Raw genomic sequence first — 113,658 nt, 5'->3', positions numbered from 1 at the left:
TTTGTGCGGTCCAGTCAATCACTGCCGATCGCCGGACAATCATCGGATATCCCTGTACAACCACGCGTTCAGAGCGGTTCCTTCAGAACAGCTCCTCCTTGTCTGTATCATCCACGCTCATGAGCAGCAGGAAACTACGCGATTGCGCGGTGATGTCGAACCCGGCCTCATAGCTCAATTCCGGTCCCTTGGGATTGTAGGTATCGACAACCAGCTGCCACTTCTGCCCGTATTTCTCGTCAGGCAGTGTGAACATGATCGGCTCGTAGTGGGCGTTGAAAATCAGGATGAAATCGTTGTCGACCATCTGGTTGCCGTACCAGTCGCTCTCGGGAATATCCTTGCCGTTGAGATACACCATCATCGACGAGGCATGCGTGTTCTGCCAATCATTCATATCCATGATCCGCCCGAGATGGTCGAACCATTCGACCTGCGGTATCGTATTTTCGTCATCGCCCGGCGTACGCCCCGTGAAGAAGCGGCGGCGGTGCAGCACCGGATGGTCGAGCCGCAGATGGATCATCTTGCTGACGAACCGCAGCAAATCCCTCTGGGAATCGTTGAGATCCCAATTGGTCCACGAGATCTCGTTGTCCTGGCAATACGCGTTGTTGTTGCCCTGCTGAGTGCGCGCGACCTCGTCACCGCCGCAGATCATCGGGATGCCTTGGCTGACCAAGAGGGTGGCGAACATGTTGCGCATCTGCCGTTCACGCAGTTCGTTGACGTCACGTATGCTCGTCGGGCCTTCGACACCGCAGTTCCAGGAACGGTTGTTGCTTTCGCCATCGCGATTGCCTTCGCCGTTCGCCTCATTGTGCTTGTTGTTGTAGCTGACCAGATCGTTCATAGTGAAGCCGTCATGCGCGGTGATGAAATTCACCGACGCGACCGGCCTGCGCCCGTTCTGCTCATAGAGGTCCGAACTGCCCATCAATCGGCTGGCGAATTCCGGCAAGGTCGAAGGCTGCGAACGCCAGAAATCGCGAACGCAATCGCGGTACCGGCCGTTCCATTCCGACCAGCTGGACGGGAAGCCACCGACCTGATAACCGCCCGAGCCCAGATCCCACGGTTCGGCGATCAGCTTGACCCGCGAGATGACCGGATCCTGTTCGACGATGTCGAAGAACGCCGACAGCTTATCGACTTCCTGGAACTGGCGTGCGAGCGTCGCGGCGAGATCAAAACGGAACCCGTCGACATGCATTTCCGTAACCCAGTAGCGCAGGCTGTCGGTGATCAGTCGCAGCGCGTACGGCGAGCGCATGAGCAGCGAGTTGCCGGTGCCGGTGGTGTCGAAGTAGTGGCGTTGGTCGTTGTCCACGAGACGGTAGTAGGCCTTGTTGTCGATGCCGCGGAAGCTCAAGGTAGGTCCGTAGTTGCTGCCTTCGGCCGTATGGTTATAGACGACGTCGAGGATGACTTCCATGCCGGCATGATGGTATGCCTTGACCATCGACTTGAACTCGTTGACCTGCTCGCCGCGCTCGCCTGAGCTCGAATAAGAGTTCTGTGGCGCGAAGAAGCCGATGGTGTTGTATCCCCAGTAGTTGCTCAGGCCTTTTTCCTGCAGGAACGAGTCGTTGACGAACTGGTGGATCGGCATGAGCTCGATGGCAGTGACGCCGAGCTTCTTGAGATATTCGATTACGCCCGGGTACGCCAGCCCCGCGTAGGTGCCGCGGATATCCGGTGGCACCATCGTGTTGAGGTTGGTCATGCCGCGCACGTGCGCCTCGTAGATCACCGAATCGTGGTACGGGATGAACGGATGCTGGTCATTGCCCCAATCGAAGTACGGGTTGATAACCGCAGCTTTCATCGTGTGGGCGGCCGAATCGAGCGTGTTCATGTCATGCGTGTCGTCCGGGCTGCGGAACCAGTACGAGTACAGGCTCTCATCACCGTCGATGTTGCCTTCAATCGCCTTGGCATACGGGTCCAAGAGCAGCTTGTGCGGGTTGCACCGCAAACCGTGCTCGGGATCATACGGCCCGTAGACGCGATACCCGTAACGTTGCCCTGGCTGGATGCCGGGAAGATAGTTGTGCCACACGTATGAGTTCTTCTCGGTCATCTCAACGCGTGTCTCATGGTCGTTCTCATCGAACAGGCACAGTTCGACTTTGTCTGCCACCTGCGAGAACAATGCGAAATTCACGCCCGCGCCATCATAGCTTGCTCCGAGCGGAAACATGGAACCAGGTCTGATTTGCATGATTCCAGTATCTCACGTTTTGCCGCTTCATGTTCGCAGGCTTGCCCGCCGTGTGTTTCTCGGTTGGCGCGCCTTTGATTGGTGCCGCCCGAACGGTTCCGTCCGATTGGTTTACGCGACGGTATCGCCCATATGCTTGGTGCGGCGCAGCATCTCATGCTGGATGGCGATGATGGCGTTGGATTCAGTCACGGGCGTGTCCAGCAGCTGTTGCCAGGAGACCCACGCCGATTCGACATGCTCGTCGGCGTCAAAATGCCGGTCTTCGGTATGCCAACGGTCAAGGTGGATGACCATGATATTGGCGAGCTCGTCGGTCATGCCTTCGGACGAGTAGTACGCCCCAACATGGTCGAAGCGGACGGCGGGCAGGTTGTCAGGCACGGTGCCGGTTTCCTCGGACAGCTCACGCAGAGCGGCCTGCTCGGGGTTCTCGCCCGCGTCCATCAGGCCTGCCGGCAAGCCGTAGGCGAAACGGTTGGAACCGACTCGGTATTCGCGTTCGATGAGGTAGCGGTCACCCGGCACGTCGTGCACCAGCATGACCACGCATGGGGCGTGTCGGATCAGCTGCCTGCGGATTCGCGCGGTACCGCCATCGGTTGTCGGCAGATCGAGAACGATATCGTCGATGGCGAAAATCGGGCCTTCGAACACCGTCTTGCGGCTGATTTCGCGGACGGAACCGTTCATATCGACGCCATCCGACGAACGATCAAGTAGACGCCTCGCGTCGAGTTCGCTCTGAGCACCATGATGCAGAAGCGGCGTATTGCGGGTCTGCCCGCTGTGAGCTGAATCTTGTGTCATGTCCGTGTTCTCCTCTCTGCCCACCCACGGGCGGATCGTATGCATGGTCTGATGAACCTGATGCTGAGCCTGACTCTTGGCCGGGACGGTTCAGCGAATCACCAGATCCCACGGGTCAGTGCGCGTATCAATCCACGTGACTTCGGGACGCTCGCCGAACCGTGTTTCAACCGCCGCAGGGACGTCATCCAACGCATACCTGAACCACAGGGATTCAATCGCCGAATGCGGGGTGTTGATGAGCGCCGGGCGCATATGGCCGTCCCCACTGCCCGCATGCAGGCCCTGCCGGCGAAGCGACGCCTCCCAGCGCGCCTGCTCAAGCGCATCCGTAGCCGGATGGTGGCGCAAATCGCTGGTCACGTACACGTCCGCCCCGCTGGCACGGACCACGTCGAACATCGAATCGCCAGACCCCGGCAGTACGGCGACCGTGGACACCGGTGCGTCAAGCTCGCCGGCGACTTGGATACCGTATTCGGTGTGCGGCAGCTCGCGGGCCACAATCCGTGCGAAATCACGCAATGGCATCGGTTGGGGTAACCGGCCGACACGCCCGATACCGACCGCGTGCGGTGATTGCGGATCATCAATCGGCTCCAGCGGCCGCAGGTCTTGCAGTCCGAATGCGTCGGCGGCCGCCTGCCCCACACCACGGTATGCGGCGTCGGCATTGGTATGTCCCACCCACAGCGCGCAACCGTGGCGGTACAGCTCGCTGACAATCGCACCATGTGCGCCAGATCCGGAGGTCTCGTGCACCGCGCGGAAGAACAGCGGGTGATGGGTGACCAGCAGGTCGGCATGCCATGCGAGCGCCTGATCGATGACCGTATGCGTCGGATCCGCCGCAAAAGCGATGCGGGTGACCGGAGCGTCCAAATCGCCGACAATCAGTCCCGGCGCGTCCCACGATTCCGCGTATCGCAGCGGATACAAGGTCTCCAAAGCGTCCACAACGGTTTGCAGATTCGGCATTCGTCCTCGCTTTCCACCGGTGCCGTTAACGCAAAATCACCGTTGACGGCACCAGTTCAACTCGATATGTCTGTTGGCATGGTCCTCATGTCTCCTCTTACGAGGGTCCGCCATGCAGAGGGCTAATGGGCGGCAAGCTGCCAATCAGCGCCGATACCAACCGACACGTCAAGCGGCACCGCCAGGGTCACGGCATGTTCCATCGCGTCGCTGACCAGTGCAGAGACCTGCTCCTCCTCGCCAGGCGCGATTTCCACCACGAGTTCGTCGTGAATTTGCAGGATGATTCTGCTGGCCACGCCGGCATCCCTCAAGGCCTGATCGGCGCGGATCATCGCGATTTTCATGATGTCCGCCGCCGACCCCTGGATGGGCGCGTTGAGTGCGGCGCGTTCGGCGGCATTTCTCGCCCTTGCATTGGAGCTGGACAATCCCGGGAAGTATCTGCGTCGGCCGAACAAGGTCTCGGTGTACCCGACCTTCCGCGCGTTGCTGACCAACGACTCGAGATAGTCATGGACTTTGCCGAAGGTGGCGAAATACTTCTCTTTGAGCACGTCGGCCTCCGCAGGGCTGATATGCAGCTGCTGCGCGAGACCATACGTGCTCAAACCGTATGCCAGGCCGTAACTCATCGCCTTGACGTGGCTGCGCTGGTCCGGAGTGATGTCGTCCACCGGAACCTGATACACCAAGCTGGCCACATACTTATGGAAATCAGCCCCGGAACGGAACGCTTCAATCAGCGCCTCATCCCCTGACAAATCAGCCATAATGCGCAACTCGACCTGCGAATAGTCGCAGCTGAGCAATGACGAGAATCCCGGCCCGGGAACGAACGCTGAACGGATCTCCCGCCCCATCGCATTGCGGTTGGGGATGTTCTGCAGATTCGGATCGACCGAACTCAAGCGTCCCGTGGCCGCGACCGTCTGCTCGAAAGTCGTGTGGATACGGCTGTCATGGGGGTTGGTCGCATCAATCAAGGTCTGGACAATCTGCTTGAGCTTATTGGTTTCCCGGTGACGCAGCAACGCTCCCAGGAAATCGTTCGCCTGCTCATTGCCATTTGCCGATTGTGCGTACAAGGCGGTCAATGTCGCCGCATCCGTCTTGTACTGGCCGGATTTGGTCTTGCGCAGCGGCCGCAGGCCGAGTTTGTCGAACAGTATGCTACTCAACTGCTTGGGGCTTTGCAGGTTCACTTCGCTGCCGGCTGCACGCCATGCGATTTCCTGAGCTTGTGCGGCATCGGCGGCAAACTGGTCGCGCATGGCCACCAGACGCGTCTGATCGACGCACGCCCCCGCGTCCTCCATCCTGTGAAGCACCTCGGAAACCGGCAATTCGAGCGAACGCAACAGCCCGTATTGCTCGCGCTCGTCCAACGTTGCAGACAACCGCACTGCAAGCTCCCTGACGGTAGCCAGTTTCGCGGTGATCGTCGCATCATCCTGTGATGCGGCCGCACCTGAATCATCCAGGCCGTCAAGGTCAAGCTGGCCTTGAGCCGGACGTTCCGGCTGGTCAAGGTGGATGTCCGCGAACCGGACCGCAGCCTGCTCAAGGGAGTCGGGATGATAGTCGGGAAGCACCAGATAGCAGGCGAGTTTGGTGTCAAATGCAGGCCGACGCAGATGAATGCCGATGCTTTCCAGAAGGTGCAGATGCTCTTTGTACCCGTGGACGATCATCGTGTCGTGGTTGGCGTCGATGAAAGTCTGGATTGCGGCAGCCACATCCGGTTCAAGCGGCGGGGTGAATGCCAACGCCTCGTCACCTGCCAGCAAGGCCACACCCGTGCAGTGTGGAGCGCCAGGTTTCGGATCACCGTCAGCGTACAGCACCCAGCCTTGGGCGACTTTCGGGGCGCTCACGGCGTGATGGTCGATGACGATGCTTGATGTTGCGGTCTTTTCCGGTTCGCTCCGGCGCTCCGTTGATTCGGAGGTGTCACTGTCAGGCGAGTCGGAAGAGGAAGAAGCTTCCGGAGAAGCGGGCGTACCGGCAGTGGCTGGCGCTGGCTTGGCCGCGGATTGGGCCGGGGCGACCGCTACTGTCTTCGATTGTTCGCTTTCGGCGAGGGTTGTTGCGTCGGTGTTGGCGGCGTGTTGCGCCTGATACCGCTGCGCCCAGTCCCGTATCCGGCTTGCCGGACAATCCTTGACGAGACTGACTGATTCGCCGGGACGCTCGTCGGTGTCAGCAGAGGCGGTCTTGGAGGAGTCGTGCAACGCTGCCGACGCGCTGTTGCCGCCGCTGAACGCCTTGACGACCAGATTGCGTGTGCGAACGCCGAATTCAAGCTTCGAGAACAAGGCTGACAGCTGTTCGCGATTCATCGGCCCGAAATCAAAGTCATCCATGTCGACGCCGAGATCAAGGTCGCGCACCAACGCGTTGACTTTGCGGTTGAGTTTGACCTGATCAAGATTGTCGCGCAGGGCCTGGCCTTTTTTACCGCCGATTTCGTCAGCGTGTTCGATGATGCCTTGGAGCGAGCCGTATTGGCCGATCCATTTGGCCGCATAACCGTCACCCACGCCGGGCACGCCGGGGATATTGTCAGCGGTCTCGCCGCGCAGTGCCGCCAAATCGGGGTACTGCTGCGGGGTGACGTGGTACTTCTCCTCCACCGCCTGCGGGGTCATATGCTTGAGGTCTTTGAAATGGTGGCCCGGGTACAGGACAGTAATCGCATCGTCCACGAGCTGGAATGCATCGCGGTCGCCGGAGAGCACGAGAGTGCGGTACCGTTCGCGTTCACCCATGGTCGCCAGAGTGCCGATGATGTCGTCGCCTTCAAACCCGGGCTTTTCGATGTAGGTGACGCCGAGCGCGGCGAGCATCTCCTGGATGAGCGGCAGCTGGCTGAGCAAATCTTCCGGTGCCGCTTCGCGCGTGCCTTTGTATTGCGGCAGCAGATCATTGCGGAACGTACCGCCTTTGACATCGAACGCGACGGCGAGTTTATCGGGGTGCTCGGTCTCGATGACCTGCGCGAGCATCTTGGCGAAGCCCCAGACCGCGTTCGTCGCCTGACCGCTCGCGGTAGAGAAGTTCTCGACGGGAAGGGCGAAATACGCGCGGAACGCGAGCGAGTGTCCGTCCACGACGAGCAAGGTGCCGCGGAAATCCTTCTCCGCGGCACCTTGTTGAGCGTTTTGAGCTTGGGAGTTATCGCTCATCGTCGGCATCCGGCTTCTGATCGCCATACTTCGCGATAATCGCCATGGCGAGACGCTTCTTCGGAATGCGCTGATCCATGGATGTCTTTTGGATCCAGCGGAACGCCCCTTGCTCGGAGAAGTCCGCCTTGTCCATGAGCAGACCCTTAGCGCGGTCGACGAGCTTGCGCTCTTCCAAAGATTCCTGCGCCTTCTTCAGCTTTTCTTCGGCGTCGCGCAACTGTTCACGGGTTTCATTGAGCTCGTTTTCGCTGCGTTCCACGTTGTCAAGCAAATCGTTGATTTCCTGGAACCGCCCCATAGCGACTTCCAACGCCGGCAGCAGCTTGGATTCCTCATACGGCTTGGTCACATACGCCATAGCGCCTGCGCCGGTCGCCTGCTTCACCAGATCAGGCTGCGAGAACGCGGTGAGCATGACCACAGGGGCGATATTCTCGTCGCAGATGACACCCGCGGCGGTGATACCGTCCATGCGAGGCATTTTGACGTCCATGCAGACGACATCCGGACGATACTTGCGTGTCAGCTCGACCGCTTCCTCACCGTTTGCGGCTTCACCGACGACCTCATAACCGTTGTCTTCGAGAATGGCGACCAAATCCATACGGTTGACGGACTCATCCTCCGCGACCACAACGGTGCGCTTGCGATGCTCGTCCCCGCGAGCGTCACCGTCCTGCTTATCCTGCGGCACGACCGGCTCGCCGGCGGCAACTGCCTTGAGTTCATCCTCCGTCAGCACCGGGGTATCCGGCTGTGCCTGTCCCGTCTCGTTCTTCGCAGTCATCCCTGCCTCTTTCCTAATCATCCGGCAGGCACGCTGGCACGCGCCGCACCGACACCGAGACCGATCCATGCCCTTCTGTGCGGACCCACACCGCAGGCACGATCTGCCGTCATTCTATTAGCGATAATACCAGCAGACAAGGTCAAGACAAAGGTTCCGACGCCGAATTTGGGCGTGCCAAGCGATGTATGGCAAATATCAAGCATGAAATCGTCCGATTGCTGAAATGTTCGTGTCACTCGCAGATATGTGATACACTGTTATTTTGTTGCTTCAATACGGAGCACGCCCCTGTATCCCAATTGGTAGAGGAAGCAGCCTCAAAATCTGCACAGTGTGGGTTCGAGTCCCACCGGGGGCACCTCAACAACCCGCCACCATCGGCGGGTTTTTCGTTTTTGGCGGTCTCCTCATTTTTCATGCCGGGACCGCCATCCCATACCAACTGTCTACGCAAATCACCCGCCCAGCGTCACCAGTTTGTATACCCCACAAACCGCGCACGCAAAACCAGAAGCCAACGTCACCAGTTTGTGAGATTGTGACCCGACAATGAGGGTGACCAACACGCGAGTCGCTGCTTGTCCCTGCAACCTTCTACCGACGCCCACCAACCGCTCAGCGTCGGCAAAACCCTCTACCGACGCTCAAAGGTGTCTCAGCGTCGGCAGAAGCAAAGAACTATATTCAACGGCGTGCTGGCTGGCCTCAACATACCGCCACACAATCGCGATTCATCATGAGTTCAATTTCGCGACACCATACCCCACCGAAATTCATGTCAACGTCAATCCCGCTTCAATCCGCACGCACATAGTGCCTTCTGTCCATACAGACACAACAACAACGAACGAAAAACAAACTCAGGAAAGACTGGCACATATGATTTCCCTGCGTAAGGCAATCGCCATCCCCATGGCAGCGGTACTCGCCCTGTCCATGGCGGCATGCGGATCCTCCTCTTCCTCGTCTGCCTCGTCATCAGGCAAGGCCGTGACGGTCAACGAGAAGTCCGCCAAGGCGACTTCACTCAAGGATTTCGGCACGATGGACGATCTGGCCGCCGCCGAAAAGGAGGGCACGCTCAACGTCATCGCCCTGCCGCACGACTGGTCTGATTACGGCGAAGTCATCGCAGCGTTCAAGAAGAAGTATCCGAAGATCAAGATCACCGAGCTCAGCCCGAACGCCTCCTCCAAGGAGGAGATCGACGCGGGCAAGACGAATAGGGGCACGGACGCCGCGCCCGACGTCTACGACCTCGGTCTCGCGGTCGCCTCGGCCACCACCGAGCAGTTCGCGCCGTACAAGGTGCAGGCGTGGAACGACATTCCCGATTCCGCCAAAGACGCCGACGGCAAGTATGTCGCCGATTACACCGGCATCATATCCATCGGCTGGAACGCCGACAAGTACGGCGACATCAGCTCACTGGACGATCTGCTCGACTCTAAGTTCGCTGGAACGGTCGCTCTGAACGGCAAACCCGCCGAGGCAGGTGCCGCCTTCAACGGATTCGTCATGGCCAACCAGCTGTCCGGCGGTACGATCAAGAACCTGCAGCCCGGCCTTGACTCCTTCGAGAAGCTCAAGGAAGCCGGCAACCGAATACGTGGCAACTTTCATCGGCCTGACCAATCGTCTGCCCGGCCATTCCGACGGCACACAAGCCGAAGTCTTCGGCCAGCGCATCCCCCTTGCTCAAGGGATCGCGTACCGGGGATGTCACCGTGCTCGTACGCCCTGAGAATATCGCGCTGATTGCCATCGGTTCCGAAGAAGATGCTCCAAAAGCGGATTGTGAGGGTCACACGGGTCAACGTCATCCACTTCCTGGGCGCTCTCGTCCGTATGGATGCGGTGCTCACCGGCAGCGGCACACCGTTGACCATCCAGTTGCCTGCCAGCGAGCTGCCTCCTACGCTGCACACCGGCTCGACCGTGCTGATCGCACCGCTGCCGGTGCCGGCGCTCGCTGTGTGATGGCAACAACACATACGTAACGACAGTGCGTGAAGTCGGCGGTCTCACGCACACGTCAGCGGACCGAGGCCCAGCAGCGCGACCAATAGCTTTCTGGGTGCACACTGTCGCGTCTCGGCGTACCCGGAGAAGGGAACAAATGCAAGTCACCGGGTCCGAGTTCGCCGCAAGCCGAATCCTCCAGGAAGGCGGACATGCCCAGTGACAGCACACCTCAACGGCGTAGAATGAGAGCTGATGCACCCACCGCTCCGAGCTGTTTTGAGCGGTTATCAAGGAGGAACAATGAGTGAGACAACCTTCCGCAAGTTCGATCCGTGGCGTCCTGCCCCAGTCAAAGAGGAATCTCGCCGGCAAATCATGCAAAGCCACTATTTCAATGTGGACCAGGTATCTTTCGATTCCTCAAAAGTTGGGCATTTTGAACGCTTCATCGTCGAAGAGAACAATGGCGACACGGTCGGTATCATCGGACTGACTGATGACGGCCGCATCCCCCTGGTCGAGCAGTACCGCCTGCCTACGCATCGCTGGACCTTGGAAATACCGGCCGGCCACGCCTTGGATTCCAACGAGCGTCCGCATGATGTCGCCGTACGCAAGCTGCGCGAGGAGGCCGGGTATGAGGCCAAGGAGCTGGTGCAGGTCGTGCGTTTCATCAATACGCCGAGCTTTTCCACGCAGCATACCGCGGTGTTCTTCGCGACGGGTCTGACCGCCGTCGAACGCGGGGAACTCGGTCCGGAGACTCCTCGCCCAGACGTCCGTCTCATCACCCCCGAGGAAGCCTCGGATATGATCCTCAACGGCACAATCATCGACGCGAAGACAATCATCGCCGTCATGCGGCTGCGCGAGCATCTTGCGGCGGAGGAAGCGGAGCATGCGGGCGCCCATCCGCGTCTGATTCAGCGCATTGCCAAGGCACGCGCAGAACGCAAAGCCAAGTAAACGCGAATCCCAGTGGTGCTGCGCACGCTAACAACTGCACTACTGAAGTAGCGCAACAAACGCAATTGGCCTCCCACATGCAATGTGTGGGAGGCCAATTGCGTTTGCAATCTTGTCATCAACGACCGTGCAATCCGAACCATCGAATCGCGCAGTATGAATCATGCGGGGTTGGGATGCGCCAACCCTGCACAGCGCTGCTCATCGCAGCAAGTGGCTCAGTCGCAAGCGCCGACCGTGTGCACGTAGATGGAATCCGTGCTGCCCGGGCGATGCTCGCCCTGAGCGGAGCTCAGCACGACAATACGATCGCCATCAGCGACCTTGCCAGCAGCGCGCAGCACCTTGTCGGTGAACACCATCAGATCGCTGCGGTTCTTGTCGTGGTAATCCTCATCCAACAGGAAGGCTTCAGTGCCCCAGCTCAGAGCCAGCCAGTGATAGGTGTGCTCGTTGGTGGTCAGGCCGTAAATCGGAGCGGCCGGACGTTCGCGGGACACGCGATGCACGGTGTTGCCGGTCTGGGTGTAGGCGACGATGGCCTTCGCGTTGACCTTCTCAGCCAGGTCAACAGCAGCGGAGGAAACCGCACCGCTGTTGGACATGTCGAGGTTCTTCAGCGCCGGGATACGGTCGAAGCCGTGCTCGGTGGCGTAACCGGAGATGCGGGACATGGTCTTGACGGTCTCGGTCGGGTACTCGCCGACGGCGGTCTCGTTGGAGGTCATGGTCGCGTCGGCGCCGTCAAGCACGGCGTTGGCGCAATCGGAAGCCTCAGCGCGGGACGGAACCGGGGAATGCACCATGGAACCGAGCACTTCGGTGGCCACGATGACCGGCTTGGCATACTGGCGTGCCAGCTCGATGCAGCGCTTGGTGACCAGCGGGACCTCTTCGAACGGCATTTCGACGGCCATATCGCCACGGGCGACCATGATGCCGTCGAAGGCCTTGACGATGTCTTCGAGGTTCGCCACAGCCTGCGGCTTCTCGATCTTCGCGACGATCGGGATGCGACGGCCTTCCTCATCCATGATTTCGTGGGCGCGGTCGATATCGGTTGCGAAACGCACGAAGGACATGGCGATGATGTCGGCGCCAGTGCGAATGGCCCAGCGCAGATCGGCTTCGTCCTTCTCGGTCAGAGCAGGCAGGGAAACTGCGACGCCCGGGAGGTTGATGCCCTTGTGGCTGGAAACCGGGCCGGCCACAACAACCTTGGTGTACACGTTGTTGCCCTCGACCTTGGTGACCTCGAGACGAACCTTGCCGTCATCGATGAGAATCGGGTCGCCAGGATGGCAATCGCCCGGCAGACCCTTGAACGTGGTGGAGGTGATGTGCTCGTCGCCCTCGACGTCGTCGGTGGTGATGATGAATTCCTGACCCTCGGTCAGCTCGACCTTGTCTTCGCCTTCGGCGTTCTTCTTGAACCAACCGCAGCGAATCTTCGGACCCTGCAGGTCAACCAGCGCAGCGACGTTGCGGCCGGTCGCCTTGGAAGCCGCACGCACGTTGTTGTAGACCTTGAGGTGATCCTCAGGGGTGCCGTGCGAGCGGTTGAGACGCGCGACGTCCATACCGGCTTCGACGAGCTTGGTGATGCCTTCGAGGGACTCGGTGGCTGGACCGATCGTGTCGACGATCTTTGCTTTACGCATGAATACCTGCCTCTGTTTCAACTTACTTTTCTATTGAACAGGTGGGAATCCTGTTTCCGTGTGCTAGTCTACTCGGTTTCCCCACCATGCGCCAACCATTCAGGCAACTGTGTTGTGAACGCTCACATCGGCTTCATACCGCGTTCACCGTCGATATGTCCGCGTGTTACCGCCGGGCAATCAGGACAAGGTCGGGGGCCTGCGAACCGTTACATCAGGCGCCGTCTGAAACCTGCTGCGCCTGTTCCTTGCGATCCTCCTGCTTCATCTTGAGCACGCTGGCTACAGCGGAACCACCCAATGCGAGCACAATCACGAGCAAGGACAGCCAAGTCGGCACTTCCGGCACCCATGACACCGGGTGTCCGCTGTTGATGAACGGTAGCGAATTGCCCGACAGCGCCTCCATGATGAGCTTGATGCCGATGAATCCAAGCACAATGGACAGGCCGACGGGAAGATAGACGAGTTTGTCGAGCAGTTTGCCGAGCAGGAAGTACAGCTGCTGCAAGCCCAGCAGGGCGAACACGTTCGAAGTGAACACGATGAACGGGTCTTTGGTCAGACCGAAAATCGCGGGGATGGAATCGAAGGCGAACATGACGTCCGTAGTGCCGATGGTCAGGAACACGATGAGCATCGGCGTCCAGAACCGTTGCCCGTTCTTGACAGTACGCAATTTTTCGCCATCGTATTCGTCGGTGATTTTCATGACTTTACGCAGCGCGCGGATTATGCCGTTTTCATGGTATTCCTCGTCATCGTCGTGCCCGGTGACCAGTTTGAGGGCGGTGACGATGAGGAAGGCGCCGAACAGGAAGAACACCCATGTGAACCGCTGGATGATCGCCGCACCAACGAGAATGAAGATGCCACGCAGCACCAGGGCGACGGTGATGCCCACGCTCAAGACATATTTCTGCAGCTCCTTGGGAACCGCGAAATTCGACATGATGATGACGAAGACGAAGAGATTGTCGATGCTGAGCGAGTATTCGGTCATCCACCCGGAATAGAACTCGACAGCCGGCTTCGATCCGGCGACAGCCCAGATGATGCCACCGAAAATCAAGGCCGCCACGACGAAGAACGCGATATGTTGCACGCATTCCTTGGTCGAGGGCACGTGGGGCCTACGGCCGATGATGAACAGGTCTACGACGACGAATACCGCGAGAACGGCGAAGGTCGCGATCATGAATGCTACCGGAGTTTCTGCCATAGGAACAAGCATAGAAAGAACGGCTGACGCACCATCGATGCAGCTGTCAGAACAGTCGCGACGCATTGCTTTGTTTATGAGGCTTGGCACCCCACAAGCGCGGCGCCGTGTAGCGTCTATGGGAGCGTGTTTTGCGGTTTCAGCCGGCACGCCCCCTACTTTTCCCGATTTTCCCGACGCTTGGTTGCACAAGCCGTCTGGTTGTAGAACCGGTCTACGTTATTGCTGCACAATCTCGCCGAAATACACTCCCGCGACGGCCTTGCAGCCTGATTGCGGACCGCACTACGCTACTGCTGGGCCTGCGTCATATGGCGAAGTTCCTTTTTCAGGTCGCGGATCTCATCGCGCAACCGCGCGGCAAGTTCGAACTGGAGTTGTTCCGCGGCGGTGTGCATCTGTTCGCTCATCTGACGGATGAGATCGGCCAAATCCTGCGCCGGAAGCCCGGCTTTGAGGATTTCCTCATGCCGTTTCTCGATCTCGTCCTGATCGACATTGGGCACGCCGAGATGAGAATTGCCGGCTTTCCCGGCGTTGCGATACCCGCCTTCGAGCAGGCTCTGCGTATCAACATCCTCCTTGGCGATCATGTCATTGACGTCGCTGATCTTCTTGATCAACGGCTTGGGGTCGATATGATGCTCCTTGTTATAGGCGATCTGCTTGGCGCGCCGCCTTTCGGTCTCCGTAATCGCCTTGTTCATGGCATCCGTGACTTCATCGGCGTACATGATGACCGTTCCCGACACATTTCGCGCGGCGCGGCCGATGGTCTGGATCAGCGAACGATAGGACCGCAAGAATCCTTCCTTGTCGGCATCCAATATCGCCACCAACGAAACCTCTGGCAGATCAAGCCCCTCGCGCAACAAGTTGATGCCGACAATCACGTCAATCTTGCCTTCACGCAACTCGCGCAGGAGCTCGACGCGCCTCAGCGTGTCGACATCGGAATGCAGATATTCGACTTTGATGCCTTTGTCGAGCAGGTAATCGGTCAGGTCCTCTGCCATCTTCTTGGTGAGTGTCGTGACCAGCGCACGCTCGTTCTTGGCTACGCGATCCTTGATTTCGGCGAGCAGGTCGTCGATCTGCCCTTCGACCGGCCTGACCTCGATCTTCGGATCAAGCAGGCCGGTGGGGCGGATGATCTGTTCGACCACGCCGTCGGAGAGCCCGAGCTCGTAATCACCCGGGGTCGCCGACAGATAGACGGTCTGCCCGACGCGCTGAAGGAATTCGTCCCATTTGAGCGGACGGTTATCCATCGCCGAAGGCAGACGGAAGCCATGCTCGACCAGCGTGCGTTTACGGCTGGCGTCCCCTTCGTACATGGCTCCGATTTGTGGGACTGTGACGTGGGACTCGTCGATAACGAGCAGGAAATCGTCCGGGAAGAAATCCAACAAGGTATGCGGCGGGGTGCCCGGCTCACGGCCATCGAAATGCCGTGAATAATTCTCAACGCCGGCGCATGTGCCCACCTGGGTCAGCATTTCCAAATCGTAGGTGGTGCGCATGGTCAGGCGTTGCGCTTCCAGTTCCTTGCCCTGTTTGCGCAACTCGGCGACGCGTTGGTCGAGTTCCTCCTTGATAGTGTGCAGCGCGCGTTCCATGCGCTCGGGGCCGGCGACATAGTGCGAAGCCGGGAAGATATGCACCTGACTGACATGGTCGATGACGTCCCCGGTGATCGGATGGAGGGTGGAAATCCGATCGATTTCGTCGCCGAAGAACTCGATGCGGATGGCCAGCTCTTCATACACGGGGATGATCTCCACGGTATCGCCACGCACGCGGAAGGTGCCGCGTGTGAAGGCGATGTCGTTGCGCTTGTATTGCATGTCAACGAATTTGCGCAGCAGCGTGTCACGATCGATCTGCTGACCCTCCTTCAGGAACAGCATGCGACCCGCGTATTCCTCGGGAGTACCCAAGCCGTAAATGCATGACACCGTAGCGACGACCACGCAATCGCGACGGGTGAGCAGGTTCGCGGTGGCGGCGTGGCGCAGACGCTCGACGTCGTCGTTGATATTGGAATCCTTCTCGATATAGGTGTCCGTTTGAGGGATGTAAGCCTCCGGCTGGTAATAGTCGTAGTAGGACACGAAGTAACTCACGGCGTTGTCAGGCATGAGCTCACGGAATTCGGCGCACAGCTGCGCCGCCAAGGTCTTGTTGGGCTCGAGAATCAGGGTCGGCCGTTGCAGTTTCTCGATAAGCCAAGCGACGGTTGCGGTTTTACCGGTGCCGGTCGCGCCCATGAGCACGACATCGTTCTCACCATTGTTAATCCGCTCGGCGAGCTCCTTGATGGCCTGGGGTTGATCCCCAGAAGGCTTGTAGGGGGCCTTGACGACAAATGGCTTGTCTGTGCGTTCGATGGAAATGCCCATATCGTCCTCCCATTGAGTCCCGCATGACCCGTCCGCATGCTGATTTTTCCAGCATATCAAGTGATTCGTACAAATGTTCGATAATGCAGTATGCCCGCTCACCGCCAGCTTCTACCGCTTATCTGCCGCTCGCGCTCGCTTCATCCCGCCAAGTGGCGTAGAGCGAGTCGACGCGCTCGAGCATGGTCTTTACATCCACATTGGAGTCCACGACCGTGTCCGCCATGGCAATTCGGGCCGACCGCTTGCTCTGGCTGGCGATCCGGGCTCGCGCTTGTGCCCTGTCCATTCCCCGTGTGCGAATCATGCGTTCGATGCGTATTGATTCCGGCGCCTCGACTGTGACGATATGATCGAAACTGAAGGGCAGGTCATGAAGGACTTCAGCGAGTAGCGGGATGTCATGGACGATTACGGCCGAGCTGTTCTGCCGGGCAGTCTGCATGTCAATCCGTTGGGCCAACTCGTAAATCAGCGGATGCTCGATGGCGTCCAAACACTGCCTTGCGTGAGGATCGGTATGCTCACCGAATATACGGTTGGCGAGCCAGATGCGATTCAGCCTGCCGTCTGCACCAACGGCCTCAGGGCCGAACACGTCAACGATGCGCTGTAATGCCACTCCCCCGGGTTCCACGACCTGCCTGGCGAGGGCATCGTAATCAATAATCGTCGCCCCGAGTTCGCCAAGTCTGCGGGAAACCGTGCTTTTCCCTGCCGCGATGCCTCCGGTCAGTCCGATTCGTATCACCATGTTTTCCATGGTAGCCGCACGACATGCCGGCGCAAGATACGGTATGGCCCCGGTCACCGAAGTGCCGGGGCCATACCGTTGGTTTGTCAGTCAACCATGTCAGTCAGTGATGACTGGCATCGCTCACTTCTTCTCCTTGAGCAGCTGCTCACGAAGGGCGGCCAGCTGGTCGGAACCAGCGAGGGTGCCTTCAGACTCATTGTTCGAGGAGTAGTTGGAGGTCTCCTGGACCTTCTCTTCGCGAGGGGTCTGGCCGTCCTCGGCTGCGGAAGCCGCGGCGTTCTCCAGCTCCTTGGCAACGAAGGCCTTGTGCTCTTCCCACAGATCGTGGGCAGCGGCGTACTGGGATTCCCATTCCTCGCGCTGCTTCTCGTATCCGGCGATCCACTCGTTGGTGTTCGGGTCGAAGCCTTCCGGATACTTGTAGTTGCCGTCTTCGTCGTACTCGGCCGGCATGCCATAGAGCGCCGGATCGAAGTCCTCGGAGTTCGGGTCGACAGCGTCGTTCGCCTGCTTGAGGGACAGGGAGATACGGCGACGATCAAGATCGACGTCGATAACCTTGACGAACACGGTCTCGCCCTGCTTGACAACGGTCTCCGGGTTCTCGACGTGGCGGTTGGCCAGCTCGGAGATGTGCACGAGGCCTTCGATGCCGTCTTCGACGGACACGAACACACCGAACTGCACGATCTTGGTGACCTTGCCCTTGACGATCTGGCCGGGGACGTGGGTGCGAGCGAAGCGCTGCCACGGATCTTCCTGGGTGGCCTTGAGGGACAACGAGATACGCTCGCGATCCATATCGACGTCGAGCACCTCAACGGTGACCTTCTGGCCGACCTTGACGACCTCGGACGGGTGATCGATGTGCTTCCAAGACAGCTCGGACACGTGGATCAGGCCGTCAACACCGCCCAGATCGACGAACGCGCCGAAGTTGACGATGGAGGACACGACGCCTTCGCGGATCTGGCCCTTCTTGAGCTGGGACAGGAAGGTCTCGCGGACCTCGGACTGGGTCTCCTCGAGATACTGGCGACGGGACAGCACCACATTGTTGCGGTTCTTGTCGAGCTCCAGGATCTTGGCCTTGATCTTCTGGCCGATGTATGGAGACAGGTCGCGCACGCGACGCATCTCAACGAGCGAGGCAGGCAGGAAGCCACGCAGGCCGATGTCGACGATGAGGCCGCCCTTGACAGCTTCGATGACGGTGCCTTCGACAACGCCATCGGCTTCCTTGATCTTCTCGATATCGCCCCAAGCGCGCTCATACTGTGCACGCTTCTTGGACAGGATAAGACGGCCTTCCTTGTCTTCCTTGGTCACGACAAGGGCCTCGATGGTGTCGCCGACTTCGACGACATCGTCGGGATCGACGTCCTTCTTGATGGAAAGTTCGCGGGAGGGGATGACACCCTCGGTCTTGTAGCCGATGTCGAGCAGGACCTCGTCACGGTCGACCTTGACGACCGTGCCCTCGACCAGATCACCATCATCGAAGTTCTTGATGGTGGAATCGACTGCCTTGATGAAGTCTTCTTCGGTGCCGATGTCGTTGATCGCGACCTTGGTGACTTCCTTATTGTTTTCTGCCATTAAAATAGTGGTTTCTGTTAATGAGTAGATGGATAAAATCGTTATTCAGTTATCTGGTATGCCCATGGAGACATACCTTGACTGAGTTTAGCGTGTACCATGCACAAATGCCGCCGGTGAAATACGGCGTGTCGTACCCCGGAATGCCGCGGCTGCGGGGCTACCCCACACCGGCAGGCACGACACCGCATATACACGTGGTTCAGCGAGCGGAGGCGCGCTCCGCGATTTCCACGACATTCGCCAACAGCATGGCTCGCGTCATCGGCCCCACTCCACCTGGGTTGGGCGTATAGGCGCTGGCCTTGGCATAGCACGCCTTGTCCACGTCGCCCTTGATGCGATACCTGCCCGTCTGCTCGTCCCAGACGCGCGAGACGCCGACATCAACCAGCACGGCGCCCGGCTTGATGTCATCCGGCGTGACGAAACCGGCCGAGCCCATCGCCGCGATGATGACATCTGCCCGGCGCATATGCTTGTGCACGTCCTTGGTGCCGGTATGGCACAAGGTGACAGTCGCATTGACATTCCGTCTGGTCAGCAACAGCCCGATGGTGCGGCCGATGGTGATACCGCGCCCCAGCACGCACACCTCCTTGCCGTCCAGCCCGATGCCGTAATGGTCAAGCAGGGTCAGCACGCCACGTGGTGTGCATGGCAGCGGCGTGGCGATTTCGCCGGAAGTGTGCAGCACCAGCTCGCCCAGATTGTACGGGTGCATGCCATCGACGTCCTTGCCGGGATCGATGCGCGCAATCACCGAGAGTTCATCGACACCGACGGGCAACGGCAGTTGAACGATGAAGCCGGTGCACGCGGGGTCGGCGTTCAGCTCGTCGACCGCTTGTACGATCTGCGATTCGGTCGCATCGGCGGGCAGATCGCGGCGAATCGACGTGATGCCTACTTCAGCGCAATCCGCATGTTTGCCGGCAACGTATTTGACGGAGCCCGGGTCACTACCCACCAGAAGCGTTCCGAGACCCGGTTGGATCCCTTGCCGCTTGAGCGCTGCGACTCTGGTGCTCAAATCCGCTTTGATCTGGGCAGCCACGCTTTTGCCGTCCAATACGATGGGCATGCTGTGCCTCCTGACGCCGCCCCGACCGCAACAACATGCCTGCGCCGCCCCGGAGCGGACAGGAGCTGCGCAGCTTACGTTTTCTGTATCGTAAGCTATCGTGGGGAGAGAACATGCGCGCATTCCGGCATGCGGAGCGCTCGGCAGACCGAGTCGTTCAGCGAACAGGGCACAGCAGACAGAGAAAAGGTGGCAACATGAGCACACGGGGGCTTGGCAACAGATTGGCAACATGGTTCGCGGCGCTGGCGGCCATCGCATTGCTCCTTCCCCTGGCCGGGTGCTTACCCACCCCGCGTCCTGCTTCCTCGACGACGCCCTCAGCCACGGCCTCGAAGGGGCCGATCCTTGTGGTGGCATCCGTCAATCAGTGGGGCACCCTCGCACAGGAAATCGGCGGCGATGATGTCAAGGTCACCACGATTCTTAATTCCACGAACGTCGATGCCCACGATTTCGAGCCCAAGACCTCGGACATCGCCGAAATCCAAAAGGCCCAGGTCGTCGTGACCAACGGAGCCGGCTACGACTCATGGGCTTCGAAGAGCATCGCCAAAGGCACGGTCAGCGTCTCTGCAGCCTCCACCGTCGGCGCAATTTCCGGCGACAACCCGCATCTGTGGTTCTCGAAAGACGCGCGCAAAGCGATGGCGACCGAATTGGCCGATACCTTCTCCAAAATCCTGCCGTCCAAGAAGAAGTCCTTCGATAAGCGTCTCAAGACATGGCAAAGCGAGGAATCAGACCTTGAAGATGCCATGGCCGCCTTCGCCAAGAAGCACAGGAACACCACGTATGCAGCCACCGAAGCTGTCGCTTATTATCTGATGTCTGATATGAAGCTCAAGGATGTCACACCGCAAGGCTATCTGCAGTCTGTCACGTCAGGCGGAGAGGCGGCCCCGGCGGATTTGCAGGAGTTCCAGGAGCTTCTGGAATCAGACAAAGCAAAACTGCTGGTGGACAATCCGCAGGAATCCAGCGATTCTGCGGCTCTACTAAAGAAGACGGCCACGGCGAACAAGGTGCCCGTCATTGAAATCACCGAGCAGATGCCTTCCGACCAGCACACGCTGACCGGCTGGATTTCCTCGCTTGTCGAAACCATGACCAAGCAGGTCGCCGCCGCGCAAACCGATGAGAAGGACTCGTCGAACGATACGTCCGACGGCACCGCTACTGATGCGAATACGCAGGACGCCTCCCCCAGCCCGTCTTCTGCAAGCCAGTCCGCCAGCGATCCGTCGAGCAGCACGAGCCCGTCATCAGCGCAGTAACGGGGCGACTGAGCTCCATACCGTTGCGCGATTGCTTTGGTCACCTTGGTCGCGGTACTGGTTTCACCCCCCGACTAAATGAGAATGATTGTCAGCATCATTTGTCATACTTGTTTTCATACGACATCCCTACGGCTTGATTTCAGACAGACAACGGGATGCGCCCGATTCCAACGACAATCCACGGGGAGGTCAGCATGACAGGATCAGCGCCCCAAGCCGCCCAGGACGGCGATCTGAATACCAGCGGCGAAAGAAACACCGCAAAGAACACCGTCCATGAGGCTGCCATCGTGTTCAACCAAGCGGCGGTCAGCCGTGGCGACCGTGTGATTTGGAGCAACGGGACCTTCTCAATCCCGCGCGGATCGGTCACCGCCATCGTCGGAACCAATGGTGCCGGCAAGACGACCATGATGAAAGCCGAGCTCGGGCTGCTCCCGTTGTCGCACGGCAATGTGGAAGTCCTTGGAGAACCGGCAGGCAAGTCCAATAAGCGCATCGGGTATGTGCCGCAAAGTTACACATCGGACATCGATTCCAATCTCACCGCGGAGCAATCGGTGCTGCTCGGCCTGACGGGCACACGATTCGGCTTCCATATCACCACTGCGGCGCAGCGCAATCGTGCCCACAAAGCGATGGACTTTGTTGGCGTGGCCGACAAAGCGTCCTACCGCTTATCGCAACTGTCCGGCGGGCTTCGGCAACGTGTCGCCATCGCACAGGCGTTGGTGAGCGACCCCGAGCTGCTCATGCTCGACGAGCCGCTCGCCAATCTCGATCTGGCCAGCCAACGCGCAACCGTCCACGTGCTGGCGCGGCTCAACCATGAGCTCGGCATGACCATCCAAGTGGTCGCCCACGACCTCAACATGCTGCTGCCGATCCTCACCGGAGCCGTGTACTTGCTCGACGGGCATCCCCATTACGCCGCGATGAACGACGTACTCGACGCGAATCTGCTGACCCACTTGTATGGTACGACCGTCCAAGTCGTGACCACCCCGCAAGGCGATATGTTCGTCACCCCGTCCCCCGACGAGCCAGACGACATCGAACAGGATACGCATGCACCCGTCGAAGTGGCGCAATTCCACCATCATGCGCACCAGCATCAGCCGGATGCGCCCGCAGCGGCACCGGCAGAAAGGTCATGACCCGAACATGAGTGATATCGATTTCTCCTTCGATCCCCAGTGGGCGCAGACCCTCGGCATGCCATTCATGCACAACGCGTTCCTCGCCGGACTGTGCATCGCAGTGGCAGCCGGCGCCATGGGATATTTCACTATCGCACGGCATTCCACATTCGCCGCCCACGCCTTGGCGCACATCGGTTTGCCCGGGGCGACCGGCGCGGTGCTTCTCGGATTGCCGGTATCCTTGGGCCTCGGTATCTTCGCGCTCGCAGGCGCGCTCGTCATTGGAGCGCTGGGCAAAAGAGCCTCGCAACGCGAAATCGCCACAGGAACCGTGCTAGCCTTCGCCACCGGTCTCGGCCTGTTCTTCGCACGGCTGTCAAGTTCGGCATCGCAACAGATGCAATCCATTTTGTTCGGCTCGATTCTGACAATCACAGACGATCAGGTAATCGGGTTCGCGATTTTCGACATCGTACTCGTCATCGCACTCGCCGTCATCTACCGCCCGCTGCTGTTCAGTTCATTGGATGAGCAGGTGGCTCAGGCCAAAGGCGTGCCGATCGGGCTGATGAATGTGCTGTTCATGGCGATTATGGCGGGAGTCATCACCATTGCGGTGCCCGCAGTGGGAACCTTACTGATCTTCGCGCTCGTTGTCACCCCGGCTGCAACCGCGAATATCATCGCCGCATCCCCGCTGAAAGCCATGTGCACGGCGAGCGTGCTGTGCTTGGTTTCCATCTGGGGTGGGTTGACGCTCTCAGCAATGTTCCCGGCGCCGCCAAGCTTCATCATCGTGACGCTGTCCACCCTATTCTGGGTTATTGCGCGTGCCGTCTCCGCTGTGAAAACCACCAACGCGTAACACACAATAGTGCTCGAATAGACCGGACTGTCGTGCCTAGACTATCGAGCCTGGATTATCGCATTTGACGACCAGCGCGGTCGCCATCGCTGCGAGGCCTTCCCCCGCCCCGGTGAATCCCATGCCGTCGGTGGTGGTTGCGGTGATGGATACCGGGCATCCTGCGGCCCGGGACATCGCCCGCTGCGCCTGTTCGCGATTGGCACTCATTTTCGGCCTGTTGCCGATAACCACGACACTGGCGTTCAACGGTTTGAACCCGTGCTCACGCAGAGTGTCGCAGGTTGTGCGGAGCATATCGGTTCCATGGGCTCCGGCTCCCGCGCTGTCAGCACCGACGCCGAACAGCGTGCCGATATCACCCAATCCTGCCGCTGATAACAGTGCGTCAATGAGGGCATGCGCAGCGACGTCCCCGTCGGAATCCCCTTCAATCCCGACGCCTTCCCACTTCAGGCACGCAAGCCACAGCGGACGGGCGTCCTTGGCGAAACGATGGGCGTCAAACCCCATTCCCACAAGCGGGTTTTGCGGAACCGAGGCCCCAGAAGCCCATCGGTTCGGGGGTTCTTGAGGAATCGGCACGGATGAATCCCCGTACGGCACCGAAGCCAAGGTCACTTCTTCTTGCTCTTGGACTTCTTCTTTTCCGCTTCAAGACGGGCAAGCGTCTGCGATGCCGGCTCCTCGGGAGCCTCGGTGTGATGCTTGTCATCGCCCGGCAGCGGGTCGGCGTAGCCGAGGTTGACATCAAGCAACCGCTGCGCTTCCTCTTCGGAAATGTCTTCGGACAGCGAAATTTCGGACGTGAGGATGCTCCGCGCGCGTGTCAGCATGCGCTTTTCGCCGGCGGACAAGCCGTGCTCATCGACATTGCGCTGGGACAGGTCGCGCACGACCTCGGCGATTTGGTTCACGTCGCCTGTCGAAATCTTCTCGACATTGAGTTTGTAACGGCGGGACCAGTTCATTTCCTTCTCGACGATCGGCGTGCGTAGGATGCCGAACACCTTCGACACGGCATCGGCGTCGACGATATCGCGAACCCCGACCTTCTCCGCGTTTTCCACGGGGACATTGATGACCAGACCGTCGGAGGACAGGACAGACAGCTGCAGGTACTGCCGTGTAACGCCTTTCACCGTGCGCTCGGTAATCGCATCGACCCGTGCCGCACCATGACGCGGATACACGACCATATCGCCGACTTTGTAACCCATGAACCCTCCGTGAACGACGTAGTCAAAGACCGTAACCTTACATATTATGCCAAGGGGCCGAGACTTAGATAATTATGGAATCACGACACCTCCTCGAGCACGACCCCGTATTCCATCGACAGCGAAAAAATGTGAGAAGAAACACACGACACAGCGGGACTTTTGCGCAAATAGCGAGTAGTCTCATAGTATGACCACTACGAACACGAGAGAATCAATGGAGATGTCATCATGTTTACTGTAGATCAAGGAACACTGGACGCCGTCAGCAACGCAAGCTATTACAACCCCCATGAGGTGCTTGGCGGGCATTTCGCACAGGATGACGAGCGCACCGTGACCGTGCGGGTCCTGCGTCCGCTGGCATCCAGCGTCGACATCATCACCGAGGAGGGCGGCAAGCGGGTCCGTCATGCCGCCGAGCATGAGCACAACGGCATCTTCCGTGCGACCGTCCCCGCAATCGAAACGCGTGACGGCTGGGGTGTGCCGGACTACCGTGTGGCCACCACCTATGAGAACGGCGAGACCCTCGTTGAGGACGACCCGTACCGGTATCTGCCGACTGTGGGCGACCTTGACATGTACCTGTTCGGCGAAGGAAGGCATGAGCGGCTCTGGGAGGCGCTCGGCGCGCGCGTCATGCGTTATGACGACCCGATGGGTTCCAATGACGGCACCAATGGCGAACAGCTGGTCGGCACCGCGTTCAGCGTGTGGGCACCGAACGCCCACGCCGTGCGCGTCGTCGGCAACTTCAACGGCTGGGACGGTCGCAAGCACGCCATGCGCGAACTGGGTTCCTCCGGCATCTGGGAACTGTTCATCCCGGGTGTGCAAGCCGGTGAAGTCTATAAGTATCAAATCCTCAACGCGAACAACGAGTGGGTTATGAAGGCTGACCCAATGGAGCGTTCCCATGAGGTTCCACCGGCCACGGGCTCCATCGTGGTCGATTCGCAGTTCGAGTGGGACGACAAGACGTGGATGGACCACCGCAAACGCACCAACCCGCATGACGGCCCAGTCAGCATCTACGAAGTTCACGCCGGCAGCTGGAAGAAAGGCATCAAGAACTACCGCGAACTCGCCGACCAGCTCGTCGACTATGTCGCCAAGGAAGGCTTCACTCACGTTGAGTTCATGCCGCTTGCCGAGCACCCGTTCGCCGGCTCGTGGGGCTATCAGGTGACCGGATACTACGCCATCGATTCCCGTCTCGGCGGGCCGGACGATTTCAAGTATCTGGTCGAGAAATTCCATGAGGCCGGCATCGGCGTCATCATGGATTGGGTTCCGGCGCACTTCCCCAAGGATGCCTTCGCTCTCGGTCGCTTCGATGGCACACCGCTGTATGAGGATCCAGATCCCACCCGCGGCGAACACCCGGACTGGGGCACGTACATCTTCAACTTCGGCCGCAACGAGGTGCGCAACTTCCTCGTCGCCAACGCCTGCTTCTGGCTGGATGAATACCATATCGACGCGCTACGTGTCGACGCGGTCTCCTCGATGCTCTACCTCGACTACAGCCGCAAGCCCGGCCAGTGGCATCCCAATATCTACGGCGGGCGCGAGAACCTCGAAGCCATCGACTTCCTCAAGGAAGCCAATGCCACGGCGTACAAGAACAACCCTGGCATCATGATGATCGCCGAGGAGTCCACCGCGTATCCGGGCATCACCGCCCCGACGGACCAAGGCGGCATCGGATTCGGCCTCAAGTGGAATATGGGCTGGATGCACGACACGCTGCAATATCTGCACGAGCAGCCCATCAACCGCAAGTGGCATCACAACGAGATCACGTTCTCAATGGTCTACGCCTATTCGGAGCATTATGTCCTGCCGATCAGCCATGACGAGGTCGTGTACGGCAAGGGGTCGCTGTTCGGCAAGATGCCGGGCGACGACTGGCAGCGATACGCCGGCGTGCGGGCACTGTTCGCCTATCAGTGGGCCCACCCGGGCAAGAAACTGTCGTTCATGGGCAACGAAATCGCCCAATACGGCGAATGGGACCACAACGGATCGGTTGACTGGGATGCGCTCAACTGGAAGGAACATCGCCAAATCCAGCATCTGGTCGCCGATTTGAACGCCATGTACAAGGCGCATCCGGCGCTATGGAGCCAGGACTTCGATCCCGCCGGCTTCCAGTGGCTGACCAGCGATGACGCCGATCACAACACGCTGAGCTTCGTGAGGATCGGTGCCAAGGGCGAACAGCTCGTCGTTGTTGTCAACTTCTCTGGCGAAGCGTGGGAGGACTACCAGGTGCCACTGACGAGCGGCGGTCGCTGGCGCGAAATCCTGACCACCGATGACGAGCAGTACGGCGGTTCCGGCATCCACAACGGCGAATTCGAGGCCGACGCAGGAGCCTATCATTCCCGCGATTGGTCGGCGAAACTCACTATTCCGGCGTTGGGAGCGGTATTCTTGGAACCAGAGAACTGAAAGGCGGTCCCATATGCTCAACACTTCCGCACGCCAGAACCCCAAGAAATCACGCACGATTCTGGTCGTCGAGGATGAACCCGATCTCGCCACTGCCATAGCGCAGCGCATCACCGCGAACGGATGGACGGCACGCGTCGCAGGAGACGGCGCGTCCGCCGTCCGTGCGGCAAAGCAGCTCAAGCCTGATCTAGTCATCATGGACATCATGCTGCCCGTTATGGATGGCATCGAAGCGACGAAACGCATCGTCGCCGAACGTCCTGTCCCGGTGTTGATGCTTACCGCCCGCGATGCCGAATCGGATAAGGTCATGGGACTTGGCGCGGGCGCCGACGATTACATGACCAAGCCGTTCTCGCCGCGCGAACTCATCGCTCGCTGCGAGGCTCTGTTGCGCCGCGTGGAGCGCGCCACCATCATCGCCAAGAACCTGGAGAACGAGAAGATCCTCGACTTCGGGTCGCTGGTCATCGACCCGCGGCAGCGCATCGTCACGCTCAACGGCGAACAGGTGCACCTGACGCCCACAGAATTCGATCTGCTTGCAACCCTCGCACGCAAGCCGAAAACCGTGTTCAAGCGCGAGAAACTGCTTGAAGAAGTCTGGGATTGGCCGGATGCTTCAGGCACCCGTACCGTGGATTCCCACGTCAAGGCCCTGCGCCATAAGCTCGGCTCGGAAATGATCCGCACAGCGCACGGTGTCGGGTACGCCTTCGAACCGCCGGAGCCCAATGAGAACGATACCGAAAGCGAGACCCGCTGATGACTCACCAGTCAGATTCGCCCCAGCCCAGTCAATCTTCGAAAAAACGGCCGCGGGCGAACCGGCTGTTGGATAGTGGACGGCCTATCGGCTTCTTCTCATCGCTAAAGTTCGAATTGTCCGTCCTGATTGTCATTTCCACCGCCATCGCATTCGTGATGGCATGGTTCCTGCTTAAAGTCGGCCTGACCGGATGGGTGGCCATGCCGATTACGCTCGCCGTGGCCTTGGGCATCACCTATTTCTTCTCACGCGGGCTGACAACGCCTCTGCGGCAGATGCGCGACGCCGCGGAAGCCATGGCGGAAGGCGACTACACCGTGCGTGTGCAGACCGGTACGGACAGCAACGATGAGATCGGCATGCTGGCCAGATCATTCAACGAAATGGCCGAGGAGCTTCAACACGCCGACCAGATGCGCAATGATTTGATTGCGAACGTCAGCCATGAGCTGCGCACACCGGTTTCGGCACTGCAGGCGATGCTTGAGAATCTCGCCGACGGCGTGGTCGAACCGACCCCGGCGAATATGGAGAGCATTCTCAACCAAACGCATCGATTGAGCGATCTGATCGCATTCCTGCTCGATCTGTCCCGTATGGAGGCAGGCGCGGCGAGCCTGCAAATCGAGCGGTTCAATTTCGCAGATTTCATTGACGAGACCATCGAGCCTTTGGAAATCGCGGATTCCGGTCATGCCCACACCATCGACATGCATGTGCCTGACGATCTGACGATGGAAGGCGACCAGGACCGGCTGCGTCAACTGTTCACGAATGTCATCGGCAACGCGCTCAAGCACTCCCCCGACGACACGGCGGTGTTGATTGAAACGCACGAAAACAAAACCAACGACACCATTGTGACCAATGTGGTCAATTTCGGTTCGCAGATTCCGGTTGAGGCCAGAAGCGATATCTTCCGGCGTTTCGTCAAAGGCAAAACCGGCCCCGGCACAGAATCGGGCGGCACTGGGCTCGGACTGTCCATCGCGCGGTGGGCCGCCCAGCTGCACGGCGGCACGGTGCGTGTCGTGGACGACCCGCGCGGTGCGGATTTCGAAATCACGCTGCCCAAGCATCATATCCAGGCGGATGTTGCCAAGTCTGCGCGTAGTGGGGACGCATAAGGGCGCTAGCATTGGCCGACGCGGTGCATTCGGCGCATTCGGCGCCTCCGATGCATTCGGCATATTCGGTCAACGCATTCACGTATTCGGCGGGTGTCGCGGTTGGTTCCGCGGCACCCGCCGCTGTTTGTCGTGGCTATCCGACATACTGAATTCGAACATATGTTCGAATGGAGGTATGTGATGGTCGTCAGCATCAGAACACGCCAGCCGGGCATCACCGGCGTTGACACCGGTATGGCCCGGCTGTCAGATGTCATTTCCTCGATTCACCCGGCATCGGAATCCCCCGTACCGGTGCCACAGGCACTTGAGGCGGTACACGCCGGCTTTCCCTCGGTCGCGCAGGATTATTTCGATGGCGACTTCAGTCTTGACGAACATATCATCATGCACCCGGACACCACGTTCATCGTGACCGTGGCAGGCGATTCCATGCAAAACGCGGGTATCTGGGACGGCGACTTGCTGGTGGTTGACCGTGCGCTCGATCCGCAGGACGGCGATGTGGTCGTTGCCGTCCTCGATGATGAGCTGACCGTAAAGCGACTGGTCATGCACGGGCATACCCCGGTGTTGCACCCGGAAAATCCCGCGTATCCGGATTTCATCCCCTCACCTGACCAAGACCTGCTGATTTGGGGTGTGGTGACCGGGAACTACCATTGGCAGCGTAAAACAGCGCAATGCCACGCGAAACAACCGGTCCCGTCGGTCACCTATCCGGGAGCGAAATCCAGCGGCGGCGCAATCGTCACTCCCAAGCATCCGGGTGCCTACCGGCACGGAGGGTGGGGATCGCGCCATGCCTGACCCCCGTGTGCAAGAGCATCCAATTGTGCTTGCCGACGCCAATAACTTCTACGCATCCTGCGAAGCCGTATTCCACCCGGAGGTAGCCGGGAAGCCTCTTGTGGTCCTGTCGAACAACGACGGATGCGTGGTCTCCCGGTCGTACGAAGCCAAAGCGCTTGGCATCGCCAACGGCACGCCATGGTTCACCATCCGCCAGGAGGCGGCATACGACCAGGTCATCGCCCGGAGCTCCAATTACGAGCTGTATGGCAGCCTGTCAAGGCGCATGATGTCTATCATGTCGGGATTCCTGCCCGGACAGGAGGTGTACTCCATCGACGAATGTTTCATGCATTCGCCGTGGGACAGCGAGCGGACACGCCGAATCGCCGCCGTTATGCGGCGAGCCGTATTGCAGGGAGTAGGCATACCGGTGAGCATCGGCATCGCCCCTACCAAAACTCTGGCGAAAATCACGAACCATTGGGCCAAACGGCATCCATCGTCCCACGGGATTACCACATGGGGCAATTTGTCGCGCGACGACCAAGGAACAGCCGTGCTTTCGTCCATCGAAATCGACGATGTCTGGGGCATCGGCAGAAGACTGGCTAAACGTCTGCGCGGCTTGGGCATACGGCAGGCCGCGCAACTGCGCGATCAGGATCCGGTCAATATGCGCAGGCGCTTTTCGGTGCAACTTGAACGGACGGTTCTGGAGCTGCGGGGCATACCGTGCATCGCGGATGACAACGACGCAACCGGAGGCAAGCGCGACTGCCAGATATTATGCTCCCGTATGTTCGGCACCCCGATTCTTGGCGAGGAAGGCCTCAGACAAGCGGCGTCCGTATATGCCCAATACGCCTGCAGGAGGCTCCAACGGCAGCACAGCCTGTGCACGCGGGTTTCAGTGTTCTGTGCCAGCAGTCCTTTCAGCAAGCATGATCAGTACTCATCAGTCTGCGGCAGTATCCTCCTGCAAGACCCGAGTGACGACCCGGTCATCATATCCTCGGCCGCCAGGCAGGCGCTCCACGGCAGAATCACCCCTTCGGTGCGTTATGTGCGGGTTGGTGTCATGCTCACCGGATTAGTCGATGCCGCGTCCTATAGCACTCTGCCTGCCCTGGGTGCGCAGACAGATTCTGGTCTGAGTGAGGCGTTCGAACAGGTCGCCAGAAGATTCGGTCCGGCCCACGTAGGCATCGGTTTCGCAGGCATCCGGGGAGACGGCAGAAACAACGGCGATACCGGAGCCGCATGGGCCATGCGGCGCGAGATGCTGTCATCGCGTTGTACCACGCGTTGGGACGAGATGCCGGTCGTGCGTGCCGACTGACAGACGGACTGCCGACTGGCAGACAGACTGCTGCCGTAACACACCGCACTCCACAAACCGTCTACGCAAACAGCACCCTCAGCGTCACTGGTTTGTGAAGCAATACAAACCGGTGACGGAAACAACGGGCTCAGCGTAGACAGAGTTTGTAAGGACACACAAACTAGCGACGCGTAGACACTGCTCAACGTAGATAGATTGTGAGGGAGCGCACTGTGGTAAGGTGCGCTGTGATGAAGTATGGGCTGGTGCGACTGAGGGATGATTCTTGGTGCGAGTCAGCAATCAGCTAACACGCGACGAACCACCTCGAGGCGGCGTATCCGCCAAGGCGATTGCGGCAGAGACATGGATTCCAGCGGCAGCAAGCACATCGGCGCATCCACGCAATGTAGATCCGGTTGTGATGATGTCATCCAGCAGAATCACCGTCCCGACATCCGCATCGCGGCAACCCATATCATGTAGACAACCATCATGCAACCGACCGCGCACACGGAACCGATCGCCCATGCGGTCATGACGCTGCTGCGCGCTGGACAGGCTGACCGACCGTCCCCCGTGGCGCGCGACTATCAGCACATCGGCGACCACGGCATCGTACCCGTATTCCCCACATAGCAGACGACACACCGCATGCGACAACACAGTCATATGTGGTCTGCCGCGGGCCCGAACGGACCGTCCGGATGAAGGTACTGGGACAAGCATCACCCGATGACCACTGCCGACGCTCGAGACACCCGAGGCACCCGAGTCGGCACCAATCCTGCCCAGCATCATATCGACGGCAAACGCAAGATACCGGGCGAACACAGTATCGCATTCCCGATCATCATGGTCCTTCCATGCAAGCACCGCCGACCTTGCCCGACCCGAATACCGCGCACATGCGAGCGTACCGCCGGGAAGGCCCGGAAACTGCCGGGACGGCCACACAGTAAACAACGCCCGGCAATCGGCGCACAACACCGAATCGGGTTCGCCGCACCCCGCACATCCGCGCGGCAGCACAACCATCGCGAACGGGGATGACAACAGGCGGGAAGCCAAATCACGCAATCGCATGCATCCGACTGTATGCGAACGCCACGCGGCGATGCCAGCCCGTACGACGCATGTGGTCAGAAGTTACGACTGCGCCGCTCCAAAGCATCACATCACACAATGCCGCACGATGCACACAATACGCAGCTCAACATCACTGCATCAGACCATCATGATGCCCGCGCCGCATCACAGCTCGGTAAGACACGCCGCACGACACAACTAGGCTCATGCTCCAATGGCACAAGTACCTACCGGCATCCGGCAAAAGTCCACCGGTGATTCACGCCACCACAGGCAGACGGCGAATAAGCTCACCGCACACCTCAAGGGTCTCCTCCGGCCCCGTGACACGAATGGCAATCGTTCCGGCGTTGACGGCAGGGTAATCATTGCCGTCCGGATCCATACGGTCGCCGAGATAAATCATCTGCGACACGTCGATATGCAGCGCGGTCGCCAACTGCCGGACTGCATACGCCTTATCCACACCGCGCAGCGAGATATCAACGCTTGTGGACCCGCCGGATCGGACCGCCAAATCAGGCACATCGGCGCTGACAGCCTCGGCAAGCCGGTTCTTCTTCTCATTGGTCGGATCCCAGGATTCCTTCGCTGCAATCGGCGCGAGCTGCCCCAAGGCAGAGAAGGTAATCTGGCTGCCGCGGTCTTCGATGCGATCGCCCCACACGTGGTCTTCCCAAATGCCTTGTTCCTTAGCGTGTCGTTCCAGCGAACTGATGGCGGCCTGCCGCTCGGCGACGCTGAGATTATGCTCGTACACGCACTCCCACTGCGTGCCGTCCCAGCGGTAGTAGCGGGTTCCGCTGGTCGGCATCAAATGCATGTTGGCTTTGCAAGCGCGATCGTCCAACATATCGAGAATCTGGCTGTGCACCAGGGCGAACCTGCCGCCGGTGACAATCGCCACCGGCAGACGGTGGGTCAGCGCGGTCAGGCAATCCGCGATTTGCGGGGAAATCGGTTTCTTCGATCTGGCGAGCGTACCGTCAAGGTCGAAGGCAATCGCTTTCGCTTCGGACGCCACTGCGTCGAGATCAAGCTGCTGCCATGCATGGATCGCTGTGGCGTTCATTGTTCCTCCTTGCCGAAATGCACCCTGCTATCCTAGCTCAATCCTTGCCTCGACATACAGTTGACGACATGCTGCGAGCACCTTGGCAATTACACGTATACCGCAACAGGCACGGCCGCGGAAGCCGTACCCCGATGTTCGGGGTAAGAATGCCCCGGTACCGGACGAAAAGCGGCATGTTCGACGATATGGTCGCATCCCAGTTGCGCCGGCTGCACGGAGCATGGCCTCAATTGGTGCAACCCGTGCAGTTTGCCGTCGAGGACGTTCCACCGTCCGATCCGGCACCATGGCAGGCGGACCCGGATTTATGCTCCCAATGCTTCCCCGCCGGGCGCGGCACGCCAGCACGCATCGTCCTGTACCGCATGCCAATTCAGATGCATGCGCGCACCCGTATGGACCTGCAGTTCGCGATCCGCGACGAGCTGGTCAGCCGTCTCGCTGAGCTGTATGGCCGCAGACCTGAGGAAATCGACCCCGATTGGGGGCTTGATTAGCGAACGGTCAGTGCACGATGCGCTGGTCGTTCGCCGTCAGCACTTCACGGCTCTGTGGCTCCAACGATGATGCCGGCAGATATGCTGCCTGTGCCACCTTGCCTGAAGACAGCGCAATCTGCGACAGTCTCGCGCCCCACACCATGCTCTTGCCTGCACGGCATGTGAGCATCTGGGTACCGGCGCCGATATCTTCGGGATCGACCGACACGCCGGTCGTGGCATCCACCTGAATCTTCTTGCTTCCCGTCGCCTTACCGGACGCATCGAAGCCACGCACCGTGACAGTCTGGTCATTGTCGGACAGATTGACCAGTTGCAGGTTCGCTGATGTTGATGATGGAATGACCAAGCCTGAGGCCTGCTGTCCCGACTCTCCGGGGACGAACGCGAAATCCGCCTGTCCGGAACCACTCTGGCTGACTGTCGCCTGTATGTTGATTTCGGATGTGGCGTCGGCGAATAAGCCCAGCGTACCGTCTGGGGCGTTGCCGAGATCGACCGTGGTGACCCTGTTGCCGGGTACGGTAACCGTTTTCGCCTCCACGCGGCCTTCGTCGGTTACCCACGACAACGTCACCGTGGTACTGCGCTGTGCGAAGACGAGGGCAGTCACAGCATCGCCTTTAACCACTCCGGGCATGGCCTGGGTGAGCGCCGCGGCCTGAAGCGGGAGAACGACATCCGATCCCTGCGGCTTCAACCCCTGCATGCGAATCACTTTCACGACGGACGAAATCGGTGTCTCCTTGCTGGACACGGTGACGTACACGCCCTGCTGTCCGGGCGCGGCAGCGGCGATATCAAGGATCGCCTGACCGCCTGCGGCGACCGTCAACGTGCTGGACGTGGACAATGACAGCTTCCCCGCATGTTTCGTGCCGTATACGGTCACATCAAGTGACGTAGACTTCTGCGAAGGATTGGACACCACGAGCTGCTCGGTGACACCAGTCTGCGTCGCAGGCAGCAGGAATGTGTCACTCAGGGCGGTCGGCACGCATGAAGCGGCCGACATACCCTTCAAATCCCCCGATGTTGCCCACGACGCCATCGAGCCGATCACACCGGTTCCTGATTTCGCCTCAAGCAGTTTCGCATCAATGTATTGCGCGCTCTTCGTGACGTCGCCGGCGAGCGTCTTCACGTTCGCGGAATCCAGCAAATCGCTGTCGGACAGCTCGCCGGGCCGTGCATCGTCAGCAACCGGATAATCGTAGACATCGGCACCATACACGGAACCGAAGGCCGCATACAAGGCGGAAGACGCGATGTTGCCCGCGGTCGCCTGGTATTCGCTGTCCCCGAAATTCTCGTCATCAGCAAGCGTCATCTGCTGCGGACACAACAGACCGTATTGCGTCTGGCTGACATGTTGCACGGTCCTCCCTGACGTAACCGAAGGCGAATCGACCAACCACCCTGCGGGCTTGAGCACAATCAATGCGGCAAACGCCGCAAGGATGACCAGCATAGTCAGCAGAGCCACAAGGACGCGACGGACCTTCGACGCGGTGTGACGGCCCGACCCGCCACGCTTACGATTGGATAGCTCCTGACTCATGCTTCATCCTCCTCGTCATCGCTCATCACCTTGGCGCCCGGACGAGGCAGGGCGACCAGACAGTATGCGGCGATGAGAATACCCATGCTCCACAGCCATACGTAACGCCATCCGCGCGCCTGCAATCTGCGCTGCGCCGAGGTGCTGACGTGCTGAGTCGCGGTTTCGGTTGCGCCGGCGACACGGTAGTAGGTGCCGCTATCCGCGCTGACGACGGTCTGCACGCCGTCGCACGCGGTGATATTGGCGATCAACTCCCCTGTCGCAGTCCGTGCAGCGCGGTTCGAGGTGTTGGGAACCACGTAAATGCCGCCGAAGCCCAGCTGGCTGATCGCCGCGATGGCATCGTCATCAGAACCTGATAACAACGCCGCGCTCGCCTGGGCGAGGGTCTGGTATGCGGCATCACGCTCCCCCGACACAAACTGGGCCCGCAACGCAGGCGAAGCGTCAATCAGGTCGCCTTTGTCGGTGCGCAATATCGAATAATTGACTGAATTGTCGGTCTGGGCCTGCAAGGCGAGCACGCGGTAATCGCTGTTCTTCGCCAGATAATCTGTGGCAACCATCGGCAATCCGCTCGTGCTGCCGCCGATATGCTGGCTGGGAGACACCAATGCTGCGAAACCGCACCATGTGGCGGCAAACGCCAGCATCACAATGACCAGCAGGGCACGTGCGGCACGAGTCATGGCCGTCGTGCGACGGGATTGTTCAGGACTTGCATGAACAGCGCCTTCTTCGGCACCAAGAGACGTCTTCAACGGGCGGAAACGCTGTACAGCCCCTCCCGCGACCAAGCACAGGCAGGACAGAAACGCCACCATGACCAAGGCCATGCCCGGAAGCACGGAACCGGCCACCTGGCCGTCGGCGTCAACCGCGATGGCCACGCGGGACGATGCCAGACACAACACCGCTCCGCACACCGCGACCACCCACATCATGCGCGACACTCTGAGCGCAAACGGCAGGAACAACGAGACGACAGCCAAGGCGGCCACGACGGCAAGCACCACAACCGAAGCGACATGCAACGCGGTCTGCGGATCAAGCGAGCTTAAGTTGCCACTCCCGCTGATGCCGAAAGTCCTGCGGACCACATCGACCAGACTCAACGCCGTCGGCGAACCATTCACACTGCGCACAGGTATCGCAATATCGCCGAACAGCTGCCGCCACATGCCCTGCGTGCCGTTATGGATGGCATTGAGCAGGGTCGGAGCAACGGCGAATCCCGCGGGGAACGGGATGAGCAGCAGCATGGCACGATGCTTCGGCACCATCATGAGGAACACGATGAACGCGACGACCAAGGCAAGCAGCGTCTGCGGCTCTGACAGTACAACGACGACAAAGCACAAGGCCGCGCACGCCGCAGCCTGAATCGACGCCTTCGGCTTGATCGGGTCCTCGGTGTGGTACATACCCACGGCGCGGAACACGAAGGCGAATGCAGCGGGCAGGAAGACCATCATGGTCAGCATCGCGAGGTTCCCGGATTGGTACAGCCCCATCGCTGCGGCGAAGGAGACCCACATCAGCCCGCCGGCGATACGTACCGAGTCGGAACGGGTGAACACTCCCGCCAGCGCCCAGAACGACAATGCCGCGAGCGGCGCAGACGCGCAGTACATGATGCTGACCGCCGTGGCGACATGCCCCAACGTGAACACTGAAGCGACCATGAGCACCAACAGCCACGGCGTCGGTGGTGCTGCGCGACCGACACCGCCGCCAAACACCCATTGTGTTGTTGCGGAATCAACAAGTTGGCGCCAATTTGCGCCGGTGGCCAACCATTGGTCCGAATACAGCGTGCCACCGGAGGCAAGGGAACGCACCAGCGACCATTGCGAGCCGATGAGCAGGCACAGCACCACTACGGCCATGAGTATCGCCCCGGTCCACCGTCGGATCAGACGGGTGCGCAGATGCGACTTGGCCAACGGGCTGAGCAAAATCACATGGCGTTGGCTGTCCAAGGCGTGTCGGCGGTCACGCCAGCGCGCAATCTGCTGTCGGTCAGCAACCAGTTGCTCCAGACGGGATTGGGATACTTTGCTCTGCCGGGCGACCAGACGACGAGCCTTGAGAGCACGAGGGAAGGACACGAGCGCGGACCACGGCATCACGAGCTCGCACAGTGCATCATACGGTTTTTTCGCGAACAGTTTCACCACGGCACGCCCAATCGCGGCGGGCAGGCTGCACAGCCACCAGACCAGCCACCACAGCATGCGGACATCCGTATACGCGTAGCGTTGTTCGGCGCGCATCCGCGCCATCGACGCATGCTGAGGTTCATCCTCATCAATGGGCATACCCGAATGGGTACGGATACCTTCGAATCTTGCGCGCCGATGGGCGATGCGCGCACGGGGCACGACGACGACACGCCCACCGCTGAGACACACGCGACGGCAGAAATCCGCGGATTGCGCGAAGGTACCGAACCACGATGAGATGCCGTGGAGCATGCGCAACGTATCGACGGGAACCAACGCACCGGCGAGTGACACGGCGAAGACATCCTGTCTGCCGTCGTACTGCTCTTGGTCGGGCTCGCCATCCACGACCAGCGAATACAGGCGGTGGTGGCCGGCGTACTTGCCGACATCATGAAGGTTCTGTCCCAGCCAATCGAGCTGTTTGGCCCCCAGAATTGAAGCGGTCGGTGCGTTGCGCCATGTCTCAATCAGCGATTCAAGGCAGATATTGTCAGCCGGGCGGGAATCATCATGCAACATCCACAGGCCGCGGATTCCTGCATCGAGCCGTGCCGCCTCGACAGCCTCCGAAACGGCTTGTGCAAAGGATTTTGCAGCCGTAACCGGAACGATGCGCACGGACACCTGCTTGGTCTGCGGCAACCGCATCGCAGGTCCGGCAGGCATGGGAATCACATCGAATGAGGTCTGGAGAGGCCGTGACAGCGTTCCCGTGCAATCAGCGATGACCACGACCCCCGGCAGCACGCTCTGTGCCAGCACGGCGGACAGGGTGGACGGGAAAAACCTCCTGTCTTCCTCGACGGTGATCACCGCCGCCACGGAGTCGTCAACGTCCTGGCTGTGCGTGTATGTGCGCGACGCCAGGACATCTCCCACCAACTGTTCGATGCCGCTGCCTGTCAAATCCATAGTTCCAGTGTACGCAAGGGGGTGAGAGCGTCACGCCCGACGACGTTCCTTCTTGTAGCGGCGACGCTCCCGCTCGCTCATTCCTCCCCAGATGCCGAATCGTTCATCATGGTCGACAGCCCAGTCGAGACACTGTTCACGTACTTCGCACAATTCGCATACCTGTTTAGCGTCGCGTGTCGAACCGCCTTTTTCAGGAAAGAACACCTCGGGGTCGGTTTGCGAGCATAAAGCCCTGTTGCGCCACGACAGCCCGTCGTCTTCGTCAAAAATCCCCCAGGTCCCATGCAGCGAGCGTGAACCGGCGGCACCATTACCGTCGTGATCCCGTGACTCACCCCACATATCTCCTCCTTGGTATATCGCGTATCACTGCCTTCCAGCATATACACAGAACCGCCGATGCTTCAAGCTTTTATGCACCCTTGCTGCCATTTCGTGGGCATGGCGAGGGCATTCCGCGTCGTCTAGACGGGGCCCGCAACCCGGCGTCACGGCTGATCGAAGAGCCGTTCGGGGTGCAATGTCGGGGGAATAGTGTGAATATGAAACGTTTCATCACCCTGATGGTCTACAATGACTTGGTCTAGAAGAACAAATCATCCAAGTTCGGCCAAGGCTGACGGCTCATAGGAAGGTTCCAAGCGTGACATCCCATCGCAGCAACCCCAAGCTTCCCAATCTCAATGGTTGGAATCAGCCCAAGCCCCGCCACAGCCTCGGGTACCGCACCCGGCACCAGGCTCGTTCCGTGGTCGTCAGCGTCGTCGCGGCGGCCTTGGTATTCGTCGGCAGCGCCGCCGCAATGACGTGGTACGACATCAACCATGTCATTGACGACAACACCATCAGCATCATCCCGCAGAAGTCAGGGTCCACGCAGAATACCGTCGTCGATCCCAACGCCGGCCAGACCATCAATATCCTGCTGCTCGGGCAGGATACGCGCAGCGGCGAAGAAAACAAGGCGTTGGGCGGTCCGGGCGAGGCGGAGAACCATCAGTCGGACACCGCAATGGTGTTGCAGATCAGCGCCGACCGCTCATACATCAACCTGGTGTCTATCCCGCGCGATTCCATCGTAAACGCCCCCAGCTGCCAGACCAGCAAGGGCACGATTGCGGCTCGCTATGACGTGATGTTCAACTCGATTTTCGCCAACGCGTATGCGAAAGGCGGCGACTTGGCCTCCGCCGGCAGCTGCACCATGGCCGCGGTCAATTCGCTGACCGGACTGGACATTAAAAACTTCGTGGTCGTGGACTTCGCCGGCATGCGGGACATGGTCGATGCGCTCGGCGGCGTCGACCTATGCATCCCCGTCGCCACGAAAGATGCGACCACCGGTATCAATCTTCAGCCCGGTATGCAGCATCTCGATGGCGCGACGGCGACCGAATACGCCCGCATGCGCCATGGGACCGGCACCGACGGCTCGGATATCATGCGTACGACACGCCAGCAGTACCTGGTCAAGGAAATCATCAAGGAAGCACTTTCCAAGAACCTGTTCACGCAGAGTTCGCAGCTGTATCAACTGGCCAAAACCGCGCTCAAGTCGCTCAATATCAGTTCCGGTCTTGCCCATGCGTCCACGTTGGTGGGCTTGGCGATGAGCCTGAAGAATCTCGAGCCGACCCATCTGTATATGCAGACGATTCCGGTGACCTCGTGGTCCAAGGACATTAACCGCGTCGCCTGGGCTTCGAACGCTGACGACGTGTGGGAGAAGCTGCGCAAGGAGGTGCCGCTGACTCAAGCCGACGACACCACGTCCAAGACTTCTTCCGATTCATCCCCCTCCCCCAGCAGCTCGGACACCCCAAGCTCCTCCGACTCTGCATCCGCATCCGCAACGCCGACTGAGACCGTCGACCCGAAGACCGGCCTGATCACCCGCGCCGACGGCACACTGATCGACCCGAACACCGGCGGCATCGTCAACAAGAAGAACGGCACCATCACCGATCCTACGACAGGACAGTATCTAGGCATCGCCGACCGGTACCTCAATGCGACAGTATGTGCGGTTAATGCGCAGGAATGACGGAAATCCGTGATAATACGTCCGCGCTGAGTAAAAGTAACACCGTATTCGCACAGGAGGTCGTATGTCACAAGGATCATCGCAGTGGGAGGCTGGCGGCAGCCAACCGCCGAGCTTCTTGCCTGCGGGGACCCCGAAACACCGAGTCCGCACCCCGTCCGCCCCGGCGCAGCCGGCTACAGGACAGGTCGTACCTCCAAGTTTCTCTCCGGCACAAGGACGTACCTCTGGTTCGCGTGCGGCATCTTCCGCACCACGAGCAGGCACCGCACAGTCCGTTCGACAATCCGCACGCGTATCCGGCGGATCGTCCCGCAACGCCACGAACAACGAGCATGTGATGGAACCCAGCGCCAACGATATCCGGCGTCCTTCCAGTTCACGAGGCTCTTCCGGCCCGACACGACCCCGTCGTCACATCAGTGCAGGCCGTGTGTTCTCCAGGTTCATTGTCGTGCTGTTGGTCGCAGTCATCGTCGCAGGAATCGCGGCCTATAACTGGGTCAACAGCAATCTCAGCAAATCCGCATGGCTGAGTGATATGTCCAGTGGACAGGCGACGTCGTGGCTTATTCTCGGCTCCGACGAGCGCGACGGCTCAATCAACGAATCCTCTGGAGATGTCCCCGGAACCCGCACCGATACGATTCTCGTACTGACCAAACCGAAAAGCGGGCCGAGCTCGCTGATCTCCATCCCCCGCGATTCGCTCGTGAAGGTCGATGACAAGTCCATGAAAATCAACGCCGTATACGAGCTATACGGCAAGAAGAGTCTGGTTGGCGCAGTCGAAAACATCACCGGACAGAAAATCGACCATGTCGCCATGGTGAAATTCGGTGGCGTGCAGGACGTGGTCAATGCCTTGGATGGTGTGGAACTGTGCTATGACAGCACAGTCAACGACGCGAATTCCGGGCTCGTATGGCAAGCAGGATGCCATGTCGCAGACGGTGGGACCGCGCTGGCGTTCTCACGTATGCGCTACTCCGATCCCCAGGGCGATTTCGGCCGTGCCGCACGGCAGCGCCAAGTCATCGCCGCGATTATGAAAAAAGCAACATCACGAAGCACGCTGACCAGTTTCTCGACCACGTCGAAGGTTGCGAAAACAGCCTTGGCTTCGGTAAGCGTGGATGACAAGACGACGCCGACTACCCTGCTGGCCATGGTGATGGCGTTCCGTAGCGCCACGAGTTCCAAGGGCATATCAGGCAGTGTCTACTGGACCGATCAGGGATATTATGTGGCCGGCGTCGGATCGTGCGTGCTGCTTGACGATGACAAGAATCTGCAACTGTTCAGCGAACTAGCGGCCGGAACTCACGCTTCGGGCAGTGTCGGGACGCTCGCCGAGGCCTCCTGACGGGGGTTCGTGCCGCGTATCGTCGGCGTTCTCTGTGACGCATAAGGCATCGCACAGGAACGTGTGAAGTCCTCTCCCCTTGCTGGGCCACTCGCGCACTCGGGCACACACGCGAACTCGAGCATTCGGGCAACTCGCGCACCATCGAGTACTATCGTCCAATTGAAGAGCGCCGGTGAACAGCGTTATCGCATTGGCTCGTGTCCGCGTCATCTTTCATCCACATTTCTCCGGGCGTCTAGACGACACGCCGATTGCACCTTCATACTATCGATATGACTTTAGGTTCTCGATCATCAACGCATGTTCCGCAACAATCAGCTCGGCCGCGTCAGCGACACCGACTTGCGCTACGGGGCAATCGGCGACGGCAGGCTCACCGTCGTGCATCTGTGCAGCACCATCGCCGGATCCTCATCGCATGCAGCGCCCTGGCGCCGGCCGCCACGCAATGCACGATGGCGATCATCATGGGGCTGGAAGGACGCTGGATGTTCATTCCTATGGCGATCCCGGGGTTGATAGGTTGTCTTGCCTCCGCCATATTGGCGATTGCCGGACGCGATGCGGACGAACACGGCGATATCGACACGCAGGCGCATGCCTCCGACGATGCTTGCGTGACTGCCCGGTCTTCGCCCGAATTCCCGACAGGAAACGGCGCTCCCCCGCCCTCCGAACTTGATACGCCCGAACCGTTGGAAACGCTGCTGGGGCTCGGCCATGACCCGATGTTGTGGCGTACCATCGTGCGCACATGGGCGCAAGGGTTGGATTCATCCAGTCCCGGGTCACGCGGCCGACAATCGCATGGCCCGGCCGCCCAAAATCATGCCCAACACAGGCGTGATTCACCGCATCTCGACGTGCCAATCGGCACATGCGGAACCGGAGTCTTCACACTTGACATCGCCAGACAGGGTCCGCATGCGCTAGTCGCCGGCACCACCGGTTCCGGCAAATCCGTGGCCTTGCTGGTCTGGTGTCTCGCGCTTGCAGCGAGGAATCCGCCCAGCCGAGTGAACTTCGTGTTCATGGATTTCAAAGGCGGTGCCACATTCCAAGGGCTTGCCGACCTACCGCATTGTGTGGGCAATGTCTGCGACCTCGATCTGGCTCACGCGGCCAGGGCGTTGCTCGCGTTGGAGCGTGAGCTATGGCGGCGCGAACAGCTTGTCGCCTCACAGGGTTGTTCCAGCCTCGCCGAGCTCGACGATCCACCACCCGCACTGGTCATTGTCATCGACGAGTTCCACGCGATACGTTCGTTGCTGCCCGATTATCTGGAACGGCTGACCCGTGTGACCTCACTGGGCAGGTCGCTGGGTATGCATCTGATCGCCTGCACGCAAAACCCGCTCGGCCAGGTCAGCGCCGAAATGAAAGCCAATATGCGGCTGCATCTGTGTCTGCGCGTCAACGACGCCATGCAATCGCGCGAGCTGCTCGATTCCCCGGTCGCACAGGCCATCAGCCCGTCGTGCCCGGGAGGGGCCTATCTGTACGATGGCGAAGCGTTGCAATCATTGAGGTGCACAACCCCTGTAGATTCCCGACGTCTGATTCGTCATATCGCAGCCGCAGGACTGTTTCTGTCGCCGACGCCCACGCCCATGCTGTTCACGCCTCCGCTGCCGGAACACCTTGACCGCATGCCGGACAATCTGACGGTTGCCGACCATGGCAACGGAAGTATGCGAACCGAGCGCCCCGACCGGGTGATCATCGGTATCAAGGACGACGGGGTCGTCTGGCACCCGGCATCCATTGACGTGTCGTTGGGCAATATCGCGATTATCGGCAGGCCTCGGAGTGGGAAGAGCAGTCTGCTCGATGTGCTGTGCGAGCAGTCGCGGATGATTGGCATCCACGTCATCTGGTGGGCGGTCGGCGCCGACGGTGCGCGGCGTGAACAGCGATTCGCCGCGTTGAAGCCGTCTCGGGGGCCGGCACGCGAACTCATCGTTGTCGACGACGCCGACGAACTCGCCGACCCGCTGTCCACCGACCCATATGCCGACCGATTCCGACGGGCGCTGCAATCACCCGATGTCACCGTCGCCTTCGCCGCGGGGTCCCTGCGCCATATCAGGGTTCCGCAGGATGCGCCGACACGCGTGGTCTTCCCTACCGGCGATCGCGTGCATGATCTCGGGCTGGGCATTCCTGCCCCCGTGCTCGCCTGCATGCAGCAGCGTGATTTCACCAGCGCCGGTCGCGCGGTGGTACTTGACGGGCCGAGTGCGAGACCTGTACAATGCTTGCGCTATCAAGTAGAATGTTTGCGTTATCAATCTCCACACGACGATGACATTTCTCTGGGCCAAACCTCTTGAAAAGTCCTCGATTTCGTGATTATCTGGTAGTGGACTTGATTAAGACATGAAGGAAGGCAACAAGCAATGAGCAGTGCTTATGATTGGCGGGCAAAGGCCGCATGCCGCGACAAGGATCCGGAACTGTTCTTCCCCGTCGGCAACACCGGTGCGGCCTATCAGCAGATTGAGGAGGCGAAAGCCGTCTGCCGTACCTGCAAGGTAATCGACGCGTGCCTCAAATGCGCGCTTGACACCAACCAGGATTACGGTGTGTGGGGCGGTTTGAGCGAGGATGAGCGTCGCGCGTTGAAGCGCCGCGCAATGCGCGCACGTCGTTCGCAAAACATGCAGATGCAGATCTGATTGCCGCGGGCAGCCCGTCTTATTCGTAGTGGGGCCGGTCATCGATTCGGATGGCCGGCCCCACTACGATTCTGCGGTATGGTATCGGCAAAATCTGCAATATCTGCGGTATCTGTAGTATCTCGTGGAGCCTATCTCACCTATGTGTGTGCGCTGACTCCTGATACACGCAGCAGCGTCGTTGACATGCTGCGGATCGTACTTGCGATATCGAGTATCACCGCACACACATAGAGCAGATATGGCCCGCGAGGTACTACAGTCAGGCGAGATGCACGATTGTCGGCATCGCGGATCGGCACCTTATCGGTGTCGACTCCCGCATGGGCCACGGGCAGCCAAACGGCCGAGGCTGGATTCGATCCGCGGTGGTCTCGCACTGGCGCAGTCCCAGAGACGACAGAACCCCACGCCGGCAGAATCCCGCACTCCACGGGAGATTACGGCGGAATCGGTCATCCGGAGATAATCTCCCAGGCCAATCCGGAAGTTCTTCAACGTGACGCATGTTCCGACATGATCTCCCGAACAGCAATGGCGAAATTCCGCGGTTCTGCGATTCAGCCTTAAAACCCAATCCGGGAGGTTACCGTCCGAAACCCTGGATTCGGCAAACTCCCGGCGAAACCGGCAGATTACACCGAAAGAACCAAGCGTCGAAAAAACTCCCACACATCCACGGGAATTGCCAATCCAGCTGGCTGTGCGGCAATCTCCCGGACTGGGCTTTGGTACCGCAATCCCGGCCTCAGAGCGTCAGAGTGCCAGCGTCTAAGGCCAAAACACCTGAACGTCAGGTAGCCGAAACACCAACACGGCACAAGACTAATTCTGCTCGGCTTGGGCCGCCCTGAGATTGATGCTCACAATGACCTTGGTGCCACCCTGCTCGCCCGGCTCCCAGTGGACGCTGCCGGCGAAGTCGTTGGTAACAAAGGTATTGATGATCTGCGTGCCGAGCCCGGACCCTGAGGATTTCGCCATCCCGTGTTCCTCCTCGGCTTCAATGCCAGAACCGTCATCTTCAACCGCGATATCAAGATGCGTGCCTGTTCGCTTCGCGCGAATCAGGATATGACCTTGCTGGCGGCCCTCGAACCCGTGCTCCACCGCGTTGGTGACCAGTTCGGTCAGCACCAGGGACAGCGGGGTCGCATCCTGCGCGGGCATAAGCCCGAACGAACCGTCGAAATCAATGTCGATACGTTGGTCGCTCATGGTGGCCAGATCGATGCTCATCTTCAACAGCTTCGAAATCACCTTATCGAAGTCGACCATCTCGTCCGCTGTCTGGCTGAGGCCTTCGTGGACCATGGCGATGGTCTGCACACGGCGCTGCGCCTCCGCAAGTTCCTTCTTGACCTCCTGCGATTGGGTCTTGCGCGCCTGCAACCTGAGCAACGCAGAGATGGATTGCAGATTGTTCTTCACCCTGTGATGGATTTCGGAGATCGTCGCGTCTTTGGTCTGCAGTTCAACGTCCCGACGGCGCAGCTCGGTGACATCACGGCACAGCACGATGGCGCCCGTCCGGCCGTTGGCGTCGTACAGCGGCAGCGACCGCATGGACACCGCGGAACGATTGGCTTCAAGCTCGGAATCGACCGCCGCCTTGCCGCTCAAAACCAACGGCAGGCTTTCAGGGAATGTGTCGTTCGTATGCAGCAGCTGTGTACCGACCTCGCTCAGATACTGGCCCTGCATGGTGGTCAGCGAGCCGAGACGACGGAAGCAGCTCACCGCGTTGGGCGAAGCGTATCGCACGATGCCGTCGACGGTAAGAATGATGAACCCGTCGGCGACACGAGCGTTGTGCCGCTGGTTCATCACCGGGTCATGATACGGGAACTGCCCGCGCGGAATCATCTCGTACAGCTGTTTGCCGGCGTTGATGCTTTCGGACTCATAACGGCCGTTGGATTCACGCGTCGCCATATTGGTCTCGCGCACAACCAGGCCCAAGGTCTTGCCCTCGTAGCGGACCGGAGCGTACACATTGCACACCGTCGATTTGCCGATGCTGCGCATCACGGTCGAGCGGAAAATCGACGTCGCGCGCATCGCGGCGTCCAGCTCGCCGTCAAGTTCACGGTCGACTTCCTTGCCGACAACATCCTCGCTGCGCAAGGTCATCACCGTGGATGGACGGCACTGGTCGGCGACGACATAGCGGCCGTCCGGCATCGGTAATATCAGCAGCAGGTCGGCGAAACTCAGGTCGGCGATAACCTGCCAATCAGTGACGAGCTGGTGAAGCCATTCGCGATCGGCGCCGGTGAAGTCCGGGCGCATCGCGAGGATTTGCGTGAATACTGCCATGCTCCCATAATACGCACCATGCGCATCCCGGCGGTGTCAGATTGACAAATACTTCGCTTACGGTAACGTAGGTTACGTTAGCGTAACCGAGGATATGAGGCAGATGACAACACCAGAGGAAGCCGCCATCGAAACGAATCAGTCGCAGCAGCGCGATACGGTCGCGCAAGCCAGACAACGCGAAATGCACGCGAAAGCAAAGGCGATCCGCGCCAAGGCGCAGGCGAAGGCGGACCGTATCCGCAGCAAAGCGGACGCAAAGGCCGAACACAAGCTCGCCAAGGCCGAGGCGAAGGCCGCCAAACTCGAAGGAGTCAGCGTTCCGCAAATCGCAAAGAAGGTGCGCCTGGACGTCCACGGCAGGCCGAAACCGCTGATGCGCGGCTGGCTGCACGCCTTCGCTTCCCCACTGTCCTTGGCCGCCGGGATCGTCCTGATCTGTCTGGCGCACGGCACCGGCCTGAAATGGGCGTGTGCCGTGTTCATGACCTGTTCCCTCGCGCTGTTCACGAATTCGGCGGTCTACCATCTGGGCGATTGGTCACCCAAAGTGACCAACGTGCTCAGACGCATCGACCACGTCAATATCTTCCTGCTCATCGCCGGCACCTACACCCCGGTGTCCTTCGCCTTACAACCACGTATGCGTGACCTCATCATCGTGAGCATGTGGGTGTGCACGGCGATTGTCATGATCATCCATGTCATCTGGATTAACGCGCCACGTTGGCTGTATGTGCTCGTATACATCATCTTCGGAGTCTCCGGGGTAGCTTACATGGGCTTGTTCTGGATTTCCCCGGCGGCGGGTCCTGCAGTCGTGGTACTGATTGCCTCCGGCGGGCTGTGCTACATTCTCGGCGCGATTGTGTACGCCCTGCGCAAACCCGACCCGTGGCCGAAAGTGTTCGGATTCCACGAGATCTTCCATCTCGGCACCATCGCAGGGTACGCCTGCCATATGGTGGCAATCTACATGGTGATCTGTAATCTGCGGTGACGCTGCCGGCCGGCGTATTTCACGCCGCTGTGTGAGCTTCCGACTTATCAGACGCGTGCCTGACATGCCTCACGGCACGTAGAATCGGACGATGGTCGCATCAACCGCATCAAGAAACGTCAAGATATGGTTGTGGCCCGACACGCGACTCACGTGCCGGGCCACAACCATATTCACTTCCATCCGCATTCAACGCAGCGGAACAAGGGGCGTGACACCTGCCGGGCGACACGCCCGAAATCTCAAGCCTTCAGCGGCTCCGCCTTCTTGATCGTCACGGAAATCTGACGTCCCGTCGGCGTCGCGTACGACACCGTGTCACCGGCTTTGGCGCCCATGATCGCGGCACCAATCGGCGATTCCGGGCTGATGACGTCGTAATCGGTAGCCACCGCGATATCACGGGAGCCGAGCACATACGTCATTTCCTTGCCTGCGAGCTCGAGCGTCACCACTGAGCCATTGCCGACCGTACCCGCCTTCGGGGCCTGAAGAATCTTCGCATTGCGCAGCTTGACGGTCAGCTCGTTGATGCGGCCCTCGTTCTTGCCCTGCTCCTCGCGAGCAGCCTGGTATCCGCCGTTTTCGGACAAATCGCCTTCCGCGCGCGCCGCGGCGATACGTTCGGTGATTTCGTCACGATACTGGCCCTCGCGGTACTCGAGTTCCTGCTTCATCTTGTCATATGCTTCCTGCGTGAGCAGGATCGTCTTCTCTTCCTCGGCCATTGTTACCTCCTGACCTTGATGGATCGCGCCGCCCGCGAACACGTGCGTGAGGCGGCCATGTCATGAAAAAAGCGCCGGCGACCACCGGCGCCTGAAAAGGATGCGTGTCAGCGCGTCGAGATGATGTCGATGACGAACACGAGGGTGTCCTCTCCCCCGATGCCCGCCTGCGGAACACCCTGCGAGCCATACCCGTAGGACGGCGGAATCGACACCACGAGACGGGAACCGACATTATGGCCGGGAACCGTCATATCCCATCCGCGAATCACCTGGCCGACGCCGATGCCGAAACTCGCCGGCTGATGGCGCTCAAAACTCGAGTCGAACGGGGTGTCCTTGCCCCAGACCACACCGTGATAATTGACCGTCACCGTGTCGCCACGGCGGACCATCGGGCCGTCGCCTTCCACGATTTCGATTGACTTGAGCCCGACCGGCGGTTTATCCGTCGGAAAAGCGATTGCCGGTGTGGCGCCGAACTCAGCGTTGACCTCGGGCATGTTGCTGACCATGCTTGCCTCCTTGATGACGTATCTGTGCATTCCGCCGCCCCGTTTGACACAGGTAGCCGGCGTAATGCCACTGAAACAATGTCACTTAGATTAGCACGCTTCGTGACGCTTCGCAGGGCATGACCGCCGGTACGAGGTTCACTGGTCAGCATTCGACGACATTCACCGCAAGCCCGCCTTTTGCAGTTTCCTTGTATTTGGCCATCATGTCCTCGCCGGTCTGCTTCATCGTGCGGATCGCCTGGTCAAGGGTAACGATATGCGAGCCATTGCCGAGCATGGCGATACGAACCGCGTTGATTGCCGTATTCGCTGCCACGGCGTTGCGCTCAATGCAGGGAATCTGTACCAATCCGCGAACCGGGTCGCAGGTCAGGCCGAGATTATGTTCAATGCCGATTTCCGCGGCGTTCTCTACCTGCTGGACGGTCCCGCCGATTACCTCGCATAATCCCGCGGCGGCCATCGAACACGCTGAGCCGACCTCACCTTGGCAGCCGACTTCGGCGCCCGAAATCGACGCGTTGCGTTTGAACAGATACCCAATCGCCCCTGCAGTGAGCAGGAAGCGGACGACGCCGTCCTCGTCGGCGCCATCGACGAAATGCCAGTAATACTCCAACACTGCGGGGATGATGCCTGCGGACCCGTTGGTCGGTGCGGTGACCACTCTGCCGCCGCCGGCGTTTTCTTCGCTGACAGCGAGCGCGAAGAGGTTCACCCATGCCGCATCCGAGGATTCCAAGACGACATCGATGCGATGGTGGCTGCGCCGCAGCACATCGCCTGTGGACATCAGCAGTCGGTACATGCCGGCTGCGCGACGGGGCACGTCAAGACCGCCGGGCAACACCGGCTCGTCACTGCTGCATCCGGCTTGCACACACTGCCCCATAGCTTCCCAGACGGCAAGCAGTCTGGCGCGCACATCGGCAGCCGGGCGTACGGCGGTTTCGTTCGCCCAGATAATGTCGGAAATCCGTTTATGCTCCCGCTGGCACAAAGTCACCAGCTCGGTGCAGGTGTCGAAATGGTATGGGGCCTTGTCCGGGAATCTGGTGGCCTCTTGTTCATCCGCATCGGCGAATGCCGTGTGTTCAGGCGGACGATCATGAATACCGATCAGCGTGTCTTCCGGGCTGCCTTGTGCGATGAATCCGCCGCCGATCGAATACCACACCTGTTCGTCCAGCAGATTGCCTTCCCCGTCGAATGCTTGGAATCGCATACCGTTGGGATGCGCGGCGAGACGCTGCCACTTTTCGAAGACGATGTCACTGTCTGGATCGAAAACGATGCGCCTGCCGCCGGGCAGGTCAAGACGCCGGCTGCGAGCGCATTCCTCACGGGCGTGGAGCAGATGCGCGGTGTCGACCGTATCGGGCATGCTGCCTTCAAGCCCGGCGATGATTGCGCGGTCAGTTCCGTGGCCGAGGCCGGTCAAGGACAGCGAACCGTACAGGACCGTCCTGACGCGGGCGACCTGGTGCAGGATTCCCGAACCACGCAGCGAACGGGCGAATCGGCATGCGGCCTTCATAGGGCCGACCGTGTGCGATGAACTTGGGCCCACTCCGATGGAGAACATGTCAAGCACGCTGAACAAGCCGTCACCTCCGAATTCGATATCGCAATGCGGGTAGGCATCCGCATCGGCGTCTTTGCACACCACCCGCCGACGGGAGTCCGTCGACGGGCAGGTCGATCCGTCAAGCGGGGTTGCTGGGCGGACTCAACCCATATATTCGCTCAATAGAGTAGCGCGGCCATATGTACGACGAAAAACACGCCGAACGCTGCGAACAATATGGTGCAGGCGAACAGGCCCCACACCCAGGTGCGCAATGTGGCGAGGCGTTCGCCGAAAGCGGATGCGCAGAAGAATGACGCCAGTCCTACGGCGGCGCAATTGAATGCGATGGATCCCAGCTGCGCCCCCGCCAACGCGGCATGGCCGAGCGGGACGATGATTGAGTTCAGTACGGCGGCGAACACGAAATACCCCCACACGCCAAACAGCACGAGGCCGAAGAGGGCGGCAATCACCGGACGCCACGCCTGCGGCGCTTTCTTCGAGACTTTGCCTGCCGCCCACAACGCCGCGAATCCGACCGTATAGGCGAACACGACCGACAGCAGCCCGGCGATCGCGGACCATGGTACGAGCGCCAACGAATGGTAGGACATGCCGGTGTACAGCGGCGCGCAGAGTATCTCTCCCAGGCACAGCGCCAGCGCCACGATGACAGCCTGGGCGAAGATGACTGGGACTCGGCGGTTGCCGTCGCGGGTTGGAGTGTTCGTCTGCTTGACCATGATGTTCCTTTGCTGCATACACATTGACCGTACGTGTTTTGAACGGCTATCCGCCACTATAAGCGTCGCAGGCGGCAAACTCGAATGTGATTGCATCCGCGACTCGTTTCGCGGCCGATGCGGGTCACGTGACGGATGCCTGCAGATGCCGGCAGCGAGCGCCATACCCACGCCGGTTCCTTGATAGATTTGCGACGCTCATGTCTCGCGAGACACCGATAACCGTTCTGGAATTGCGCCATGAGGGGCGATCTGCCGCCGCGTGTGGCACTATGGTGTTCATTTGCAAGGGCGGTAATCATGGTCTTCGTGATGTTGACCTTGGTGTCGTAATTGCCGTACTGGAGATTTCCGTAACGCCCGGCGTAATCCCGTACGTACACATGTGTATGAGGTAGAGGACGAGTCGGAAACGGCCGAGGAGACCACGTGCTGATCGTCGCTTTCACGCTGGTCTGCCCCACTTCGGGACAACTTCGCGCGGCGACCGGCCGCCTGTCTCGTGCATTGTCGGTCTCGCCGGCGGATGCCTGTACCGGGATCATGGCGATGATGGCAAGAACCGGTACCCGTGCCGTCCGACCGGCGGGACCAGCGCATCAACGCGCCTACCGCCACCAGCCATATGAGATTCGCCATCACAACTATGCCCGTTCTCCCCCATTACTGCGGCAGCGATTGCAGCAGCTGTCCCTAGAACACTCTTATATTGATGTTGAACATTCATCACAGGCTCCTTTGCCTGGATGTAATGCTCATGTTTAACGCATCCCTGCGTGGTTCCCAGTACACCTATATCTTGGCAATGACCATAGTCTTGGCGATTTTATCGGCAAAGGTCTGTCCACGACCATCCCACAATGGCCAGAAAAATCCGATGCCGAGAGACACGATATCAGCAAGATGCGCGAATTCCCTCAAACCCATCCTGCTACCCGATATCGGCATTCCTGAGTCTTGGTCAACGACTTGGAGCCGCATGATCCGGTGACCCCAGGACTGCCCATTACGCGTGGACAAGGCTGAGACGATACCGCAGGACAATAGACAGAGACAGTCAATCCAAGTCTCTGCGGTCCCCCCCTGGCGAAGACCTACCGAACAGCAACGTCCCGATGAGCTGCGACATCAGCGATGTCGGCAGCACAATGCGAAGAAAATACGCTGCGGCCCTGCGCAGCCATAAAGCAAACATCATCGTCTCCTTTCAAGGCAACTCGATGCTTTTATTGTATCCATGTTCTATGATTCTTATTCGATATCGGAGTGTGTGGCGGCATCCGGCGATATCGGCCGGGACGTATGCACGCGGGATGGCGCCGATATCAGATGAGGCGCACGCGCGCGCCGGCATCGATATCAGGCCGGACGCCATGTATCCGATATCGATAGCGGACCCCTCGGCACCCGGGGACTGCCGATCGGCAGGATGTCTCCCGGGCACTGATATCGACCACCGGTCCGGCGGGCATACCGGTCTGCGCGATATCGACGGACACATGGCGACCCGCGATATTGACTGCGGGCTTGCCACAGTTGTGGGCACGCATACGGACCACGGAGGGCAGGTCCCGGGTCGCTTTGATTCCGGCTGTTTTTTCCGGTCCGTGCATAGGACAATATCGGGGTGACGTCATCGACCGTCGATATTGGTCACCGCAGTGGGGTGTCTGATATCGACGGGGTTGAGGCACGGCATTGGAGTGGCCGGACGGGCGCCGATGTCGGGGCGTGCAGTGCCGGCGCGGCGATACCGATGCCGGACGTGTTCGTCGATATCGGTCACAAGGGATACCGCGATATTGGTGTCCGGTCCCGGCGCGGAACGGGGGCGATGAGTGGATCCGGCGCACGGGCGGCCTGGCGTGCCGTGAATCCGGTGTCGGCGGCGGTTCAACGCAGTGGGAATGAGCGTGTCCATGGGGCGCCAGGGGCGGACGGCAACGTCGTCCGTCCGTCTTGCGGGGTTACCGATAGAGGTATTTTCCTTGGTCGATTTTTCTGGAGATTTCGCGTAGTTCCTTCGCCGATCTGCGGTCTTCATCGTTGCCGTGTTGCATCCGCGCGGCCTTGGCGTCCAGATGATGCTGGGTCGCCGAGTATGAGAGAATCCCGAGTATCAGTATCAGGACGATGACGAGAAGCCATTTCATCGGCTACCCCCGTGTCCAACTCCGAACAATGCCATGCATGCCGCCTGTTGCCTGGCGGTTCCCCAGACTCCTACCCCTTTGCAGGAGTCGGGCGTGGGGATCCAGTGGTCGTAGCATTGCCCCTGGTAGTAGAAATCGCAGCGGATGCGGGCTACCGGTCTCAATGGCGCTTCCACCGCCGAGGCCAGTGGCGCTGCGGATATCAGACCTAGCGGCATGATTGCATCGCTGATGGCCGCGAGTATTTTTCGAATCATGATGGCTCCCCTTGTTTCGTTCACTGGTTTCTGCCGTGGAACGATATCAATTTAGCTTTCCGAAGTAACGTATGGGTGAATACCGTGTCGGCCCTTATCCGTGTTCCGGAGTCTTCCGATTTCGATGATGCGATAAGTGTCCTTCGTCGGTCACAGTTCTTGGTGGTGCAGTCGCGTTGCATGTATCGCCCGGCCGCGGCGACTCACGATATCGGTGTTCCCGACCCTGCGGGTGTGTGGAGGCATCCGGTTGATATCGGATACCATGCGAGGCGACATCGGTTTCCCGATCTTGCGGCCGCTTGTCGTATCGTTCGCGGCGGCGGCCTGGGGCCGGGGCGGCGTGGCAGGCGGCTGGCATGGCGACTTTCCCCCCCACGAAACAACGGAGGCAGTGGCCTGTCCGATACGGTAACCGGTCAGGCCACTGCCTCCATGGGTCTTGTAGTGTTACTGCTGCCTGTAGTACAGGATCTGGTATCCGATCATGCTTTCACAATGCTCGGACGGCGTGATGGTCACGGTCCTTTCGCTTGCTGTGCCATCAGTGTCGATGATCAGGTTGGACTGGTTCACCTCGTCGGGCGAGCATTGCAGGAGCCCGTGTTTCGAGGCGCCGCCGACGGTGAAGTCGACGTCCGCGCTGCCCTCGCCAATGCAGTAGGCTGTCAGCTGGTACTTGCCCGCCGGGATTTGCACATCCTCGACGTTGCGCAAGATCGCCGGCTCGTGCGTTCCGTCCGCGCCGATGCGGTAACTGGGCGTGGCACGTGTTTGCACCGGCACCTGTGTATTCCCCTGGTCTTCCTTCTGTTGGTCGAGGGCGGTGAGCATGTCGTCGAGGTAGTGGTCGATCGCCCGGGCATAGGATGCAGGGAACTTCGGTGTCGCTGCCGTGTTCGGTGACCGTTTCGTGGCCGCGGTCGTAGTCACTGAGGGGCGCAGCATAGCGGTATCCCGCGTCGTGAGCGCGACCGTCAGGGCGACCGCCGCGGCGACAACCGCGACCGCCGCAAGGACGACCCAAACGGTCTTAGCGTGTCTGTGGTCGTTTCTCCCCGTTGCGATTTTGATGTCCATGACAATCTCCTTCGACTGCACTGAATGGAACCTTGCGATATCGACAATACGCGCCCGACAAAGCAGAGTAAAGGATATCGCCGATATTCCATTTGATGGCGCGCCGAGGATGATAACCGTTGTTCACAGCGATGGCCCGGCCACAGAGTCGCCCGTCCTGGCGTGGCGTGTCGGGTGAGGGCGTGTCGCCGAACAGGAGACGCGCCTGCAGTTCGTTCTCCCGGTCAATCATGGCTTGCAAGGCCAGGCCGGTCCACGCGCGTTCCTGCACATGGAGGATGATTTCTTCGGCGCCAAACCGGTGTCTGGATCAGCGGCTTCCCGCCGCCGCATGTTGGGTGCCCCCTGCGGGACTCGAACCCGCAAGCCAAAGGCGATGGATTTTAAGTCCACTGCGTCTACCAATTCCGCCAAGGGGGCGTCTCCTCACGGGGAAAGCACGGCAGTCGCTTGCACGACTGCAACTTCTCCATGCTAGCATGCGGCACGCCGATATGCCGTTATGACCCGCCCTCCTGTTCCGCAGCACGGGTCATGCCGGCGCGTTGTCAGCGTGCAGCAAGCAAGCGACGCCCGTAATCCAGAACGATGCCATCAAGCAGACCATGTTCACTGGCCACGAATGAATCGATCGCCGTGCCATGATCCTCAAGCGCCGCCTGCGAGACACGGGCGAGCACCCGGCTCCACACCAGCGCGCCGCCGCCGACAACATCGATTCTGCCCGGGTGAATGGTCTTGTACGCCCGGCGCTCCTCGCGCGTCATCCGCAGGAACCGGTCATCGACCGCATACGCGTCCTCGAGCGAAAGCCGTCTGCCGTCAACCGCGGAATGGTCGTACTCCTTCAGCCCGATGGCGAGTGCGGTCATCGTGGTCACAGTGCCCGACACACCGATGATGGTGCGAGTCTTGCCTGCCGGGACCGTGCGGAAGGCTTCATCGATATGCTCGTCGATATCGGCGACGGCCTCGTCGATTTCCTGCTGGGTCGGCGGGTCGGTGTGCAAGTGACGTTCGGTCATACGCACCGAGCCGATATTCATCGAGAATGCAGCCTGGACATCGGTTTCACTCTGTTCGTCTCCCCCGCCGAGAACCAGCTCAGTAGACCCGCCACCCAAATCGACCACCAGATACGGGGGCTCGAGCTCACCGCGCGGGACAACGCTCGTCGCTCCGAGGAAGCTCAACGCCGCCTCTTCGGTGCCGGGGATGACTTCCGGCCGCACGCCGAGAATGTGCTGGATCTCGTCTTCGAATTCCGCACGATTCTCAGCGTCACGGGTCGCGGACGTGGCAACGAAGCGAAGCCCGTCGACCGGATGCTCGGCCAAGATCTGCGCGAATTCGCGCGCCGCCGCGTACACGCGTTTAAGCGCTTCATCGGCGAAACGATGGGTTTTGTCCACGTCCTGCCCGAGCCGGACGACCCGCAGGACGCGCGGGACGATATCCTCATACCCGTTGGCGTCGACCCGCGAGATTTTCAGCCGGATGGAATTGGTGCCGCAATCGATGCCGGCAACCGTCACCGACTTGCCCGTGCCGCCCTGCAGTTGCGATGCAAGCTGTGTCATACTGTTTCCTTTCCCTGTGCGCCGACGTATCGCTGTCGGCGGATGCGATTTCGGCGCGTTCCCGCGCGTACGAGACTACCGTTCCTGCGACAATCGCTCGATCTGCTCGTCGTCGACGACCGTGGTGCAGCGGCAAACCGTGGGGCTGAACTCGTCGCGGATCCGTTCAAGGGTCATATCGCCGATCGGGTTGGCGCCATGGCCCATGACCAGTGTCTGGGCGAGCAGCGCATGGAGGCATTTGACGCGAGTGGGCATGCCGCCGGCGCTGATGCCCGCGATATGCTCCTCGCTGTCGCCGAGCCGTTCGGCGAGCTCGTGCCGAAGGTCAAGATATCGTTGGTGCGCGAGGGCGTAGGCTTGGGCCAGCTCGGCGTCTTCACCCAACCGCTCGTTGAGTTGTTTCATGACGCCTGCGGCTTCGACATGGGACACTGCCTTGACTGCTTCAGGGCTCGTCAGGTAGCAGGTTGTGGGGAATGGGATGCCGCCGGGCAGCAACGGCCGGGTCAGCACCGCCAGCGGACGGCCGCACACGCAACGAGCGCCGACCGCGACCATGCCGCGCGGAAATCGACCAAGCTGCACGTTAACCGTTGCGATGTCCTTGGCTGTCGGCGGTTGTGCCATGAGACGGTCAAGCAGCGCACGAGCCTCCTGCTCAAGCTGCTCTCGCTCAAGCTGTTGCGTTGGGGTTGCACTCGCCGGTGTCATCGGATGATGTTCCTCCTGTGGTGTGTGTTGCAGTTGTGATGTGGTTTCGTGACGTCCGATGCGTTCATGGTGTGTGGTCATAAGCTGGCGGCGGGTAAGTCCGGGCATCGACGGGGTTGGACCCCGGTTCCGGTCTGGCGCCCCACCAGCCGCTTTGTCGGCCGCCTCTCCTATTGGGATGCCGACGGCGAAGACGAATCGGATGCGCTCGCCGAAGGCGAAGGGCTGACGCTTGAGCCCGAGCTTGGCGTCGAACCCGATCCGTTGTCAGAAGAGCCACTCCCGCTCGACGATGACGAAGAGGACGATGACGAGGATCTCGACGGGGTGTCCGCCTGCTGGAACGCGTAAGCGAGTTCCTTGTACCACGGCAGCGTCGTCTGCTCATCCTGCGCGCTTGAGGTGCCGCTGCTCTTCGAAGTAGTCGAACCGGTGACCGCCTCGGGATGCTCGACCCTGACCGAAACCTCCCCCGGGAACACGAACCCGAGACGTTCGCGCGCTTGTGCGGTGACATACGCCTTGTCGTCCCAACGAGCGATATCGTTCTCCAAATCCTGCTTCTGCGCTTCGAGCGTAGCCTCCTGCTTTTTCAAACCGTTAAGTTCGGAGAGGTTCAACGCATAATCATGGAAGGTGGACACCAGCTGCATCAGGCCAATAATCACGATAATCACCGCGATGAAGAACGAGACCGGTCCGCTGTTTCTGCGTGTCTTGGCGGTCTGCTGGGTGCGCTGACGCGCCGGTTTTCGCGAACTGGTTGTCATACTGACGAAAATACCCGCCACATTCGACTTGCGAACACGACGGGTATTGCGTAATGCGCGGCACGTCTAGGGACATGCCGTCAGCACACTGCCGGTGAGGCTAGGCTCACTTGGCGATGTACTTCTTGCAGGCCTTGAAGGCGCTGTAGCCAGCGTACTGGGCTTCGGAACCGAGCTCGTCCTCGATCTCCAGCAGGCGGTTGTACTTGGCAATACGCTCGCCACGGGCCGGGGCACCGGTCTTGATCTGGCGGGTGTTCTTGGCGACCGCGAGATCGGCGATGGTGGTGTCGGAGGTCTCACCAGAGCGGTGGGACACCATGGAGGTGTAGCCGTTCGCGGTGGCCAGCTCGATGGCGTCGAGGGTCTCGGTGACGGAACCGATCTGGTTGAGCTTGACGAGCAGGGAGTTCGCCGCGCCCATGTCGATGGCCTTCTGCAGACGAGCCGGGTTGGTCACGAGCAGGTCGTCGCCGACGAACTGGAGACGGTCACCGAGCTTCTTGGTGATCATCGCCCAGTCGTCCCAGCCCTCTTCCTGGAACGGATCCTCGATGGAGACGATCGGGTAATCGTTGATCAGCTTCTCATAGAAGTCGAGCATGTACTCAGCGTCACGCTCGCCGCCTTCGAAGTGATACTTGCCTTCCTCGCCCTTGCCATAGAACTCGGAGGAGGCCACGTCGAGGCAGATGCCGATCTGCTTGCCAGGCTCATAGCCGGCGTCCTGGATGGCCTTCATGATGTAGTCGAGCGAATCGCGGTTCGACTTCATCTTCGGAGCGAAGCCGCCCTCGTCGCCGAGACCAGTGGACAGGCCGTCCTTCTTCAGCTCGTTCTTCAGGGTGTGGTACACCTCGACGCCGGCGCGCAGGGCCTCATGGTAGGTGTCGAAGCCGTACGGGGAGATCATGTACTCCTGGATGTCGGTGGCGAAGTCTGCGTGAGCGCCGCCGTTCATGATGTTCATGTTCGGAACCGGCAGGATGTGGCCGTTGGTGCCGCCGATGTAGCGGTACAGCGGCAGGTCCGCGGACTCTGCGGATGCATACAGCGCGGCGAGGGACACGCCGAGGATGGCGTTGGCGCCGAGCTTGCCCTTGTTCGGGGTGCCGTCGAGCTCGATCATCGTGTCGTCAAGAGCACGCTGATCGGCGGCATCCATGCCGATGACCTTCGGAGCGATGACTTCGTTCACGGCCTTGACGGCGTTGAGCACGCCCTTGCCCTGGTAACGGGACTTGTCGCCATCGCGACGCTCCCAAGCCTCTGCGGCACCGGTGGAGGCGCCGGACGGAACCAGGCCGCGGCCCTGTGCGCCGTCTTCGGTCTCGAGATAGACCTCGACGGTCGGGTTGCCACGGGAATCAAGGATTTCGCGCGCGTATACGCTTTCAATTGCTGCCACAACTACTCCTTTTGCTCAGGTTGTGATGACACTGTCAAGGATAGTGGAATTGTTGGACGATATCGCCGATTTCACTCACTGTTTCCTGTGAGCGTTCACAGCAGGCATGCGGTCATGAATTGATGCTGATATAGAGAGAGCCAGGTTGCCATTCCCAGCTATCCTGATTAGAACTTACCCAATCAACATCGTTCTTGGAATGTTGCGCAACCTGATAGTCCAAGCCGGACTCATCGGCGATCTGCTTGACGAACTCGCCATCAACATCCTGCGGTACGGCGACCGTGATGGCGGGTACGTGCTCAGTGCCGGATGCCGAGGCTACGATATGACCATCGCTTTGTGCGATACGGTAGCATCCGGGGCCGGCGCTCCGAAGGAATCAGAAGACCGCAAATCAGGGGTGGACGAGGTTCGCACGGTACTGGACGTGACTATGGGCCGCTCTTCGAACGGCTCTTCGCGGGCTGCCATGGAAGGTTCCACGGATGGTTCAACGAATGGTTCCGTTGACGGTCCCGCGGATGGCGCGGACGAATCGGGGGACACGGCTGGGATTGTGCGGACACGCCCGGCTGATCGAGTATCATGGCGGTTCGATGACCTGGGATCAGGCCGACGGAAGCTTCAGCCTTGAAGCGGTGATTCCGTTGCACGATGACGCCCGGTGATGCCAGTGAAGCCGTTCGCAGCGACCGTCACTGACAACCGGTTGCACTCGTGCGTGTGCCGGCAGTCACTGGGTTCGGCCACCGGCACAGGCGTGGTTGCCATCATCAGATCGTGTGCGAATATTCGACAATCCGCCCGGTGACGTCTTTGAGATAGTCGATTGAACGCGACCAATCGCCGGGAACCTCGATGGAATGGTCGGCGTCCGGGTACGTGCACACCCGTTCGGTGAGCAGATGCGCCTTGTGCTCATCAAAATACGGGTCCGCGGTTCCCGCGCAAATCAGCGGTTTCGGTGCGTGCTCCGCACCCGGCAGCGGCGCAGGAATCACCGACTTGTGCATGTCGAAGGGCGGCGGATTGAGCACCGGGGTCAACAGCGCGACATGCAGGCCTTCCTTTGCCGCATGCGGGAAGGACAACGTGGACAAGGATTTCGTGACCACCAGCAGCTTCGGAGCGGAGTCCGGGGTGAGGGAGGAAACGCTGGAATCGGCGGAAGCATTGAAACCGGCGTCAGCAGCAGAGTCCTGTGCATCATCTGTGTCGCGATTGTCTGACGCATGTTGCGCGGCGATGGTCGCCCGGGCGACGGATTTCGCCTTCCACACGTCGATGACGCGTTCCATGCAGGAGATCATTTCGGGGAATTCGACGTCTTCGGTCAGAGTGAGCGCAAGCCGGTCAACGTACCAGCCCTCGGCGGCGAGCGCCTGCGACGCCCAGTACAGCAGCGGGCGATCGACGGTATAGCCGATGCCCGGCATGATCAGCGCATGCTTGACGGTTTCCTCTGGTTTGACGCGGTTCTTGCCCCACGGGGTAAGCGCAGGGATGACGTTGCGCCATTCGTTCACGGATGGCGTGGTGCTCTTCGTGTTGTGTTTCATGGCGCTTCCAGCTTCGCGCGACGCTTCGACAGCGGCGGTGTTCTGTGACGGCCGACTCCTATGACCATCCGCTATCCGCGATGCGATGCGACCGCCCAGTCACACCACAGGCTCAACCAATCGCACCGGACTCGCCCGGTCAATCACTTGCCGGCCGTCCGGGGCTTCCATTGCAGGTCGTCGAGCAGCTGGTTGGTCCAGGCAATCACTTGGTCGCCGGGCATGGGGCCCGAGCCAAGCGAGCCGGCGAACGGCGCCGGAATCGTCAGCGTGCGCGTGAGTGGCCGGTACTGGGCTCCCGGGTAGATGCGCTGCAATCGCATCATCAGGGATTCTGCCGGCTCAATCCCACGAATACGCACGTTCCGCCCCTGGGCGATGATTTCGGTGATACCAAGATCTCGCGCTTTGTTCCGCAGTCTGGCCACGGCGAACAGCGAATCCAGCTCTACTGGAGGCTTGCCGTAGCGGTCGGTCAGCTCGTCGCGCACATCGTCGAGATCCTGTTCGCTCCTCGCTGAGGCAAGCTTGCGATACGCCTCAAGCCGCAGCTTGTCGGAATCGATGTAATCCACCGGAATCGACGCCTCGATCGGCAAATCGATGCTGACGGCTACCGATTCCTTGCGCTCAGGCTCCTTGTACTCTTCTACCGCCTGCGAAACCATGCGCACGTACAGGTCGAAACCGACGCCCTCGATATGCCCGCTCTGCTCGTCGCCCAGCAGATTGCCGGTGCCGCGCAGCTCGAGATCCTTCATCGCCACATCGAAGCCCGACCCAAGCGACGTGTTCTGCGCGATGGTCGCGAGACGGTCGTGCGACTGCTGGGTCATCGGCTTGGACGGGTCGTACAGGAAGTACGCGTACGCGCGTTCCCGGCCTCGACCGACACGGCCACGCAGCTGATGCAGCTGGCTTAATCCGAAACGATCGGCATGGTCGACAATCAGCGTGTTCGCGTTCGATATATCCAGCCCGGTCTCGATGATTGTCGTGCATACGAGCACATCGATATCGCGATGCCAGAAATCGCGGATGATCGCGTCGAGTTGCTTCTCTCCCATCTTGCCGTGCGCGACGCCGATCTTCGCCTCGGGCACCAGTTGGTGGATCTTGTCTGCCGTGGCACTGATGGAGTCAACGCGGTTGTGCACGTAGAACACCTGGCCGCCGCGCAACAGCTCGCGCCTGATGGCCGCCGTGACCTGTGCGTCCTCGTATGGGCCGACATACGTGAGCACGGGCAGACGGTCCTCGGGCGGGGTGGCGAGCGTGGACATCTCGCGGATGCCGGTCACCGCCATTTCCAGGGTGCGTGGAATCGGCGTCGCCGACAGGGACAGGACGTCGACGTTTGTGCGTAGCGCTTTGAGCGTTTCCTTATGCTCGACGCCGAACCGCTGCTCCTCGTCGATGATCAGCAACCCGAGATCCTTGAACTTGATTTTCGGGTTGAGCAGCTTATGCGTGCCGATGACGACATCGACCGACCCGTCTTCCAGACCTTTGATGGTCTGCTTGATTTCCTTGGGGCTTTGGAAGCGGCTCATCGCGGCGACATCCACCGGGAAGCCCGAGTAACGTTCCGTGAACGTCTCGTAATGCTGTTGCACGAGCAGCGTGGTCGGTACGAGGACCGCCACCTGCTTGCCGTCTTGTATGGCTTTGAAGGCGGCTCGCACCGCAATCTCAGTCTTGCCGAAGCCGACATCGCCACAGATCAGGCGGTCCATCGGCACCGGTTTCTCCATATCGGCCTTGACCTCGTCGATGGTGGTCAGCTGGTCAGGTGTCTCCTGATATGGGAAGGCGTCCTCGAGTTCCTTCTGCCACGGGGTGTCCGGGCTGAACGCAAAGCCTTTGGTGCGTTGGCGGGCCGAATACAGGCGTACGAGGTCCTGGGCGATCTCGTGCACATGCTTGCGGGCTTTCGCCTTGGTCTGCGCCCAGTCGGAGCCGCCGAGTTTGTTGAGTTTGGGGGCGTCCGAACCGATGTATTTGCTGACCTGGTCAAGCTGGTCGGTGGGAATGTACAGTTTGTCGGCGGGGGCGTTGCGTTTACTGGGCGCGTATTCGACGACCAGGTATTCCCTCGTCGTTTTCGCGCCGGCAGGGCCGATTTGGCGCTGCTGCATGCCGGTGTATCGCCCGATGCCATGCTGCTCATGAACCACGTAATCGCCGGGTTTGAGCTCCATCAGGTCGATGGTCTTGCGCCGACGCTTCGGTGTCTTGGTTTGCCCGACGGCGCTGGAACGGCCGGTCAGGTCGCGTTCGGTGAGCAAGGCGATTCGCGCGTCCCGATCCACGAACCCGTCGACGGCTCGCGAACGCAATACGTCAAAGCGCGTGATGCCGGTCTCGTTGACGGCTCGTTTGAGTCTAGCGAGCGTTCCTTGGGCTCCGGCGGTGATGGTCACGACGAATCCGGCGTCAATCAGCCCTTCAATACCGGTGGCGGCTTTTGACTCGTCACCCCGGTATTCCTGCGGGGAGCTTGCGCCGATGCGCACATTGCCCGGCAGGCCTGGGTCCACGCCGAAATCAGCGAGTTTCCACACCCCATCGCGCGAATAGGCGAGCGAGCTGACGGTCTCCTCGTAGTCAAGGAAACTTGCCTGGTCGAAGCTGATCGGCGCGCCTGCCCCATGGCCGCTGGCGGCGACATGCCAGCTGGCGGCGAGGAATTCGTTGGCTGTTTTCGTCAGGTCGTCCGCCGCCCGGCGCAACCGTTCCGGGTCGGAAAGCATGATGACCGCACCTTGGGGCAGCATGCGCTGCACCGGCTCCATGTTGTCGATCAGCGCAGGCATCAGGGATTCCATGCCTTCCACGGGGATGCCGTCCGCGATGGAGGCGAGCATGTCCTCGGCGTTGGGAATCTGCCCGATGAGCGATTTCGCGCGGTCACGCACCGCTTGCGTCAGTTGCAGTTCACGGCATGGCGTCGCCCAGACGGTGTGTAGGCCATCGCCGTAAGTGCGCTGGTCGGAGGCATGGAACTCCTTGATGGTGTCGATTTCATCGCCGAAGAATTCGATGCGGACCGGATGAGCGATGGTCGGCGGGAACACGTCGAGGATACCGCCGCGCACCGCGAACTGTCCGCGGTCCATGACCAGATCGACGCGGGTGTAGGCGTTCTCGACAAGACGGGCCGCGGCTTGGTCGAGCGGAAGCTCCTCCCCCGCCGTAAAAACCAGCGGTTCGACATCGCCCAACCCGGCGACGACCGGCTGGATGAGCGAACGCACCGGCATGACCAGCACCTTGATCGGTCCAAACAGGGAGTTCCCGGGTTCCGGATGCGTCAAACGGCGGAATACCGCCATGCGGGACGCGACCGTGTCCGCACGTGGGGAGAGCCGTTCATGCGGCAGCGTCTCCCAGGCCTCAAGTTCCGCGATATCCTGCGGATCGCCGTCATACCAGCTGCGAATCACCTCAACGGCTTCCTGCGATTCCCGTCCCGAAGGCACGATGACAACGACCGGGACGCGCTGTGCGGTCGCCGCTGCGAGAGCCGGACGAATGCCGGGCACGGCTTCCACATTGAGCATCGGCTCGCTGCCCTCATTCGCAGGCACGTCAACCAGTCCGTGCGACAAATCATGGAAGGACCGGTCGTGATCGAGCTGGTCGAGCAGTCCGGAAAGTGCTCCGGCGGTCGGCGCAACAGGCGGAACCGCGGGCGTTGCGGGAGCAGCGGCGGAAGCGGACGGTGTCGCGGGCGTATGTTGCTCACCGGCCATTGAACTGCTCCTGCGCGCGGCTCAGCCCAGAGAAGATAATGGTTTCCGCGGCATCGGCACCATCGGCGAGGAATTCAGGCAGCTGCTTGCGCTGGTCCGGGCCGAATCCGCCCAACACCCAGTTGACGGTGTTGTCATGCGCATTCGGGCCGCGACGAGCATGCCCCACTCCAAGCCGCACACGCGCGTACGCATTGGTACCGAGCGAACGGTCGATGGACTTGATACCGTTGTGTCCGCCGGCGGAACCACCTGCCTTGACTTTGATACGGCCGAATTCAAGGTCCATATCGTCGTGGATGACCACGACATGCTCGGGCGGGATCTGATAGTAGGAGCTGATGGATGCCACCGCAGTACCCGATTCGTTCATGTATGTGAGCGGCTTGGCGAGGAAGAACTTGATCGACTTGCCTTGCAGGTTCATTACGCCCTTGCCGAGCATCGCAATGCCCTTATGGTCACTGAAGTTCACCGACCAGCGTTCGGCCAGGACATCCGCCGTCATGAATCCCATATTGTGCCGGGTGCCCTCGTATTGCTTGCCCGGGTTGCCCAAACCTACCACCAGCCAGAAATCAGACGCCATGCCGTTCCTCTCCCTCATCGTCGCCGCCCGCCGCATACCGGGCGCGGCTCATCATGCAATCATTCGCTACCAGAATGGCCAATCCTACCCGCCACGGCTGACTCCGCCTGCACGGCACCAGCCTGCGATCCGCGACGGCCGAACATACGTGACGCCTGGTATTTCAGTCGTTGTCCAGCGGCAACCACCAGTAGGACATATCAAGATACCGCGTGCCGTCGAAACATGCGCGGGGCAGAAAACCGTACCGTTCGAACCCGAAATGGTTCATCAGCGCGATTGAGCCCGCATTCGACGCGAAAATCAGGGCGGTCGCGATGCGGTAACCGCGCGTACGCGCCGCGTCGAGCAGCCATGCGACCACAGCCGTCCCGTACCCGCGGTGGCGGGCCCGCTCATCGACATAATAGCTGAGTTCCACCACGCCGTCGTACGCTTCGCGCGGATGGAATTTCGACAGCGACCCGAAGGCCACGACACGCCCGGATGCATCTTCAAGCACGACCACCGGGTAGCGGTCACGCGGCTGGTGCGAATCCACCCACTGCCTGCGCTGCTCGAGGGTGCGTGGCACCAGATCGGCGGTCGAACCGCCGGCGACCACCGCTTGATTGTAGATATCGGTAATCGCCTGAAGGTCGCTCTCCCGCGCGTCGCGGATGGTGACCGGTTGATGTTCAGCGGACCGTTCGCCGTTCACATTGCCTCCCTGATGCCCGTATACCGTCGTATCCGACGCCGACGCCGGATTCGGTTCGACGATATTCCATCATGACGGCATGACCGCATAACGGCATAACGACTTGGCAGCAAGGTTGTTTGACGGCATGACCGCCGAGACGCAGGGCTGCCGACAACGCACCGCTACGCGACCCGCAACCCGCACGACATGCGACTTGCAATTCGCGACTGAGCGCCGTTACTTCGCCAAACGCTGGGACAACGCGGAAATGCCGCCGGTGAACATGTTGAGGAACCTCATGGAATCCACGGCGATCGCCACATGCGTGCACGACGCCGTCGGATCGTTGAGACGCGTCATATCGCCGATGGTACGGCCGCGCACACCATGGCGGTCACCGGTCGCCAAATCCACCCGCAGCGCGATGTCGAAAGTCTGTACAAGCGTCGGATCAAGCGCGGCCGCTACAGCGAGTGGGTCATGCATAGGCGCGCCGACGGAGAATGCTGGGTCGGCTTCCTCGTTCGCTTTGATCATGAAGGAGGCGAGATCGGTGAAGAACCTGCCGACCCCGTCATCGATCTGAGACCACGGCTCAGTCAGCTCCGACGGCAGCAGGCACCGATGGGTGACATCCAGACCGATCATCGTCACATCCGCCTGGGAGCGCAATACCAGATCGGCGGACTCGGGGTCCTGCATGATATTGGTTTCGCTGACCATATCGAAGCAATTTCCCTGCTGGGTCAGGGCCCCGCCCATCATCACGAGCCGCAATTGGGGCGCGATATCGGGAGCGAGGGTGATGGCAGCAGCGATGTCGGTCAGCGGGCCGGTTGAAATCACGGTCAGGTTCTTGCCCCACTGATGCACGCCGTCGATAATCGCTTTGACGCCCGCAGTGTCGCCCGGCATGACCTCCATCTCGACCTTGCCATATTCGTCGGCAAGTGTGCCAAGCGTGTTCCGTCCACGCTGCGGCCCCGAGGTGTCGACGGGTTGCTTGGGCAGATATCCGCCAATCGAAATAATCGGGGATGACAGTTTCGCCCGCACGTCAGGCTGGGCGGATTGTACTGACAGCGCCTCGTCCTGCCATGATGCCTGCTGCTGCTTCTTCTTCGCTTCCTTCTGATCGTCGCCGAACATACCGGCGGAGACGGTCCCGGCGGCGGTGAAATCGATGTTGTTCGAGGAGAAGTCGTAGACCGCGCCGTTGTACAGCACGGACGCGGTGCCGCCTGCCGTGGTCTCCATGCGCGCGTAATCGTCGATATTCAAGTCGGCGATGCCGTTGTCTCCATGGAAATGGGCGCAGGCCTTGTCCGCGGCGAATCCTTCCGCCCATGAAGGGCAACGACACCCGTCCAGCACCGGAATCTTCGAACCGCCAAGGAGGTTGAGCACGTCACGCGCGTTCTGCTGAGCCACCGACTGGATGACATTGCCGTACGTGGCGACGACCGATACCAGCCGCTCAGGCGCATACGCCATCAGCAGGCCGATGGCGAGCGCGTCATCGGTGCCGGTGTCGGCGTCCAAGATGATGGGCGCGGTGATGTCCTGCGAATCGCCGGCAGCCCCTGCCTCAGCGGCGTCACCAGTGTCACCCGTCTGGTTCTGCGGATCCATGATCTTTTCTCCCTCGACTGTTCGGCGGGCATCCTGCCCGCACGAATCACATGGCGTCAGTCCCCATGATATCGTGCGCTGAACAAATTCCAACCGACGGATAGGTCAATCCGGCCAACACGCGCCGTCAGGGGCGTGATTATTGAGCGAGGAAACGGTCGGTGACGAGATTCTTGGCCTTCGGAGCGGTGTGTACCACCTTGCCGGAGGCGTCCGTGTAGGCGCCGGCGTTCGCAAGGAAGTCAAAATACTGCTGCGTGGAGACGGTGTCGTTGGTGCCGAAGACGAGTTTGCCTGAGGCGATGTCCTTCGGGTTGCCCCAATACTGGCCGTCCACGATGACATGCATACTGCGTTTGACAAAGGCGAGTTTGAGATTGGCTTCCGGGGCTTCATCCACGAGGATCTGCGCCGCCTTGTCGGGATGCGCGTACGCGTATTCGTAGCCTTGCTGCGCGGCCTGGGTGAAGGCTTTGACCAGTTTCGGATTGTTCTTGATGGTCTTGCTATTGGTGATGATGCCGATGGAGTCCGCATTGCCAGGCACCCCATAGTCAGGCTCGGTGAAGCAGTTGAGCTTCGGGCCGTACATATCGGCCTGAACGCCTTCCCAGGTCGCGTAGAACCCGCCGAAATCCGCTTTGCCGCTGGACAGGGTCTGGAATGTGGACGTGCCGACCGTCACCTTGTCGAATTGCCCTTTGCCGCCATCGGTTTTAATCATCTGCTTGATGACCGCGTCGGATTCGTTCGAGCCGAAGGTGGCGAAGGTTTTCCCGTCGAAATCCCGCGGGCGGGTGATGGACGTGTTCGAAGCCAGAGAACACCAGATGGCGCTCGGCTTGCGCTGCACTTGCAGCACCTGCTTGAGCGTGGCGCCTTTGAGGCTGTAGGTGGAGACATTGGTGAGATTGGACAAGGCGAAATCCGCGACACCGTTGTTGACCGACTGTTCGGCGCCCGCCTGGGCGACGGCGACGATATCGACGTCTAGACCGGCTCGTTTGAAATACCCGTTGTGTTTGGCCACATACACGCCGATATGGTTGGTGTCGGGCGCCCACGAGAGCATGAAGGTGGTTTTGGTCAGTCCGTTCGCGGATGTTCCGGCGGTGCCACACGCGCCGAGGGACGCGATTACGGCGATGGCAAGCGTGGCGGCGAATCCTGCACGGATGCGGCTGATGATGGATGTTGTGGTGCGCTGCCGTGCATGGGCAGCCTGTGGCAGATGGCTCATATGATGTCCTGAATCATGACGTGTTCCGTTCTCTGGATTCGGGCGGATTCGGCAGAGAACGAACGTGAGGGCCGGCCCCGCCTACCCCATGTCCCCGCCCGGCCGTCATGATGTCATGCGCGTTGACCACGGCCGGATGGTTTGCCACACATGGGCACGCAAGCGATGTCAAGGATATCTTCAGCCGTGGTCATCCTTGTGAGCGGGCGGTTGCCTGTTGCGGACCGGACGCGGCAGACGGCGGTGGCGGCGGTAGGTGTGTTGGCTCCGCTTGCTACGCAATCATCATTCTCGGCAATATTGCGGTCGCTTTCTTCCAGCCATCGCCGTCAGGAACGGTTCACCGCGGCGACGGCCCGGACCAGGTTTTGATCACCGATTGTGGGACGCGCGAGGCATCGAACCGGTAATGCCCAGTGACCGCCATATGCGTGCGGAACGCGAGATAATCGTTCTCCCGCTGTTTCTGTCCCATGTTGTGAATGATCAGCGGCATACCTTGCTTGTCGCGCAAGTCAGAGACGACGCCGATGTGCCGGGTATGTTCGAAGACAACGATGTCACCTTGTTCCCAGTCATCGCCGCGAATATCCGTGCCGAGCGTCACGCCATAGGTGCTGAAAAAGACGTCAAGCACGCCGGTACGACGGAAATCGATATTCGGATCTGGTTTGGAAATCACACGCGAGTAAGCCTGCGGCCGGGCAGTGATGTCGGCGTCGACCATGGCTTTGAGGTCGTACCCGGCGTTGGCGAATGCCCGCCAGACGACATCGGTGCAGGCGCCACGGTCGGACGGCGGATACCCGCCCTGATAGTAGCCCGTATCGTAGGTCGGCATCGCCTCAGCGTCTTTGCGGGCACCGTGGACGATATCCGTGTAATCGTCCACGCCATTGCCGTTTGCGTCCACGCTGCTGGTGAATGTCGGCGAGGAAGAAGGCTGGTTCACGGCTGGGGTGGCGCCGATGCCGCCGGCTTGCCCCCTGCGCGCGTATCTCACCCACAGACACGCCCCTGCGACCAATGCCACGACGACGAGCATCACAATGATGGACACGACAATCCGCCTGCCTCGCTGGGGACTACCGGCCCGCGTGTATGTGCTGCCATCTGCCCTATGCTGCGGCATTCTGCTCTCCCATCCCGCCAAGATACGTTCCATTGTGCCACCCCTCGGGCCGCAACGGCGACAAACCCGGCGAATTCGTCTGCGGTCTGCGGGTTCGTGATAATGGAATCAGCAACGATTCTTCCGGCCGTCCGGCACGCGGGCTCCTCACCTTACTGCGTTCCCCGGCGGCGTGTGCGTCCCTGACGCGGAAAGCAAGGTGATTATGGCTCGTCCATCACATCAATCCCATCACTCCCGCCGATACCTGCGATGGCTGCCCACGTTCGCGGCGGTGCTGGCGATTCTCGTGATATGGCAGGTATGGGTCGAGGCCGCGCATGTACCGCAGACCGTCATGCCCTCCCCCACACAAATCGTGGATGCGACGGTGGAAACATGGCCGACCTTGTGGCCGGCAACCTTGACGACCCTTGAGGAGGGCGCGATCGGTTTCCTGTTCGCCGTGGCGGCGGGCATTATGGTGGGGGTCGGCTGTTACGCTTCGAAAACCTTGGATGCTGCGCTGTTTCCGCTGCTGTACGCTGCACAGACCATGCCGCTGATTTCCATCGCCCCGCTGTTCCTGATTTGGTTCGGCTTCGAAACGAGCGGGAAAATCGTAATCGTCGCCGTATTCGGGTTGTTCCCCATCGCCGTGCAGACCATCCGCGGGCTCAGGGACGTGCCGCGCTACTACGTCGATGTCGCGCTGACCTGCGGGGCCACCCCGGTGTGGACGCTGTGGCATGTGAAACTGCGCGTCGCGGCACGACAGATTTTCGGCGGCATCCGCATCAGTGCCGCCTACACATTCGCAACCGCCGCCACGGCGGAATACCTGGGGGCGCGACGAGGGCTCGGCATCTGGTTGCAGGCGGCGTACAACTCCTTCCGCATGCCGCTCATTTTCTCGGCGACATTCATGATCATCGTGCTGACCTGCGTGTTGCTCATCGCGGTGTCCTTGACGGAGCGAGTGCTGCTCGGCCCCGCGGACGAGGATGAGGACCCGGACGCCGACCAGCTGTGACCGCGCCGGGTATCGCTGCGACATCGGCGAATGCACCCACTGCCGAACCCGAACCACACAAGCTTCTGCCGACGCTGAGACCGCCGTCAAGGTCGGTAGAAGCTTGTGTAGACGCTGACAACGGACACCTCGTGCCGTTTGCCGACGCTGACGGTTCATTTGCGTCGCAAAAGACTCTCTCTCATCGCCAAACACGCGATCGGGGCAGACTGCCCAACCGGTCGTTGTGTGAGCGAATCCTCACACAATGACGGGCGGAATGCATCGGCCCCGCCGCACTGATGCGCACGGCGGGGCCGAGACGGCCGTCACAGCTTGCGACGACTACTTGCTGGCCGAGGTCTTATTCTCCTCCTCGATGGCCTTGTTGATGGCGTCCTCCAACTGCTGCTGCGCCTTACCGTACGCAGCCCAGTCGCCGGATTTCATCGCGGCGTCAGAATCCTTCATCGCCTGCGCGGCATCGGCAAGCGCAGACTTCAGTGCCTCGCTCTGCGAACCACTTGATGAGGACTGGCCTGTCGTTCCTGACTTACCGCCGGATTTCCCGCTGTCTGTCCCGGATGAGCCAGACGATCCCGACGACCCCGCAGAGCCGGCTGCCCCGCCGTCCGACGCCGCGCGATTGTCGACATCGCCCGCATCCGCGCCTGAATTGCCTCCGAACACTTGGTCGAGCGCCTGATCGAGTGTGTCGGCGAATCCGACCTGGTCGCCGAACGCGACGAGCACCTTCTTGAGCAACGGGAACTGCGTCGAACCGCTCGACTGCACGTACACGGGTTCGACGTACACGAGACCGCCACCGAGCGGCAAGGTGAGCAGGTTGCCGCGTTTGACGGTGGTAGAGCCGGATTCAAGCAGGTTGAGTTCCTTGGATACATCGGCATCCGCGTTGAAGTTGTTCTGTGCCTGGCCGGGCCCGGGGACGTTCGAGTCCTTGGGCAGTTCCTGCAATCTGATGGTGCCGTAGTTCGCCCCGATCTTGCCGGCGGTAGTTCCTGCGTCGGAGTCCACGGAGAGGAAACCGGTGAGGATCTCACGTGTGGAGGTCGAGGAACCCGCCGGGATGAACGAAGATGTCAATGAGAACACCGGCGCTTTGGACCCTCCGGTCTGCAAAGTCAGATAGTAGGGCGGCTGGAGCACGTCCTCCTTCTGAGCCTGCTGTGATTCGGTCGGGTCGACCGGCGACTGCCAGAAATCCTCACCGGAGAAGAACTGGCTCGCGCTGTCCACATGGTATTTGGTCAGCAATTGGCGCTGGACCTTGAACAGGCTTTCCGGATAGCGCAGATGGCTCATCAAATCGCCGGAGATCTCAAAAATCTGATGGTAGTTGCCTGGGAAGATCTGTTGCCAGGCCTTGAGCACCGGGTCGTTCGGATCCCACGCGTACAGGGTGACCGAGCCGTCGTAAGCGTCAACAGTGGCCTTCACAGAATTCCTGATGTAGTTGGCGTTCTGCGACCCCAGCCCCTGCACGGTCTGCGAAGTGCGGGTGGTCGAATCCTGGGTCGCCGCGCCCAGATCGGTCATCTGCGAATACGGGTAGGCATCGGATGTGGTGTACCCGTCCACAATCCATTTGACACGCCCGTCGACGACTGCCGGGTAGACGCGCCCGTCCAACGTCAGGTACGGCGCCACCGCGGCCACACGCTCCTTGGGGCTGCGGTTGTACAGGATCTGCGACTGGGAGTTGACACGGTCGGAGAACAGAATCTGGTCGGAGCCGAAACGAATTGCATACAGCACGCGCGTGAAGATGTTGCCGACACGCGGACCGCCATTGCCATCGAAGGTGTTGGTCGCGCCCTTCGAACCGGTCGGATAGTCGAACTCCCACGATGTGGTGCCTTCGGGCGCGCCGACAATCGAGTATTCGGGCGCGTTCGGCGAGAAGTAGATGCGCGGCTCGTAATGCTCCGACTCGGTGAGCTTGCCCTGGGTGGGGATGCCGGATTCGAAGAATTTCGGCTGGCCGTCCGCCGTGACCTTGTTGCCGTAGGCCGCGACCACACCGTAACCATGCGTGTACACCGTATGGTCGTTGACCCAGTTGCGGTTGTCATTGCCGTCAAGATTGAGCTCGCGGGCGGCGATCACCGTGTCCTGGCTGGTGCCGTCAATGGTGTATTTGTCCACTGCCAGCGTGTCGGCGAAGGTGTAATACTGCTTGGACTGCTGCAGCTGCTTGAAGGTCGGTGAGACGATTTGAGGGTCCAGCAGACGGATCTGCGCGGTGCTTTCCGCGTCGGAGCTCAGTGCGCCGGATTTGCCTTCCGTGGTCGCGGCATACTGCTCGACTTTGATGTTGTCAAGCCCGTACGCCTGCTTGGTGGCGTTGATGTTGCGCTGGATGTACGAGGATTCCGCCTCCTGCGCGTTCGGGTTGACGCGGAAGCGCTGCATCACCGCCGGCCAGACACCGGTCAGCACAAGAGAGATGACCAAAGTCGAAGCGACTGCAATCACCGGGACACGCCATGCCTTGAGCGCCGCCCGAGCACGTACACCGACCGGTGCAGGCCCCTCGAGCTGGTGCGAACGCATAAGCCAGATGCCCAGCACTACGCCGAGTATGGCCGTTAACGCCGCCATGATGAAGGTGACGGGAATCGTGGCATGGACGGTGGTGTACGTAGCGCCGGTGATCCGGTCACCTTGTGCGGTAAGGCTGGAGAACACGCCAAACACCTGATTCACGGCCCACACGAGCATGTTGAGCATGAGCCACACACTGATCTGCCGGCGCGCATGCTTGGTGATGGCGAACAGGCCGCGGCCTTTGACCGGCATGGTCAGTCTGATGCCGCCGACCAGCGCGTGAGTGACCACGGAAAAGATGATTCCCATGAGCAGCAGCATCGCGACGGCGGACATCACAAGTCTCAAGCCTGGGAGCACGAAGACGTAGAAGCCGTTGTCGATGCCGAATTGCGGGTCTTTGGTGCCGAAGCGCTGCGCGTTGAACATGAGCAGAATCTGCGACCAGTTCGAGTTGAACTGCGAGCCGAACATGATGCCCACAATCAGGGAGACCACGACTGCGACACGCGTTGCGGTACGGGTACTCACCCCTTTACCGATTTCGATGACATCGCCGTTGATTCGTACCGTGGAGCCGTCAGCACCGCTAGGACGCGTGCGGATGGCGAGCACTGCGGCAATGAAGCTGACCAATGCCATGAGCAGCGCATAGGCGGCCCACAAGCCCACTTTCACACCGAGCTGCGTCCAGATCACACGTTGGAAGCCGAGTTGGTCGAACCACATGACATCCGTGATGAACCGGTCCAAACCGAAGAACAATCCGACGATCACGACGATGACAGCGATGATGCCAAGGGCGATTGTCGAACCGTTGTGCCTGGGCACTTTCGGCCGTTTCGCCGCGCGGCGGCCAAGCCGGGGCATCGACGTATTCCCATGCGGCGCCTGGGCGTTCCCACCGCCCTGCGCATCCCCGTCGACCTGGACGTCAACGACCTCGGGGTCGTCGTCCTTACGCCCGGAATCGCCGGGGAAGCCGAACATCATGCCGAAATCATCAAACAAAGCCATATTCCCAGCCTACCGACCGGCAAGGAACAGCGAAACGCCCAGCTGAAACGAAGGACGATATGGTATAAGGCTGATCATCGATACGGCGATATCTACGGCAACCGTGTCTCTCGGCCGCATCGACGACATCGACAATGTCAGCAAGCGGCGAAACACCGTCCGATTGCCCAACACTGGACTTGCAGACGCGATAGCCTGTAGCCATGAGTACGCATCTGTTCAGCGCACGCGACATGACGTGCACCGTCCCCTCGCAGGACGGCGAGAAAACCATTTTCCAAGGACTGTCCTTCGACATCGACGCCGGCGAGATCGTCGATCTGGTCGGCCCGTCAGGCGCGGGGAAAAGCAGCCTGCTCACCGCATTCGCACGGCTCAATCCCCATGCCGGCGGCACCATGTTCCTCGATGGCCGTCCATCGACGGAATTCACACCGCAGCAGTGGCGGTGTAGCGTCGCCTATCTGCCGCAGAAACCGGTGCTGATCGGAGACAACGTGGCCGAGGTCATTCGTTTGCCGTGGACCTTGGCAATCCGCAACGAGCAGGATGACAGCTCGTCTGACACGAATCACCCTGCCGACCCCCAAGCCCATGCCCGTACCCGCGGCAAACGGCGTCGCAGCGGCATCTGGGGCGCGGTGCACAACGGCGTCGATATGCTGCCAGATGACAAAATCCGCGCCACCCTCGACGCCATCGGCTGCGAAGATATCAATCTCGGCAGGGCGCCGCACGACCTGTCAGGAGGACAGGCGGCACGCGTGAGCCTCGCGCGCACGCTGCTGACAGATCCGAAACTGCTGCTCGCCGACGAGGTCGATGCCGGGCTCGACGATGACAACGCGGCAAAAGTCGCCGCCATCCTCAGCGACGCCGCACAACTCGGCATGGCGGTGATCCGCATCCGGCACCGCCCGCCGGACGGGGTCGCCACCCGAACCGTCACCCTCGACGAAGGAGGACTGCGATGAACACGTTCAATCTGGCTTCGACATGGGCAACTCTCCCGAACACACCCCACGTCGCCCAAACCTTGGCACAAACAGCCACGCAGACGACATCGGGCACCTCCTACCCCATCGACATCTGGGGTCTGCTCATCGCACTCGCGATGGTGATGGTCGCCTCCGGGCTGTCATGGCTCATGCATCTGGGCATCGGCAAAACGCTTCTGTGGTCCGCATGCCGCGCGCTCGTCCAACTGTGCGCGATGGGCTTCATCATGGGCTATGTCATCGAATCCGGCAACCCGTGGCTGGTACTCGCCTTAGTCGCCGTCATGCTGGTGGCGGCCGTGCAAATCACCCTGTCACGCGCCAAAGGCGTGCCGAAGGGGCTTGCGGGTCCGGTGCTGCTGACCTTGGTCATCACCATGCTGCTCATGATTTCGATGGTCACGGAGCTGGTCGTACGCCCCCACCCGTGGTATGCGCCACAGCTGGTGGTGCCACTGACCGGCATGCTGTTGGGCAATACGGTTTCCGCGCTGGCCGTAGGGCTGAGCCGCTTTTATGAAAGCATGAAGGAACGGCGGGACGAGGTCGACACGCTGCTGGCGTTAGGCGCGACCCGCTGGGAGGCCGCACGGCCATCGGTGATTTCCTCAATCCGCCTCGGCTTGCTGCCGACCACGGCGTCGCTCGCCTCAAGCGGCATCGTGACCATCCCGGGCATGATGGCCGGCCAGGTCATCGCAGGCGGCGACCCGCTCAACGCAGCGAAATACCAGTTCGTGATTCTCGCCTCCATCGCCGCGCTCACTTTGCTTGCTGACACCCTGATCATGGTGATGGTGTATCGCACCTGTTTCACGGCCGATGACCAGTATCGCGACAAGCCCGTGGTCGAGCGTGGGAAGAAGCGGTGACGATTTGCTTGCTAAGTGAATGTCAACAGTCAGGTAGGTCGGCAGGCAAGAACCGCATAAACTCGAGTACCGGGCAAACCGGGCGATACAACGTTTTGGGCCGCACCCCGGAATACGGGATGCGGCCCAAAACAGTATGTGATGCCATCCGGCGAATTCATGTACCCGCCGAGCAGCGTCATGGTCATTCAATCACAGCACGTCCGGATCGTCCTTGGCAATCGTCCCAGTCGCCTTGCCGATGGCCTTGAGGCCGTGGTACATGACGAGCACGACGATCGTGCCAATGGCGATGCCGTTGAACTGCACGCCGCTGACCGCGAAGGTGAAGTTGGCGATGCCGATAATCATCGTGACGGCGGCGGTCATCACATTGACCGGCTTGTCGAAGTTGACATGATTGTCCACCCAGATGCGCACGCCGATCATGCCGATCATGCCATACAGCAAGGTGGTCACGCCGCCGAGCACGCCGGCGGGAATGGTGTTGATCACGGCACCGAACTTCGGGCACAGGCTCAAAATCAAGGCGAACGCCGCCGCACACCAGTAGGCGGCTGTCGAATACACCTTCGTGGAAGCCATGACGCCGATGTTCTCGCCGTACGTGGTTGTGCCGGAGCCGCCGCCGAAGCCGGCAATCGCGGTGCCGATACCGTCGGCCATGAGCGCGGTGCCAATCTGGTTGTCATAATCGCGGCCGGTCATCTGTGCAACGGACTTGACGTGGCCTACGTTCTCGGCGACCAGCACGAGCACGACTGGAATGAACATCGCGAGAATCGAGAAATCGACCTGCGGCAGATGGAAATGCGGCAAACCGACCCAGGCGGCGCCTTCCACGGCCTTGAAATCGACCTGGCCGCGGGCGCACGCGTACGCATAGCCGACCAGTACGCCCAGCAGGATGTTCAGACGCCCGACCAAGCCGCGGAACAACACGCCGATCAGCAGGACGGCGACCAGCGTCACCACAGCCGTGTCCGGGGCCTTCTTGAAGTTCGTCCACACCGACGGGGCGAGGTTGAAGCCGATGATCGCCACAATCGCGCCGTTGACCACCGGAGGCATGATCTTGTCAATCCACTTGGCACCGGCGAAATGGACAAGCACGCCCACCAAGGCGAGCAGCAGACCGGTGACCATGATGCCAAAGCTTGCGACCGCGATGCCCTTGTGGGCCGAGGCGACCGCCGCAATCGGGGCGATGAAGCCGAAGGAGCTACCGAGGTAGCTTGGCAGCTTGTTCTTGTTGATGAGCAGGAACAGCGCCGTCGACATGGCGGTGAAGAACAGGGTCGTCGACGGGTCGAAGCCGGTGAGAATCGGGACCAGGAAGGTCGCGCCGAACATCGCGATGACATGCTGGGCGCCGATACCTGCGGTGCGCGGCCAAGACAGGCGCTCGTCGGGTTCGACCACCTCCCCGGGTTTCAAGGTCTTGCCGTCACCATGCAGTTTCCATGTGAACAAGCCGCTACTCATCTACTGCTCCTTTGTCTTCTTGGAATTCGCCGGACGCACATGGCGCGCCGACGCCTTGCACAATGGTAGCGATGTCGATGTCACGAGAGACAACAAGACCTAAAAACCCGCGGATTTTTAGGCGTGTCGCGCTCTCGTCGTCTTGGTGCCGGCAGTCAGGACGCATCGGGCGGCAATACGGGTGTCACTTGGTGTATTGCGTCAGATGCGGGTCAACCGAATGCACAACATCAACCAGATCGCCATTCGACAGCAGCGGGCGCTGGAACTCGCGCCACGGTTCCACTTCGACCTCCCAACGGCCGGTCTGCTCGTCGAGCACCGGACGGGCGGTCTGTTCCCAGCGCAGCCGTTCGGTCGTGCGGCCGGTGTGCGGGTCACGGCGGGAATAATGCAGGCACGTGCAGTTCGTGATTTTCCAATCGTCGCTGTCCGCGCGGTGCATGAACTCCTCGTCGGAGAGGTCCTCGAGCGTGAGCATCATCGCCAGCATGAAATCGCCGTGCGTGACCACGACCACCGATTCCGACTCGGAGCGGCGGTTGAGCGAGGTGAGCAGGTTGTGCACGCGGTCCTCGGCTACATCGGCGATCGATTCGCCTGCCGGCGGCCGCCAATACAGCGGGTCAGTGCGTTTGAACAACCAGTTGCGCTCGTAATTGGTTTTGAATTCATCCTGCGTGATGGTGTTGATTTCACCCCACGACCGCTCACGCAGCACCCGGGTCTCCTCCCATTTCGCCTTGGGCAAGGCCATGGTGGCGGCCGTTTCGCGAGCGCGGACGTACGGCGAGACCAGATAGCGGTCGAATAGCTGCTGCTGGGAGACAAGCCAGCGGCCGATGCAATCAGCCTGGCGACGTCCGGTCGCGGTCAGACGCCATGACCGGTCCGGCACCGTCACGTTATCCTGCGTGTACAGCGATGTATCGCCTTGTTCCCCGGCCTTGATGATGACATTCGCCTCGGATTCACCGTGCCGGATCACGTACAGATCAAGCGGCATTCCCATAGGCGCTCCTTTCCGACCAATGCGTCCAGACCGCGACCACGCGGCCGATTCCTGATACTACGCTATCGCAACATCCCGGGACCATGCCGGCGAATCCGCGGGGCGAGAACAAATGACACCGACAATTCACCACGCGTCCATCAGACGGTGTTTATCGGGGGTGTTATCAGACGGCGCCCGTCGCCCATCAGACACATCAGCTGATATGCACGGGCGTGCCGTCAGGAACCTGATCGTAGAACCACTTCGCGTCAGACAAGGTCAGACGCACGCAACCGTGCGATGCCGGATGCCCGAGTTTCACCGCCTCACTGACCACATACGTCCCCGCATCCTGTTTGGTGGGCACGGTGTGGAACAGGAAGACATTGTTGCGGAAGGACACCCAATAGTCCGCGCCCCAGCCATCAGAGGGGTTGTAGAAATGGTCGCCCCGGCCGTTGATGGTGAAATCCCCGTGTGGAGTGCTGTCGTTGAGCCCCGTGCTGGCAATCATCGTGTAAATAGTCTTGCCGTTGGAGCACACGTGCACCCGTTGGGCGGATAAATCGACCGTGATGCTCAAGTTCTTGTATTCGGACAGTTTCGGCTGCGCCCCGCCAGATGCGGCACGCCAATCGACGGTCGTGCCCTTGTTCTGGGCATTGGTATGTGTGCCAGGGGATGCGTTAATCGCCGGTACTGCGGATTTGTTCAGTGTATGAGTACCGTCAGGGGCGGGAACATTGCGGTGTACGAGAGTAGTGGATGACCTGAATGCAGCTCGGGTTGTCGCTCGCATATCCGCACGATGCTGCTGGATGGAGAAGAACCCGAAAATCAGCGCGATACATGCCAACGCCGCGAGAAGAACCCTGGCATTGCGGCGGAGCGGATGATCGCCCTGCCCGCTTCGATGCGGGAAAACCGCCATAGTCGCCTCCGTTCGTCTGCAGTACGCACGCTGAATCACGCCCCCGTGGTGGGTTGTCACGACGGGGGATTCATTCATGCCTTTCTACAATAACGGTATCCACACCGATGACGCGCGGGTGGAGCCGTTTTCGTCGCTACAAGCCAAAGTTGACAAAGCGGGTGGGAGATTCTATGTGGCACGGGCTGGAGGCGGTCTACGTTCTTCCCCGCATGATACCCGGCTGCCGTGCAACACACCAGTCACACAACGGGGAGATACCGGCAGATAGCACCCGCAATTGTCCGGTATCCGGCTGCCGTGCAACACGAGACAGTCACACAACGGCGGAGTTGAGCGCTCGTCGGCCAACTATGAATAGTAAATACGTCGCTGCGGGGTTTAAAACAACCGGGAACGCCAAAACAAGAATGACGCCCGTCCTCCTCCGCCCTGCTCCTCACCAAAAAGGAAAGGAAACCACGGCGGGTTCTAGTGAACGTCGCAACTGTGCGGCGGCATGAACCCAGATTTCGCAGCAGGTCATGCACGAACCGCGCGTTGTGCCTGGAAATGAGGGACACAACAATTTGCCTGCAGACAGGGAACCGGCTGCAACCGTCATCGTAGTCATCACAGGTGTGGCATGGCTGTAGCAAAGCATCAGTATGTTGGCGCAGTCGAGGGTTCGCCGACCTCGGTGACCAGCTGCGATGACAATCGACGATTGCGTCAGCCGATCTTTCTGCAGCACAGTAATGAGCTGGGTCGCACTGGCCACCGTCATGCCCTGCGGCCCGCGCGCAGAACATGCTTGTCCACTAATCGAGAAGGTCATCATGGCTAACGGACGTCATCGTCAACGGACGTCACCGCCCAGCGTGGGACTTTTCTCGTTATATGCAGTTTGACGCGTAAACTCCCAGGGGCCTGATTTCGAGCACGTTGGTATTTCAACGTTTTCGTTGTCGCATCTGCACGAAACCCCGTCCTCGCCCACAAACTCCCGGGAGATAACCGCCATTGGCGCCATTCCCACCAAAAGTCCCGGGAGTTTGCCGCCATTATGACGTTTCCGTCAGAAGTCCCACGTACCGGACCTGTCGCGTCCGACTGTGCCGACGAGCGCCACTGAAAAGTCACTCTAAACGCACTCATTCGATGGCGACAACCGCCCGGAACGTGTCAAGAACGGCCTGTTTCCGTGCATTCAAAAACGGCGCGATTGCAACGTTCCGCGGTATGGAATCGCTGGAATCGCGCCGTTTTGGCGGAGTGTGGGCGGTTACTTGGACACGTTGAACTTGAATTCGACGTCCCTTTTTGAAACCCAGTGTTCGCAACGGTTCCGGCGCTGTGTGCGCGGCAAGGGCACACATCGGGCACTCTTTTGTTTTCCTTACTGAGGGTATGCGCCAGTATGGCGGGTGCGATGTACCGGCGTGTCGTTTTGCGTTATTATACATACCGCGTTATTATATATATTGAAAGGAGGTGAAAACCGAATGCATTGGTCGGAAATCATGGTGAACATCACCACCGCCATCCTCTCCATCGCCACCACCGTGAACATCATCGTCAAGATGGTCGAACACCACGGGAAGGACAAGAAGAAGAGGAAGCGGGAATAAAGGCAAGGGGCTCCGAATAGCCTAAGTATCCGGAGCCCCGGCCCCGACCATACCGCATAAGGCCAACATGGGCAAGCAATCAAAGACATGGTGCACGCTGTCGTCCGTTGCCGGCATTATCTCCCTGCTCGCCGGCATCGGCGGCAACCCGATCGCCGCGGGTCTCGCCGGACTGTCATCCGGACTGCTGGCCGCCACCGCCATCATCACCGGGCGTGACGCATGAAACGGTATCTCAGTCTGACCGAAGTGGCCCGACGGCTCGGCGTCACCAAAGGCGCCCTCGCGCGATACCGGCTGCCGGAGCCGGATGTGCTCGTCGGCAGCATCCGCGGGTGGAGCGAGCAGACTATCGACGAATGGAACGCGGCGCGCCCCGGACACGGCGGCAGGCCGCGCAAGACCACATAACGCAGAAAACGCCCCGCACTCTCGTGATAGAGAGTGCGGGGCGTTTCATTAGTGGAATGTCACGAGAAAACGGCGGTTTCCGTCAATTTATGGCAGAAACTCAGTTTTCTCGCGACGTTCGGTTCACGAGTTCATGCGGACCGGATTATAGGCGACGCCGAATCCGGCGGCGATGATGCCGGCGGCTGTCGAGATGAACCCGCCGATGTCGGGGTGTCCGAAGCACATGAATCCGAGGCCGATGACGCTGGCTATGAGCGTCATGACGTAGATCGCGGTGCGGACGGTCGCATTGAACACCGGCCGGTAATCATCGCCACTGGCCGTGGTCATAGTGTTGTCTGTCATGCTGTCTCCTGCCTTAGAATCTGCCTTGGTTGAGGCGCTCCTGCAACGCACGTGCGGTAGCGTACCCGAACCAGCAATCCGGATCCACGCCCAGCCGTATCTGCGTGCGGCGGATCGAATCCGGCCCATACAAACCGTCCGGCACGGCGCCGACCACACGCTGGACCGCGCGGATCAGCGCACTGCCTTGGCCGCCGTAGGTGACGCTCAGGAGGTTCGGACGACCGTAGGTGCGGCCGTCTGGGATGACCTGCCCGCTGACCACGCCGTCGACCGGCGTGCCCATGATCTCCTGCCAGCGGCTGATGGTCGCCCGTCCGGCCAGACCGTCCACCGCCAGCCTGCCCGGATTGTTGTTCGCGGAGGCTTGCTGGTATCGCAGATAGCAATCCCACGGATAGCTGTAGTATGCGCGGATGTTTGTTTCGCGGCCAGTCTGATCGCCAGCCCTGCCATACGCGGTGCCGCGCTCCGAGATGCTTGCCTGTGCGAGCTTGCCGCCGCCAAGGTAGACGGCCACGTGGTGCAAGTCGTTCAACAAGATGTCGCCCGGCTGCGGATTGCCATTCGCGGGCAGGCGAGTCCAGCCACGCTTGGTCAGATTGTCGCTCAGATTGCCGGTGTAGGTGGCGCTGCCGGTGTCAAAACCCGCCTCGCGCAGGCAGTGGATCACCAGGCTGGAGCAGTCGCAATTGCCTCCCGATGGGTTGAAGTTCCAGCGGTCCGCCTGCGAGTAGCCCATATTGGCCACGGCGCACCAGTAGCGCATGCGGTTGATCAAAGTGCTGACGCTCGCCATGCTCAGTCCTCCAATCCTTCCACGGCCTTGGCCGCATCCTCCTCGGACACGACCTGAATGTTCTCGGGCGGCAGACTGTCGCCCTGCGGTGTCATTTCCGGTGTCATGACGGTCTCGTCCATGACGTTTCCTCCTTCCGCCCTGTTTTTGGGCATGAAAAAAGGCCATCCGATCACGAATGGCCTTATGGTTGAAAAATGCTCAGCGCTTGTGCGCCGAATAATTGAAGATAAGAATGAGCGCAAGCAGGATGAGATACGCGCCCAACGCGACTAGTCCTCTCATTTCATGTCCTCCAAATATTTTTCGGCAGCAGCAACTATCCAGCAGTGCGCGTCCAATTTCTCAAGCTTCGCCAGCTCGTATCGGACGGCCTCACTGTGGTCGTGTGAACGGTCGCCGTAAATCAATGAGATCAACGTGTTTTTTATCGTGTCGCGGCAAAGCTCGTCCAAACGTCCGTCGAATTTCTCGGTACGTTCGCCGAGCTGTCTGGTCTTGGCGAAATGCTGGGAAAGCACGCTGTTATACGGCAAGCGCTCGGGATTGACGTGGGCATACAGCCCGGTCGCGAGCGATTCGAGCGCACCCGGCCAGATTTTGAGACAGAGCGTGATTACCGCGCACGCGCCGCCCACACCACCGAAACCGGCTAGAAAATTCTGCAGCACGCCAAACCTCATTTGACTTTGATGAAAAAGGCAAGCCGACGCGGGGAAGTATAATCTGGCGGACTGGGCAGGATATTGCCGCTCGTGTCAAAAATCGGCTTATCGACTTGCAAAACTGCAGTGCCGGCCATCATCCAATCGTCACCTAACGCCGCCGCGAAAGCGTTCAAATTGTTGGTCGAACTGTTAGGACAGGAGATCATCGTGCCGACCGGCAGACTCATCCCGCCTGCACCATCGCCTTTCGGGCCTTTCAAATTCCCGACATTGGACCATGCCATGTTCCACCCCCTAGGCGTTGAAGGCGTACACGTTGCCGGTATCGAGGTCAAGATAGAGTGAGCCGACCGGCTGGCCGGTCGATGACGGCACGCCGTGACCGTAGGTCCAGCCGAGACCGTCCTTGCCGTCCTTGCCGTCCTTGCCATTAGTGCCGGGGTCGCCCTTATCGCCCTTCGGCCCCTGGATGGTGCCGACGTCCTTCCAGCCCGCGCCGACCATATCCCACACGTACAGGTGGCCTCCGATAAGATAGGCGTCGCCTGCCTTGCCGGTCGAATGTGCGGCTTTCAACGCTTCGGGGGAATCGGCCGAGCCGAGAATGGTGACGCCGGTACCGTCCTTGCCGGGCGCTCCGTCCGCGCCTCGCTCACCCTGCGGCCCCTTAAAGCTTACGCCGCTGATGACGTTGGACACGTGGACGGTCGTCTCATTGACGATGGAAGTGACCGTGAACAAATCTCCGTTGTTGTCGGAGATCAGATCTCCGACCGTCATCGGCGCGGATGGCGAAAGAGAGCTCGTTGCCACATCACTGTTGCTTGAAATATCAATATTGGCGACGTGCAGGCTCGTGCCCGCATCTCCCTTCGCACCGTTCGTGCCCGGATCGCCCTTAGGCCCTTTAAGGTTGCCGCCTGTTGCAGTCCATGCCATACTGTTATTCCTCCTTAATGAGATTTGATATTTTTACGAAAAATCAGGCTTGACACCGGTACACGGCACCAGTCGTCAAGTCAACGTAAGTGTCACCCACAATTCCCTGAGTGGTCGCATCCGGCACGCCCATGCCACTGCGGAAACTCAGCCCACGCTCCCCTTTCGGCCCGCGCAGGCTCACACCACCATCAATGCCGAAAGTCACCTTCCCGCCATCGAAACGGCTGACGATCCACAAATGCCCTTCTGCATCCACGACCGAATCTCCAGCGGACACATGGTCAGGTGGACGCAAACCGTCCACATCCACCACATCGCCAAGCCGGATGACATGCGGATAGGTCCGGATGCTATGCGCCAAGCCACCGTGATTGTCAGACGCGCCATGCCATGCAGCCTCGGAAAGAGTCGCATAATCCAAAATCTGCGTGCTGTCCGGGACGATCACGCGACGCACATGCGTCAACCCCTTGATCCGCTCCTCGATGCGCCAGCACCAGTCCACGCCGGTCGGCTTGAGGTCAAGAGTCAGATCACCGCCATCGGACGGCAACCGCACCGCGAAAGGCACCGGCAGGAGCAGACTCTCATCCTCCTGCACGACCCGCATCGTCGGATTGCAGGATATGACGCCATCCACCGGCACGCCGGACACGTGCGATGCGTCCGGCCTGCGGAACCGGAATCGTATCCTCGTCATCGATTGTCCTTATCGTTCACCCGCTCACGCAACGGACCGATGATGGAAGCGGCCAGCACGCCGAAATTGAAATTAATCTGAGTCAACATAACCTCCTAGTCAATATTCAAAAACAGGCGGAAAAACCCACACGCGAACCATCGGCGACACGACGCCAATGCGTGCGGGTTTTCCATGAAAGGAAAGGAAACACACCAATGCTGTTCGGCATGTTCTCGGAAAACGTTTGGAAGCCGACCATCAGCCGGTTGCGTGAATGCACGCGCGTCGGCTACGAGAGCGCTTACCGCACCCATATCCGAGACCGTTGGTCGAACGTGGACATGGACGCGATCAACGTGGCGGGCATCGAATCATGGTTGGACTCCTTCGACAAGCCGGGAGCGGCACGCAAAGCATACGCGGTGTTCCGCGCGATACTGCGACTCGCGTACCGTCAGGGGGTCACGGACAATGACGTGACCAGACGCGATATCCGCCTCCCCCATCTGCGACATTACGAGCCGCAAGTGCTATCAGCGCCGGAAGTACGCAAACTGTTGAAAGGCTTCTACGGGCATCCATTGGAGGCATGGTTGCTTGTCTCCGTATGTGCCGGATTACGGCGTTGCGAGTCGGTCGGCATCGAATGGACTGATCTTGACTTACGGCGCGGCACCGTCACCGTAAAAAGGTCGGTGCAATGGGTCGCGGGCCATGAGACCGTCACCGAACCGAAGACCGATCTGAGCCGACGAACCGTCGCATTGCCACGGTTCGCGGTCAAACGATTGGCGGAACTACGCCACGGCACGAAGACCGGCCGACTGGTCGGCAGTCTGAACGCGAACCAAGTGGCGAACCACTACCGCAGTTGGTGCAAGCGCATGAAACTGCCCTGCGTGCCTCCACGCAACCTGCGCCACACGTTCGGCACGTTGGCGATCAAGGCCGGAACCGACATCAGTGTGGTCGCGCGACAGCTCGGGCATTCCGACATCCAAACCACCGCACGGTATTACCTCAAGCCTGATCTGAGCGTCCTCAAGGACATGCAGAAAGCATGGCAGAAACTCATATTGACCTGCTGAATAGCTTTCCGTAACCCTTACGGGGCCGATCACAGTCATCACGTCAATATACGGGACGGTAACAGGCGTCAGGGCCGGACGTATGATCGAGCTCTACTTCGATTGGAAATCGGCGTCCACCGACTCATGGGCAACCGGAAACTTCGGCACGCTGCCCGAAGGCTGGAGGCCACTCATGCATGCAGTGTGCCCGTGGCACGGACGAGACGGAGCCTCTCAGAGGCGAATCGTCGTGGAGCCCTCCGGTGTGATGTATTACACCAACGTGGGCGGCGCGCAGAACCCCGATAGCTTCAACGGCACCATCCACTTCATCGCATCCTAGCCGGCGGACACGGTCACCTGAACGTCATCAGGGACCGGCACGACGTAGCGCCCGGTGAAGTTTCTTGAACATGAACTTCTGCCATGAACCCATCTTGATTACGGAAAGCTACCGGCTCCACAAGCACATCCAGGAGACGTTGAGTCCCTGTCCGCTGCCGGCCCACGCATTGGTGTCCGTGCGTCGCACCCGGACGTTGATGTATGCGACATCCCATTGGAACACGATGAGGTCGTAGATGCGTCCGGGAAAGTCATCGATTTGCGGCGTGATCTCCACGAAGGCGGCGTCCGGGCGTCGGCCCGTCGGATTATCGATCTGAATCTGAATCACGCCGTCACCATTGGTGTAATTACGCGCACTGCCAAACTTCACGATGGGCATCTGGGTTACGGAAAGCTATCTCATGGTATCGGATAGCAGAGCGTGCCGAAGCAAACCCCATTGCTGCCCGCGCCTCCCATGTTCGCGCATCGGATGGTTCCGTCCGATTTGACGGCGAGTATTCTCGACGTCTGCCCGTTCGACACGCACACCATTCCATTGACCTCGATAGGCGGCCGTAGTTCGGTGGGCAGCACGTATTCGCATTGCACTGAATCCCAACTGCCATTACCGATATTGCCGGCATATCTGACGAGCATCATTATGCCGGTGTGGATGACCGTGAAGCCCTTCGCGTTGTACAGGGTTACGGAATCCCACAGCTTCGACATGGGAGGCAGCTGTTTGATGAGCATGACCGGCGTGCCGGGCGTGATCCCGCTGATCGGGATGCGGGCGATCGGGATCCACGCCGTGCCGGAGGCCGAGTGGATGCTGCCCGATGGGACGGTCGGGTCGGCGGCCGTTCCGGTGTTTGGCGTGCCTTTGAGCACGGCGATGGCAGCGGTCTCGATGTTCTGACCATTCCGTGTGTATTTGAGGCAGACGAGGTCGTTGCGGTTCTGGCCGCTCACGCCGCTTTCGATGGTCGCGGTCTCGGCCTCGGTGACTCGCGCGTATCGTCCTTCGACCACGAGGTTGAGGACGGGGATCAGCGCGTGATTCGCATCCTGCATGGTCACCGTAGGGAAAGTGCCGTCGCTGCCCTGCAGCAGGTAGCTGCCGTTGCCGATGATTCCGGCCTGCATGGCGCCCATGTCGCCGCTGGTGATGTGCGGTGTGCCGCCCTTGCCTGTGATGAGCGTGGTGGTCATGTCAGTCCTTTCCCTCGGTAAGCCATGCCGTGTAGGCCGCGTCCTGCGTGGCGGCGAGTTTCTTGAATTCCTGCTGGCATGAGGTGCATACCAGCGCCTCCTGCGTCACTCCGTCCGCGGTGGTGTGTTTGATCTGGTGCCAGTCGCTCGACGTGCGCGGATCTCCGTCGGTGAGGTATGCGCTGTCGTGGCAGCGGTCGCACGCGTATTTGGTGATGTTCGTGGTTTTTGCCATTGGTGATCCTTTCAGGCGAGTCTTTGCCAGACGTGTCCGCCGATGATGGTGTGGATTTCCTTCCATGTGCCGCCATGGCCGTTGGGGTCTCCGGCGACGCACCAGTAGAGCGAGCCGATGGGGTGAGCGGCGAGGAAGGATGCCGCTGTCGCGCTGGATTGTGCGGTGATGGTGCCGTCCGGGCCGATGGTGATGGTCGTGCCATCGGGTTTGACGCCGCCGAGGGTGGCGGTGGATGCCACTGGCAGCGTGTACTTGTTCGCGCCGGACTGGATGCCGTCGAGCTTCTTCTTGTCTTCGGCGGCCATGAGCCCGTCCGCCGATGATGTGGCCTGTGCGACAGTGATGGCGGCCGTCTCGTCGGTGCGGGTCACTGTGACTGGAGCCGATGCAGTGATGTCCAAGATTCGCGCCTGCGCCGCGGCCAACGCGTTCTGCGCCGTGGTGGTGGCCGTGTCGGCTTTTACGCCGGCCTGTTTGGCGAGGTCTCTGGCGCCTCCGATTTCGGCCGCGGCGTCGGATGCGGCCTTGTTGGCTTCGGTGGCGGTTTTGCGGACCGTTTCGAGGTCGGCGGCGGTCACATCGGCGCTGAACGTCCAGTTGGAGAGGGTGAGGCCGCTGCCGGCGTAGTAGGCGTGGCCGTCTCCGGAGTTTGATCCACCACCGCCGGTCTCGCCGGTCGATTCCGTGGATGCGGTGGTCGCCTCGTAGGTTACGGTCGGGATGCCGTCTTCGATTTTGATGATTTTTTTGGTGATTTCGGCGGTGACCTTGATGCCGGTGGTGTTGTCGCGGCCGGTCACGGTGTCGCCCACGTCGAGGTCGATGCCGTCGGATTCCACGTCCACGTCGATGCTGCCTGTATCTCGCAGCTCCTGGAGCTTTGTCTTGCCTTTGGTCTCGAGTTCGGCGGCGTCGGCGTTGCTGAGCTCGTAGACGCTTGTGCGCTCGTCCGCGCCTTTGATGGTCTGCGTGTGGCTGAGCGTGCCTTTCTGGTCGGCGTACCAGTGGACGACGATCCTGTCTTTAAGGTCGCCCTTGCCGAGGCAGATCAGGTGGTTGATCGGATGCGAGGCGAGGGTCGCGTCGAAGTCGATGAGGTCGGAGTCGATGAGGTCGCCGGCGGCCGTGATCGGCGGCGCGTCGACTGTCACGCCGTTCTGCGCTGCGGTGATGCGCAGCCGCAGTCCTGATGCGCGCAGCATCTTGGACAGGCCGCTCCACGCGTCGCAGTACCGGTCGAACTGCCAGCGTGCGGTTTTGGACGTGCCTTCCGTGACGGTGATGATGTCCTGCAGTCCGATACGGGAGATGACGGTGCGCAGGAGCGTGCCGATCGTGCCGCTCATGGTCAGGTAGTCCTTGCCCTTGTCGGGTTCGAGGATCTTCGAGGCGAGCAGGCCGTGCCAGTCGCGACCGTGGTAGGTGAGCTCGCCTTCGCCGCCGGTGACGCTGGTCTTCACGTCGTCGACGATGCCGCCCCAGCCTGTCCCGTCGACCCACCACCGGCATCCGGGCTGCAGACGTGCCGGGCATCGGAGGTCGAAGTCGTTCTCCCCCGACCCGTATGCCAGGTCGAGCGTCCACGAGGCGACCGCGGCGGACGGCGTGCCGTTCGTGTCGGTGACGATCAGGTCCATGGCGGTTCGCTCCTCTCCTCGATTGCCGTCAGGTCGAATTTGAATCCGCCGGCCCAGCTGATCGTGCTTGTGCCTGGCGGCAGCGGTTCGAAGACGTAGGTTCCGGATCCTCGCCCGGCGCCTCGCACGGCTTTGCCGAAGAGGTTGGTGCGTAGGCCGGTGTCCGAGATCATCGTGACGGTTCTGCTATCGGAGGCCGCGTCAATCTCGAGGCGGTTTCCGGCCGGTATGGTCGCGTCTACCTCGTACCGGTTGGGGCCGATGATGATGTACGGGTTGACGCACGGGCCGAAGATCGTGAGCTTCACCGGCTGCGGCATGCCGGTCGTGTTGGTCACGGTGTCGAGGATGCTCATGCCGGCGTAGTCGTGCGGGTAGTCGTGCGGGTAGTCGAGGTCGCCGGCGGCCTTGTCGGTCCGCGGGTCGTGGTGTTTGGTGGTCCCGCGTCGCCACACGCCGTCTGCAAGCACGATGGTCAGCTGCGTCTCGACCATCGTGGGCGTGATGGTCTGCGGCTCGCTTTTCGGGATCCACGCCCTGGTCTCCCATTCGCCGTCGGCCACGAGGGTGCCTGGCGTGCCGGCGGCCATGTCGGCGTCGGCGAGGCGGCGCAGCAGGTCGAGCGTGGCCGGCGAATCATGGATCCTCACCGTGACGTTCGTTTCGCGTGTCTTGCGGGTGACGCCGGTCAGGCCGCGTGCGCCGATGCTGTAGTCCCAGACGCGGCCGCGCAGTCCGGCGAGCGTTTCGCCGTACAGAGGCCCTTCGAAGCCGATTCGCTCACCTGTGGCGGCGCACGCGTATTCAAGCGATTGCACTTCTCACCTTCCTTGCGAAGTCGCGGTCCCCTATCGTCGGCGTGTACCTGGCGATGATCGATCCGAGGTCGTCGTGCAGCGATTCGACGGCCGCGATGAGTTCCCGCAGATCGCTGTCACCGGCATTGGCGCCGGCGCCGGCCGTGACGTTCAGCCTGCCGGTCTTCGACCAGTCCGCGCCGTCGAGGCTCATCGAGGAGACGAGCGAATCCATGGAACGGCTGACCACGGCGTCCGAATCGTCGATGCCCAATGCCATGCCACGTCCGACCATCACGCCGACCTCGTCGCGGAACACGCGTGACGGGGAATGGATGCCCAAAGCGTTCTTGGCCTTGTCTACCAAGCCGGACAAGGCTTTGGTGATGCTGGAATACAACGAGCCGACCATGCTCTTGATGCCGTTGATCAATCCCTGGATGATGTTGCGGCCAGCATCCACCAGCCAGCTTCCCGCGCCGGACACCGCGCTCCGGACGGTTCCGCCGATCCCGCTCACGACGCTCCCGACACGGCCAACCATGTTGCTTACGGTGCCGACGATGCCGCCCCAGACGCTCGACACGATGCTTCCGACGCCATTCCACAATGCGGTCCACACGCTCCGGATTGTCGAGCATGCGGCGGATACCACTCCGCTGACCATGCCGACTCCCGCGGAAACGACGCCTTGGATGCCGCTCCATACTGCCGACGCGATGCCCTGGATGGCCGACCACGCTGCGCTCCAGTTCCCGTTGACGACCGCGAGCGCCAGTTGGATGATGCCTTGGATGACGGCGAGTGCGGTGCTGATGATTGTGGTGACGATGGTCCATGCGCCTTGGACGACGGTGGATATGGTGTTCCAGAGTCCGTTCCAGACCGTGCTGATGATTGTGACGGCGGTTTGGAAGATGGTTTGGATGATCTGCATTCCGGCTTGCAGGAGTGGCGTGATGATGGTGATGAATGTTTGGATGCCGTTGGTGATTGCGGTGAGTGCCGTGGTGACGTATGGGCCGATTGTGTTCCAGACGTTTTGGATGATGGTGGTGATGAGTGTCCATCCGGTTTGCCAGATTTGTTGGATTTGGCTCATGGTCTGGGTGATGAATGTTCCGATGGCTTGCAGTGCGGGTTGGCATGCGGTGCTGATCTGGTTCCAGATTCCCATGAACCATGTGGCGAAGTTGTTCCAGAGTTGTTTGCCTGTTTCGGTTTGGGTGAAGAACCATGTCAGCGCGGCCACGACCGCGCCGATGGCTACGACAAGCATGCCGATCGGATTCGCATCCACGGCAGCGCTGAATGCCAGCTGCACGGCGGTGGCGGCCTTGGTCACCGCGCTCCACGCCGATTGAGCTGCCTTGACAATATTGAACGAGCCGGCGAGTTGCTTCAGTCCTCCAGCCGCGCTTCCCGCGTCGGAGATCTTGCCAATCAGGTCGAAAGCGGCCGTAGCGGTCTTCTCTACACCGGAGGCAGTCGCGGAAATGGCCTTCAGTCCACCGGAAACTGTTTTCAGTCCGGCGGATACCGCGCTGATGCCTTTGCTGGCGAGGATGAGCGCGGTGATTCCCTTGGCCAGCGGAATGATGGCGTCGGCATGCGCCGACACGTAGTCGAGAAGACCTGACACGGCGTGCAGGAGTGTTTTGAATCCGTCCGCGGCCGCCGGCAATTGTCCTTTCGCCTGATCGTAGAGTTCGGAGAGCGGTTCGGAGATGACGTTCCAGACGGCTCCGGCAGCTCCCGACAGGGATGAGCCGAGTTCCTTCAGATCATCCTTGAGGGAAGCGAGATAGGAGGCGAACTGTTGGACGGTCTGGCTTTTGCCGAGCTTGTCGAAGAAGGCGGTGACCGTGGGGATGGCCTGTTCCAGTCCTTTCTGCAATCCCGCGCCGACCTTCTCCAAAGTCGGGGACACCGCCGCGGTGAACGCGTCGATGAGCGGAATGGCCTGGTTGAACAGTCCGCGCAGTCCGTTGAGGACGGGCGTGGCTGCGGTCTCGCCGAGTCGGCTCAACGCGGCCTTCACGTTCGCCAGCGCGCCGGTGAACGTGGTGCCGGCGCTCTGTGCGGCACCGCCCAATCCTTCCTGCATGGCGTCGGCGAAGGTCTGGAAGTCGATCTTGCCGTCCGAGACCATGTCGGACACTTCGGCGCTGGTCTTGTTCAGGTGCTTGCCGAGCATCTGGAGGACCGGGATGCCGCTCGACATGAGCTGGAGCATGTCGTCGCCCTGGAGTTTTCCTCGGGCGGCTACCGACCCGAAGATCGTGCCGATGTCGGTCAGACCCCTGCCGCTGATCTGCGCGGTGTCGGCGACGGTCTTGAGAACCTTGGTGAGCTGTCCGCCCTCCTTGACGCCAGAGGCCGACAGGCTGGCCGCCACGGTCGCGGCGTCGCCCAGTCCGAACGCGGTGCCCTTGACGGATGCGAGCGCGTCGTTCATGATTTCGGTGACGCTTGCGCTGTCGTGTCCAAGGCCTTTGAGCTTGGCCTGGGCGTTCTCGATGTTGAGCGCGCGGGTGAAGCCGCCTTTGGCCGCGAGGGCTGCGATGCCTCCGGTGATGGTGGTGATCGCGCCGATGCCGATCTTGCCGACTTTGCCGAACGCGCCGCCGATTTTCGAGATGAGCGATCCGCTGCTTTTGACGGATGCCCTGTCGACGGCGTCTCCGATGTCGCCTTCAATGCTTTTGCCGAATCCTTTGCCGGATGGTTCGACGTGGACGTATGCGACGCCGATGTCCTGTGCTGCCATCGTGTTCCTTGCCGTGTGTCGTGATTCCGATGGCGGTCGGGATCATAGGTCGTCGTTGATGTGGAAGTAGGCTTTGAGCCGTTCCCTGTCCTCGCGCTGCCGACGGGTGATGTTGTGCGTCGGTGTCGGCTGGCGGAGGGGATCGTGCCAGTGGTCGAGCCATGGTCGTTTCTTTTGCTCAGGAGCGGTCAGCCATGCGGCCTGTTCGGCTCCGTCGGGCACGTAGACGGCGTTCTGCAACGCCATCCACGAGTGGCTCGTGTGGTCTTTGAGGATCTCGCGGGTCAATGCCCATGCGAGTCCCCAGTCGGTTCGCGGGCGGGCTCCCGCGATCCATCCCCGGAAGCGTACGGGCCTGTAGATCTGCCCGTACGCTCGAATCCAGTCGTAGGCTAACGCCGCGCGGCTGTGGTTCCAGAGGTGGGCGAGGTAAACGCTTTTGGGTCCAGTCCGGATTCGTCGGCCCACGCCTTCACTGTGGCGATGAGGTAGGCGATCGGACGTTCCGTCTTGCGTAGCACGTTCCAGAAGTTCGGCTTCATCGCCTGGAAGTACGCGAGGAACGCGGCCATGCACGCGCTGGTCTCCTCGTCGGAGAGCGCCGGCCTGCTCTTGACCAGGAGGATGGCCTGCACGAGCTCGATTGGCAGTTCCGCGTTGTTGAGGTTCGGCAGGTCGAGTTTCACTCCGGCGACCTCGAGGTGCACGTCGGGCTTGAGCTCCTCTGCGTCGGTAAGGTCCACGTCCACAACATGGTAGGTGTTGTCGCTCATTCCGTCTCCGTTTCATGGTTATCGGCGGTTATGGGTAATGGTCCCGTGCGGTCGACCGCCATCGGCCGCACGGGAAGAATCAATGGGTCACTTGGCGTCTTCGGTGACGAGGCCCCACGCGTGGAACTGTTCGCCGTTAGTGCCCTTGAGCATCTTGAACGTCATGCTGAAGCTCATCAGCTCGCTGGACTTCAGGCTCACGTCGTCACGGTCGGATACCTTCGCGTTGGTGCCGTACAGGAGGAAGGGACGGTCCTGCTGGTCGAGCGCGACCAATACGAGAATCCATTCCTTCTTCAGGCCGGCTCCCTTGATGCTGATACCGCCGTCGGATTCCACGTCCACGTCGAAGTAGGCGGACACCACGTCCTTGCGTCCCTCCATCGCGGCGAGCTGCAGTGTCCAGTAGCCAGGATCCGTGTCGGACAGGACGATGTCGCCGTTGTGCGCCTTGTAGTCGGTGCTGTCGCCCGGCTCCGGATGCAGGACGGCGCCGTCCTCGGTGGAATAGCCGATCGGTTTCTTGTTGGACGGCGGCGCCCACTTCACACCGGTCGGCGCCGTGAACGTGCTGTCGCCCTTGGGGAACAGGAACAGCGCGTAGTTCTTGATCAGGCGCACGTTGCCGGCGGTATTGCCGTTGGACACGTACCCATAGTCGGTCGTTTCTTTGTTGTTGTCAGTCATTCGTCTCGACCTTTCCGTTCTGCGTGTGGCGGCACGTCTTTGCTTGTCTTTTCTTGTGTTTTCAGTTCAGGCGACGGATACCTCGAGCAGAAGCACGCCGTACGCGCACACCAGTCTCTTGTCCTCGTCTGTCATGCGTACCGGTCCGGATTCCAGCGAAGCATCGATGAGCGGCGCCGTATGGCCGAGCCTGATGATCTCCCTTGCGATTGCCGCCCACACGCGGGCTGCCTTGTCCCAGTCGCCCGTATGATCCTCTTTCATGCAGCGCACGCCCAACCGCAGTCGCACGTATTGGGAGATGGGAGTGCTCATGCCTTGCATGGAGTCGGCCAATGTGGCTTCGGTGAAAGGCGGTTCGAGGTCGGATCGTTCGATGGTGTCGAACGTCATGTCCGGGAACAGCTCCCGCAGCCTGGGCAGGAGCAGAGGCTCCGTGCGCCGCGGGGTGACGGGAATGCTCATACGCGCATCCTTCCGAGCGTGTCCTCCAACGTGCCGTGCGCCTTCTCCACGGGTGCGGGACAGAGGATGGCCACGCCATTGCGGTTCGCGCCATTATGGTCGCGCACCATGCACCGACTGTCGTTGACGGCCTCGTTGGCGGCGTCGCGCATGCGGACCCGCAGGGTTTCGTTCTTCAATACCTGCTGGCTGAACGCCTTGCGGTTGAACACGAATCTGCATCGTTTGGCCATGCTTATCCTTTCCGCTCGCCCACGGTAACCACGTCGCCGATGTGGCGCCCGTGGAGGTTGTCCCACACCTGTGGAACGCCTTTGACGGGCAGGAGTAGGCCTCTGACTTTGATCAGGTCAGAGGCCTGGATGCCGGATGGCTGGCTGCCGCGGATGTGGATCGTGTATTCGATGGTCTGTGGGCTGGCGTTTTCCTCGGTCTGGTCGGTGGTGGATACCGGTGCGACCATCGCTTGGAATGTGCCGATTCGGACTGGTTTTCCTTGGATGGGGTTGCCATCCGTGTCGGTCGTGGGTTGGCCGCGCCACACTTCGATGGATTCCATTAGGACACCTCACCTGTGGCCATGTCGACGCTGAACGCGTGTTGGGCGTTTATGCCGAGGATGCGTTTCTCGTCGTCGCGCAGCCACAGGTCGCCGGTTGGCGCTCCGAAACTGTATTGTTCGCTGAAACTACCGGTGGTCTGGTTCATCTGGGTGACGCCGCCGGGGATGCCGTACGGGTCGGCCTGCATGATCCTGCGGACGATGTCGCATGTGATCTTCACCAGGAGGCGTGGCCGTTCTTCTTGGAGACGCTGCCAGTTCGGGGAGCGTTCCTTGATGTAGTCGGTCACGTCCATGAGATGCGTGTCGGCCTTCTCGCGTTCCTCGTCGGTGAGCTTGCGCCACCTCCGTTCGAGATCGTCGGAGGTGGCGAACACGTCGGGTTCGGCTGTCATGGTCACTTCTTGTCGGGCAGTTTGATGACTCCGCTGGAGGACAGTCCGCTGACCAGCTGGTTGAACTGCTTCGCAAGCGCATTGTACGAGGCGACGAGCGAGTCGTACTCCGCCTTCGTCGGAGCGGCCGCCGCGGCGACCGCGATGTTCTCGTTCGCATTGCCGATCGTTTCTTCGAACACCTGCAGCTTCACGCCGCCCAAAGCGTCGGCCGTGGCGGCTGGAAGAGTGTAGGAGGAACCGCCGCCGGTGAATGCGGATCCGTCCGGATTGACCAGGCTGACCAGCGCGTCCAATGGTCCGATCTTGTGATTCTTCTTGGCTGCCGCCTGCACTACGAGCGTCTGTACCGGAAAACTCATGGCTTGCCTCATTCCGTCGCTGTCTTGAGGACCGCGAACGCGTGCGGGTCGATGACCGCGAACGCGTACATCGCCTCGGTGCGGTATGCGATCTGGTTGTGCGCCTTCAGGTCGACGCCGGTCTGGTCAGGGTCGCCGTAGGCGATGATCTCGCTGGTCAGGTCGCGGACCATGCCCCATTTGATCAGGGAGAAGTCTCCCATGAACGCGAGCACCTTCGTCGGGGTCTTGGCCAGTCGCCCATTGACGGTGCCGCTGGTGGCGGCGGTGATGCCGTCCAGGCTTCCGGCCTGCAGGTTCAGCGGGATCTCCGGATAGAAGCGCATGCCTGTGGATGGTACGCGCAGCTTGCGTAGGCGTGACGCCCATGTCTTGGACAGGGCCACGCCGTTGATGTCGTAGGAGTCGTTCAGTGCGTCGGCCAGGGCGTCCACGTTGCCGATCTCGTCTTCGGTGGCGGTCACCTGCACCGCGGATGTACTCAGCGGCTCGAATCCGGAAAGGTCGGTGCCGGTCTTCGGGTTGATCGCATGGTAGATCACGTAGTCGAGTGCGCGGCCTAGCGCGGCAGCCTGGTCTGCCTGGATGCTGCGGATGATCTGCAGCTGGTTGTCCTCGTCGGCCCACTGGAGTTCGCTGGTGACTCGGGTGGTGGTCTGCACTTTGAAGCGTTTCGCCACGACGGAATCCACGGTCTGCTCGTAGCTGCTCTTGACGGCGCCTTCGGCCACGACCTCGGCCTCGCTCTTGCCGTTGAACACGAGGTAGTCGGCGTCGGAGAAGATCTGCGGCGTGCTGGGGCTCAGCGACGCGATGGTGCTGGTGTCCTTGGCCTTGTTCACGATTTCGGTGGCCACGCTCACGGGGAGCTTGATCTGGTCTGTTTTCATCGCCATGATGGCTTGTCCTTTCGGTCGTTTGGGTTATCTGCCGAGGAGCTGGTGGATGTACGAGAGCTCTTCGGCGTCCTTGCTGTTGTTCTGATGTGACGGAGAGCCCGTCTGGTTCCTCACCTGCGGGGGTTTGGATGACGGGTTCAGCGCCTTGTGCAGGAGTTCCGCATGCGCTTCGAGCTCGTCCTTGGTGCTTCCGCGGAGCAGTTCGGCCGGGACGTCCTTGTCTTTGGCGACTTCGGACACCCATTCGGCGTGCTGCTTCTCGGCCGCGGCATCGTCGATCTGCTTGCGCAGGGCGGCGTTCGATTCCTTGAGCTTGTCGAGCTCGCTCTTCCCAGCGTTCTCCATCTCGTCGAGTCTCATGGCCTTGGATTTGAGCTCGTCGTAGTCCTTGTACTTGCCGCGCTCCTTGGCCAGTCTTCTCTCGACGATCTGGTCGACCTGCTCCTGGGTGAACGATTTCGGTTCGGACTCGTTGCCTTCGCCGGAACCGCCGTCGCCGGAACCGCCGTCGATGAGACGGATACGGGCCGGGAATCGGGATCTGTTGAACATGTCGTGCTCCTTCTTGCTGTTTCCCGTGGATTCGAGTTCGACCGCGCCACGGTGCGCTGTATGGTCCTCCCATGCGATACGGCGCATGGTCGCCGCCAGTCGGAAGACTGACCGAGCGATGGATGCAGGATTCGCACCTGCGCGGCTGTGAAGCGCCCGATCTACGGTCGGGTCCGTTCGTCTGCTCCGGCAATCCACCTTGATTTCAGGCATAAGAAAAGCCACCCATGTGGGTGGCTTGAACCGATTGGAGGAATCATGCCTCCTGCTTGACGCGTTCCTTTTCACGCTCCCGCAGATATTCACGGAAACGTTCATATTCCTCATCGCACGTCGGGTCTTCGTCGTGGACCTGACCGAACAGGACGATCATGTCCTGCGGCGGTTCGAGGTTGAAGTCCTCAATGGCGTCCACGGCCGTCGCCACCGAAAGCCCCGGTCCGTCGCCATCGAGCATCTGCTGGGCGAGATCGGCATCATAATCCTTGCCTTGCTCGCGCAGAAACGCGATCATCATGTCTGCAAGCCGTACATGACGTGCATATTCAGGACTTCCGGACACGAACACGGTCATTCACCTCCAATGACAGGCATGATTGACGTTACGCGCGGTTTTGATTTTCCGGCTTTCGAAAAACTGACACGAACCACGACGCCATCTATTGTACCTTTAACTGATCCTCTACGATGCCCGTCGGCAAGCAATTTCTCGATATGCTCCATGTTCCCCGGCGTGCGTAGGACTTGTATCCCGGCATCCTTGATCTCTTCAGGACCCCATGACTCAGGGAACTCATATGATTGCTCTCGCTGCCATCCGTATCCGTGTAGATGCGCGCCGCCTTTGTCTAGACCATACAGGATGTGGTTCCATTCCTTGGCGCGCATGATAGGGAGGTCATCAGGCCACTGCGGAGCTTCGGCTGGGTCTTTCGGCGGAATCAAATCCGTAGGAGGGTGCGATGCCGTGTGCGCCTTCATGGCCTGCGAGCGCGCCGCCCTCCATATGCCGTAGCGGAGGCTGTTGTCCTTGGTGAATTTATCGGAATCCTTGAATACGCCATCCGTGAGCTTGTCCGGGTAAAGGCGGCGCATCTCGGCGCAGATCTCATTGGCTGACGTGCCGGCCGCCTTGTTCTTGGCGGCCTCGTACATGCTCATGTAGTACCGCTGGTCGTAATGATTGAGTTTAGCCGCTCCCCAACTGGGGATGATACGGCAATCATCATGCTTGTGGAACGGCTTGAACTTCCCGGCTGTGTCCTCGTTCCAGTAGGCGAACCCTCGGCTGGCGCACATGACGCAGAACGCGCACGTGTACGGGCCTGTGGGCACTCGCGCGTACTTGGGTTGGGTCGGATCGGTGAGCGCCGTGCGCTGCATGGTCAGTCGTGCCGCGACACGCACGATCTCCGAGGCGTAGTGGTATGCCTTCGTCTCGTCGGATCCGAACGTCGGCCAGAGGTCGTCGATGGTCTTTCCGGCTTTTGATTGACCGTTCTTCACCTGCTTGTACGTGAGTCCGTTGAAGTCGGTGTCCGCGTATCCTCCTTCGATCTGCCATACGACGCGGTCGGATTCGAGGAGAGGAGGATTGTAGTAGGGCATGTCGTAACCGGAGTATTGCGACCATGTGTCACGCACATGTTGGTAATAGTCGTTCGAGAGCTGGCTTGCGGCGTCGGAGTATTTCTTCATCATCTCCTTCACGTCCTCGGGCGAATCCCCGTCCCAGACCATGCCGCTTACGTCGTTTCCGGCCTGCTTCTGCAGTCGGTCGAGCGCGTCGACGTAGTCTTCGTACAGGTCATTGAGGTCGAGTTCAAGTTTCTTGCGCTGATGCGGCGTCAGGTTCAGACTGTCGAAGTACATCAGCATCTCCTTCCGGCTGCCTGAGACTGACCGGAGTCATCCCCGTGAATTCGATGTTCTTTAATCCAAGCAGTGAAGCCGCAGATTGTGGCGTCACTCCAGCACGGATCGCGACGCCCAACGCGTCAAACCTGTCCTTCAGCCCCACCCGAGACCGGTTTCGTTGAGGCACTGGGCTGGGAAGCATCTTCGTTTTGCGTCTGCGATGCCTGCTGGCGGGAACCTCGAATCTGGTCGATTATCTTCGAGGCGGCCGCCTTGCGCTGGTCGGCGCGCAGACGCGTGATCTCCTCACGGCTCAGGCCAAGCCGCTCCAATCCCACGTCGGAGTCTGCGTAGCCGGTTATCTTGTCCGCGATCTTCGTGAACGCGTCGGCGCGCGCCGCGTCGGAGATCTCCTTCGTGGGGGCCCATACCGGGTGTACGTCGCGCATGGAGTCGGGTATCGAGTTCGTGCCTTCGCGCAGTGCCACGGCGATGCCCATGGCACGTTTGAGTTCGCGTCCGAAGGCCACGTTCTGCTTGTCGGCGATGCGGGTCAGGCGCCGTTCCGCTGATGCCATCGCCTCGGCGCTGGTCGGATTGTCCAACGTGATGCCCAGGTAGTCGACCGGCACGCGCGTCTGCGAGGCGACGAGCATGGCCATGGTCTTGAGCATGTCCGAATGGGGTGCCATGGACGCCTGCTGCACCTGCTGCAGTTGGGGAAGGTTGCCGTCCTCGTCGGCGCTGATGGCGTTGATCGCCTGGATGAGGCTCTTCCACGTGTTGCTGCTGAACGCGTCCTTGTTCGCTCCGATGAACCAGAGTTTGGGAACGGAGTAGAATTCGGCCGATGCCTCCATGCGGACCATGGTGCGGAATCCGGCGTCCACGAGGCTCATGAGCGAGCGGCTGATGCGGCTGTGGCCGAACGGGCGGTCCATCTGCCTGTCGTAGGCGAGCGCGACGACCGTCGGCTGGTCGAAGTTCGTTTCGATTTTCTCCGCGCGCCATGGCAGTGGTCGCCCTGAGCATTCGTAGACCTTGCCGGGGAGCCATACGTTGAACGAGCAGATCCGTCCGTACTCGTCGTCCTCGGTGATGGTCAGCGCGGCGGCCAGGCGGTGGTTGCGCCTGTCCCAGATTCCCGCGGACCAGTCGGCGGAACGGGGGATCATGCTGATTCGTTCCGGATCCTCCGGGTCTGCGGCGATGGTCAGGAAGCTGCATGAGTGCTTGTATGAGGATACGATCAGTTCGGATGCGGTGACGTCCAGCTGGTTGTCCTCGAACAGGTCGTTGATGCCCATCGTGTCGTCGCCGGAGATGCTGAATCCTTCCAGGTCGCTCAGGTCGCTCAACGATCGGACGGCGAGTTCGGGCCATCCGATCATCGCCTCGACCTTGTTCTTGATCTGGTCGGGGATGGAGATGCCGAAGTCCTTGAACCGTTCCTTGCAGTCGTAGTAGGCGCCGCGGATCAGGTTGCGCGGGTATTTCTCGCGCCAGACGCGCAGCAGTTCGTGGATGATGGGCATGTCCTCGTCGTCGACGCCGAGGATGGTGCCGACGTTGCCGCTCGCTGTGTCGAGGTAGCTGCTGCCGGTGAATTTCGGCGCTGTGCTGATTGTGGTGCCGTCGGCCATGTAGAACACCATCAGACCATCACCTCCTGTCGTCTTCCTGGGTGCCGCTTCGTGGTGAACGCGCCGTACAGGGCGAGTGTGGTGGATACGAGCGGCGTTATGTCGATATCCGAGCCGAGCTTGTTCCAGGCGATCGCGCCGGACTGCCCCAATGGGCGCGTGGTCGCGCCTTTGACGGCGGCGGCCAGCTGCGGCTGGTATTCGTCTCGCGGATGCTTGAGCGTTCCGGCCTTGAGCATGTCGAGGAACCGTCCGCATGCGCGGCCCATCTCCTGCATGTTCGTGACCGTGACCTTCACGTGCGCGGCCTTCAGGTCGGGCAGCAGGCTCATTGCCGGGGACTGCGCGTCGATGACCACGCTGGCGGTCTTCGGCCAGCGTTCGGCGAGCCAGTCCACGGCCCACATGGTTCCCGCCTGCCGCGCGTCCTTGATGTTCGCCATCTGGATGACGGCCGACCCGTCCTCGTACCGCAATGCGGCGCCGATGGTCAGCACGCTCCTGTCCGGCGGCATGTCGATGCCGAAGCTCACCGTGCCGCCTTCGGGCACGTCGTCGACGGATGCGGCCTTCCACTGGCCGGGGTCGATGGCGTATGCGGTGACGGTCTCGTCCCAGATGCCGAGCGCCTCGCGGCGGAACGAATCCTCGGACAGGTTGTTGCGCATTCGCAGGATCGCCTGCTCGCTGGTGCGTCGAGGATAGGACGGGTTCGCTTTCGCCCACTGTTCGCGGTCGTCGGGGTCCGCGTCCTTGTCGGCGGCGAGCTCCACGTACAGCAGGCTCCCGTCGCCGTTCATGGCGTGCATGCGTTTCTCGGTGAACGCCTCGCACTGGTCGCCGGGCTTGGGCGGATTGCCCATGTATACGACCAATGGGTTAGGGCTCGTGTTCAGTACGGGGATCATGTTGTCCATCGCGCGGACGGTGAGGATCTGCGCTTCGTCGAACACTGCGACGTCCACGCTGTGCAGGCCTCGGCCGAAACCGTTCTCTCGGGCTCCGAACATGATGCGGCTGCCGGACGTGAACGTGATCTCCTGCTGGCCGTTCGCCCTGCGGATGCGTTCCACGTACCTGCCGAGCACCGGATTATGCTCCATCTCGCACATGTCCGCGAACGTCTCGTCGCTGGTGCGCGTGTGGTGCGCGGTCCAGATGGCCTTCAGGTTCGGCGTGAGTATCGCCTTGAGGAACAAAGCCGTGCCCACGGTGAACGTCTTGCCGATCTGCCTGCAGCTGGACAATACTGCCCCGTCGGAGCCGCAAGCGTACTTACCCTCCGCGTTCCGTGCGAACAGGAGCCAAAGGAAGCCCTTCTGCCACAGGTCGAACCGGATGCCGGCCTTGCGCGCGGCCTTGTCGATCCGAGTGAACTCGCTGCCGACGATTCCCTCGGGCTGGCGAAGGACCTTGGCGATTTCAGACAATCGACGCTCCGACATCCTCCGTCACCTCGTCTTCCTCGTCTTCGAACAGGTCGGTCAGGCCGCCGCCCTGCAGTGATTCGATCCTGTCGCACACAGCGATGAGCTGTCGGCTGATCGCCGGCAGCGCGTTCGCCGGAGTGGACTTGTCGTCCATGGCCTGCTGCAGCCGGTCGCGGTTTGCGCGCAGCATGTCCAGCATGCTGCCATCCATCATCCGTTCGAAGCTCCGCTGGTCGAGGTCGGATTCCGGCTTCCTTTTCGGCACCGCCGGCTTCCGCGGCTTCTTGGCACGAGGCTCTACCACACCGGATTCGTCTTGCTGTTTCCTGCGCCGGTACTTCGCTTTGTTCCTGCATGATTCGGAACAGTACCGCTGTCGTCGACCGTGGCCGGAAGGTCTGAATTCCGAGCCGCATATCTCGCAAATCACCTTTTGACCTTTCACCCATTACCCAGTTTCACCCATTTGAATGCATGGGGAAATATCGGCACTGCACCCGAGGTTGCCGCAGTGTGGCACACCCGGGGTCCCCGCCCTGGTATTGCGTCAGATGCCGAACGTTTTGAATGGCAGCGAGCTCGGTTTGATGGTCCGTTCGCCGGCCAGCAGCGCTCGTGCGTGTTCGTCGGTCTTGTCGCTCTTCATCCTGTTGCAGATGCGGTGCGTGAGTCTGCAGTTCGCGAAGCTGTACGGATTGCCACCACGTGAGACCGGTACCAGCTCATCCACTTCGGCGCTCATTGGATGTGGCGTCTTCAACGTCTTGTCGACCGGTTTGCCGCAGATCGCGCACACATCGTATGCGGCCAGCACTCTTTGCCTGAGCATGCGTCGCCGGTATCCGTTGCGGACCCGCTCGTTGCGACGCTTGCTCATGGTCATTCCTTCGTATGAAGTCTTGGTGTCTGGAAGTTCTGGCATGGCCAGCCCCGTGCCGACCAGGGATCCCGTCATCTGCGGATATCCCCTCCCCCGAGGTTATTCATGGAGCGCCTTCGGCGGGAGTCGAACCCGCGCATACACTCGAGCCACAAGGAAGAGAATCCAATCAAGACTCGCGACCGGTGTGGTCTGCCGTTGATTCCTCCGAAGGCATGGACAGGCGGTTTGAGTATCACCACATCACGTAAACGCGGGATTGGAGCGCCTCGTCATATGATTGCCCACAAGTATGAACGAACCCCAGGGAATCAACCACCCCGGGGTTCCTACAATGATGCTGCTACGCAGTATACCACGCGGCGGTGACAGTCTACAACCGCTTGGATTCCGCGCGTCGTGAAACACGTCGGGCGATCGAGGCGACGGGAATCCGCCAATACCCATCACCCAACGGGGCCGCACCCGGCAGCTGTCCGCGCTTGAGCCACACCGAAACCGTGTTGCGTGGGACGGTCTCGCCGAGGTTGTCGCGAATCCACCTGCTCGCGTCGGCCGGGGTGAGCGTCACGTGCAGGCGCCCCCATTCTGCGGCGAGTGTCTCCCATGCCGGACGTGGGTCGGGTGATGCCCATCCGCAGGGGCAGATGACCCCGCTCCCCAGCCGATGGACCGGAGCGTGGCATTGCGGGCACAGGCCGATCAGCGGGCGGCTGTCCTGGCTTGGCGCGCCGAGCCATGCCGTCATCCGGCGTGACTCGCCTTGCAGGTCGGCGAGCCGCCTGTCGGCGTCGTGCCGCGCGCACAGGTCGGTCATCCGGCTGGCCATGCGAGGCAGGAGCGTGCGCCACCCGCCCCACAGGCCGATGCCTGCGGCCACGTCCTGGATCGTCTCCTGCACGCTGTCCTCGAGGTCGAGCGCCGGCAGGTCGACCAGTGCCGGGGCGAACGCGGGGCGTGGCTGGCGGCCTTCGGCACGGCCACGCCTGATGATCCGGAACGCGACCAGGTCGACGCGGTGGAGCTGCCGGTCGAGTTCATGGAGCACGGCCGCGTACTCGCGGCGCAGGTCACTCACCGTGCCCTCCCGTCCATGCATGCCGGGCACTGCCACATGCCGTCGTCACATGTCCAGCCAATCAGCCCGCACTGATCCGCCAGGTCGTCAGGGCTGTGGGTGACGATGATGCCGCCGATGTCGGCCGCTTTGCGCCCGCACCACGCGCACCGGGCGGTGAGCCAATCGGTCTTCCCGTCGGCGAGCGCATGTGCCGTGGTCGTGGCAGTGGTTGTGGTCTTGGTCTTCGTTGTGGTCTTTGCCGTGGCCTTTCTTGTTGTTGCCCGTGTGCTGGTCCCGGCTTCGATATCGGTGTTGGCTGGGTGTTGGTTGCGGAGCCGGTCGATGGTCTTGGCGAGGCCGAGACCGGTGATGTCGGCGTAGGTGACGGCGTGCGTGGTTGGCATGGTCGGGTTCCATTTCATCGTCCGAGCCTCCTGAGTCTGTCGGCGAGCGCTTTGGTTGCTTGTTTGTTGTTGGGGCAGTCGAGTTTGGGGTTGATGGCGTGTGGGCATCGGTTGGCGCCGATGTTGAGTCGTCCGCAATACTCGCATGTCCTTGGGTTGGTGATGCGTGGGATGTCGTCGAGCATTGGTCCCCCTTATGCGATGCGTGACTTGATGGCCAAGATGAGCAGGATGAAGTACAGCACGACCAGCAGCAGCATGATGAGCATCTTCAGATCGTCATCGTTCATTGCGCGTCCTCGCTCTGGTTCGGCACTTCCGTCGGCATCTGCCCGCTGTAGCCGAACAAGTGGCGGCATTTGCGCGCGATGTCCTCGTAAGCGTCCACCTGCCCCTGCAATTGGGTGTAGACGGTGTCGCTGATCTCTGGATGCTCTTCGAGGATGTCGAGGTCGTGACCGATATCGTTCATCTTCTTCTCGCAGTAGTCGATGATCTGGTTGAGTGTTTTGTCCTTCTGCGTGACGTTAGTCGCCATCATGCTTCCTTCCTGCTGTCTTGCGTCGCCCCGTTCACTCGTCATCGTCCAGTCCCATGTCGCGCATGAAGTGGGCGTGGACGGCGGCATTGGCGCGTTCCCGCTCGTCCGCCGCAGCGAGGTTCCTGCCGGCATCACCCATGTCATGCGCTCGCACTGCGATCTTGCGCAGACTGGACAGGGCGACCATCACAGCCACGCTCACCTCATGGTCGTCCGTGTCCAGCATGGCCGCGTACCGGGCGATCAGCGAACCGGCGAGCGCGGTGATGTGCTTGGCGTCTTGTCGGAGCCGTTCCGAGGTGATGAGCCGGTCGGTGCTTTTGTCGATGTCCTGTTTCATTTCGCTTCCTCCGTTGGTTTGGTTCTGGCGTTGTTGAATTGGTCGCCCAGTGCTCGCAGTTGGATGCTGGTTTGTTTGAGTGCCTGGGCGAGGATCCTGATGGTGGTTTCGCACTGGTCGAGGAGCCGGTCCACCTGGTCGCAGTCGTAGCCGGTGCGGAACCGCGTCGTGTCGAGGCGGGCGGTGTGCACGTCGTGTGGTGTGAGCGGGCGCATGCTACCGTCCCAGCCATGCGATCGTGATGGCGAGCGCCATGAGGATCAGGACGATGAGTATCTGGGTCACTTGGTCTCCCTTCGTTCGCGCCGGTCGGCGGCTTCGTCCAACGCGTCGTCCAGCATGCCGGCGAGCGCTTCGGCGGTGTCGATGGTGAGCCGGTAGCGGGTGATGTCGAGGGCGTGTGGTCCGGTCGCGTTGGATTCACGGATTTCAAGCAGGATGCAGTTGCCGTGGTCGCTTGGCTTGGGTTCGAGGGTGAGCTTGTGTTGGTATCCCATGGGTTATTCCTTCGTGTGTCTGAGGATGCTGATGGTTTGCTGGTATTCGTGGATGTCCCGGTCGAGGCAGTCGTCCACGCGGTGTGTGGTGTGTTCGTGGTTGTGGGGGCCGAGTGTGGCGAGCGCGAGACGGAGGGCGGTCATGTCCATGCGGTGGTAGTCCGTGTACTCGTCGAGGTAGATGTCGAGGCCGGTCAGGTGCCATCTGATCCAGTAGAGGTCGAACTGGGGGTTGGTGCCTGCGATGATCAGCCGGTCCGGGGTGAGGACTTCCCTGATGGTTCTCAGCCATTCGACGGCCTGGTCGGCGGTTTCGTCCTGTCCCGTGCCTGACAGGAGCGCTTCGCGGACCAGCCCATTGTCGCGGTGCATGCCGTAAATCGTTTCCAAGGACACGCTGTTCAGGTTGATGCCCTCCTTCGGGAGTATGACGCGACTGAACTCGCCACCGCCATACTTGTTGGACAGCGGGTTGCCGGTCATGTCCGTGACCCGCATGCCGATTTCCAGCAGGTCGCCCTCCTCCGGCCGGATCGCCGTGGTCTCCGTGTCGATCCACAGCAGCACGTCCCTACTCGTCGTCATCATCGTCTCCTTCGATTGTCTCGTTGGTGTTCTCGCCGATCAGCCGCATGGCCTCGCCGCTGCTGATGGTCCGGTAGTCGCCGTCGTCGTCCAGGAGCGTCCACCGTCCGCGCCAGTCCTTGACCGGCACGCGCCGAGGGTCAGCCCACATGCTGACGATCCAGCCGAACCGCCGGGCCAGCGCGGGATGCGCGTGCACCCACCCGTGGCATCCGGTCGTGCCCGTCCCGCACAGGCGGACCAGGTTCGCCGGGCTGTCCCGCACGTCGGGGCTCGCGCTCCGGCGCAACTGCCGGTGATGCGTGGACACGCCCGGCCATGAGCCGTCGCGCGTGTTCCTGCCGCACCGCATGCAATGCCAGTCCTGCCGCACCGCGACCGTCTTCGCCGACCGTTCGAACGAATGTTTCATCATGCCTCCAGTACCTGCACGTCGCTCCACCGCCAGTCCGCGTCCCAGCCGACCGACGAATCCGTGTGCGGCCAGCCGATCGTCAACCCGGTGCCCCGCTCCACGAGCCGCCAACCGGTCTCGGCCGGGTCCATGAGCGTGCCGTCCACGACCGTGCCAGACACCGTGCGGGCGATCACACGCTTGCCCGCCAATAGCTCCCCCGGCAGGTCACGCCAGGGCAGGCTCCGTTGCGTCGTCCCGTTCACGCGACCGCCCCCAACCTGTGCAGCGCGGCCTTGACCCCGCGCGCCGGGATCCGGCCGAACGAACGCAACGCATCCTCGGGCGGCTTGCCCTCGTTGAGCAGTTCCGCCAAGCGGCAGGCGACACCGTCCGGTTCCGGGGCGTCCCGGTCCAGCAGGGCCAGCACGTGATCGCAGCCGAACGAATGCCGGTGACGCGGCACAGGCTTGGCCGGCATGGAAGGCTTCGACGTGATGCCCAGCTCCGAGCCATGACGCAGCCAGTTGCGGAACGCGGCCTGCCAGTTACGGCTCACCCTGCCGGACGACGCGGCCGCATCCCGGAACTTCACCAGCTCCGAGGCGAGATCGAGACCCAGTTTGACAGCGAGCGCCTGGGCGACGGCGTCGGGTGTCCATCCGTCCGGGAGTGATTGGGGGTCTGGTTGGGTTTTCGTTTTTTGCGCGCGCATACTCTCTCTTGGATGTTCTAATGATGGTTCTTTAAGTGTTTGGGTGACATGGGTGTCACCCCGTGGCGACACGGGTGTCACCCCGCCGGTGACATGGGTGTCACCCCGTGGCGTCATGGGTGTCACCCCGTCGGACTGCGGGGTGACATGGGTGTCACCCCGTTCGGCGGTGTCACGGGGTGACATACGTGTCGCCCCGTGCTTGTACTGGTAGTCCACCGTCTCGGCGGTGTCGATGGTCACCTCGTACACGTAAGGGCTCCTGTCAGCGCTGTACCGTGTGCCGTACTCCGCGTCACGGGCGATCAGCCCCTTGCTCTCGAGCAGTCTGAGCGCACGCTGCACAGTCCGCTCGTTGCATTCGAGCTCAGCTGCGAGCAGCCCCACGCTCGGCCATGCGCGATTATCCTCGTTCGCGTAATCCGAGAGGATGATCAGCAGCATCTTCGCGCGGGCGTCACCGACCTTGATGCGCTTGGCCTTGCCGACCAGATACGAACTCATGGTGGTCTCCTAGAATTCCGGTTCCGTACTGTCCACGCCCCATGGGTCCTGGACGGTGTCCGATGCTGGTTCCACCGTCTGCTGCGACGATGGGACAGACTGCTGTGACTGCGGTTGGGGCGCGCCGTAGGTCGCGCGGAAGCCCGACGACATGGACGTCCTCGCCACCTGCGCGGTCGCGTACCTCAGGCTCGGGCCGACCTCATCGACCTGCACTTCCACGATCGTGCGGTTCGACCCGTCCTGCGCCTGATAGGAACGCTGCTGGAGCCGGCCCTGCACAATCACCCGCATGCCCTTGGACAGGGACTGCGCGACATGCTGGCCAAGATCACGCCAGGCGGAACACCGCAGGAACAACGCCTGCCCGTCCACCCACTGGCCGCTGTTACGGTCATACGAGCGCGGCGTGGACGCGACCGTGAAATTCACCACCGTCGCCCCACCGCCCGTGGTGCGCAGCTCCGGGTCGCCGGTCAGGTTACCGATGACGGTGATCGTCGTCTCCCCGCTCACCTGGCATCACCCCGATACGACACCCACGTCTCATGACGGTCGGCACGGTCGATGGCCCGCGCCTGGAATCCAGCCCACGCCTTGCTCCTGCGGATCGAGGCCGCACGCGTCTGCGCACGCTTACGCGACGAGAAGCTGCCGATACGACGCCACTTGTCCGGGTGGCGGCGGCATTCGGCGATCATGTCCATCACCCCGGCGTACGGGCCGCGATACTCGTCAGCCGGAATCTCATCCAGCCACACATCACCCGCATCGGCATCCGGACCGGCGTCCGCCGACGGGTTCGCGGCTTCCGCGTCCTTGCCGTAGATCACCGGGGCCGGGGCATGCTTCTCCGTCTCCTGCAGGCCGCCAGCCTTGCCCCACGCCTCGAGCGCTGACAGGCCGGGGTTGGCGCGGAGGAGGTCTTCAGCGAAGATCCGGATATCCGGATCCTTAACACGCCGGCCCATCTCTCGCACCGCACTCCGCCGCTCCGACTGGGTCAGGTCACGCCACGAGGCGTTCACCAGCTCATCAAGCCGTTCATTCGACAACCTACCCATTTCCGATTCCTTTCCGTTTCCCGGTTTCTATTGCTTGTCGATGCCCGCATACTTCTTGAGGAAGTACGTCTGGCCCCGACCGGTGACCTTCGTCGTGCGGTTGATGGTCACATGGCCATCCGCATGGGTCACCGCAGTCTCCTTGATCCGGAACAGCCCCTGCTCCACCCAACGCTGGAGCGGCACGTTCCGGTTCTGCCCCGTCTTGCCGAGGTACCCGTCCTCACGCAGACGGACGAACAGGCGGTTCTGACCGATCACATACCCGGCCTGCGTGAGCATCTTCGCCAGCTCGCCGATCAGGCACGTGCCATCCGACGCACTGACCGCGTCCGCGAACAGGACCTTCGGCCGCTGCTCCTCCAACTGGCCGGCCTGCCGGCTGATGGTCTCCTCCTGCTCGCGGATCCTGCTCTCCAGCCAGCGCATCGACGCGGCCAGCATCTGCTCCGGAGACATGGACTCCTGCCCCGCCATGTACCCGCCATGCTTGCGAATCGACGGGAGCACCTCGTGAGTGACCCAACGCTGGAACGAGACAATGAACTGTCTCTTATGCTCGTCTTTAACCCATGAAGAGCGTCGTTGCATGATTGCCCGGTAGAAGCCGGATTCGTTGATGACGCTCATTTTCTGGTCTCCGCCAGGGGTACGCAAAATCTGCGTACCCCTTTCATCGTCGTCGAGCAGTCGTGTCAGCTGTGCTGCGTCACGGTATTCAAGAATTTTGGCAAGGTCAGTGGCTACGAGCCACGGTTCACCGTTCTCATCACGCAGGGCGCGGATACTGCCGAACTCGGTGTTGGTGTATGTCTCGAGCTGCTTGCTCATCACTCGTCCTTCCCGTCGGTCGTACTGTTGACCGCGATGTCCAGAAGCGTGATGCCGAACAGCCAGCAAGGCAGCATGAGCAGCCCCTCAACAGTGCCGACCACATGCAACGTGACGACACCCCAGACGAACCACACGCAAGCCCAGGCGCCCACCAGCATGAGCGCCATGCCGACCACGAAACAGGTCACGTCCCGCGCGGCCAACTGCGCATCCGTCAAATCCTTCGTTTCCTTCATCTCACTCCTCCATCTGCCTGATCCACCGGTCCATCGCCTCACGGCTCACCCGACGCTTGCCGGGCTTGCCGAACCGATTCGGTGGCCGGAACGTCTCCACATCGCCCTGCTCGATCGCGACCCGCAAGCCACGCACGTCCAGCGAATAGACCTGCGCGGCCTGCTCAGGCGACCAAGCCAGCCGCTCCCCCAACGGGACACGACTCGCATCCTTCTCGATGACACTCATCGCACGCCCCCAGTGAAGTGAAAATGCCGGGCGGCGTTAGGAGAACCGCCCGACCCCCTCCTAAAATCGGTGTCATCCCGCATTTCCGACGTGCAGGCCGAACAGTTAGGAGAAGAATCAATGGATGGATCCGTATTGGCCGCATGGGCCGGTGCCGCGGCCTCGCTGTTTGGCGCCGGATTGACCGTTTGGTGGCCATGGCATAACAGGCCGCAGGCGGACTGGACCCTGCTGCAACACTCGACGAATCCTGAATTCCCGATTTCCTCAACGGTGCCCGGATTTTCTGACTGGTTGGAGTATCGAGACGAGGCCGAGCCGGATTCCATCTGCTCCGTGTACAATTCCGGTGACGGCGACGCGTACGACGTCTCAATCGAGGGGATTGGATGCAAGGCGTATTTCCTGCTCCTGAGACCCAACGGCGGCAACACCGAGTTCATGACTCCGAGCAGCATCGCGCAATTCAAAGCGGCCGACCGCGCGTATATCATCATGCACGCCGATGAGAAAGCCGATGTCATAGCGATACGCCTCCATTGGACGAAGCAGCCGACGCATTTGATGCGCCGCGTGTTCCGTTCCTATCCGATTCATGGGTCGCTCCCGGAACAGCCGCGTCATCCGATACCGGAAAAGAGACGACATTTGCCGACTCTGACGAGATACCGGTTCGAGCATTCGAGACTGGGATTATGGTTATTTGCACATCCCCGACTGCATCCGCTTTCCCGGACTCTTGATGCTTCCCCAACGACAGGATCCAACCGATCGGATCAAGATCAACGAGGATCCGAAGCAAAGCCAGGGAAAGACTGAACAGCCCGGCCGCGAGTGATATGCATGCCGGCAACCATGTCTCATCCATCACGCGCCCGCTCCTTTCATGCGTTGGTAAGCGCCGATTGCTTTTCCGACGTGTCTCGTTTGATGGCCTTCCTGCAGAGTGGGAGAATGAGCAGACCCGCGCAAAGAAGGGAGGTGATAACATGCAACGCGATCCAGTGAATTCCGCTGATGACGCGAAGGCCTACGCGCAATCCGGAAACATTAAGCAGGCCATCGTGTCGCTGGCCGATGCCGTGCAGGGCATCGCCGAATACCAGCGGTACATCCGGTACGACCAGTTGAAGATCAAACGTGCGCTGAACATCAGCTGACGTTCGGCCGTCCGCGTGAGAGAGTTCCAATTCCTCGCGGACGGCTTTCCTTATCGCGCCAAGCATCGCCGGGTGCAGGCGTTCGAACTCCTCAACGGAAATCGGGTTCATGGATTCGTCCGGTGTCTCGGCCGGAATGTTGATACTCATCTCGGGTTCTCCTTTCGATTCATTCGTCTCATGCGTTGGTGAGCGCCGACTGCGTCCCGTGGAAGGTCACGCGGAACCGGTAGGTGCCGTCGGCGGCACCGGCCTTGACGGTGGACCCGCCGCTTTCAAACCACCCCATGTCACTCGCCCGCCTTCGCTCCGACCCCCGCCTTCGCTCCGACCCCCGCCATCTGCGCGTCGAGGATGGTCTCGGTGAGGAAGTTCAGCCGCTCACGGAGCCGGAGGAGCTCCGGGAGGCTGATGGTGATGTCCCGCTTGCCGAGTCCATCGCCGATGGTCAGGGTTCCGGCGACCGGCTCCCAGTAGGTGTGGTCGAACACGGGCTTGAGGGTGATGGGCATCTCGCCACGGTCGACGACCTCCCCGCCGAGCGGGCTGACGTCGAGCAGACGGCCCATCGCGGTCGGCTCCTCGACCGGCTCCTCGACCGGCTCCTCGACCGGCTCCTCGGCCGGCGCTTCGGACTCGGTGGTATCATGGTTTTCGAGAATCATTGTCAATACACCTTTCTGGTTCTCATCGCCCGCAGTTGCCGCTGCGGGCATTTTCTTTGTCGGCGAGCGCCGACTCGTTGATTGCCGCTGACAGCACCTCGATTGGATCGGCGCCGACGGCGTTGGACATGTCGAGGAAGACGCTGAGGTCTGGGTCTTTGGTGTTGAGCCACCGTGCGATGGTTGCGCGGTTGACCCCGATCTCCGCGGCGATTTTGGTCTTGCGGCACTCGGCCAGAAGGAATCGCCGCTTGATGTCCGCCGACGCCCTCTCTGCTATATCACGTGCTATCTTTGTCATGGCTCTAACTATAGCACGTGCTATCGCACATGCAACACGGCGTGTCGCATGTGCTATATTGTGGACATGGATAAAATCAAGCGCACCGCATGGGATCTTGCGGCAGCCGAATTCTTCGACTCGGCCATCGAATCGAAGGGATTGACCAATAAAGCAATCGAGCGCATGTCCGATGGGCGCATGGGCTACAACCGCGTCAGAGACATCCGCATGGGCTTGCGCGGTCCGATGCGTCTGTCAGAGCTCATCACGCTATGCACGATTCTTCAGATTTCACCGACTGAGACATTGAAGAAGATCATCGCCCGTGCGGCGGATGAGATCAAGGCGGCCGAGTCCGTCTCCCCAGCCGGCGAGCGCCTGCCTGTTGTCGGTGTCGGTGAGGGGCCGACGACCGATAGCCAGGCGGGTGATGATCTCATCGACCGTATCGCCGCGCACCCCGAGGACTATGACGTGGCCGCCAACAGGGATCCGAACAAGACGCTCGAAGCGGAAACGCCAAGAGATTGAATTTTTAATGCAAATCAACCAAGGAAAGAAGGAAACCATGTACAGGAAGACAATCGCAACGGCCGTCGCCGGTCTGCTCATTCTCGGGCTTGGCGCATGCGGCAACGCCAGTGACGCCAAAACCGCCGACGCCGGCAGCACGAGCCAATCGCAGACGACGAAGAAGCCGGCGGAAAAGAAGCCGGCAGAACAGCCTGCGGACCTGACCGG

Annotated in this window: 114 protein-coding genes, 3 tRNA genes and 3 pseudogenes (1 of these 120 only partly in view); 30 read left to right on the top strand and 90 right to left on the bottom strand. The window is 60.7% G+C overall.

Annotated features, from left to right (window positions below; all coding sequences use genetic code 11):
• Positions 1–82 precede the first annotated feature (82 nt).
• The 5 genes from glgX to ACZ41G_RS03780 form a co-directional block, all read right to left on the bottom strand.
• Positions 83–2,224 (bottom strand): glycogen debranching protein GlgX, encoded by a 2,142-nt coding sequence (gene glgX / locus ACZ41G_RS03800; RefSeq protein ID WP_152570325.1) that lies wholly within the window; start codon positions 2,222–2,224, stop codon positions 83–85.
• A gap of 111 nt (positions 2,225–2,335) precedes the next feature.
• Positions 2,336–3,034 carry an NUDIX hydrolase gene (locus ACZ41G_RS03795; protein WP_152570324.1) on the bottom strand — a complete coding sequence of 233 codons (699 nt, stop codon included), beginning with the start codon at positions 3,032–3,034 and terminating at the stop codon, positions 2,336–2,338.
• A 90-nt stretch (positions 3,035–3,124) separates the two neighbouring features.
• Entirely contained in the window at positions 3,125–4,012 is an 888-nt protein-coding gene (locus ACZ41G_RS03790; protein ID WP_321046114.1) for a Nif3-like dinuclear metal center hexameric protein, read from the bottom strand.
• A gap of 122 nt (positions 4,013–4,134) precedes the next feature.
• On the bottom strand, positions 4,135–7,200 hold the full coding sequence (gene polA, locus ACZ41G_RS03785; protein WP_464146068.1) for a DNA polymerase I: 3,066 nt from the start codon (positions 7,198–7,200) through the stop codon (positions 4,135–4,137).
• Positions 7,190–7,990 carry an ANTAR domain-containing response regulator gene (locus tag ACZ41G_RS03780; RefSeq protein ID WP_033505449.1) on the bottom strand — a complete coding sequence of 267 codons (801 nt, stop codon included), beginning with the start codon at positions 7,988–7,990 and terminating at the stop codon, positions 7,190–7,192. Before ACZ41G_RS03780 ends, polA begins: the two co-directional genes overlap by 11 nt.
• A gap of 287 nt (positions 7,991–8,277) precedes the next feature.
• On the opposite strand from ACZ41G_RS03780, the gene ACZ41G_RS03775 reads away from it, so the two are divergent.
• From ACZ41G_RS03775 to ACZ41G_RS03760, 4 genes and pseudogenes are all read left to right on the top strand, one after another.
• A tRNA-Leu gene (locus ACZ41G_RS03775) sits at positions 8,278–8,351 on the top strand.
• A 521-nt stretch (positions 8,352–8,872) separates the two neighbouring features.
• Positions 8,873–9,595 (top strand): annotated as a pseudogene (locus ACZ41G_RS03770) (ABC transporter substrate-binding protein); the annotation flags it as partial.
• 195 nt (positions 9,596–9,790) lie between these two features.
• A complete protein-coding gene (locus ACZ41G_RS03765) occupies positions 9,791–9,973 on the top strand; it encodes a hypothetical protein (RefSeq protein ID WP_412170259.1) in 183 nt (60 codons plus the stop codon).
• Between the two features lie 285 nt (positions 9,974–10,258).
• Positions 10,259–10,924 carry an NUDIX domain-containing protein gene (locus tag ACZ41G_RS03760; protein ID WP_412170258.1) on the top strand — a complete coding sequence of 222 codons (666 nt, stop codon included), beginning with the start codon at positions 10,259–10,261 and terminating at the stop codon, positions 10,922–10,924.
• 218 nt (positions 10,925–11,142) lie between these two features.
• Here ACZ41G_RS03760 and pyk read toward each other — a convergent pair whose 3' ends face one another.
• From pyk to ACZ41G_RS03730, 6 genes are all read right to left on the bottom strand, one after another.
• Positions 11,143–12,585: a pyruvate kinase gene (pyk, locus tag ACZ41G_RS03755; protein ID WP_029576322.1), complete on the bottom strand. Its 1,443-nt coding sequence runs from the start codon at positions 12,583–12,585 to the stop codon at positions 11,143–11,145.
• Positions 12,586–12,799: 214 nt separating this feature from the next.
• Positions 12,800–13,807: a TerC family protein gene (locus ACZ41G_RS03750; protein ID WP_033505437.1), complete on the bottom strand. Its 1,008-nt coding sequence runs from the start codon at positions 13,805–13,807 to the stop codon at positions 12,800–12,802.
• Between the two features lie 290 nt (positions 13,808–14,097).
• Positions 14,098–16,209, bottom strand: coding sequence for an excinuclease ABC subunit UvrB (gene uvrB, locus ACZ41G_RS03745; RefSeq protein ID WP_033493124.1), 2,112 nt, complete (start codon positions 16,207–16,209; stop codon positions 14,098–14,100).
• Between the two features lie 118 nt (positions 16,210–16,327).
• The gene (gene coaE / locus ACZ41G_RS03740; RefSeq protein ID WP_464146064.1) at positions 16,328–16,963 is read right to left on the bottom strand and encodes a dephospho-CoA kinase; all 636 of its coding nucleotides are present in this window, start codon (positions 16,961–16,963) and stop codon (positions 16,328–16,330) included.
• 123 nt (positions 16,964–17,086) lie between these two features.
• Positions 17,087–18,565 (bottom strand): 30S ribosomal protein S1, encoded by a 1,479-nt coding sequence (rpsA, locus tag ACZ41G_RS03735; RefSeq protein ID WP_033505431.1) that lies wholly within the window; start codon positions 18,563–18,565, stop codon positions 17,087–17,089.
• A gap of 202 nt (positions 18,566–18,767) precedes the next feature.
• Complete coding sequence (locus ACZ41G_RS03730) at positions 18,768–19,649, bottom strand: bifunctional methylenetetrahydrofolate dehydrogenase/methenyltetrahydrofolate cyclohydrolase (protein ID WP_441482361.1); 882 nt, start codon at positions 19,647–19,649, stop codon at positions 18,768–18,770.
• A gap of 353 nt (positions 19,650–20,002) precedes the next feature.
• On the opposite strand from ACZ41G_RS03730, the gene ACZ41G_RS03725 reads away from it, so the two are divergent.
• The 3 genes and pseudogenes from ACZ41G_RS03725 to ACZ41G_RS03715 all read left to right on the top strand — a co-directional run bounded on the left by ACZ41G_RS03725 (position 20,003) and on the right by ACZ41G_RS03715 (position 22,936).
• Positions 20,003–20,926, top strand: a complete 924-nt coding sequence (locus ACZ41G_RS03725) for a metal ABC transporter solute-binding protein, Zn/Mn family (protein WP_441482362.1) — start codon at positions 20,003–20,005, stop codon at positions 20,924–20,926.
• 158 nt (positions 20,927–21,084) lie between these two features.
• Positions 21,085–21,735: pseudogene (locus ACZ41G_RS03720) on the top strand (ATP-binding cassette domain-containing protein); the annotation flags it as partial.
• Between the two features lie 358 nt (positions 21,736–22,093).
• Positions 22,094–22,936, top strand: coding sequence for a metal ABC transporter permease (locus ACZ41G_RS03715; RefSeq protein WP_464146061.1), 843 nt, complete (start codon positions 22,094–22,096; stop codon positions 22,934–22,936).
• Positions 22,937–22,972: 36 nt separating this feature from the next.
• On the opposite strand, the gene ispF is transcribed toward ACZ41G_RS03715, so the two are convergent.
• Positions 22,973–23,449: a 2-C-methyl-D-erythritol 2,4-cyclodiphosphate synthase gene (gene ispF, locus ACZ41G_RS03710; protein ID WP_464146059.1), complete on the bottom strand. Its 477-nt coding sequence runs from the start codon at positions 23,447–23,449 to the stop codon at positions 22,973–22,975.
• A gap of 104 nt (positions 23,450–23,553) precedes the next feature.
• The gene (locus tag ACZ41G_RS03705; RefSeq protein WP_015450396.1) at positions 23,554–24,156 is read right to left on the bottom strand and encodes a CarD family transcriptional regulator; all 603 of its coding nucleotides are present in this window, start codon (positions 24,154–24,156) and stop codon (positions 23,554–23,556) included.
• Positions 24,157–24,387: 231 nt separating this feature from the next.
• Here ACZ41G_RS03705 and glgB point away from each other — a divergent pair, with 231 nt between their 5' ends.
• The 5 genes from glgB (at position 24,388) to ACZ41G_RS03680 (ending at position 30,652) form a co-directional block, all read left to right on the top strand.
• Positions 24,388–26,616, top strand: a complete 2,229-nt coding sequence (gene glgB / locus ACZ41G_RS03700) for a 1,4-alpha-glucan branching protein GlgB (protein ID WP_044098461.1) — start codon at positions 24,388–24,390, stop codon at positions 26,614–26,616.
• A gap of 13 nt (positions 26,617–26,629) precedes the next feature.
• A complete protein-coding gene (locus ACZ41G_RS03695) occupies positions 26,630–27,385 on the top strand; it encodes a response regulator transcription factor (protein WP_033505423.1) in 756 nt (251 codons plus the stop codon).
• On the top strand, positions 27,385–28,515 hold the full coding sequence (locus ACZ41G_RS03690; RefSeq protein WP_441482365.1) for a sensor histidine kinase: 1,131 nt from the start codon (positions 27,385–27,387) through the stop codon (positions 28,513–28,515). Before ACZ41G_RS03695 ends, ACZ41G_RS03690 begins: the two co-directional genes overlap by 1 nt.
• 183 nt (positions 28,516–28,698) lie before the next feature.
• Positions 28,699–29,328, top strand: coding sequence for a translesion error-prone DNA polymerase V autoproteolytic subunit (locus ACZ41G_RS03685; RefSeq protein WP_081966480.1), 630 nt, complete (start codon positions 28,699–28,701; stop codon positions 29,326–29,328).
• A gap of 7 nt (positions 29,329–29,335) precedes the next feature.
• Positions 29,336–30,652: a Y-family DNA polymerase gene (locus tag ACZ41G_RS03680; protein ID WP_464146055.1), complete on the top strand. Its 1,317-nt coding sequence runs from the start codon at positions 29,336–29,338 to the stop codon at positions 30,650–30,652.
• Between the two features lie 285 nt (positions 30,653–30,937).
• On the opposite strand, the gene ACZ41G_RS03675 is transcribed toward ACZ41G_RS03680, so the two are convergent.
• On the bottom strand, positions 30,938–31,306 hold the full coding sequence (locus tag ACZ41G_RS03675; protein WP_441482368.1) for a ComF family protein: 369 nt from the start codon (positions 31,304–31,306) through the stop codon (positions 30,938–30,940).
• Between the two features lie 676 nt (positions 31,307–31,982).
• Complete coding sequence (locus ACZ41G_RS03670) at positions 31,983–32,795, bottom strand: HAD-IIB family hydrolase (RefSeq protein WP_464146053.1); 813 nt, start codon at positions 32,793–32,795, stop codon at positions 31,983–31,985.
• Positions 32,796–32,863: 68 nt separating this feature from the next.
• Between ACZ41G_RS03670 and ACZ41G_RS03665 the strand changes: the two genes are divergently transcribed.
• Entirely contained in the window at positions 32,864–33,295 is a 432-nt protein-coding gene (locus ACZ41G_RS03665; RefSeq protein WP_033493203.1) for a metallopeptidase family protein, read from the top strand.
• 7 nt (positions 33,296–33,302) lie between these two features.
• On the opposite strand, the gene ACZ41G_RS03660 is transcribed toward ACZ41G_RS03665, so the two are convergent.
• From ACZ41G_RS03660 to ACZ41G_RS03650, 3 genes are read right to left on the bottom strand one after another with little or no spacing between them, the layout of a single operon-like run.
• Positions 33,303–34,859 carry a DUF5719 family protein gene (locus ACZ41G_RS03660; RefSeq protein WP_464146051.1) on the bottom strand — a complete coding sequence of 519 codons (1,557 nt, stop codon included), beginning with the start codon at positions 34,857–34,859 and terminating at the stop codon, positions 33,303–33,305.
• Positions 34,856–38,002 (bottom strand): glycosyltransferase family 2 protein, encoded by a 3,147-nt coding sequence (locus ACZ41G_RS03655; protein WP_464146049.1) that lies wholly within the window; start codon positions 38,000–38,002, stop codon positions 34,856–34,858. Before ACZ41G_RS03655 ends, ACZ41G_RS03660 begins: the two co-directional genes overlap by 4 nt.
• A 30-nt stretch (positions 38,003–38,032) precedes the next feature.
• Positions 38,033–38,347: a WhiB family transcriptional regulator gene (locus ACZ41G_RS03650; protein ID WP_015450384.1), complete on the bottom strand. Its 315-nt coding sequence runs from the start codon at positions 38,345–38,347 to the stop codon at positions 38,033–38,035.
• A 301-nt stretch (positions 38,348–38,648) separates the two neighbouring features.
• Here ACZ41G_RS03650 and ACZ41G_RS03645 point away from each other — a divergent pair, with 301 nt between their 5' ends.
• The 4 genes from ACZ41G_RS03645 to ACZ41G_RS03630 all read left to right on the top strand — a co-directional run bounded on the left by ACZ41G_RS03645 (position 38,649) and on the right by ACZ41G_RS03630 (position 44,096).
• Positions 38,649–40,049, top strand: coding sequence for an LCP family protein (locus ACZ41G_RS03645; RefSeq protein WP_464146047.1), 1,401 nt, complete (start codon positions 38,649–38,651; stop codon positions 40,047–40,049).
• Between the two features lie 64 nt (positions 40,050–40,113).
• On the top strand, positions 40,114–41,415 hold the full coding sequence (locus ACZ41G_RS03640; RefSeq protein ID WP_464146045.1) for an LCP family protein: 1,302 nt from the start codon (positions 40,114–40,116) through the stop codon (positions 41,413–41,415).
• Between the two features lie 458 nt (positions 41,416–41,873).
• On the top strand, positions 41,874–43,751 hold the full coding sequence (locus ACZ41G_RS03635) for an FtsK/SpoIIIE domain-containing protein (RefSeq protein ID WP_464146043.1): 1,878 nt from the start codon (positions 41,874–41,876) through the stop codon (positions 43,749–43,751).
• A gap of 66 nt (positions 43,752–43,817) precedes the next feature.
• Complete coding sequence (locus ACZ41G_RS03630) at positions 43,818–44,096, top strand: WhiB family transcriptional regulator (RefSeq protein ID WP_015450379.1); 279 nt, start codon at positions 43,818–43,820, stop codon at positions 44,094–44,096.
• Between the two features lie 825 nt (positions 44,097–44,921).
• Here ACZ41G_RS03630 and ACZ41G_RS03625 read toward each other — a convergent pair.
• A complete protein-coding gene (locus tag ACZ41G_RS03625) occupies positions 44,922–46,415 on the bottom strand; it encodes a sensor histidine kinase (protein WP_464146041.1) in 1,494 nt (497 codons plus the stop codon).
• Between the two features lie 103 nt (positions 46,416–46,518).
• On the opposite strand from ACZ41G_RS03625, the gene trhA reads away from it, so the two are divergent.
• Positions 46,519–47,415: a PAQR family membrane homeostasis protein TrhA gene (trhA, locus tag ACZ41G_RS03620; RefSeq protein ID WP_321046096.1), complete on the top strand. Its 897-nt coding sequence runs from the start codon at positions 46,519–46,521 to the stop codon at positions 47,413–47,415.
• Between the two features lie 242 nt (positions 47,416–47,657).
• Here trhA and ACZ41G_RS03615 read toward each other — a convergent pair whose 3' ends face one another.
• The 12 genes from ACZ41G_RS03615 to eno form a co-directional block, all read right to left on the bottom strand.
• The gene (locus ACZ41G_RS03615; protein ID WP_029576346.1) at positions 47,658–48,143 is read right to left on the bottom strand and encodes a GreA/GreB family elongation factor; all 486 of its coding nucleotides are present in this window, start codon (positions 48,141–48,143) and stop codon (positions 47,658–47,660) included.
• A gap of 107 nt (positions 48,144–48,250) precedes the next feature.
• Positions 48,251–48,658, bottom strand: coding sequence for an FKBP-type peptidyl-prolyl cis-trans isomerase (locus ACZ41G_RS03610; protein WP_015450374.1), 408 nt, complete (start codon positions 48,656–48,658; stop codon positions 48,251–48,253).
• Positions 48,659–48,803: 145 nt separating this feature from the next.
• On the bottom strand, positions 48,804–50,264 hold the full coding sequence (locus tag ACZ41G_RS03605) for an L-serine ammonia-lyase (RefSeq protein ID WP_033505771.1): 1,461 nt from the start codon (positions 50,262–50,264) through the stop codon (positions 48,804–48,806).
• Positions 50,265–50,407: 143 nt separating this feature from the next.
• On the bottom strand, positions 50,408–50,974 hold the full coding sequence (locus tag ACZ41G_RS03600; RefSeq protein ID WP_412150660.1) for a cadmium transporter: 567 nt from the start codon (positions 50,972–50,974) through the stop codon (positions 50,408–50,410).
• Positions 50,975–51,766: 792 nt separating this feature from the next.
• Complete coding sequence (locus ACZ41G_RS03595; RefSeq protein WP_464146037.1) at positions 51,767–51,994, bottom strand: RDD family protein; 228 nt, start codon at positions 51,992–51,994, stop codon at positions 51,767–51,769.
• A 947-nt stretch (positions 51,995–52,941) separates the two neighbouring features.
• The gene (locus ACZ41G_RS03590) at positions 52,942–53,127 is read right to left on the bottom strand and encodes a hypothetical protein (RefSeq protein ID WP_015450354.1); all 186 of its coding nucleotides are present in this window, start codon (positions 53,125–53,127) and stop codon (positions 52,942–52,944) included.
• 707 nt (positions 53,128–53,834) lie between these two features.
• On the bottom strand, positions 53,835–54,464 hold the full coding sequence (locus ACZ41G_RS03585; RefSeq protein WP_464146035.1) for a hypothetical protein: 630 nt from the start codon (positions 54,462–54,464) through the stop codon (positions 53,835–53,837).
• Positions 54,465–54,803: 339 nt separating this feature from the next.
• A tRNA-Leu gene (locus ACZ41G_RS03580) sits at positions 54,804–54,884 on the bottom strand.
• Between the two features lie 128 nt (positions 54,885–55,012).
• Positions 55,013–56,044, bottom strand: a complete 1,032-nt coding sequence (locus ACZ41G_RS03575; RefSeq protein WP_321046816.1) for a Ppx/GppA phosphatase family protein — start codon at positions 56,042–56,044, stop codon at positions 55,013–55,015.
• A 75-nt stretch (positions 56,045–56,119) separates the two neighbouring features.
• The gene (locus tag ACZ41G_RS03570) at positions 56,120–56,758 is read right to left on the bottom strand and encodes a DUF501 domain-containing protein (protein ID WP_464146211.1); all 639 of its coding nucleotides are present in this window, start codon (positions 56,756–56,758) and stop codon (positions 56,120–56,122) included.
• A 170-nt stretch (positions 56,759–56,928) separates the two neighbouring features.
• Positions 56,929–57,528, bottom strand: a complete 600-nt coding sequence (locus ACZ41G_RS03565; RefSeq protein WP_033505409.1) for an FtsB family cell division protein — start codon at positions 57,526–57,528, stop codon at positions 56,929–56,931.
• 106 nt (positions 57,529–57,634) lie between these two features.
• Positions 57,635–58,936, bottom strand: coding sequence for a phosphopyruvate hydratase (gene eno, locus ACZ41G_RS03560; RefSeq protein WP_033505407.1), 1,302 nt, complete (start codon positions 58,934–58,936; stop codon positions 57,635–57,637).
• A gap of 199 nt (positions 58,937–59,135) precedes the next feature.
• Between eno and ACZ41G_RS03555 the strand changes: the two genes are divergently transcribed.
• On the top strand, positions 59,136–59,573 hold the full coding sequence (locus tag ACZ41G_RS03555; protein WP_464146032.1) for a hypothetical protein: 438 nt from the start codon (positions 59,136–59,138) through the stop codon (positions 59,571–59,573).
• Positions 59,574–59,712: 139 nt separating this feature from the next.
• On the opposite strand, the gene ACZ41G_RS03550 is transcribed toward ACZ41G_RS03555, so the two are convergent.
• The 7 genes from ACZ41G_RS03550 to ACZ41G_RS03520 all read right to left on the bottom strand — a co-directional run bounded on the left by ACZ41G_RS03550 (position 59,713) and on the right by ACZ41G_RS03520 (position 69,456).
• Positions 59,713–60,498 carry a hypothetical protein gene (locus ACZ41G_RS03550; protein WP_052400895.1) on the bottom strand — a complete coding sequence of 262 codons (786 nt, stop codon included), beginning with the start codon at positions 60,496–60,498 and terminating at the stop codon, positions 59,713–59,715.
• Between the two features lie 143 nt (positions 60,499–60,641).
• Positions 60,642–64,253, bottom strand: a complete 3,612-nt coding sequence (mfd, locus tag ACZ41G_RS03545; protein WP_464146030.1) for a transcription-repair coupling factor — start codon at positions 64,251–64,253, stop codon at positions 60,642–60,644.
• The gene (gene pth, locus ACZ41G_RS03540) at positions 64,243–64,842 is read right to left on the bottom strand and encodes an aminoacyl-tRNA hydrolase (RefSeq protein WP_033505403.1); all 600 of its coding nucleotides are present in this window, start codon (positions 64,840–64,842) and stop codon (positions 64,243–64,245) included. The genes mfd and pth overlap by 11 nt, the downstream gene beginning before the upstream one ends.
• A gap of 163 nt (positions 64,843–65,005) precedes the next feature.
• Positions 65,006–65,542, bottom strand: coding sequence for a GNAT family N-acetyltransferase (locus tag ACZ41G_RS03535; RefSeq protein ID WP_273302041.1), 537 nt, complete (start codon positions 65,540–65,542; stop codon positions 65,006–65,008).
• A 219-nt stretch (positions 65,543–65,761) separates the two neighbouring features.
• On the bottom strand, positions 65,762–67,156 hold the full coding sequence (locus ACZ41G_RS03530; protein WP_464146028.1) for a nucleoside hydrolase: 1,395 nt from the start codon (positions 67,154–67,156) through the stop codon (positions 65,762–65,764).
• A 139-nt stretch (positions 67,157–67,295) separates the two neighbouring features.
• Positions 67,296–68,396 carry an ABC transporter substrate-binding protein gene (locus ACZ41G_RS03525; protein ID WP_321046824.1) on the bottom strand — a complete coding sequence of 367 codons (1,101 nt, stop codon included), beginning with the start codon at positions 68,394–68,396 and terminating at the stop codon, positions 67,296–67,298.
• A gap of 340 nt (positions 68,397–68,736) precedes the next feature.
• Complete coding sequence (locus ACZ41G_RS03520) at positions 68,737–69,456, bottom strand: DUF1287 domain-containing protein (RefSeq protein WP_464146026.1); 720 nt, start codon at positions 69,454–69,456, stop codon at positions 68,737–68,739.
• Between the two features lie 277 nt (positions 69,457–69,733).
• On the opposite strand from ACZ41G_RS03520, the gene ACZ41G_RS03515 reads away from it, so the two are divergent.
• Positions 69,734–70,540, top strand: coding sequence for an ABC transporter permease (locus ACZ41G_RS03515; protein WP_464146024.1), 807 nt, complete (start codon positions 69,734–69,736; stop codon positions 70,538–70,540).
• A gap of 324 nt (positions 70,541–70,864) precedes the next feature.
• On the opposite strand, the gene ACZ41G_RS03510 is transcribed toward ACZ41G_RS03515, so the two are convergent.
• The gene (locus ACZ41G_RS03510) at positions 70,865–74,107 is read right to left on the bottom strand and encodes a UPF0182 family membrane protein (RefSeq protein ID WP_464146022.1); all 3,243 of its coding nucleotides are present in this window, start codon (positions 74,105–74,107) and stop codon (positions 70,865–70,867) included.
• A 203-nt stretch (positions 74,108–74,310) separates the two neighbouring features.
• On the opposite strand from ACZ41G_RS03510, the gene ACZ41G_RS03505 reads away from it, so the two are divergent.
• Together ACZ41G_RS03505 and ACZ41G_RS03500 are read left to right on the top strand one after the other, a co-directional pair.
• Positions 74,311–75,081 carry an ABC transporter ATP-binding protein gene (locus ACZ41G_RS03505; protein WP_464146020.1) on the top strand — a complete coding sequence of 257 codons (771 nt, stop codon included), beginning with the start codon at positions 74,311–74,313 and terminating at the stop codon, positions 75,079–75,081.
• Positions 75,078–75,977, top strand: coding sequence for an ABC transporter permease (locus ACZ41G_RS03500; protein ID WP_464146018.1), 900 nt, complete (start codon positions 75,078–75,080; stop codon positions 75,975–75,977). The genes ACZ41G_RS03505 and ACZ41G_RS03500 overlap by 4 nt, the downstream gene beginning before the upstream one ends.
• Before the next feature lie 192 nt (positions 75,978–76,169).
• Here ACZ41G_RS03500 and ACZ41G_RS03495 read toward each other — a convergent pair whose 3' ends face one another.
• From ACZ41G_RS03495 to ACZ41G_RS03485, 3 genes are all read right to left on the bottom strand, one after another.
• Entirely contained in the window at positions 76,170–77,462 is a 1,293-nt protein-coding gene (locus ACZ41G_RS03495) for a uracil-xanthine permease family protein (RefSeq protein ID WP_412170991.1), read from the bottom strand.
• A gap of 184 nt (positions 77,463–77,646) precedes the next feature.
• Positions 77,647–78,474 (bottom strand): histidine phosphatase family protein, encoded by an 828-nt coding sequence (locus ACZ41G_RS03490; protein WP_033505391.1) that lies wholly within the window; start codon positions 78,472–78,474, stop codon positions 77,647–77,649.
• A 196-nt stretch (positions 78,475–78,670) separates the two neighbouring features.
• Complete coding sequence (locus tag ACZ41G_RS03485; protein WP_441482355.1) at positions 78,671–79,387, bottom strand: L,D-transpeptidase; 717 nt, start codon at positions 79,385–79,387, stop codon at positions 78,671–78,673.
• Between the two features lie 1,484 nt (positions 79,388–80,871).
• Here ACZ41G_RS03485 and ACZ41G_RS03480 point away from each other — a divergent pair.
• The 3 genes from ACZ41G_RS03480 to ACZ41G_RS03470 all read left to right on the top strand — a co-directional run bounded on the left by ACZ41G_RS03480 (position 80,872) and on the right by ACZ41G_RS03470 (position 81,408).
• Positions 80,872–80,997, top strand: coding sequence for a hypothetical protein (locus tag ACZ41G_RS03480; RefSeq protein WP_464146015.1), 126 nt, complete (start codon positions 80,872–80,874; stop codon positions 80,995–80,997).
• Between the two features lie 67 nt (positions 80,998–81,064).
• A complete protein-coding gene (locus tag ACZ41G_RS03475; protein WP_464146013.1) occupies positions 81,065–81,223 on the top strand; it encodes a hypothetical protein in 159 nt (52 codons plus the stop codon).
• On the top strand, positions 81,220–81,408 hold the full coding sequence (locus ACZ41G_RS03470) for a helix-turn-helix transcriptional regulator (RefSeq protein ID WP_464146011.1): 189 nt from the start codon (positions 81,220–81,222) through the stop codon (positions 81,406–81,408). The genes ACZ41G_RS03475 and ACZ41G_RS03470 overlap by 4 nt, the downstream gene beginning before the upstream one ends.
• A gap of 123 nt (positions 81,409–81,531) precedes the next feature.
• Here the strand turns inward: ACZ41G_RS03470 and ACZ41G_RS03465 are convergent, their stop codons facing one another.
• From ACZ41G_RS03465 to ACZ41G_RS03440, 6 genes are all read right to left on the bottom strand, one after another.
• Positions 81,532–81,756: a hypothetical protein gene (locus tag ACZ41G_RS03465; protein ID WP_464146009.1), complete on the bottom strand. Its 225-nt coding sequence runs from the start codon at positions 81,754–81,756 to the stop codon at positions 81,532–81,534.
• Between the two features lie 13 nt (positions 81,757–81,769).
• Positions 81,770–82,555: an endolysin-like domain-containing protein gene (locus tag ACZ41G_RS03460; protein WP_464146007.1), complete on the bottom strand. Its 786-nt coding sequence runs from the start codon at positions 82,553–82,555 to the stop codon at positions 81,770–81,772.
• Positions 82,556–82,836: 281 nt separating this feature from the next.
• Positions 82,837–83,238, bottom strand: a complete 402-nt coding sequence (locus tag ACZ41G_RS03455) for a hypothetical protein (protein ID WP_464146005.1) — start codon at positions 83,236–83,238, stop codon at positions 82,837–82,839.
• A complete protein-coding gene (locus ACZ41G_RS03450; RefSeq protein WP_464146003.1) occupies positions 83,235–83,507 on the bottom strand; it encodes a hypothetical protein in 273 nt (90 codons plus the stop codon). The genes ACZ41G_RS03455 and ACZ41G_RS03450 overlap by 4 nt, the downstream gene beginning before the upstream one ends.
• A gap of 10 nt (positions 83,508–83,517) precedes the next feature.
• The gene (locus ACZ41G_RS03445) at positions 83,518–84,162 is read right to left on the bottom strand and encodes a hypothetical protein (RefSeq protein WP_464146001.1); all 645 of its coding nucleotides are present in this window, start codon (positions 84,160–84,162) and stop codon (positions 83,518–83,520) included.
• A gap of 43 nt (positions 84,163–84,205) precedes the next feature.
• Positions 84,206–84,865: a hypothetical protein gene (locus ACZ41G_RS03440; protein ID WP_464145999.1), complete on the bottom strand. Its 660-nt coding sequence runs from the start codon at positions 84,863–84,865 to the stop codon at positions 84,206–84,208.
• A 197-nt stretch (positions 84,866–85,062) separates the two neighbouring features.
• Here ACZ41G_RS03440 and ACZ41G_RS03435 point away from each other — a divergent pair, with 197 nt between their 5' ends.
• Positions 85,063–85,935: a tyrosine-type recombinase/integrase gene (locus tag ACZ41G_RS03435; RefSeq protein ID WP_412171002.1), complete on the top strand. Its 873-nt coding sequence runs from the start codon at positions 85,063–85,065 to the stop codon at positions 85,933–85,935.
• A gap of 82 nt (positions 85,936–86,017) precedes the next feature.
• The gene (locus ACZ41G_RS03430; protein ID WP_464145997.1) at positions 86,018–86,260 is read left to right on the top strand and encodes a hypothetical protein; all 243 of its coding nucleotides are present in this window, start codon (positions 86,018–86,020) and stop codon (positions 86,258–86,260) included.
• 108 nt (positions 86,261–86,368) lie between these two features.
• Here the strand turns inward: ACZ41G_RS03430 and ACZ41G_RS03425 are convergent, their stop codons facing one another.
• The 39 genes and pseudogenes from ACZ41G_RS03425 to ACZ41G_RS03235 all read right to left on the bottom strand — a co-directional run bounded on the left by ACZ41G_RS03425 (position 86,369) and on the right by ACZ41G_RS03235 (position 110,809).
• A complete protein-coding gene (locus tag ACZ41G_RS03425) occupies positions 86,369–86,635 on the bottom strand; it encodes a hypothetical protein (RefSeq protein ID WP_464145995.1) in 267 nt (88 codons plus the stop codon).
• Positions 86,636–86,664: 29 nt separating this feature from the next.
• Positions 86,665–87,459 carry a hypothetical protein gene (locus ACZ41G_RS03420; RefSeq protein ID WP_464145993.1) on the bottom strand — a complete coding sequence of 265 codons (795 nt, stop codon included), beginning with the start codon at positions 87,457–87,459 and terminating at the stop codon, positions 86,665–86,667.
• Between the two features lies 1 nt (position 87,460).
• Positions 87,461–87,694, bottom strand: a complete 234-nt coding sequence (locus ACZ41G_RS03415) for a hypothetical protein (protein ID WP_464145992.1) — start codon at positions 87,692–87,694, stop codon at positions 87,461–87,463.
• A gap of 11 nt (positions 87,695–87,705) precedes the next feature.
• Positions 87,706–89,334, bottom strand: coding sequence for a head fiber protein (locus tag ACZ41G_RS03410; protein WP_464145990.1), 1,629 nt, complete (start codon positions 89,332–89,334; stop codon positions 87,706–87,708).
• A complete protein-coding gene (locus tag ACZ41G_RS03405) occupies positions 89,325–90,152 on the bottom strand; it encodes a hypothetical protein (protein WP_464145988.1) in 828 nt (275 codons plus the stop codon). Before ACZ41G_RS03405 ends, ACZ41G_RS03410 begins: the two co-directional genes overlap by 10 nt.
• Positions 90,139–92,901, bottom strand: a complete 2,763-nt coding sequence (locus ACZ41G_RS03400; RefSeq protein WP_464145986.1) for a tape measure protein — start codon at positions 92,899–92,901, stop codon at positions 90,139–90,141. The genes ACZ41G_RS03405 and ACZ41G_RS03400 overlap by 14 nt, the downstream gene beginning before the upstream one ends.
• Positions 92,902–92,943: 42 nt before the next feature.
• Positions 92,944–93,147 (bottom strand): hypothetical protein, encoded by a 204-nt coding sequence (locus tag ACZ41G_RS03395; protein WP_412165486.1) that lies wholly within the window; start codon positions 93,145–93,147, stop codon positions 92,944–92,946.
• 146 nt (positions 93,148–93,293) lie between these two features.
• Positions 93,294–93,674, bottom strand: a complete 381-nt coding sequence (locus ACZ41G_RS03390) for a hypothetical protein (RefSeq protein ID WP_412165487.1) — start codon at positions 93,672–93,674, stop codon at positions 93,294–93,296.
• An 87-nt stretch (positions 93,675–93,761) separates the two neighbouring features.
• Positions 93,762–94,361 (bottom strand): phage tail tube protein, encoded by a 600-nt coding sequence (locus ACZ41G_RS03385; protein ID WP_464145983.1) that lies wholly within the window; start codon positions 94,359–94,361, stop codon positions 93,762–93,764.
• A 66-nt stretch (positions 94,362–94,427) separates the two neighbouring features.
• Positions 94,428–94,826 (bottom strand): hypothetical protein, encoded by a 399-nt coding sequence (locus tag ACZ41G_RS03380; RefSeq protein WP_464145981.1) that lies wholly within the window; start codon positions 94,824–94,826, stop codon positions 94,428–94,430.
• Positions 94,823–95,059 (bottom strand): hypothetical protein, encoded by a 237-nt coding sequence (locus ACZ41G_RS03375; RefSeq protein ID WP_464145979.1) that lies wholly within the window; start codon positions 95,057–95,059, stop codon positions 94,823–94,825. The genes ACZ41G_RS03380 and ACZ41G_RS03375 overlap by 4 nt, the downstream gene beginning before the upstream one ends.
• 2 nt (positions 95,060–95,061) lie before the next feature.
• Positions 95,062–95,385 (bottom strand): hypothetical protein, encoded by a 324-nt coding sequence (locus ACZ41G_RS03370; protein WP_464145977.1) that lies wholly within the window; start codon positions 95,383–95,385, stop codon positions 95,062–95,064.
• Complete coding sequence (locus tag ACZ41G_RS03365; RefSeq protein ID WP_464145975.1) at positions 95,385–95,783, bottom strand: Gp19/Gp15/Gp42 family protein; 399 nt, start codon at positions 95,781–95,783, stop codon at positions 95,385–95,387. The genes ACZ41G_RS03370 and ACZ41G_RS03365 overlap by 1 nt, the downstream gene beginning before the upstream one ends.
• A 2-nt stretch (positions 95,784–95,785) precedes the next feature.
• Entirely contained in the window at positions 95,786–96,145 is a 360-nt protein-coding gene (locus ACZ41G_RS03360) for a hypothetical protein (protein ID WP_412165493.1), read from the bottom strand.
• An 8-nt stretch (positions 96,146–96,153) separates the two neighbouring features.
• Entirely contained in the window at positions 96,154–97,041 is an 888-nt protein-coding gene (locus tag ACZ41G_RS03355) for a phage major capsid protein (RefSeq protein ID WP_464145973.1), read from the bottom strand.
• A gap of 27 nt (positions 97,042–97,068) precedes the next feature.
• Positions 97,069–97,596 (bottom strand): capsid assembly scaffolding protein Gp46 family protein, encoded by a 528-nt coding sequence (locus ACZ41G_RS03350; RefSeq protein ID WP_464145971.1) that lies wholly within the window; start codon positions 97,594–97,596, stop codon positions 97,069–97,071.
• A gap of 116 nt (positions 97,597–97,712) precedes the next feature.
• Positions 97,713–97,795, bottom strand: a tRNA-Tyr gene (locus tag ACZ41G_RS03345).
• A gap of 57 nt (positions 97,796–97,852) precedes the next feature.
• Positions 97,853–98,170, bottom strand: a complete 318-nt coding sequence (locus ACZ41G_RS03340) for a hypothetical protein (protein WP_464145969.1) — start codon at positions 98,168–98,170, stop codon at positions 97,853–97,855.
• Complete coding sequence (locus tag ACZ41G_RS03335; protein WP_464145967.1) at positions 98,167–99,468, bottom strand: VG15 protein; 1,302 nt, start codon at positions 99,466–99,468, stop codon at positions 98,167–98,169. The genes ACZ41G_RS03340 and ACZ41G_RS03335 overlap by 4 nt, the downstream gene beginning before the upstream one ends.
• A 125-nt stretch (positions 99,469–99,593) precedes the next feature.
• Positions 99,594–101,108, bottom strand: a complete 1,515-nt coding sequence (locus tag ACZ41G_RS03330) for a phage portal protein (RefSeq protein WP_464145965.1) — start codon at positions 101,106–101,108, stop codon at positions 99,594–99,596.
• Positions 101,108–102,541, bottom strand: a complete 1,434-nt coding sequence (locus ACZ41G_RS03325; protein WP_464145963.1) for a terminase — start codon at positions 102,539–102,541, stop codon at positions 101,108–101,110. Before ACZ41G_RS03325 ends, ACZ41G_RS03330 begins: the two co-directional genes overlap by 1 nt.
• On the bottom strand, positions 102,519–102,791 hold the full coding sequence (locus ACZ41G_RS03320) for a hypothetical protein (RefSeq protein ID WP_464145961.1): 273 nt from the start codon (positions 102,789–102,791) through the stop codon (positions 102,519–102,521). Before ACZ41G_RS03320 ends, ACZ41G_RS03325 begins: the two co-directional genes overlap by 23 nt.
• Positions 102,792–103,073: 282 nt before the next feature.
• On the bottom strand, positions 103,074–103,403 hold the full coding sequence (locus ACZ41G_RS03315) for an HNH endonuclease signature motif containing protein (protein ID WP_412165501.1): 330 nt from the start codon (positions 103,401–103,403) through the stop codon (positions 103,074–103,076).
• A gap of 114 nt (positions 103,404–103,517) precedes the next feature.
• Positions 103,518–103,621 (bottom strand): annotated as a pseudogene (locus ACZ41G_RS03310).
• A gap of 158 nt (positions 103,622–103,779) precedes the next feature.
• Entirely contained in the window at positions 103,780–104,484 is a 705-nt protein-coding gene (locus tag ACZ41G_RS03305; protein WP_464145959.1) for a hypothetical protein, read from the bottom strand.
• Positions 104,481–104,870, bottom strand: coding sequence for a hypothetical protein (locus ACZ41G_RS03300; RefSeq protein ID WP_464145957.1), 390 nt, complete (start codon positions 104,868–104,870; stop codon positions 104,481–104,483). Before ACZ41G_RS03300 ends, ACZ41G_RS03305 begins: the two co-directional genes overlap by 4 nt.
• 286 nt (positions 104,871–105,156) lie before the next feature.
• Positions 105,157–105,411 carry a hypothetical protein gene (locus ACZ41G_RS03295; protein ID WP_464145955.1) on the bottom strand — a complete coding sequence of 85 codons (255 nt, stop codon included), beginning with the start codon at positions 105,409–105,411 and terminating at the stop codon, positions 105,157–105,159.
• Positions 105,412–105,442: 31 nt separating this feature from the next.
• Positions 105,443–105,751, bottom strand: a complete 309-nt coding sequence (locus tag ACZ41G_RS03290; protein WP_464145953.1) for a hypothetical protein — start codon at positions 105,749–105,751, stop codon at positions 105,443–105,445.
• Positions 105,748–105,966, bottom strand: a complete 219-nt coding sequence (locus tag ACZ41G_RS03285) for a DivIVA domain-containing protein (RefSeq protein WP_464145951.1) — start codon at positions 105,964–105,966, stop codon at positions 105,748–105,750. The genes ACZ41G_RS03290 and ACZ41G_RS03285 overlap by 4 nt, the downstream gene beginning before the upstream one ends.
• Positions 105,967–106,032: 66 nt before the next feature.
• Positions 106,033–106,248: a hypothetical protein gene (locus ACZ41G_RS03280; RefSeq protein WP_464145949.1), complete on the bottom strand. Its 216-nt coding sequence runs from the start codon at positions 106,246–106,248 to the stop codon at positions 106,033–106,035.
• A 3-nt stretch (positions 106,249–106,251) separates the two neighbouring features.
• Positions 106,252–106,833: a 3'-5' exonuclease family protein gene (locus ACZ41G_RS03275; RefSeq protein WP_464145947.1), complete on the bottom strand. Its 582-nt coding sequence runs from the start codon at positions 106,831–106,833 to the stop codon at positions 106,252–106,254.
• Positions 106,820–107,248 carry a hypothetical protein gene (locus tag ACZ41G_RS03270; protein ID WP_464145945.1) on the bottom strand — a complete coding sequence of 143 codons (429 nt, stop codon included), beginning with the start codon at positions 107,246–107,248 and terminating at the stop codon, positions 106,820–106,822. Before ACZ41G_RS03270 ends, ACZ41G_RS03275 begins: the two co-directional genes overlap by 14 nt.
• Positions 107,245–107,493 carry a hypothetical protein gene (locus tag ACZ41G_RS03265; RefSeq protein ID WP_464145943.1) on the bottom strand — a complete coding sequence of 83 codons (249 nt, stop codon included), beginning with the start codon at positions 107,491–107,493 and terminating at the stop codon, positions 107,245–107,247. Before ACZ41G_RS03265 ends, ACZ41G_RS03270 begins: the two co-directional genes overlap by 4 nt.
• Positions 107,490–108,446 carry a helix-turn-helix domain-containing protein gene (locus ACZ41G_RS03260; RefSeq protein WP_464145941.1) on the bottom strand — a complete coding sequence of 319 codons (957 nt, stop codon included), beginning with the start codon at positions 108,444–108,446 and terminating at the stop codon, positions 107,490–107,492. Before ACZ41G_RS03260 ends, ACZ41G_RS03265 begins: the two co-directional genes overlap by 4 nt.
• Before the next feature lie 9 nt (positions 108,447–108,455).
• Positions 108,456–108,962 (bottom strand): single-stranded DNA-binding protein, encoded by a 507-nt coding sequence (locus tag ACZ41G_RS03255; protein WP_464145939.1) that lies wholly within the window; start codon positions 108,960–108,962, stop codon positions 108,456–108,458.
• Positions 108,959–109,510, bottom strand: coding sequence for a hypothetical protein (locus ACZ41G_RS03250; protein WP_464145937.1), 552 nt, complete (start codon positions 109,508–109,510; stop codon positions 108,959–108,961). The genes ACZ41G_RS03255 and ACZ41G_RS03250 overlap by 4 nt, the downstream gene beginning before the upstream one ends.
• Positions 109,511–109,537: 27 nt before the next feature.
• Positions 109,538–110,341, bottom strand: coding sequence for a phage antirepressor (locus ACZ41G_RS03245; protein ID WP_464145935.1), 804 nt, complete (start codon positions 110,339–110,341; stop codon positions 109,538–109,540).
• The gene (locus ACZ41G_RS03240) at positions 110,341–110,580 is read right to left on the bottom strand and encodes a hypothetical protein (protein WP_464145933.1); all 240 of its coding nucleotides are present in this window, start codon (positions 110,578–110,580) and stop codon (positions 110,341–110,343) included. Before ACZ41G_RS03240 ends, ACZ41G_RS03245 begins: the two co-directional genes overlap by 1 nt.
• 1 nt (position 110,581) lies before the next feature.
• Complete coding sequence (locus ACZ41G_RS03235) at positions 110,582–110,809, bottom strand: DNA-binding protein (RefSeq protein WP_288266328.1); 228 nt, start codon at positions 110,807–110,809, stop codon at positions 110,582–110,584.
• 120 nt (positions 110,810–110,929) lie between these two features.
• Here ACZ41G_RS03235 and ACZ41G_RS03230 point away from each other — a divergent pair, with 120 nt between their 5' ends.
• The gene (locus tag ACZ41G_RS03230) at positions 110,930–111,628 is read left to right on the top strand and encodes a hypothetical protein (RefSeq protein WP_464145931.1); all 699 of its coding nucleotides are present in this window, start codon (positions 110,930–110,932) and stop codon (positions 111,626–111,628) included.
• A 65-nt stretch (positions 111,629–111,693) separates the two neighbouring features.
• Here ACZ41G_RS03230 and ACZ41G_RS03225 read toward each other — a convergent pair whose 3' ends face one another.
• The 3 genes from ACZ41G_RS03225 to ACZ41G_RS03215 form a co-directional block, all read right to left on the bottom strand.
• Positions 111,694–112,119, bottom strand: coding sequence for a hypothetical protein (locus tag ACZ41G_RS03225; RefSeq protein WP_464145929.1), 426 nt, complete (start codon positions 112,117–112,119; stop codon positions 111,694–111,696).
• 140 nt (positions 112,120–112,259) lie between these two features.
• Positions 112,260–112,634, bottom strand: a complete 375-nt coding sequence (locus ACZ41G_RS03220; protein ID WP_464145927.1) for a hypothetical protein — start codon at positions 112,632–112,634, stop codon at positions 112,260–112,262.
• Between the two features lie 22 nt (positions 112,635–112,656).
• Positions 112,657–112,935, bottom strand: coding sequence for a hypothetical protein (locus ACZ41G_RS03215; RefSeq protein WP_464145925.1), 279 nt, complete (start codon positions 112,933–112,935; stop codon positions 112,657–112,659).
• A 66-nt stretch (positions 112,936–113,001) separates the two neighbouring features.
• On the opposite strand from ACZ41G_RS03215, the gene ACZ41G_RS03210 reads away from it, so the two are divergent.
• Positions 113,002–113,448, top strand: a complete 447-nt coding sequence (locus tag ACZ41G_RS03210; protein ID WP_464145923.1) for a hypothetical protein — start codon at positions 113,002–113,004, stop codon at positions 113,446–113,448.
• Between the two features lie 37 nt (positions 113,449–113,485).
• Positions 113,486–113,658, top strand: the 5' end (the start) of a protein-coding gene (locus ACZ41G_RS03205) for a hypothetical protein (RefSeq protein ID WP_276350178.1). Its footprint extends 313 nt past the window's final position; the window shows 173 of its 486 coding nt (coding positions 1–173); the start codon lies at positions 113,486–113,488; the stop codon falls past the right edge of the window.

It is taken from the genome of Bifidobacterium porcinum (assembly GCF_055378475.1).
Note: the sequence above shows the minus strand (reverse complement) of the source record. Positions and strands in the feature narration are given on the sequence as shown.

Coding starts and splice junctions, on each gene's coding strand:
- ACZ41G_RS03410 (WP_464145990.1), bottom strand. CDS start 89,334: ATGGACCTGATCGTCACCGACACGAACGGCACGCCGTCCGCCGCGGTC.
- ACZ41G_RS03350 (WP_464145971.1), bottom strand. CDS start 97,596: ATGTTCAACAGATCCCGATTCCCGGCCCGTATCCGTCTCATCGACGGC.
- ACZ41G_RS03435 (WP_412171002.1), top strand. CDS start 85,063: ATGCTGTTCGGCATGTTCTCGGAAAACGTTTGGAAGCCGACCATCAGC.
- ACZ41G_RS03420 (WP_464145993.1), bottom strand. CDS start 87,459: ATGACCACCACGCTCATCACAGGCAAGGGCGGCACACCGCACATCACC.
- ACZ41G_RS03610 (WP_015450374.1), bottom strand. CDS start 48,658: ATGGTCAGCAACATGCCCGAGGTCAACGCTGAGTTCGGCGCCACACCG.
- ACZ41G_RS03780 (WP_033505449.1), bottom strand. CDS start 7,990: ATGACTGCGAAGAACGAGACGGGACAGGCACAGCCGGATACCCCGGTG.
- uvrB (WP_033493124.1), bottom strand. CDS start 16,209: ATGGGCATTTCCATCGAACGCACAGACAAGCCATTTGTCGTCAAGGCC.
- ACZ41G_RS03440 (WP_464145999.1), bottom strand. CDS start 84,865: ATGACGAGGATACGATTCCGGTTCCGCAGGCCGGACGCATCGCACGTG.
- ACZ41G_RS03565 (WP_033505409.1), bottom strand. CDS start 57,528: ATGACAACCAGTTCGCGAAAACCGGCGCGTCAGCGCACCCAGCAGACC.
- ACZ41G_RS03600 (WP_412150660.1), bottom strand. CDS start 50,974: ATGGTCAAGCAGACGAACACTCCAACCCGCGACGGCAACCGCCGAGTC.
- ACZ41G_RS03395 (WP_412165486.1), bottom strand. CDS start 93,147: ATGGCGTTGCAGAACGCCGTCTACGTGCCCGACGGAGCCGAACAGGCC.
- ACZ41G_RS03335 (WP_464145967.1), bottom strand. CDS start 99,468: ATGTACTTCGACAGTCTGAACCTGACGCCGCATCAGCGCAAGAAACTT.
- ACZ41G_RS03445 (WP_464146001.1), bottom strand. CDS start 84,162: ATGGCATGGACTGCAACAGGCGGCAACCTTAAAGGGCCTAAGGGCGAT.
- ACZ41G_RS03365 (WP_464145975.1), bottom strand. CDS start 95,783: ATGACAGCCGAACCCGACGTGTTCGCCACCTCCGACGATCTCGAACGG.
- ACZ41G_RS03280 (WP_464145949.1), bottom strand. CDS start 106,248: ATGGGATACCAACACAAGCTCACCCTCGAACCCAAGCCAAGCGACCAC.
- ACZ41G_RS03640 (WP_464146045.1), top strand. CDS start 40,114: ATGTCACAAGGATCATCGCAGTGGGAGGCTGGCGGCAGCCAACCGCCG.
- coaE (WP_464146064.1), bottom strand. CDS start 16,963: ATGGTGATACGAATCGGACTGACCGGAGGCATCGCGGCAGGGAAAAGC.
- glgX (WP_152570325.1), bottom strand. CDS start 2,224: ATGCAAATCAGACCTGGTTCCATGTTTCCGCTCGGAGCAAGCTATGAT.
- ACZ41G_RS03480 (WP_464146015.1), top strand. CDS start 80,872: ATGCATTGGTCGGAAATCATGGTGAACATCACCACCGCCATCCTCTCC.
- ACZ41G_RS03485 (WP_441482355.1), bottom strand. CDS start 79,387: ATGGCGGTTTTCCCGCATCGAAGCGGGCAGGGCGATCATCCGCTCCGC.
- ACZ41G_RS03510 (WP_464146022.1), bottom strand. CDS start 74,107: ATGGCTTTGTTTGATGATTTCGGCATGATGTTCGGCTTCCCCGGCGAT.
- ACZ41G_RS03245 (WP_464145935.1), bottom strand. CDS start 110,341: ATGAGCAAGCAGCTCGAGACATACACCAACACCGAGTTCGGCAGTATC.
- ACZ41G_RS03340 (WP_464145969.1), bottom strand. CDS start 98,170: ATGACCGTGTTCGTGTCCGGAAGTCCTGAATATGCACGTCATGTACGG.
- ACZ41G_RS03615 (WP_029576346.1), bottom strand. CDS start 48,143: ATGGCCGAGGAAGAGAAGACGATCCTGCTCACGCAGGAAGCATATGAC.
- trhA (WP_321046096.1), top strand. CDS start 46,519: ATGACAACACCAGAGGAAGCCGCCATCGAAACGAATCAGTCGCAGCAG.
- pyk (WP_029576322.1), bottom strand. CDS start 12,585: ATGCGTAAAGCAAAGATCGTCGACACGATCGGTCCAGCCACCGAGTCC.
- ACZ41G_RS03650 (WP_015450384.1), bottom strand. CDS start 38,347: ATGTGGGGTGAGTCACGGGATCACGACGGTAATGGTGCCGCCGGTTCA.
- ACZ41G_RS03635 (WP_464146043.1), top strand. CDS start 41,874: ATGGCGATCATCATGGGGCTGGAAGGACGCTGGATGTTCATTCCTATG.
- ACZ41G_RS03665 (WP_033493203.1), top strand. CDS start 32,864: ATGCTGCGAGCACCTTGGCAATTACACGTATACCGCAACAGGCACGGC.
- ACZ41G_RS03475 (WP_464146013.1), top strand. CDS start 81,065: ATGGGCAAGCAATCAAAGACATGGTGCACGCTGTCGTCCGTTGCCGGC.
- ACZ41G_RS03240 (WP_464145933.1), bottom strand. CDS start 110,580: ATGAAGGAAACGAAGGATTTGACGGATGCGCAGTTGGCCGCGCGGGAC.
- ACZ41G_RS03690 (WP_441482365.1), top strand. CDS start 27,385: ATGACTCACCAGTCAGATTCGCCCCAGCCCAGTCAATCTTCGAAAAAA.
- ACZ41G_RS03370 (WP_464145977.1), bottom strand. CDS start 95,385: ATGGAATCCATCGAAGTGTGGCGCGGCCAACCCACGACCGACACGGAT.
- ACZ41G_RS03375 (WP_464145979.1), bottom strand. CDS start 95,059: ATGGCCAAACGATGCAGATTCGTGTTCAACCGCAAGGCGTTCAGCCAG.
- ACZ41G_RS03275 (WP_464145947.1), bottom strand. CDS start 106,833: ATGACGACGAGTAGGGACGTGCTGCTGTGGATCGACACGGAGACCACG.
- ACZ41G_RS03250 (WP_464145937.1), bottom strand. CDS start 109,510: ATGGGTAGGTTGTCGAATGAACGGCTTGATGAGCTGGTGAACGCCTCG.
- ACZ41G_RS03285 (WP_464145951.1), bottom strand. CDS start 105,966: ATGCGCCCGCTCACACCACACGACGTGCACACCGCCCGCCTCGACACG.
- ACZ41G_RS03220 (WP_464145927.1), bottom strand. CDS start 112,634: ATGATTCTCGAAAACCATGATACCACCGAGTCCGAAGCGCCGGCCGAG.
- ACZ41G_RS03295 (WP_464145955.1), bottom strand. CDS start 105,411: ATGATGGCGACTAACGTCACGCAGAAGGACAAAACACTCAACCAGATC.
- ACZ41G_RS03455 (WP_464146005.1), bottom strand. CDS start 83,238: ATGAGGTTTGGCGTGCTGCAGAATTTTCTAGCCGGTTTCGGTGGTGTG.
- ACZ41G_RS03625 (WP_464146041.1), bottom strand. CDS start 46,415: ATGGCAGTATTCACGCAAATCCTCGCGATGCGCCCGGACTTCACCGGC.
- ACZ41G_RS03460 (WP_464146007.1), bottom strand. CDS start 82,555: ATGGCGAGCGTCAGCACTTTGATCAACCGCATGCGCTACTGGTGCGCC.
- ispF (WP_464146059.1), bottom strand. CDS start 23,449: ATGGGGTTTGACGCCCATCGTTTCGCCAAGGACGCCCGTCCGCTGTGG.
- ACZ41G_RS03380 (WP_464145981.1), bottom strand. CDS start 94,826: ATGAGCATTCCCGTCACCCCGCGGCGCACGGAGCCTCTGCTCCTGCCC.
- ACZ41G_RS03515 (WP_464146024.1), top strand. CDS start 69,734: ATGGCTCGTCCATCACATCAATCCCATCACTCCCGCCGATACCTGCGA.
- ACZ41G_RS03660 (WP_464146051.1), bottom strand. CDS start 34,859: ATGAGTCAGGAGCTATCCAATCGTAAGCGTGGCGGGTCGGGCCGTCAC.
- ACZ41G_RS03675 (WP_441482368.1), bottom strand. CDS start 31,306: ATGACTGTGTTGTCGCATGCGGTGTGTCGTCTGCTATGTGGGGAATAC.
- ACZ41G_RS03575 (WP_321046816.1), bottom strand. CDS start 56,044: ATGACACAGCTTGCATCGCAACTGCAGGGCGGCACGGGCAAGTCGGTG.
- ACZ41G_RS03570 (WP_464146211.1), bottom strand. CDS start 56,758: ATGACACCGGCGAGTGCAACCCCAACGCAACAGCTTGAGCGAGAGCAG.
- ACZ41G_RS03430 (WP_464145997.1), top strand. CDS start 86,018: ATGATCGAGCTCTACTTCGATTGGAAATCGGCGTCCACCGACTCATGG.
- mfd (WP_464146030.1), bottom strand. CDS start 64,253: ATGGCCGGTGAGCAACATACGCCCGCGACACCGTCCGCTTCCGCCGCT.
- ACZ41G_RS03695 (WP_033505423.1), top strand. CDS start 26,630: ATGCTCAACACTTCCGCACGCCAGAACCCCAAGAAATCACGCACGATT.
- ACZ41G_RS03655 (WP_464146049.1), bottom strand. CDS start 38,002: ATGGATTTGACAGGCAGCGGCATCGAACAGTTGGTGGGAGATGTCCTG.
- ACZ41G_RS03415 (WP_464145992.1), bottom strand. CDS start 87,694: ATGGCAAAAACCACGAACATCACCAAATACGCGTGCGACCGCTGCCAC.
- ACZ41G_RS03290 (WP_464145953.1), bottom strand. CDS start 105,751: ATGAAACAGGACATCGACAAAAGCACCGACCGGCTCATCACCTCGGAA.
- ACZ41G_RS03555 (WP_464146032.1), top strand. CDS start 59,136: ATGTTGCGCAACCTGATAGTCCAAGCCGGACTCATCGGCGATCTGCTT.
- ACZ41G_RS03270 (WP_464145945.1), bottom strand. CDS start 107,248: ATGATGAAACATTCGTTCGAACGGTCGGCGAAGACGGTCGCGGTGCGG.
- ACZ41G_RS03500 (WP_464146018.1), top strand. CDS start 75,078: ATGAACACGTTCAATCTGGCTTCGACATGGGCAACTCTCCCGAACACA.
- ACZ41G_RS03400 (WP_464145986.1), bottom strand. CDS start 92,901: ATGGCAGCACAGGACATCGGCGTCGCATACGTCCACGTCGAACCATCC.
- ACZ41G_RS03355 (WP_464145973.1), bottom strand. CDS start 97,041: ATGGCGATGAAAACAGACCAGATCAAGCTCCCCGTGAGCGTGGCCACC.
- ACZ41G_RS03470 (WP_464146011.1), top strand. CDS start 81,220: ATGAAACGGTATCTCAGTCTGACCGAAGTGGCCCGACGGCTCGGCGTC.
- ACZ41G_RS03715 (WP_464146061.1), top strand. CDS start 22,094: ATGAGTGATATCGATTTCTCCTTCGATCCCCAGTGGGCGCAGACCCTC.
- ACZ41G_RS03505 (WP_464146020.1), top strand. CDS start 74,311: ATGAGTACGCATCTGTTCAGCGCACGCGACATGACGTGCACCGTCCCC.
- ACZ41G_RS03590 (WP_015450354.1), bottom strand. CDS start 53,127: ATGAAATGGCTTCTCGTCATCGTCCTGATACTGATACTCGGGATTCTC.
- ACZ41G_RS03260 (WP_464145941.1), bottom strand. CDS start 108,446: ATGAGTTCGTATCTGGTCGGCAAGGCCAAGCGCATCAAGGTCGGTGAC.
- ACZ41G_RS03530 (WP_464146028.1), bottom strand. CDS start 67,156: ATGGATCCGCAGAACCAGACGGGTGACACTGGTGACGCCGCTGAGGCA.
- pth (WP_033505403.1), bottom strand. CDS start 64,842: ATGGCGTCTGATTTCTGGCTGGTGGTAGGTTTGGGCAACCCGGGCAAG.
- ACZ41G_RS03790 (WP_321046114.1), bottom strand. CDS start 4,012: ATGCCGAATCTGCAAACCGTTGTGGACGCTTTGGAGACCTTGTATCCG.
- ACZ41G_RS03525 (WP_321046824.1), bottom strand. CDS start 68,396: ATGAGCCATCTGCCACAGGCTGCCCATGCACGGCAGCGCACCACAACA.
- ACZ41G_RS03215 (WP_464145925.1), bottom strand. CDS start 112,935: ATGACAAAGATAGCACGTGATATAGCAGAGAGGGCGTCGGCGGACATC.
- ACZ41G_RS03315 (WP_412165501.1), bottom strand. CDS start 103,403: ATGAGCAAGCGTCGCAACGAGCGGGTCCGCAACGGATACCGGCGACGC.
- polA (WP_464146068.1), bottom strand. CDS start 7,200: ATGAGCGATAACTCCCAAGCTCAAAACGCTCAACAAGGTGCCGCGGAG.
- ACZ41G_RS03670 (WP_464146053.1), bottom strand. CDS start 32,795: ATGAACGCCACAGCGATCCATGCATGGCAGCAGCTTGATCTCGACGCA.
- ACZ41G_RS03495 (WP_412170991.1), bottom strand. CDS start 77,462: ATGAGTAGCGGCTTGTTCACATGGAAACTGCATGGTGACGGCAAGACC.
- ACZ41G_RS03730 (WP_441482361.1), bottom strand. CDS start 19,649: ATGCCCATCGTATTGGACGGCAAAAGCGTGGCTGCCCAGATCAAAGCG.
- rpsA (WP_033505431.1), bottom strand. CDS start 18,565: ATGGCAGAAAACAATAAGGAAGTCACCAAGGTCGCGATCAACGACATC.
- ACZ41G_RS03630 (WP_015450379.1), top strand. CDS start 43,818: ATGAGCAGTGCTTATGATTGGCGGGCAAAGGCCGCATGCCGCGACAAG.
- ACZ41G_RS03385 (WP_464145983.1), bottom strand. CDS start 94,361: ATGACTGACAACAACAAAGAAACGACCGACTATGGGTACGTGTCCAAC.
- glgB (WP_044098461.1), top strand. CDS start 24,388: ATGTTTACTGTAGATCAAGGAACACTGGACGCCGTCAGCAACGCAAGC.
- ACZ41G_RS03685 (WP_081966480.1), top strand. CDS start 28,699: ATGGTCGTCAGCATCAGAACACGCCAGCCGGGCATCACCGGCGTTGAC.
- ACZ41G_RS03465 (WP_464146009.1), bottom strand. CDS start 81,756: ATGACAGACAACACTATGACCACGGCCAGTGGCGATGATTACCGGCCG.
- ACZ41G_RS03760 (WP_412170258.1), top strand. CDS start 10,259: ATGAGTGAGACAACCTTCCGCAAGTTCGATCCGTGGCGTCCTGCCCCA.
- ACZ41G_RS03230 (WP_464145931.1), top strand. CDS start 110,930: ATGGATGGATCCGTATTGGCCGCATGGGCCGGTGCCGCGGCCTCGCTG.
- ACZ41G_RS03550 (WP_052400895.1), bottom strand. CDS start 60,498: ATGAAACACAACACGAAGAGCACCACGCCATCCGTGAACGAATGGCGC.
- ACZ41G_RS03795 (WP_152570324.1), bottom strand. CDS start 3,034: ATGACACAAGATTCAGCTCACAGCGGGCAGACCCGCAATACGCCGCTT.
- ACZ41G_RS03585 (WP_464146035.1), bottom strand. CDS start 54,464: ATGGACATCAAAATCGCAACGGGGAGAAACGACCACAGACACGCTAAG.
- ACZ41G_RS03210 (WP_464145923.1), top strand. CDS start 113,002: ATGGATAAAATCAAGCGCACCGCATGGGATCTTGCGGCAGCCGAATTC.
- ACZ41G_RS03235 (WP_288266328.1), bottom strand. CDS start 110,809: ATGAGTGTCATCGAGAAGGATGCGAGTCGTGTCCCGTTGGGGGAGCGG.
- ACZ41G_RS03390 (WP_412165487.1), bottom strand. CDS start 93,674: ATGAGCGACAACACCTACCATGTTGTGGACGTGGACCTTACCGACGCA.
- ACZ41G_RS03225 (WP_464145929.1), bottom strand. CDS start 112,119: ATGAGTATCAACATTCCGGCCGAGACACCGGACGAATCCATGAACCCG.
- ACZ41G_RS03750 (WP_033505437.1), bottom strand. CDS start 13,807: ATGGCAGAAACTCCGGTAGCATTCATGATCGCGACCTTCGCCGTTCTC.
- ACZ41G_RS03490 (WP_033505391.1), bottom strand. CDS start 78,474: ATGGGAATGCCGCTTGATCTGTACGTGATCCGGCACGGTGAATCCGAG.
- ACZ41G_RS03450 (WP_464146003.1), bottom strand. CDS start 83,507: ATGGCATGGTCCAATGTCGGGAATTTGAAAGGCCCGAAAGGCGATGGT.
- ACZ41G_RS03300 (WP_464145957.1), bottom strand. CDS start 104,870: ATGCCAACCACGCACGCCGTCACCTACGCCGACATCACCGGTCTCGGC.
- ACZ41G_RS03360 (WP_412165493.1), bottom strand. CDS start 96,145: ATGAGTTTTCCGGTACAGACGCTCGTAGTGCAGGCGGCAGCCAAGAAG.
- ACZ41G_RS03325 (WP_464145963.1), bottom strand. CDS start 102,541: ATGTCGGAGCGTCGATTGTCTGAAATCGCCAAGGTCCTTCGCCAGCCC.
- ACZ41G_RS03330 (WP_464145965.1), bottom strand. CDS start 101,108: ATGGTGTTCTACATGGCCGACGGCACCACAATCAGCACAGCGCCGAAA.
- ACZ41G_RS03705 (WP_015450396.1), bottom strand. CDS start 24,156: ATGGGTTACAAAGTCGGCGATATGGTCGTGTATCCGCGTCATGGTGCG.